Source organism: Roseateles sp. (assembly GCF_039595295.1).
GTDB lineage: Bacteria > Pseudomonadota > Gammaproteobacteria > Burkholderiales > Burkholderiaceae_C > Roseateles.
In genome coordinates this window covers 57,672-170,922 of sequence record NZ_JBCNLU010000008.1, presented here as the reverse complement: position 1 = coordinate 170,922, position 113,251 = coordinate 57,672, and the positions used below count along the sequence as shown (strand labels likewise).

Sequence of the window (113,251 nt, the reverse complement as noted above, 5' to 3'; positions counted from 1 at the left end):
CTGGCGTACCGCGTGCGCGTCGGACTGGTGCGCGAGGAGTTCTCGCGCGGCGCGCCCATGCTGCTGCGCTACGTGCATTCACTGCTGACGCAGACGGCGCACACGGCCTTGTGCAATCGGCATCACTCGCTGGAACGTCAGCTCTGCCGCTGGCTGCTGTCCTGCCTGGACCGTCAGCATGGGCACAACGAGTTGTCGGTGACGCAGGAACTCATCTCGAGCCTGCTCGGCGTGCGCCGTGAAGGGGTCACCGAAAGCGCCCAGCGCCTGCAAGGCGCCGGGCTGATCCGCTACTCCCGCGGTCATATCGCGGTGCTGGATCGCCCGGGCCTCGAGGCCCGGGCCTGCGACTGCTACGCGCTGCTCAAGCTGGACTTCCAGCGGCTGTTGCCTCAGGACCCGGACGGCGTGAACGCGGCCACCTCTGCCACCTTCGCGCCCGTCGCCGTGCAGGCCTGAGATCCGTCGCCGGATCTGACGCCGGACACCTCGCCGATCCGCTCGGCGATCCGCTCGGCGATCCTCCGGTCATCCGACCATCCGCTTGGCGTCCTCGTCGCTCGTCGCGTCCTCAGACGCATCGACGCCTCTTCACAGCGAGGTCGATGGCGGCCTCACGTCCTTGGCACCCGCGCCCCGCAGCGCGAATGCGACGGACGATCCGCCGCTGGAAGCGAGCCGGACGCGCGCGGCGTCCGACCCGCTCCGCATCACTTCTCCGAACGGCGACGACGCGCCACGAAACCGATCGCGGCCAGACCGCTGATCAGCATCGCGTAGGTCGACGGCTCCGGCACGGCCGAGGCGGCGAAGTTGATCGAGCCACCGCCCTGACGGATGCGGAAGCCGTTGGCGATCAGCTCGACCTGCGACGGCGTGTTGGAGAACGACGTCAGCGCAATGTCATAGGCCGGCGTCGAGGTCTGGAAGTTGGGGTTCAGCCAGGTCAGCGACAGCTTGGCCTGCGCGCCCGGGCTGAAGGTGCCGTCGCCCAGGGGCGTGGTCGACACCGTGCCCACCTTCAGCGTGCCGGTGGCCAGCGCCACTTCGCCGTTGGCGGTTTCGGTCGGCGTGTTGCCGGTGAAGCCGAAGGACGCCGTGCCGTTGTAACCGTACAGGGTGTAGGTCAGCGAGGTCAGCGTGCCCAGCGTCGGCGTCGTGCCCGGGTCGCCGGCCGTCGTCAGATTACCGGTGCCGGTGAACTGGATGTAGAAGCCGTAATCCGAGTTCAGGCCGTTGGACGGCAAGGTCAGGCCGCCGAGTTGCGCCGCGCTGATCGACAGATAGCCGGTCTGCGTGAAGGTCGAGCCGGTGAAGGTGACCGTCGAGTAGTTGGACACCAGCAGGTTGTCCGCGGTGAACGCGGCTCCGTTGATGCCGGCGGCCTGGGGATCCCAGGTGAACGCGGGCAGCGCGGAAGCGCTGGCGCTCGCGGCGACCAGGGCCAGTCCCAGCAGGGTGCGCTGGACGGCCGAGGACTTCAGGGAGAGCAAAGGCAGGGTCATGGTGGTTGCTCCGAAAGAACACGTCCGCACGATTGCGGACGACGCAGTTCACCACCCTGCCCGGAGGGCGTCTGTTCGGCCCCTCACATAAAAATCGGGCCTTTCCCTGATGTACCCGGAAGGTGCGACGGACAGGGGACGCCGTGCCCGTGACACCCCCGCGTTCACGGGGTATTCGCGTGACGCGCGTACGCGACGTCCGCCCCGCCGCGGCCAATGCAAAACCATATCGCGAGGTCGCGAACTACTGCGCTGCCGCGGCGCTTTTCGATGCGCTGCCCGGACGTGCGCGACGGAACAATCACGTCCTGTCTCCCGCCGTACCGCCCTCCCCATGCACAAGCCCACCCGCACCGCTGCCTCGGCCGCGCTCTCGTCCACCGTGATTTCCGGCGTTGCCGGTCTGATGCTGGGTCAGGTCGTCTTGGCGCTGGCGATCCATCACGGACGCAGCGTGGAGGGACTGGGTTTCGCGCTGGTCTTCCTGCTGGCGGGCGCGGGCGCTGTCGCGTGCCTGCTGGCGCATCGCCATCAGCAGCGCCGCCCCCGCGAGGAGCCCGCGCCGATCCGCGCGTGGCTGATCGCCATCGCCCTGGGCGCGGTGGCCTCGATCTCGTTGATCGGCGCGCTCTGAGCGCGCTGCAGGCGCCTTCGGCGCCACGCTCTCAGGGCTTCGGCCGCACCGTGTCCGTGAGCCGCTCTTCCGGATACTGCCGCTGGAACTCGCGCCAGGTGGCGCCGCTCCGCGCGAGCCGCTCCAGCCACGACGCGATGCGCGCGCGGTCGGCCGCGCCGAGCGCCGTCGAATTCGACACGTAGGCGCCGCTGTCGCCCCAGGGCAAGGCCTCGTCGATTTCGTAATGCACGCGCTCGGCCAAATGACGCCAGCGCGGGTCCCGCCGCAGCGCGCCGGTGACCGCCGTCGGCGTGATCACCGCCACGTCCGCCACGCCCTCGTTGAGCATGCGGGCCAGCGACACCGGATCGCTGGCGCGCACCAGGCGTCCCTGTTTTTCCAGCGCGCGCACGGCGGACTGGTAGGGCTCGTCGTAGTCGTAGCCGCGTACGACGCCCACCCGCAGCGTGCTGTCGGCGGCCAGCTCCGCCAGATCGACGAAGCGCGGCCGGTCGGCGCCTATCCACACCAGCGCGGCGCGGCTCTGCATCATGGGCACGAAGCGGCCATGGCGATCACGCTGGGTCGAGCGCCGCGCCGGGATCAGCACATCGGCCTGGCCGGCCTCGAAGAGCATCTCCTGGCGCGCCCGCGGCACGGCGCTGAACACGATCGCGCAGCCGTCGCGGCGGGCCTCCGCGCGCAGCAGCTCGGGGAAGATGCCGCCGACCTCGCCATCCTTCACCGCCACGGCGGCGCCGATGTCCGCCACCGGCACGCGGATGGGGCGGGCGCAGTCGGCCCAGCTCGAGGAAGGCAGCAACAACGCGGCCAGGGACAGCGACAGCGCCGACCTCAGGGGGCGGGACAAGAGACCGGCCAGCGCCGTGCGCAGACCGCGCTCACGCCGCGCCGACCGAGGCGATGTCGACATCGGACCGGCGGCGCGGACAGGGACGGAGACGCGGGCGTGAGCGTTCATCGGTGGCACGTGAGGGCGCGTGATCATGGCCGAGGATGCGCTCGGCGGGAACAGCCCTTGCCACTGGCCGTGCGATGCCCGTCGGTATCGCGGCGCCGCGCCACCTCCTCTGCCTTGCGACGCGAAACCCCGACGGACTCGCCGCGCCGGCCCGCACCGGTCGCGGCTGAGCGGCGCCGGCGGCGCGGCGTATCGCGCTGCCGGCGGCTTCTCTCCCGTCACTGCTGTCGATCGGCCCCATCGGCCTCATCGGCCCGATCGGACGCGGCGCGCCCGTCGTTCTCCTCGCCGTCATCATCGTTCTCGCCCTCGTCGGCATGTTCCGCGTCGATGCCGAGCGACGGATCGTCGCCGCTGGCCAGCTCATCCACATCGATGGCCGCGTCGATGTCGTCGACATCGGGCGAGCTGCTGACCCGGTCCGGCGAGATGTCCGCCGCCTCACGATCGCGACCGGGCGTGGCGGAAGCGCGCTCGCCGGTGCCGAAGCGGTCGCTGTCGCTGCCGCCGTCAACCGGGACGGCGCCGAACTCATCGGGATCGTCGGGGCTGGTGGCCATGCGGCGCTCATGCTGGATGTCGCTGCCGCTGTCCGAGCTGTCGCTCGGCCCGAGCGCATCGGCGTCGGTACCCTTGGGGTGAACGGGGGCGGAGGTACCGCCGAGGATGGGACTGGTGGCCATGTCGTGCTCCTGTGCAAGGACGATCGCTAATGCGATCGCGATGCCGAGTTTCGGCAAGCACGGCGCCCGCCCGTCGCGCGGCTAGTCGGCGCCGCCCGGCCCCGCTGCGGATCGCTTCCGATACACGCGTTCCCGCGGTGCGATCTCGACGAAGTCGTCGACGTGCGAGGAGAAACGGATCGTCTCCCGCGCGCCCAGGCCGAGGAAGCCGCCGCGGCACAACGCATCGCTGAACAGCCCGAACGCCCGGTCCTGCAGCGCGCGATTGAAGTAGATCAGCACGTTGCGGCAGGACACCAGCTGGACCTCGGCGAACACGCTGTCGGTGGACAGGCTGTGATCGCTGAAGACGATGCGGTCCTTGAGCGACTTGTCCAGCAGCACGTGGTCGTAAGCCGCCGTGTAATGGTCCGACAGCGAGCCCTTGCCGCCGGCGAGCCGGTAGTTCTCGCTGAAGCCCGGTACCAGGTCGATGCGGTAGACCCCCGCCTGCGCCTGCGCCAGCGCCTCCTGGTTGATGTCGGTCGCGTAGATCAGCGTGCGTTCCAGCAGCCCTTCTTCTTTCATGAGGATGGCCAGCGAGTACGCCTCCTCGCCGCTGCTGCAGCCCGCCACCCACAGCTTCAGCGAGGGATAGGTGCGCAGCACCGGCACCACCTGCTCGCGCAGCGCGAGGAAGTACTCCGGGTCGCGGAACATCTCGCTGACCTGCACCGTGAGGTCGGCCAGCACCGCGCGAATCACGTCAGGCTCACGCAGCAGCCGACCCTGCAGCTGCGACAGCGTCTCGCACGCGAAGCGCTGCATCGTCGACTTCAGCCGCCGCCGCAGCGAGCTGGCGGCGTAGTCGCGGAAGTCGTAGTGATAGCGCTGGTAGATGGCCTCCAGGATCAGGCCGACCTCGATGTCGATCTCTTGCGCTGCCATCCGGGTCCCTTGTCGACTTCCTCGTCGATGTCCTCGTTGATGTCCTCGTTCCGATCCGGCGACGCGCTCAGCGCGGCATCCAGACGCGGACCAGCGACAGCAGCTTCTCGATGTCCAGCGGCTTGGCGATGTAGTCGTTGGCGCCCGCGGCCATGCACTTCTCCTGGTCGTCCTTCATCGCCTTGGCGGTCAGCGCGATGATGGGAAGCCGCTTGAAATCGGGCCGCGCGCGGATCTCGCGCATCGCGGTGTAGCCGTCCATCTCCGGCATCATGATGTCCATCAGCACCAGGTCCACCGCCGGCTTGGCGTTCGGGCCCTGCTGCGGCGCATCCAGACGCTCCAGCGCCTCGCGACCGTTGCGCGCGATGTCGACCTTCACCCCCTTGGGCTCCAGCACCGCCGACAGCGCGAAGATGTTGCGCACGTCGTCCTCGACGACCAGCACGCGACGGCCCTCCAGCATGTTGTCCCGCGCGCGCACCTCCTTGAGCATGCGCTGACGCTCGGGCGGCAGCTGCGATTCGACCTGATGCAGGAAGAGCGTGACCTCGTCCAGCAGCCGCTCCGGCGAGCGCGCGCCCTTGATGATGATCGAGCGCGAATAGCGCCTCAGCTGCTGCTCCTGCTGCGCGGACAGCGTGTGCCCCGTGTAGACGATCACCGGCGGGAAAGCCACGTCGTCCTGCTCCGCCATCGCGTCGAGCAGCTCATAGCCGCTCATGTCGGGCAGGTTCAGGTCCATGACCATGCAGTCGAAGGTCGATTGGCGCAGCGCCTGCAGCGCCTCGGCCGCGGTGGCCACGCCGTGGATGCGGACCTCGTCGGCCACCAGCAGATGGCGGATGCTGTCGAGCTGGCGCGCGTCGTCCTCCACCACCAGCACCGTGCGCATGCGCTGCGAGAACTTGGCTTCCAGCCGCTGCAGCGCGATCTCCAGCTCGTCGCGCTTGACCGGCTTGAGCGCATAGCCGACCGCACCGCGCTCCATCGCCTCGTGCGTGTAGTCCGCCACCGAGATCACGTGCACGGGAATGTGGCGGGTCAGCGGCTCGCGCTTGAGCCGGTCCAGCACGCCCAGGCCCGAGTGGTCGGGCAGGTTCATGTCCAGCAGGATGGCGCTGGGCGCGTAGCGCTGCGCCACCGACAGGCCGTTCTCGGCCGTGTGGGCCATCAGGCAGAGGAAGCCCATCTCGCGGATCAGGTCGCGCAGGATGAGCGCGAAGCGCTGATCGTCCTCGACGATCAGGATCGCGCGCTCGCCCGGCACCCAGGCCAGGCGGTCGTCGTCCAGCTGCGGCAGCCGCGCGTCGGGCGTGGCCGGCGCGGGCTCGAACAGCAGCGAGGCGACCGCCTCCGCCGCCGCATCGGCGTTCGCCTCGACGTTCGCGTCCGCACCGACGAGCTCATGGGTCGGCAACGCGGGCGGCAGCATGGGCGCGGGCACCGGCGGCAAGCCCAGCAACGCGCCCGGCGCGGTCGAGCTCGGGCCCGAAGGAGACGGCGCCTGCGCCGGCGACAGCGGACGCGGCAGATCGTCCTCGGCGGGCGGGACATAGCTCTGCGGCAGCACCAGGCTGAAGGTCGAGCCCTGCCCCGGCGTGCTCGCCAGATGGATGTCGCCGCCCAGCAGCCGCGCCAGGTCGCGCGAGATCGACAGCCCCAGCCCGGTCCCGCCGTACTTGCGGTGGGTGCTGCCGTCGGCCTGGCGGAAGGCCTCGAAGATCAGCGCCTGCTGCTGGGGCGCGATGCCGATGCCGGTGTCGCGCACCGAGAACACCAGCCGGCCGTCGGCCGTGCCCTGCACGTCCATGCGGACCGAGCCCTTCTCGGTGAACTTGAGCGCGTTGGACAGCAGGTTCTTGAGGATCTGACCGATGCGGGTCTCGTCGGTGTCGATCCAGTCCGGCGCATCGGGCGCCAGCTGCAGGCCGAAGGCCAGATTGCGTTGCGCCGCCATCGGCGCGAAGGTCTGCGTGAGCTGCTGCAGCAGGCGCGGCAGCGGCACCCGCTCGATCTGCACATCGACCTTGCCGGCCTCGATCTTGGCCAGGTCCAGGATGTCGTTGATCAGCGCCAGCAGGTCGTTGCCGGCCGAGCTGATGGTCTGCGCGAAGCGCACCTGCTCCGGCGTCAGGTTGCCGTCCTTGTTGTCCGACAGCAGCTTGGCCAGGATCAGCGTCGAGTTCAGCGGCGTGCGCAGCTCGTGACTCATGTTGGCCAGGAACTCGCTCTTGTACTGGTTGGAGCGCTCCAGCGCATCGGCCCGCTCGGTGAGCAGGTCCTGCGCCTGCGCCAGGTCCGCGCGTTGCAGCTCCAGCTGTCGGGTCTGCTCCTCGAGCTGCGCGTTGGTCTGCTCCAGCTCGGTCTGCTGGTTCTCCAGCCGCAGCTGCGAGTCGCGCAGCGCGTTGCCCTGCTCTTCCAGCTCCTCGTTGCTGGCGCGCAGCTCTTCCTGCTGCATCTGCAGTTCCTCGGACTGGCGGCGGCTCTCCTCGAGCAGCGATTCCAGCCGGCTGCGGTCCTTGGCCGCGCGCAGCGCCATGGCGATGGGCTCAGCGACGCGGGCCAGCAGCTCGCGCTCGACCTCGCCCACATGACGACGGAAGCCCAGCTCCAGCACGCACTGCACACCGCCGTCGATGCCGGCGGGCGCGATCAGCAACTCGGTCGATTGGGTGCGGCCCAGCGTCGAGGCGATCGGCAGATAGTCGGCCGGCAGGTCGCGCACGTGCAGCGGCCGGCGGTCGCGCGCGGCTTGGCCGAGCAGGGTGTCGCCGCCCCGCAGCGAGGGCGGCGCATCGCCGTCGCCGGGCAGCGCATAGCCGCCCACGCGCTGGAAGGTCCCATCCTCTTGCGCGACGTAGAAGGCGCCCACCTGCGCGTCCATCGTGCGGGCCAGGAAGCCGACGGCGATCTCGGCCAGCCGCTCCACATGCGGGTCGCCCTGCAAGGCATTGCCCAGGCCGGCCTGGCTGGCCTTGAGCCACTCCTCGGTCTTCTGGGCGCGATAGCCGCGCGAGGCCAGCACCGCCGCCGCCGCGGTCAGCACCAGCAGCAGCAGCGAGCCGCCCCACATCACCCACACCGTCTGCTGCACGGCCGCGTCCCAAGTGGCGCGGCGCTCGGCGGCGCGGTCGCGCTCCTCGCGCTCCATCTCGCCCAGCAGCGTGCGGATGCGTTCCATCAGGATGCGGCCGCGATCGCCCTGCACCGTGGCGACCGCGCCCACCCCGTCGCCGTTGCGGCGCATCTTGATGGTCTCGTCCATCTCGGCGAGCTTGGCCTTGAACAGCTGCTCCGCGGTCTCCAGCCGCTGCAGCTGCGAGCGGTAGTTCTGGAAGCTCGCGCGCAGCCGCTCGGCGGCCGCGGGGATGGTCGCCTGGGCCGTGTTGAAGGGCAGCAGATAGCTGTCCAGCCCGGTGATCAGGTAGCCGCGCTGTCCGGTCTCGGCGTCCTTCATCGCCGAGCCCAGGGTCTGGATCTGCTCCTGCACCGCGAGCGAGCGCGCCATCGCCTCCGCCGTGTCCGACTGCGCCTGCTGCGAGCGATACGAGAACCCGGCCGTGATCAGGATGGTGATCACGGCCAGGAGGAAGCCGAGCAGGGTCGGCAGCGGCAGCCATTCATGGCGCCGCCGCGCGACGTCGGCCACGAGATCGACGTTGGAGGGGGTCTGGGAGGTCGTGGTGGTCATGAGCGGAAGCGGGTCGTCCGGGGATCGGCGCCGGACAGCGCGCCGCATGCTAGCTCGCCGATCCCGCTCCGCTCACAGGGCTCCCAGGGTCTCCAATATGGGTTGTGCGGTCCTCAGATGCGCGGCTCGCCGCGCGAGTTGACGGTGATGGAGGCGCCCGGCGGCTGGGTCAGCTGCACCGCATGCTCCTGACCGCGGAACTCGTAGCGCACGTCCCAATATTCAGGCCTGCCGTTGTCGGGCGCGGCGCCGCAGCGCTGCACGCTGCGCGTGTCGTTGCGATTGACGTTGCTGCCGATCACCGCGCCGCCGACGGCGCCCGCGGCGGTGGTCACCGCCTGGCCGGTGCCGCCGCCGAATTGGTGACCCAGGATGCCGCCCAGCACGCCGCCGATGACGGCGCCGCCGACGTTGGGCCGGTCGCGGACTTCCTTCTGCTCGATCCAGCAACGCTGCTGCTGCTGGCCCATGACCGCGTGCACCGAGGTCACGCGGGCCTGGTAGAGCGACTCGTCGCCGCGGCGGTAATAGCTGGGCTGCGGCTCGGGCCCGTAGCGGTCATCACGGACGTCCACGCGCTCGCCGACGATGCGGGCCGAGCTGATGCGGTCGTTCAAACCCATCGATTGCAGCGAGGGATAGCTGCCCGGACGCAGCACGCGGCAGCGGCCGCCGTAGCCGGGGTCCTCGCAGACTTCCCAGCGCTGGCCGGTGACCTCGACCGACGAGGCGCGGTCATCGAAGCCCACATCCCGCATGCGCGAGACCTGCGCGTCCGCGCCGACCGAGCGGCCGCGGAAGTTCTCGCGCTCGAAGAAGGTGATGTCGGCCATCGCCTGCCCGCACAGCAGGGCCGCGCCCAGCGCGACCGCGCCGCGCAAGGCAACGCCGCTCCTGGCGCCCATGGACTTGAAGCTGATCTTGGTCGTCGCGCTCATGGCAGTCCCCATCGTGGTGGTTGTGATGCCACCATGGTGGGCGAGCGCCGGCCACGGGTCTGTCGGGCCCCGCTGGCGGTCGCTGTAGGACGGGAAGCCGCGCCACCGAAGGGCCCGACCCTGCTGCACCGCGGCATCTCAGCGCTCCGATTGCAGACGCGGCAAGAGCAGCTCGAACATCGTGCCCTGCCGCGCCCGCGACACGCCGATCAGCGAGCCGCCATGCGCGCGCGCCACCCGCTCGGGCTCCTGCAAGCCCGGACCGACCTGCGCCGAGGACATGCCCGACACCGGTTCCTGGCCGCCGAACAGATGGATGGCCGCCTCGGGCTCCAGCACCGCGTCGAAGCTGATGCGCAGCATCAGCGAGCGATGCGCGCCGCCGTCGACCTGGATGCGCAGCGAACCGTCGCCCGCATGCGTCGCGGCCTGCATCAGCAGCTGGTCCAGGGCTTGCGCCATCAGCTCGACGTCGAATTCACCGGCCGTGTCGCCGACGCGGTCGAACGCGGGCGGGCTCCAAAGCACCGCCTGATTGCTCTCGACGTCCAGGCGCTGCGCGGCCAGGGTCGCCAGATCGGCCTGCACCGGCTGCAGCTGCAAGAGTTCACACGGTCGGCGCGCCAGGCTGCCCAGGTGGTCCACCTGCCGCCCCAGCAGCGAGGCCGCCGACTTGATGCGGGCGCCGGCTTTCTGCAGCGACGGGGAGTCGGTCTGACGGATCAGCAGCTCGGCGTTGAGCATCATGACCGACAGCGGGCTGCGGATGTCGTGACTCAGCGCGCCCAGCATCAGCGCGTTGACGCGGGCCAGGCGATCCTGCTCCACGATGCGCTCGGCCAGCAGCAGTCGCTGCCGATGCAGGTCGGCGAAGACGGCGACCTTGCTGCGCAGCACATGCGCGTCGACCGGCTTGTAGATGAAGTCCACCGCGCCAGCCTCGTAGCCCTTGAAGCTGCGCTGAGCCTCCTGGGAGCCGGCGGTGAGGAAGATGATGGGGACATGTCGCGTCCGCTCGGCGCCACGCATCAGCTCGGCCAGGGTGAAGCCGTCCATGCCGGGCATCTGCACATCCAGCAGCGCCAGCATCACGTCATGCACCAGCAACATTTCCAGGGCCTCGGGGCCCGATTCCGCCGTGATCACCTGCAGCCCCGAATCGGCCAGCAAGGCTTTCATCGCGAGCAGGTTCTGCGGCTTGTCATCCACCACCAGCACGCTGATCTGATCCGCCACTTCATTCCTCCAACGATCGGTCTCGATCTGTCATCTCGCCTTGTCTTGTGATGGCGCCGTGAAGACCGGCGCTGCGGCAAAGCGTTCCGCTGGCAGCGATTGGGCAACCGGCATGCCCACACCATCTCGGGACAAACCCTCCCCCGATCCTCGCCCCGCGAATCCGGCCGGGGTGTCCCCCTGGAGGTACGATGCGCCGCCCTGCCCTCGGGCCGGCGCGCCAATGGCGGCAGCGTCGATCCTTTCATCGCCAAGGCGCCGTCGAGCGCCCACGAGGACCTCCATGAAACAGAACAGCGCCGCAGTCGGTGACCTCCTGTCCACCCATCGCGATCAGGTCCTGGCCGAATGGCAGGCAGAACTGGTGGCCGGCGGCGGCGGCCGCGACCTCGACAGCGAGGCCCGCGAGACCGGCGTGCTGCTGGACGGCATCCTGGCCGGCGTGCGCGCCACGGGCAACACCGACAACTTCGAGGACGCGGCCTGGTCCGGCGTGCGCGAGGTGCTGAGCCGCCTGTCCACGTCCCGCGCGGCGCAGGGCTCGACGGCGGCCGACACCAGCCGCTTCGTGCTGGCGCTGAAAAAGCCGCTCTTCGCCGGCCTGCAGCGCCGCTTCGCCGACCAGCCGGCGGCCCTGGCGGACGCGATCTGGGAGATCTCGTCGCTGATCGACAAGATGGCCCAGTTCACCGTCACGACCTATCAGCGCAGTCGCGAGGACGTCATCGTGCGCCAGCAGCAGGAACTGCTGGAGCTGTCCACGCCGGTGGTCAAGCTCTGGGACGGCGTGCTGGCCGTGCCCATGATCGGCACGCTGGACAGCGGCCGTACGCAGCTGGTGATGGAAGCGCTGCTGCAGCGCATCGTCGAGACCGGTTCGGAGCTGGCCATCATCGACATCACCGGCGTGCCCACCGTGGACACGCTGGTGGCGCAGCATCTGCTCAAGACGGTGACCGCGATCCGGCTGATGGGCGCGGACTGCATCATCAGCGGCATCCGTCCGCAGATCGCGCAGACCATCGTGCATCTGGGCATCGACCTGGAAGGCATCACAACCAAGGCCACCCTGGCCGACGCACTGTCCCTGGCGCTCAAGCGCGCCGGTTTCGTCGTCAGCAAGGGCAAGGCCCAGGCATGACCACCCGCATCCCCATCCTGCGCATGGGCGGGATCCTGCTGGTGACCATCCAGGTCGACCTGCAGGACCAGACGGCGCTGCAGTTGCAGGACGACCTGGCCAACAAGATCCAGGACACCGGCGCGTCCGGCGTGCTGATCGACATCTCCGCGCTGGAGATCGTCGACTCCTTCATCGGCCGCATGCTGGCCGGCATCTCCAGCATCGCCAAGGTGTTGGGCGCGACCTCGGTGGTCGTGGGCATGCAGCCTGCCGTCGCCATCACGCTGGTGGAACTGGGGCTGTCGCTGCAAGGCGTACGCACCGCGCTCAATGTCGAGCGCGGCATGGCCTTGCTGGCCCAAGCCCAGGACGAGGACCAGTCCGCCGACCCGCAGGAGGCCGACCTTGACGCCGACGAATCCTGACGCCACCGGAGCGCTGCCCGTGCGCAGCGAGCCCGACATCGTGCTGGCGCGCCAGCTGGTGCGCAAGCTGACCCAGGAGCTCAAGTTCTCCCTCGTCGACCAGACCAAGATGATCACCGCCGCCAGCGAGCTCTCGCGCAACACGCTGGTCTACGGCGGCGGGGGCGCGATGGAATGGTCGATCGTGCAGCAAGGCGTGCGTGCGGGTCTGCGCCTGGCCTTCGTGGACGAGGGCCCCGGCATTCCCGACATGGACCTGGCGATGAAGGACGGCTGGACCTCGGGCGGCGGCCTGGGCATGGGCCTGTCGGGCAGCAAACGCCTGGTCAACGATTTCGAGATCGAATCGGCCCCGGGCCGAGGCACGCGCGTCACCATCACTCGCTGGAAGTGACGTGCGCCCCGATCAACGTTTTCCCGTCGACGACGTCAGCCAGGTCGGCGAGGTCCGACGCGCCGCCCAGGCGCTGACGGCCGAACTCGGCTTCCATGAAGAAGCGGCCGGCCGCGTGGCGCTGGCGGTGACCGAGCTCGGCACCAACCTTGTCCGCCACGTCGGCCCCGGCCGCCAGTGCGCCTTGCTGCTCGGCGTGGAGCGAACGCTCGACGGTGCCTGGCTACGCGTGATCTCGCTCGACCAGGGCGGCGGCATGGATCTGTCGCGCTGCCTGCAGGACGGTTACAGCACCGGCGGTTCTTCGGGCACCGGCCTGGGCGCGGTCAAGCGCATGGCCGATCGCTTCGACGCCTTTTCCGCCGACGGACGCGGTTCGGTGCTGGTGGCGAGCTTCTCGCCGCGCGGTCGCATCCCCGGGTCGCCCTGGCCCGCGGGCGGACCGCCGGCGCCCGATCGCACCGCCTTCGACATCGGTGCGGTTGCGCTCGCCGCCCCCGGTGAAACCATTTGCGGAGACGGCTGGGCCCTGCGCCGCGAGGACACGCGCTGGCTCGTCGGCCTCGCCGACGGACTGGGCCATGGCGCGGCCGCGGCGCAAGCGTCCGACCGTTTCGCGCAGTTGCTGAGCGCGGCCTCGGACCGCGCGCTCGCCTCGCCCGCCGCGTTCCTGGACGATGCGCATGAGCGCATGCGCGCCACCCGCGGCGCCGCGGCGGCCGCCGTCGCGCTGGAGGAAGGTGCGTCGTCGCTGCGCTTCGCCGGCGCGGGCAACATCGTCGGCCGGCTGATCTCGGGCGTGGCGGATCGGACGCTGCTGTCGCAGCACGGCACGCTCGGTCTGCAGGTACGGCGCTTGCAGGATGTGGTCTACGATTGGCCGCCCCATGCGGTGCTGGTCCTGCATTCCGACGGCATCGTCAGCCGCTGGACGCTGGAGGACACGCCCGGCCTGATCCAGGCCGCGCCCGCGGTGATCGCCGCCTGGGTGCTGCGAGATCAGCTGCGCGGGCGCGACGACGCCTGCGTCGTGGTCGTGCGTCGCGCCGCCCCGGCGACGTCCGCGGGCACGGCGCGTGCCATCGCGGCGGGGACCGGCCAGCCAGCCATCGAGGGAGAACCATGAGCGACCCATCCGCCGCCATCGTGGGCGGCGCCTCCGAGACGGAAAGCCCGTCCGCCCTGCGCGCGGCGCTGGACGATGCGCGCGCGCAGATCGCGACGATGCAGGAAGAGCTCGACGAGACCAATCGCGGCGTGCTCGCGCTGTATGCCGAGCTCGACACGCAGGCCCAGCAGTTGCGCCAGGCCACCGAGCTCAAGAGCCGTTTCCTGGCCTACATGAGCCACGAGTTCCGCACGCCGATCGCCTCCATCCGCAGCCTGACGCGGCTGCTGCTGGACCGCGTGGACGGCCCGCTGACCGAGGAGCAGGAGAAGCAGATCACCTTCATCCGCCGGACCTCGGAAGAGTTCGCGGACATGGTCAACGACCTGCTGGACCTGGCCAAGGTCGAGGCCGGCCGCATCGACGTGTCGCCGGCCTGGTTCGAGCTGGTCGACCTCTTCGCCGCGCTGCGCGGCATGTTCAAGCCGGTGCTGGTGAATCCCGAGGTGCAGCTGATCTTCGAGGAGCCGCAAGGCATCGGTCAGCTCTTCACCGACGACGGCAAGCTGTCGCAGATCCTGCGCAACTTCATCTCCAACGCGCTGAAGTTCACCGCGCGCGGCGAGGTGCGCGTCAGCGCGACCACCGCCCGCTCGGCGTCTGGCGTGGACGAGGTGACCTTCGCCGTCGCCGACACCGGCATCGGCATCTCGGCCGAGTTCCACGCCGCCATCTTCCAGGACTTCACCCAGATCGGCTCGCCCATCCAGAAGCGGCTGCGCGGCACCGGGCTTGGCCTGTCGCTGAGCAAGCGTCTGGCGGAGTTGCTGGGCGGCCGCGTCGGGCTGACGAGCGAGCCGGGCGTGGGCTCGGTGTTCTCGGTGACGCTGCCGCTGCGGCTGCCCGACGCGCGCGCCGACGGCACCGCCGACGCGGCGGGCGAGCGCCTGACCGGCGCCGCGCCGGGAGCCGAGCCATGAGCGAGGCCCGCAGGGGCGGCGGCCGGCTGAATCCGCCGCCGACGGGAACCATGCCGCGCGCGGCGCGCCTGATCGACCGCTCGCGGCACCGGCTGCTGGTGGTCAACGACGACCCGGTGGGCCGCTACACGACGGTGCGCCTGCTCAACGCGGCCGGCTTCCCGACGCTGGAAGCAAGCACCGGCGCGGAGGCGCTGGAGGTCGCGGACGACGATCTCTCCGCCGTCGTCCTGGACATCCACCTGCCCGACATCGACGGCTTCGAGCTGTGCCGCCGCCTGCGCGCGCGACCCAGCACTTTCCGGCTGCCCGTCATCCATCTGACCGCCGCCTACCTCACCGACGAGGACAAGGTGCGCGGCCTGGACGCCGGCGCCGACGCCTATCTGACGCATCCGGTCGAACCCGCGGTGCTGGTGTCCACGATCCAGGCGCTGGTGCGCACCCGCGCGGCCGAGGACGCGATGCGCCGGAGCGAGGCCAAGTACCGCGCCGTCTATGCGCTGGCGCCGGGCGGCATCTGCCTGCTGCGCGCCAGCGACGCCGCGGTGCTGGAGGCCAATCCGGCGATGCTGGCGCTGCTGGGCCGCGCCGAGTCCGACGTGCTGGGCCGGCCGCTGCTCGACTTCGTCCCGCCCGCCGAGCACGCCGACGCCCTCGCCTTCATCGGCGCGCTGGGCCATGACGGATTGCGGGCACAGTTCTCGCTGCAGCCGCCGGTGGACGCCTCCGACAGCACGAACAAGAGCGAGCCGGTGCAGGTCGAATGGACGGCCTCACCGCCGATCGAGCCGGGTCTGTGCATGGCCACGGCGGTGGACGTCTCGCAGCGGCTGGCCATCGCTCGGCAGCGGCAGGAGCTGCTCGACCGCGAGCGCAGCGCCCGCGGCGAGGCGGAGCGTCTGTCGCGCATGAAGGACGACCTGATCGCGGTGCTCTCCCATGAGCTGCGCACGCCGCTCAACGCGATCATGGGCTGGACCCATGTGCTGCAGCGGCACAGCCCGCCGGAGCTGCTCCACAAGGGCCTGACCGCGATCGACCGCAACGTCTCCATCCAGGCGCGGATGATCGGGGACATCCTGGACATGTCGCGGCTCAACGTGGGCAAGCTGCCGCTGACGCGCGAGCCCGTGCAGGCCGGCGTGGTGGCGCGGTCGGCGGTCGCGGCGCTGCAGCACACGCTGGGCGACAGCGGTCATCGGCTGGTGCTGGACCTGCATGACGAGGACGTCCTGCTGCTGGCCGACGGCGGCCGGCTGCAGCAGGTGATCTGGAACCTGGTGGGCAACGCGGCCAAGTTCTCGCCGCGCGGCAGCACGATCACGCTGCACATGCAGGCGCATGACGGCGGCGTGGCCGTCGAGGTGCGCGACGAGGGCCAGGGCATCTCCCCCGAGTTCCTCCCCCATGTCTTCGATCGCTTCACCCAGAGCGACGCCGCCAGCAACCGCCAGCACGGCGGATTGGGGCTGGGATTGGCCATCGTCAAGAGCCTGGTCGAGGCGCACGGCGGCCAGGTCGAGGTGCGCAGCGACGGCCCCGGCCGCGGCACGGTGATCAGCTTCTGGCTGCCGGGGGCGGATGCGGCGCCGGCGGTGACCGACGCGGACACGGGCAACGGCGGCATCAGCGTCTATGGCGCGCTGAGCGACGAGGCGGCCGCGCCGGTCGCGCTGGGTGGGCTGCGGGTGCTGGTGGTGGACGACGACGCGGACGCCTGCGCGATGCTCAAGCTCATCCTGGGCGAGCGCGGCGTTCAGGTCACCGCGGTGACCAGCGCCGATGAGGCCTTGCTGGCACTGGCGGGCAACGCCTTCGATCTGCTGGTCAGCGACATCGGCATGCCGGGCCGCGACGGCTACGAGCTGATCCGCGACATCCGCGCGCTGGAAGCGCCCGGCGAGCATCTGCCGGCGATCGCGCTGACCGCGTTCTCGCGCGACATCGACCGGCAGCAGGCGCTGCAGGCGGGCTTCGACGCGCATCTGGCCAAGCCGCTGCGGCCGCAGGTGCTGATGCGGCTGGTGGAGCAGGTCGCGGCGGGCTGAGCGTTCGCACATCGGCGATGTGCGGTGAGCATTCGCCGAACGCCGACGCGGGTTCGCTCGAATATCTGGAAGCACCGATTCGGCCAATGATGAATGTCAATGCGGTCGACAAACCCCGCGAGGGCTATCGCGTGACAAATGTCGCCTGTGCAACCAACAGGCGTCGACCGCAACGCGGCTTCGAGGCCACCCCTCATGCCGAAGATTCGCGAGATCTCCGCCCCCATCCGCGGCTACGCCGAGTCGACCACACTGGAAGATGATTGGGAGCTGGTTCATGGCGTCGCCACCAGTCCGTCCCTACCGGCCAAGCAAGCCCGATTCATCGATGACGTCCTGAATCGATCGATCCCTGAGCCGCCGCCGAAGAGCGCGCCGAGCGAACCGGGCTGTGAAAGCGCTCAGCTCTTCCGCCAATGGATCGACGCCGCAACGCTGCGTCAGGCAAGCCTGCGGCGTCCCGACGAGCGGTTCGACGAGCTCTGCAGGCTCGCGCTCACCCTGCGTCTCACCCATGACGGCGTCTTCCGCCACGCGGCCAAGTTGCTGATCGCCAAGTGCGACGCGTTCCTTGCAAGGGCCGAGAGCGATCCTGCCCAACGAGAACTGATCCAGGAAACGCGGGTCGCCGCCCGATGGAGCCTGCAGGAGTATTTCGAGCGCCAGCTCGAGGTCGGTTTCAAGAGCTCCGATCACATGGATCGATTGCTGGCCATGCGGCAGCATGCGGAGTGCTTGGCCGAGTCTTTCGGCGTGCATCACGGCAGCGAGGAGCTCGGTCGGGATTTCATCCTCGACGCGGGCGGTAACGTCGCCTACGCATTCAAGCCCCTGCTGAACGTCCCCGAGGGAGCCGACCGCACACGGGCCGTTGAAGCGGTGATCCGCGAGGTGCCGCGAGCCCTCACGGTCTCCCGCGTGTGTCGTGAACTGGCCTCCGCGTTGCCGGCAGTGCAGGCTTGCGAGACCGATCTGGTCACCCTGCGCGGCCGCTGGGGCCCCCAACGGCTTGAAGACTTGGCGACAGGCGACGGAGATGGCAGCGACGACGCCCAACTCGGTCTGCTCACTCGTGCCCCGGCGGGCTTTCATCTGCATCTGGACGACATCGATCCCGGCAGCGGCCGGGCAGCGCGGCGATTGCATGCAGCGTCGCGGAAGCCGTTGAACCTCCTCGCCTTCGAGCAAGCGGCACTGCTGCGACTGTGTCTGGGGCAGCTCGGAGGCGATCTGAAGGACGCCCTGATTGACAACGAAGAACAGGTTTGGCTGCTGGATCACGCTGGCGCGCTGCCAGACGACTTCGACGGCGCCGCCTTGAGTCATGGGCTCTTCGGCCAACTCTTGGACCCTATTGGCGCGCGTGCCCCCCAATCGCGAGCCGTCATGGGTCCCCGCCTGGTCGCCGCCCTCGCCGACATCAATCTCGGCGCTCTCCAGGCTGCCGTCCAGACCGACAGGGACACCACCGCACGCATTCGCCGTTTGCTGGAGAGCGAGCTCACGAAGGAAGAGTTGACGCGCTGCGCGCTGGACGATCGCCAGCGGGAGCGCCTGCTGCTGTGCGCCGCCGAGGTCAAGGCCTGCGCCGCCTCGGTGGAAAGCCCCAACATTGACGCCTTCCTCCATCGCCTGACGCGACCGGAATTGCTGCTCCAGCTGTCCAGTGATCAGGCACGGGAAGCCTACCGGCTTGCCGACAGTGAGATTGCGTCGGACGACGAATTGGCTCAGCGCCGCGCGTTCCTTCGCCTTCATGAGGCGATCGTCGGCGGCACGTCCGCCTCGGAGGTCCGCGCATGAAGCCGCAGCGCTCCGGCCCCGCCACCACCCTGGTCCTCGCCCGACTCCGCTGGTCCGAGACCACGCGCCACCTGAGCGGCCTGCTCGACGAGCTCGCAGCGCGGGTGCGCCAGACCTGCGTCGCGCAGCCCGAAGCCCGCGCGATCGACCATGCGCTGGAGCTCGCCATCCGCGACCTCAAGCGCGATCTGCGCCGCTTCGGCGACGCGCTGGCCCGGCTGGCCGCCGACGCGTCCACTCGCGACGATCCGAGCGCCGCCTTGCGCGAGCTGCTCGCCCGATCCGCCGACCTGCTGCCCCCCGATGACCTCGTCGAGCTGATGGACCGCAACGGCTTCCTCGAGCTGTCGCTGGCGGCAACGCTCAAGCGGACGCTGCTCGATCTCGATCAATTGACCCGAAAGGAGGCCGACCATGCGCCCCGTCCCTGATGCCCCCCTCGCCTCGCTGCCCGACGAGTCGTCGTTCGATGAGCTCTCCGACGCGGATTCGGGCCATGCCCGGACGGACTCCCGCGAGATGATCGATGCCGACGCATGGACGGCCTCTGATGCCTTGCTCAAGGCGCGTGAATGGCAGGCCTCGGTCAGGCGGTCGCGCGGCTTTCACCGCAAGCCGGTCGATCCCGACTTTCATGCGCTCTGCGAGGCATCCATCGCGCTGGCGGACCTGACGCCGGAGCGCCCATCCCGCCCGTCTTCGCAAGCGGACCGAGATGGCGGCAGCGACTTTCGAGCGGCCGCGCGCAAGGTGATTGAACTGGGGACGGACTACCTCCGACGGCCAGGCGCCGCACGGAGCAACGACTACCTCGACAAGGCCCGTAAGCTTCGAGCGGCGGCGCTTGCGCGGGTGCGCGAGCACCTCGACCGCAACCTCCAGGACGCGCGTCGGTGCTCATCCGGCGTCAGCCTGGTCAATGCCTACAAGGCGCATGCCATGTATTGCCTGGAGTTCTTCGGCAAGGAGAATCTCCCCGCCATCAAGGACGATCTCCAGATCAAGCGCTACGACTTCCGGCCGCTGGCGCTCGACCCGTCGCCGCTGTCGCAAGACTTGGCGCCCGCCGCCTCCAGGATGCTGCTGCGCGAGGCCCTGGCGCAGATCCTGCGCGAAGGAACGCATGCGCCCGACCGCCCGGCCTGCTTGCCGGTGTGCTTTCCCGACCTCGGCCATGGGCTGCTCCTGATTCACCGCGATCCGCGCGAGCAGCCATCGCCGTTGGCGCGTCAGATCGCGGGCGTTCTCAAGCTCATCGCGCCGGTGTGGACCTCTGACGGCCATCCGTTGAACGCCTCCAGCGCGACCATCCCGCCATCCATGCTGGTCAGCCGTCTGCAGCCCGCGCTGGCTGGATGGCTGCGGACGCTCGATGTCGATGCACTGCACGGCCGGTTGCGGCAGGAGCGCGATCGTATCGTCGACGTCCTGACGATGCGGGCCGGCCCTTTGCCTGCAGCACTGGATTCGTCGCATCCACAGTCGGTGCTGTCCGACGAGCAACTGCGGCGGGTGGCGAATCGCCTGGAACGTCTCAAGGCCGAGGTCGCGGCCGACGCGGACCGTACGCTCGCGGACCTGGCCGAAGACTTCCAGGCGGGCCGGCCTGCCCGAGTCCATGTCGTGCCGCCCGCATCGCAGTCACGGCCTCATCCGCAGCCTGGATCGCCATCGCCATCGTCATCGTCATCGCCATCGTCATCGTCATCCGACCTGGAGGACGACGACCCGCTCGGGCCCTACCGGGGGATGCTGAACCAGCGGGTCCCTCCTGATCTCTACCAGATGACCATCGACGACCTCACCGACAGCGACGAGTCGCCCCCGTCCAGCACCGCCGGGATCGTCGACCGTCCTTCCTCGATGGACTCGAACCAGGAGCCTCGCCAGTGATGCCCCATTCGCCAGGACTCCGCGACTGCCCCGACCTGCCGGGCTGGTCGCTTGTCGACCCCGACGAGACAAGCACGTCGCCCTCCAGCAGCGATCCCATCGACATTCCGCGACGGGGCCGCGGACCCGAGGTCGGGCATGACGACGCCAACGGGCGGGCCGCGGAAACAGAGCGCATGGTGGCGGAGGCCGCCGCGCTCGTCGCCGAGTTCGGGTGGAAGCCGGGGCCCGGCGGCACGACGGGCGCGCTGCAGCTTTGCGACCGATCAGGGCGTCTGTGCTATCTCTTCAAGCCGATGATGGCGGCGGTCGAGGGCACCGGAGCCAAGCCCATGCCCGTGCTGCGCGAGGCCCTCGCCAGTCGCGCCGCCGATGAGATCCGGCGCCAGACAGGCCTGGATTTCGGCATTCCGCTGGCCGTGCCGGTGATCCTGCAAGGTCGTCCCGGCGTGCTCATCCAGGGATTGACGGGCGAGTGCCTCGATTTCGAGCGCTGGTACTCCGACCTGGCCTTCAATCGGATCGGCGAGGACAGCCTGCGTCGTGAAGCGCAATACGCGGACCGACGCATTCGCGTGATCGACGTCGTGCAACGCCAGCGGGCCATGCTCGCCAAGCTTGCCTTGGGCGACCTGGACATCAAGTGGGGCAATGTCATCGTCGGACGCGATCACGAGCGACGCTGCCATCCGATCGACTTCGGTTGCGCCTTCCCCAGCGAGGACGACATGCAGCAAGCCCTGCGCGACAAGCGGCGTCCGGATGCGCTGGCCTTTCTTCCCAGCGGAGGGTGGGACGACCTCGGCGACCTCCCGCTTGATCAGTGCCTGAGCTTGCTCTTCGCGGAGATCGATGTCGCCGCGCTGGAGACGAGCTTGCGCGCCGCCAGTCGGGCCCTGGGCGTGCAGACCCGTGAATGGGCCAGACTCCTGCCGGCGGGGGCATCGACAGACCCGCCGGACGACGCCGCCATCGCCAGGGCGATGGCCTCGCTGCGGCTGGTGCAGCGACTGCTGCGCGACGGCGGTCTCCTTTCAATGCGCCAGTTGGCCGACCGCTATGCGCAGGCCTTGCCGGAGATGGCCGCGGCGCCCGCCAGCGGCCGGCCTTCACAACGGGCCGCGGCCGCCGAGCGACTCGCGCGCAAGGACGCCATGCGCGCGGCGGACGCGAAGATGCTTCAGGGCTGGGCGGCCCAGACGGCGCTTGACCATCGGCGACGGGTCGCGGCGCGAGACGGCCTCCTCCTGCCGGCCGAGATCGAATGCTGGCCTGAAGCCCACCGGTCGCAGTGGCAAGCCGCCTATGCCGCTCGGGTCGTGCAAGCCCATTCGGAGGACGGCGCGACCTGCCTCGACCCGGCGGGGGCCGTGCCGGCCGCAGATCCAGACCGCTCGATGCGCATCGACCTGCTGAGCCAGGAACTCGCCAAAGCCGGCTCGCGCTCGCGCTCGCGCGGATTCGTGCCCTTCAGGCGATCGTCCGATCCTGTCATGAAGGACCTCCTGGAACGGGCCCTGACCTTGGATCGGATCGATGTCCTCAAGCAGGCGCAGGAGACCGGTCTCGCGCTGCTTGCCGACACCACGCGCTACCGCACCCACCTTGAGGCGACGCTGAGCGAGCTGGACGAGCGCGACGTCCGGCGGATGAGCGCGGCTCGACAGCGGCTCCAGACCTTGCAGACCATCGCGCTCCACGCGCGCGCCTACTGCCGCAGCGAGATCCCCACCCACACCGACCGCCCCGGCGCCGGCTCGTAGAAGCGGCCGTTGCCGTCGTTGACGATGACGCTGCCCGCGTAGCGCCGATCGGCGACGTTGTCCAGACGCGCGATGAGCTCCCATCGGAGCGCGCCCAGCGTCGCGCCGCGGCGCGCGCGCAGGTTCAGCAACCCGTAGCCCGCCGCCGACTCGCTGTTGGCATCGTTGACCGCGGTGCGACGCACACCGCGCCACTCGACGGCCAGTTCGCCTCGGGAAGCGAGCTCGAACGGACGCCACGCCAGCTCCGCATAGGCGCTGCCGCCGTTCGTGCCCGCGATCCGACGGCCTGCGGCCACCGGGACCGTCGCCACCGGACACGGCGTGCCGCTGCAGGTCAGGAACCCGTCGCGGTAACGCGCATGGAGCGTCGACACGCTCAGCTGCGTCCGCCATCGCGACGCCGGCTCCCAGCTGCCGCTCAACTCGACGCCTTGCCGCCGCGTCCGGCCCACGTTCTGGTAGCTGGCGCGACCGCCGCTGTTGGACAGCACGCCGATCTCGTCGCGCGTGGCGACGTGAAAAGCGCTGGCGTCCAGCGCCAGCCCGTCCCCGCGCCACTTCGCGCCGAGCTCCAGTTGGGTGCTCTTCTGCGGTCGCAGATCGGTGTTGAACCCGCCCTGCCCATCCGCGCGATACGCCAGCTCATTGAGCGTCGGCGATTCGAATCCCCGTCCCACCGCCACATGTAGCAGCAGCGAGGGTGCCGCTTTCCACCCCAGCCCCAGCGCCGGATTGGCATAGCTGAAGCGCAGCGCGCCCGAGTCGTCGCCATTGCTCAGGAAGCGATCCCGCGCCGACAGCGCGACGCGCCCCGCCCGCAGGCCCGCGCTGGCATTGAGCGTCGGCGACAAGGGCATCTCCAGCTGCGCATAGGCCTCGCGGGTGACGGCGTCGTTGTCCTCGTCGCGCCGCAGCGCGCCGGTCACGCCCAGCCGCTGCGACGCACCGGCGCCGACGAAGTTCTCAAAGCCTTGCCGGTCGTCGCGTTGGCGTTCCAGATTCAGGCCGGTGGCCAGGGTTCCGCCGCCCACCCGCCAGATCAGCCGGCCGTCCAGACCGTCGTAGCGCCGGTTGAAGTCGACGACACCGCCGCCGCTGCCGGCCGGCGTCTGGGCGCCCACCGCGATCGCCTGCCACTGCGTCACCGCTCGCCGGCCCGCATAGGCGGTGAGGCGGCTCTCGGAGAGCACGCCGTCCTCGTCGAAGCGATGCGCCCAGCGGCCGCCCAGCTGCGTCTGCCGGACGTTCTTGCGGGTGTCGAACTGCAGCGCCTGCGGCGTGGTCTGGTCGGGGTCGGCGTCCAATTGAGCGGCGGTCAGACCGAGCGGATCCTGCGCGCGCTGATCGATGCCGTTGAGCAGCACCAGCACGCGGTCCCGCGCACCGGTCCACGCGAGCCGTCCCTCTCCCAGCGTGCGCCGGGCCGCGCTTTGCGGCCGCAAGCCGTCGGTCTCCAGGTGAGAGACCCCCAGCCGCGTCTCCCAGCCCTGGCCGAGCGGCGCGCCGGCGCTCACGCGCAGCTGCCGCAGGCCGGCGGAGCCCGCGTCCAGATCGAGGCCGGCGAAGCGCTCGCGCACCGGCGCGCCGACGACGGCGATGACGCCGCCCGAGCTGTTGCCGTACAGCGCGGAGAACGGCCCGCGCAGCACCTCGACGCGGCTCGCGGACGCCAGGTCGAAGTGGGCGACCTGACCTTGGCCGTCGGGCATCGAGGCGGGGATGCCGTCGGTGTACAGGCGCAAGCCGCGAACGCCGAACGGTGCGCGTGCGCCGAAGCCGCGCGAGGACAGCTGCAGGTCTTGCGCGTAGTTCTGGCGGTTGTTGGCGGTGAGGCCCGGCACGCGAGCCAAGGCCTCGGACAGATTGATCATCGGCCCCGCGCCGCGCAGCGTGTCCGCGTCGACGACGCTGGCGGCATAGGGTGCGTCGGACAAGCGTCGCTCCGACACCGCGCCGGAGACGAGCACCGTCGGGAGCACCTCGCGCGCCGCGGGCACTTCCTGCGCGTCCTGTGCCGAGGCGTTCGCCGCGCCCGCCACGAGCCACAGCATCGCCGCGGCGCGCGGCGTCAATCCTTGTGTCATCGATCTTTCACCCTCTTCCTGATCTCGGATCGGCCCGCGACCCTACGCGAACCGGCCGCGGAAGGAGCAAGCGGGATGCCTTCGGAAAACGCGTGCCGTCCCGCGCGCGTGAACCCCACCGCAGACACCGACACCCATGCCGTCAGCCTCGCCGCACCGGTCCGTGGGGACCGGCGGGATGAGGCGGGAGTTGTCACCCATGCCCATCCATGCGCTCCAGTCCCGCTCCTGCGCGCCCGCCTCGTCGAGCGCACCGCACGCCGCCGGCGCCGCTTGCTCGTCCGGCGGCGAGGTCGCGCCGCTGACGCTGACGCAGGAGCAGCGCACCTTCGTCACCGAGACCACGAGGCGAGCCGCGCTCAAGCAGCGATTCTGCGGAGTGCTGCACAAGGCGACCAAGGAGGCGCAGCGCCTGGCCTCCGCCGCGCGGCTGGGGCCGCCCGCGTCCGGCAGCTTCCGCGAGCTCAAGCATGCGCATGATGCGTTCACCCTGAGGAGTCACGGGCGACCCTTCGACGAGGCGGCCGCGCGCGGGGTGCTTCAGCTGGCGCAGACCTACATCCGGAAGGCGTCGGAGACGGCTTCCGCAAAGGCCAGTGCGAAGGCGGTGAATTCGGCGAAGCCCAAGGTCCGCGCTGCCAAGCTGGTGTTGGCAAAGGCGATCAAGGACGATCTGGACCGTGCTGTTCAGCAAGACCGCGCCTGCCGTCAACTGGGCATCGACGCGCAACCGCATCGCTTCCATCCCGAACTGCAGAAGCGCAGCGCGGGAAGGCAGTCGCATGCGGCCGGTCTGTGCAGTGCCTTCCAGGATGTCAACCGCCCCCTGGACGGCACCAGCGCGCGCACGGTGCGCGACGCCGACGGGCACGCGGTCTACCGCTTCCTGCCCCTGCCCACGCGGCGCGCGTCGGGTCCGGATCGGGAGGGGCCTCAGCATGCGGTGCTGGCCTCCGTCCTGCATCGCGAGTTGCTGGACGAGGTCGGCATCGACCTGCGTCTGCCCGTCGCCACGCTGGCGATGCTGGACGGCGTCCCCGGCGTGCTGATTGACGCCGTGGACCTGCCGCGTGTCCCCGAAGGCCGCGCGATGCCGGCGCAGGAAGCGCAGCTCGCGCTGTTGGCCCAGTGGCTGGTCGGGCCCTCGCGCGGGGACTGGAGCGACTTTCGCGTCGACGACGAGGGTCGGATCCGCATGTCCCCCTGCGCGATGCCCGAGCGGACCCGGGAGCCGCGACTGCGCGCCGTGGAGGCGCTCTCGGGCGTCTCGCCCTTGGCGATCGACCGATCCGATCCTGCCGATCCGACGCCGCTGGCCGTCCTGCATCGCCCTTGGACGCAGGATCTGGAAACGCGCCTCGCCAAGGTGAGCCTGGCGCCGCTGCGGACATCGCTGGTGAATGCCCACAGCCGCATCAACCTCGACGCCGCTCGTCTGTGCAAGATCGGCGGGCGCGAGGGAGGCATCCAGGACTCCCCGATGCTTCCGGTCCATACCGCGGAGAAGCTGCTTGCGCGCCTGCAGGCCTTGCAGACGGTGCTTCTGGAGGCCATTGCCGAACGGGACGAGTTCGTACGACAACACCCCGGGTGCACGCCGCCTGCTCTTCCTCCCGTTCCGATGCTGCTCGCCGACGCCGCGGAGCAGCTGGAGGCATGGACACCGCCTTCCCCGCCGGCTTCCTTGCCGCCATCGTCGCCGCCCCTCGCAACGGCGTCTCCCCCGGCTTCCCCCGCGCGCCAGGCCACCGACGCGACGGCGACGGCTGAACCCTTGCCCGTCAAGGACGAGTTGCCGCGAGACCGGCGTGAACGGGTGCGGCGCTCCACCCCCGCCACGACCCTGACCCAGCGACTGCTGTTCAGACATCCGCTGCGCCAGCATCGCCTTGAGTCGGAGGCCTCGCTGCAAGGCCTCCAGATCCGGCGGCCCGCCGCTCGCCCGGCCGCGCTGCGCATGGTCGATCGCTGCTGCGCCGGCGTCGCCCGGCTGCTGGGCGTGAAGGACCCTCTCCACGAGCACCGGATCGCGCATGCGCGGGAGTACTACGCGGCAGGGACCTTGAAGAAGGCACCTTGACCGCGCGGCGTGCTGAGCGCAGCGGGGGGCCGAGAGCAGCGAGGCCAGCGCCGGGCACCCCGCTTGCTGATGCGATCGAATCGCCGCGTCCGTGCGGCATCCGATGCCGGAGCCCTTCATGCACCTGCCCGCCGCCCGATCCTCCGCCCCTGCTCGCCACGTCCGCCCGGAACCCCGCGCCCTCGCGCCGATCACGCTGTCGGTGATCGCCGTCGCGGCCATGGCGCTCATGGGGCTGATCGGCTACGGGACGGCGCTCGCGCTGGAAGCCCAGCCCGCCACGCCGCCGGGCTACGGCCCCAATCCCACGCTGCCCGAGCCCGCCAAGCGCCTCTTGCCCACGATCAACGTCGCCAAGGCGGTGGGCTGGCCGGCCGGCGTCCAGCCGCAGCCGGCGACCGGCTTGGCAGTCACGCGCTTCGCGGACAAGCTCGACCACCCTCGCTGGGTCTACGTGCTGCCCAACGGGGACGTCCTGGTCGCCGAGACGAACGCTCCGGTCCGCCCCGATGACGGCAAAGGCCCCAAGGCCTGGATCACCAAGCAGTTCCAGAAGAAGGCCGGCGCGACCGCCAAGAGCGCCAACCGCATCACCCTGCTGCGCGACACCAACGGCGACGGCGTGGCCGACCAGCGCTTCGTCTTCGCCGAGGGCTTGAACTCGCCCTTCGGCATGGCACTGGTGGGCCAGAGCTTCTACGTCGCCAACACCGACGCGGTGATGCGATTCCCCTACGCGGACGGCCAGACACGGCTGGCCGGTCCGCCGACCAAGCTGGCCGATCTGCCGGCGGGCTCCATCAACCACCACTGGACCAAGAGCCTCATCGCCAGCGCCGACGGCGCGAAGCTTTACGCGGGCGTGGGCTCCAACAGCAACGTCGCCGAGAACGGCATGGAGAACGAGCAGCACCGCGCCTCGGTGCTGGAGATCGACGTCAAGAGCGGCGCGACGCGGGTGCTGGCCTCGGGCCTGCGCAATCCGGTCGGTCTGGCCTGGGAGCCCACCAGCAAGGCGCTGTGGGTCGCGGTCAACGAGCGCGACGAACTCGGCGACGACCTGGTGCCCGACTACATCACCTCGGTCCAGGACGGCGGCTTCTACGGCTGGCCGTACAGCTGGTACGGGCGTCATGTCGACGACCGGGTGACGCCGCCGCGGCAGGAGCTGGTGGACAAGGCGTTGGTGCCGGACTATGCGCTGGGCGCGCACACGGCGTCGCTGGGGCTGGCCTCGGCGGACGGCAACAAGCTGACGCAGGAGCTCGCGCACGGCATGTTCGTGGGTCAGCACGGATCCTGGAATCGCAAGGTGCCGGCAGGCTACAAGGTGATCTTCGTGCCCTTCGTCGGCGCCAAGCCCAGCGGCATGCCGATCGATGTGCTGACCGGGTTCCTCAACGCCAAGGGCGAGGCCATGGGCCGGCCGGTGGGCGTCGCGCTGGATCGCGCCGGTGCGCTGCTGGTGGCGGACGACGTCGGCAACGTGATCTGGCGGGTCACCGCCACGGCGGCGCAAGGCCCGACGGCGGCCTATCCGCGCGCCGCCGAGGCGCCGAGCGCGCCGGCCTCGCGCTGACCAAGCCCCCGGCCTGCTGGCAGGCCCGGGGCTTGGCGCTCAATGATGGGCGCGCTTGGCGGGAACTTTGCCGCCGGCCTTGCGCGCCTTGGACAGCCCGATCGCGACCGCCTGTTTGTGGCTGGTCACGGTCTTGCCGCTGGAGCCGCTCTTGAGCTCGCCGCGTTTCTCTTCATGAACGGCCTTGGCGACTTCGTCCTGGGCCTTCTTTCCGTATCGGGAGGTCATGGCATTCCTTTTGAAGTGGTGCAAGGGGTTCAGGCAATGCGGATACCTTGTGACCGCATCCAGAGAGCTGGCGCAATAAAATGCGTATTTAAATAGATGGCGCACTTTATTGCGCCTTCTCTTGTAACGAGATCAGCAATAAAGTACCCTTCCTCAATCAAAGCGCACTTTATTGCCATGCTCACGCTGTCCGATATCGCCACCCTTCTGCGCGCCGCGGCCCAGCGCAACGGCATCACGCAAGCCCGTCTTGCCGATGCCGCCGGCATCTCCAGGCGCACGCTCACGCATGTCTTCAGCGGCGAAGAGGACTTTCGGATTTCCACCCTGATGGCCTTGGCGGACCGGTTGGGCCTGGAGTTGCTGCTCGTGCCCAAGGGAGCGGCGCCGGCGATGGCCGCGGGAGAGGCGTTGGGCCCCCCCGTGCGATCCGTCGTCACCGAAGCCCTGGAGGCGCTGCACACCCCACCTGGAACGGATCCCGACGGCCTGACGACTTCGCGGGCTGAACCTCCCGCTCGAAAGGCCCGCCGATGAACGTCAAGGCTCTGGCCATTCATCTGGGCGCCCTGCGGCTGGGCGTGCTGTTCCAGTACGCCTTGCCCGGCACGTCCATCACCCACCGATTCGTCGCCGACGAGGATCTGGCGGCGCGACCCGGTGATCGCATGCCCACCCTCTCGCTGTCGCTTCGCGCCGGAACGCCCCAGCAGCAAGCGGCGATCTGGCGCGACATCCTGTCGACCAGCTTCAACGGACGCGCGTCCTCGAAGAACGGCTGGCTCCTGCCGCCGTTCTTCCAGAACCTGCTGCCGGAAGGCGTGTTCCGCGATCACGTCGCTGCCCTTCGACATTGCGCGCCGGACGACCACTTCGAGATGCTGGCCGCCTGCGGCAAAGACCTTCCGGGCAAGGTCTACGCGTTGCCGGTCGAGCTGTCGCGCGACGAGCTTGCACGCTACGTCACGCAGGGGCAGGACGCGCTGGAGATGTCGGTCACCGCCGATCCGCTGGACGAGGGCGTGTCGCTGTCGGGCGTGCAGCCCAAGCTGGGCGTGATTCGCGACGGCGATCGCTACGTCGGAAGGACCAAGGACCAGGACACCCATGTCATCGCCAAACTGCCCGTCGTGGGCCAGCCCTTGTTACCGGAAGTGGAAGACCTGACCCTGCGCCTGGCGCGTGCGGCCGGCGTCGACACCTGTGACGCGGCGCTCGCGCCGCTCTCCCGGCTCGGCCTGGACCATGGCTACGACCTGGGCGATGCCGACGGCCTCACCCACTTCCTCGCGGTCACGCGCTTCGACCGCTCGCCGCAGGGGCGCATCCACGTCGAGGACTTCGCCCAGATCCTCGGGCGCATGCCGGAGGACAAGTACGGCGGCCCTTCACCGGAGGGCGCGACAGCGCTGACCTATCTGGACGTCGCCGCCGTGCTGCTCGCCGAGCCCACGATGGGCGAAGCGGCCGTGCATGAACTGCTTCGCCGCCTCGTGGTCAACGAGATGGTCGGGAACGCCGACATGCATCTCAAGAACATCGGCGTGCGCTACCTCGACGACGTGACGCCGACCTTGTCGCCGGCCTACGACCTGGTCGCCTATGCGGTGTTCCATCGCATCCAAGGGCATGCGTTGCTCATCCTGCCGCCCGAGTACCTCCCACGTCGCGCCATCGCGGAGCAAGCCGGCAGGGCGTCGACCAAGCAGTCGATCTCACCCGCACTGCTGCAGGCCTTCTGCGCTCGCCTGCGGATCGCGGTCAAGCCTGCGGAGCAAGCCATCTCACGTTGCGTCAAGGCTGCTTATCAGCAATGGCCGGCAATGATCGAAGGTTCCACCCTCACGCCCCAGCAGAAGCAGCGGCTGACCAGCCATTTCCTGAGCCATCCGCTGGTCGCGTCGCTCGCCCGCCGGGCGCAGCGCGCGGCGGCTCGAGAGCAAAGCGCCGAATCAGATCCGACGTCGGCCTGAGCTCACGCATCCTCCTGCCGCGCCCCTTCCCTCGCCTCGACTCGCAGATCGTCCTGCCACTGGCGCTCCAGTTCCGCGCGCCGGCGGCGCAGGTCGCTGGAGAGCGTGCGCCAGTCCACCGAGGTTTCCGAGGTCAGGCGCGGCAGGATGCCCTGCTCCACGTCCTTGGCGTGATGCTCGACGTAGCGGCCCAGCACGCCCATCAGCGGCGCGAACTGGTTGTCGTCGGCGCGCATCCGCCTGAGCTGCGACATCAGGATGCGCGTCACCAGGTGCTCCACCTCGGCCTCGTTGACCAGGCGTCGCTCCACGGTGCCGACCTCCAGGTAGCGACGCACCGCCGGATAGAAGAGCTCTTCCTCCAGCGTCGCATGCAGCGACAGCAGCGCGCAGGTGCGCCGCACCAGGGCTTCGCAAGCCTCGAAGTCGCGACGGGCCCACAGGCGGTCGAACTGGTGGAAGGCGTGCCGGGCGCGCTGGTGGTCGTCCACCAGCAAGGCCACCACCTCGTCGCGCGCGTTCAGATCCGCGCGAACGCTTCCCTGCGCGAACGCGTGATTCATGCGGGCACTCCTTCGCCGGCGCTCATGCGCGCGGGTGTGGCGTGATCGTCGTGATAGCGGCGCGGGCCGTCGGGATGCACGCCGGGGTCGTCGGGATGCTCGTGCGGGGCCTGATCCGGTCCGGGCTCGGGAGGCCGGGCCGGTGGTTCCGACGGGCGGTCGGAGCGTTTGGGCGACGGTGACGGCGCGGGTGCCGAGGAAAAGGCACCTGCGAATGGCGCTGGGGATCCGGGGGACGCGGCGTGTGCCAGTTCGTTCATGAACGGTGCCTCCTTGCGGTCGAGGCGGCAAACGAGGTGCCCTGCCCGTCAGCCTGTGGGCGATCACGGGGGCGGCAGTCGCGTGGGCCCAATGAAGGATCCCTGCTGCTGCACGCCTTGCCGCAGCGATCGGGCGCGCCGCTTGCAATGGAGGCCAAGCTCCCGCGAAGGAATTCCCCATGCACCACCTTCTGACACCGCTGCACGCCCACACGGTGCCGCCCTCCCCGCCGCATCCCAACGAGGTGCCCTACGTGCCGCCGCCTCCGCATGGCCCCACACCGGAGCCGGACACCGATCCGCCCGATGTGATCGACCCGCCCATCCCCGGCGAGAACCCCGTCCCCGTGCGGGAACCACCATACATGCCTCCGCCCACCGCCGTGCAGTAGTCAGCGCTGCCACGCCATCGCGACACCGCCCCCGCAAGCCCGGCGTCGCGCTTGGCCACCGGGGCGGGCAGCAAGCACGTGGGACGCCACCCGGCACGGCGATTGCCATCCTCGGAGGGTTGTTTCTCTCTGTGACAGGAGTCGCTCTTGCTGAATCCTCTGCTGCTGCCGGCGCTGCGCCGGGCATGCGCGGGCGGCGTGCTCGCCAGCGTGTTCTCAGGCCTGGCGCTGCTCAGAGGCAGCCGATCCGATCTGGCGCATCTGGTCGGTCGCGCCGAATACCGGGTGGGCCGCCCGCCGCTCAAGTCCTCCGCCGGCGACGTCGTGCTGCACACCGCCACCGCCGTGCTCTGGGGCGCGCTCTATGACCGGGTGCGCGCGATACGCCGCCGACCAACCCGCGCCAACGCCTGCGGCGACGCGCTGCTCATCACGGCCGTCGCGGTCGGCCTCGATCGCGTCGTCTCGCCCAGCCTGCTCACGCCCACCGCCGACCACCGCGCCACCGCGGCCGGCACACGCCCCCCCTCGGCCCTCAGCCTGCTGATGATCTACGGCGGCTTCGCGGCCGGGCTCGCGCTGGGCGGCATCGTCGCGCTGCGCGGCAGCGATGCACGGGACGATGCCGATGATCGCGACGCGTACGACGGGTGTGACGAATGAAATCGCTGCACCTCCAGATCCGCTTCCTCGTCCCGCTGCTGATCACGCTGACCGTCGCGGCACTGCTGGCGCTGCCGCTGCTCGACCGGATGACGTTGCGCTGGTTCTCGCGCGACCTCAGCACCCGCGGCGAGATGGTCGCCAAGACGCTCTCCGTCGCCATCACCGACATCGAGCCGGGCGCCAAGCGCGAGCGCCTGCGCAACCTGCTCGAACGCGGCGTGCTCGACGAGCGCCTCGTGGGCATCGCGATGTGCACGGCCGACGGCACGCAGGTGCTCAGCACCAAAGGCTTCCCCGACTCGCTGGGCTGCGCGGAGGCCGAGCGCACCGCCCGTCTCAAGGACCCGCGGCTGGACCTGTCCAGCGGTGCGGTCCATGTGGGCGTGTTCCCGGTGAATCCGCAGCAGGCCGACTCCGACCGCCTGGTGCTGCTGCATGACCTGAGCCTGCCCGATCGGCGCAGCCTGGACACGCGGCGCTACATGATCATCTTCATCACCGTGCTGGGACTGGCCATCGCCGGCATCACGATGATCGTGGCGCAGCTGAGCTGGCGCGGCTGGGTGAACGGCATGCGCGCCATCCTGCGCGGCGAGGGCTTGGTGCGGCCGCTGCTCAACACGAGCGGCTCCGGCGGCCCCGCCACCACCGAGCACGGCCCGCCGCCGGAACTCCAACCGCTGGAGGTCGAGATCCGCCAGCACATCCGCGAGCTGGAGGACAACCTCTATCGCGAGCATGGCCCGCTCACGCCCTGGGATCCCGAGCGGCTGCGCGGCCTGCTGCGCACGCAGCTGCGCGGGGATCAGGTGATCGTCGTTTCCAACCGCGAGCCCTACATCCACCACAAGGGCCCCAACGGCGTCACCGTCAGCCGGCCCGCCAGCGGCCTGGTGACCGCGGTGGAGCCGGTGATGCGCGCGTGCTCGGGCACCTGGATCGCGCACGGCAGCGGCAGCGGGGATCACGACGTGGTCGACGCCAACGACCGCGTCGCCGTTCCGCCCGACAGCAAGGACTACGTGCTGCGCCGCATCTGGCTGTCGGAAGAAGAAGAGCAAGGCTATTACCAGGGCTTCGCCAACGAGGGCCTGTGGCCGCTGTGTCACGTCGCGCATGTGCGGCCGGTCTTCCGCGAATCGGACTGGGCCCAGTACCGCGCGGTGAATCAGCGCTTCGCCGATGCCGTCGTGGCGGAAGCCCGTGGCGACGATCCGGTGGTGCTGGTGCAGGACTATCACTTTGCCCTGCTGCCCGCGATGGTGCGCGAGAAGCTGCCCAAGGCGACCATCATCACCTTCTGGCACATCCCCTGGCCCAACCCGGAGTCCTTCGGCATTTGCCCGTGGCGGCGCGAGCTGCTGCAAGGCATGCTGGGCAGCACCATCCTGGGCTTCCACACGCGCTTCCACTGCAAGAACTTCACCGAGACGGTGGACCGCTACCTCGAAGCCCGCATCGAGCACGAGCACGCCACCATCAGCTATCAGGGCGAGCCGACGCTGGTGCAGAGCTATCCCATCTCCATCGCCTGGCCGACGGAGGAAGAGCGCGCCGGCTGGGCCTCGCCCGCCGACGCGCGAGCAGCCGTCTTCGAGCGTCTGCACCTGGCGCCCGACACCATGCTGGCGGTGGGCGTGGACCGCTTCGACTACACCAAGGGCATCCTGGAGCGGCTGCACGCGGTGGAGCGCCTGCTCGAGAAGTACCCGCCATGGCAGGGCCGCTTCGTCCTGGTCCAGGTCGCGGCGCCGACGCGCAGCGCGCTGGAGGAGTACCGCGAGTTCCAGGACCGCATCCACCGCGTCACCGATCGCATCAATCTGCGTTTCGGCATGGCGGACTACAAACCGGTCCTGCTGCTGGCCGAGCACCACGACCACGCGGCGTTGATGGAGCTTTATCGCGCCGCCGACATGTGCGTCGTGACCAGCCTGCATGACGGCATGAACCTGGTGTGCAAGGAGTTCATCGCGGCGCGCGACGACGACCAGGGCGTGCTCATCCTGAGCCGCTTCGCCGGCGCCGCGCGCGAGCTGCCGGAGGCGCTGGTCATCAATCCGTACCACGTCGAGGAGACGACCGACGCGCTGCACCGCGCGGCCACCATGCCGCCGCAGGAGCAGCGCGAGCGCATGGCCAGCCTGCGCATGACGGTGCGCGAGTTCAACGTCTATCGCTGGGCCGGACGCATGCTCACCGACGCGGGCCAATGGCGGCTGCGCGAACGCATCACGCGCCGCGTGCAACGCCGCTCGCGCGAGTCCGGCGAGGAGGCGCTGCTGCCATGATGCCGACCCGCTATCTGCTGGACCCCGAGGGCCGCGAGGCGTTGGCCCGTCTCATGAAGCGCCGCCCGCTGCTGGGCTTCGACTTCGACGGCACGCTGGCGCCCATCGTCATGCATCCGGACGAGGCGCGCATCGCCGCGTCGACGTCCCGGCTGCTGGAGACGCTGGCGGCGCGCGTGCCCGTGGCCGTGGTCAGCGGCCGCCAGGTGCTGGACGTGCGGCATCGGCTGGGCTTCAAGCCCACGCACATCGTCGGCAATCACGGCGCGGAGGACGAGTTCGACGGCCCCGATCCGCGCGTGGTGACGACGCTCGCGCCCTTTCGCGAAGCGGCGCGGCGGCTGGAGCCCCTGCTCAACGAGGCCGGCGCGACCATCGAGGACAAGGGCGCGTCGATCGCGATCCATTACCGGCTCGCGCCCAATCCGGCGATCGCGCGCGAGGCGATCGCGGTCTTGATGCGCGAGATGCCGCCCGGCATCGAGGCCGAGACCGGCAAGCGCGTGGTCAACGTGTTGGTCTCCGGAGCGCCGCACAAGGGCGATGCGCTGCTGCGACTGGCGTCCCGCTACGGGACCGACGCCGGCTTCTTCGTCGGCGACGACACCAACGACGAGCCCGCCTTCGAACAGGTCGGCCACGAGTGGATCACGGTGCGGGTCGGGCCGCGGCTGGATCACAGCCATGCGCGCTACTACCTGCAGGAGCAGGCGGAGATCGATGAGGTGCTGCGGCTCATGTTGGAGGCGGCAGGCTGACGCTTCCAGGTTCCGCCCGCTTGACCCGTGGCCCCAGCAGCTGCTCGCAACACGAGGCCAGGTAGCGGGCGATGGGCGTATCGCTGAAGAGATACACGGCGATCGCGATGCACAAGCAATCCTCCGGCGTCATGCGGCCCTTGAACGCCTGCTCGATGAGCTCGCCTCGGGCCGCCGATTCGCCGCCCTCCGCCTTTCGTGCCGCAGCCAGGGCGGCAACGGCCTTTTCGGCGCTCAGCGCTCCGCGCAGCGGATGCCAATCCTTGCCGCAGGCCTTGTCCGCCGCGCACAGCACCAGGCTCCTGAGCAGGGAGAGCGGCAGACAGCCCTGCGGATGCCCGCTGCGAGAAAGCGCCACGCTGATCGAGCACGCCACCGCAGTGACTTGCGCCGTCGAGAGCGCAGCGAGCTCGTCGCCCATCTCGTGGCCCCAGCACTGCTCTTTCAGCAGCTGCACGCATCCGCGCGGCAGTCTGGCGACGAGCAGGTCGACCAGCGCGTCCTTGGCGCCCGCCTTCCCGCCTGTGATCAGGGTGGACAGCGCCTGCGCATCCTCCTGACTCCGACGCTGCGCCCCAGCCGCGACCTGATCGCGCACCGGCATCGCCCGCTCGACATGCGGCCTCACGGAGTCGCACAGTCTCGCGATCCGGTCGGACTCGGATTCGGTGACGGCCTGGGTCTGAGCCCGAGCGCCAAGCCAGCGCAAGGTCGCCGGACGCCGGGCGGGCTGTGGCATCCGGGCCTCGCTTGGTCCCGCCGAGGGCTGGACGTTCAGAGCAGCTCGAGGTCGATCTCTGGTCTCCAGTATCGACAGCGCCGCCTTCAGGCTGACGACGGCGTTCCCCAGGTTCACGCCCGAGACGATGTCCCGGTCAAACCCGACGGCGATCTGCAGCGCCTGCACGGTTCGCAAGGGATCGTCGTCGGAGAGGTGGCGCTTGACGAGGTCATCGGCCGAGCTCACAAGCTTGTGCGAGGCGGCGTCGTGACAGCGCAGCAGGGCCTCCGCTGCCGACACGCTCAGGTCCACGTTGTTCAGGCCATACGCGACATTGATCGCGAGGTTGGCGTCGCACGAGGCCCCCGTCGGTCGGCGCTGGAACTGCGCATCGGCCAGTTCCAGCCAACGCAGCCCCCGTTGACGCCGCGAGGCGGCGATCATTCCTTCGGCCGAGTTCGCCCGAGAGCTTGCCACCTGGTCCAGAGCATCGAGCGCCTTTTTCCTCTCCTCGATGTCCTGCTCAAGCTGCCGGACCGTCAATGGACCGTGATCGGAATCGGCTGCGGGGAGCGGACGGCTGGCGACGGAGGAGAGGAAGGGTTGCCACATGATTGATCCGGAAGCAAGAAGGGGCCGTCAGTCGCGCCCCTGCGCCTCCCGTTCATGGCGGGAGACTATGGCGCCGGCGACGGCGGCAGCGAGGGCTTGACCACCGGCGCCGCCGGAGCCGGTGCATCCTCGACCAGCGCCCGCACGCGCGGAAGCGACTGCGGATGCGTCTTCTGCAGCCAGGCGATCAGGCCCTCACGCAGCTCGCAGCGCAGGTCGAAGGCCTTGCCCGAATCCTTCGCGCTGACCAGCACCCGGATCTGCATGGTGCGCTCGGTCGTCTCCACGACCTGCACGCCGCAGACGCGACCGTCCCAGTGCGCCGAGCCCTTGCACATGGTCGTGGCCTTGTCGCGCAGCTCCTGCACGGGCAGCGTGAAGTCCACCCACAGCATCACCGTCCCCAGGATGCTGGAGCTGGTGCGCGTCCAGTTCTGGAAGGGATTCTCGATGAACCACTGCAGCGGGATCACCAGACGGCGCTCGTCCCAGATCTTGAGCACGACGTAGGTGGAAGTGATCTCCTCCACCCGGCCCCATTCGCCCTGGATGATGAGCACGTCGTCGAGCCGGATCGGCTGCGCCATGGCGATCTGCAGACCGGCCAGCAGGTTGCCGAAGACCGACCGCGCCGCCAGACCGAAGACCAGGCCGGCGATGCCCGCCGAGGCCAGCAGGCTCGCGCCGACCTGACGGGCCCGGGGGAAGGTCATGAGGATGAAGGCCAGCGCGGTGAGCATGACCGCGCCCTTGGCGATGCGCGCCAGCACCTTGGTCTGGGTCTGGATGCGGCGAGCGGCGAGGTTGTCCTCGACGTCCGCCGGATGCATCAGCGCCACGCCGTTGGCCACGCCGGTGATGGCCCCCATGCCCACGGCGGCAAGCGCCACCAGCGCGAGCACGCCCAGCAGATGCTGCACGCCGTCGATGCCGGCGACATCGTCGGGCACGCCTTGCGCCGCGATCAGCAGACCGACGATGGGCAAGGCCCAACGCGTCGGCCCCTGGCAGCGCTGCACGACGGCGGTGAGCAGCACCGAGAAGCGGGTGAGCCGCAACGCGATCGGACGCAGGATCGCGTGCAGCAGCAAGGCGCCGGCGACGATGACGGCCGCGCCCAGCAAGAGCTGACCCCAGACCATCAAATCGCCGTCCAGGGCCGCGAACTTGGAATGCCAGTCGTTCATGCCGCCGGGCCGGCAAGCGCCGTTCCGGCGGCTCCCCGATGGGGGACTCACCGGGGGCGCACGCCCCCTCTTGCGGAAGGGATCAGGCGCGGGAGTGGCCGCGCTCCCTGAGCACGCCGTCCTCGGCGTCGGATTCGTTGTCGGAATCCGAGCTCGCCCATTCGGTCGCTTTCATGCCGGGACCTTGGTCGGCGATGGCCGGTCGTGTCCAGGTCGCAGCTCGATGGGCGTTTCTGTCCGCGGGCGCCGCCTCGGCGGTCCGCTGTTCCTGGCCTGAAACGCGGGCGGACGCAAACCGCGCTCGCTTCACCTCGACCGCGGCACGAAACCTGCCGAGCGCATCGAGATAGCCGGTGCCTTGTCCTGGCGCGTTGTACATCAGCACCGGAAGATCACACTGGTCCAGGTGGGCAAGCAGATCAAACAGCTCATCCACCAGCCCCGGCACGCCTTCATTCAGCGCCTTGTCGACGGTCATAAGCGTTCTCCCGACCTCCGCCTCATACAGGTTGAGCGCCATGATCGCAAAGCTAGCCTTTGGGCCGTCCATCTCCCTGGCCAACGCCTCCAGTCGCGCTGCCACGCCCAAACCGATGTCGATGCATCGTGCCGCGCGTTCGCATTGGTCCGGAGCCCGGTGGGTCCGGTCGAACCGGATCGGCGTGTTGGATCCGGCGGGAGAAAGACCCAGCGCGTGGCAGGCCTTGCGATGCCAGTCGTCGACGCTCTCGAGCCGCCGCTGAAGCAAGGCCCGTTGCGTCGCGGGCAGCTTCTCCAACACGCAGAGCGCCGACACATGCGCATCCCGCAGGGCCAGTCGGGCTTCGAGCACGGCGTGCGGATCCCGTGGTGAGGAGGCGGTCGGCACAGAATTTGGCGCCTCGAAGGCGTCATCAAGCGCCTGAAGATGGGCGAAACGCAGGGTGCCATCGCTGGCGAGCTGGGCGAGGGGCATGGAATTCCTTTTGGCCGAACAAGGCCGCTTTAGTGAGCGAAACGGATCCAAGAGCAGAGCGCATGTCGCGGGTCGCCGGATTGCCTGATCTTGAAAGACCGCAGCCATCGGAGAACGCCATGAGCCCACCGAAGATCGACAAGAGACCCGACGCGTCGACGCCCCGCCGTCTACTCGACAAACCTCCCGTGGCGCCCGGCGAAGACCTGGGCAAGACCACACCGACGGGTTCGGACAGCGACGCGCAGCTCCCGCATGAGCGGGATCAGTCGATCGGCGGTGATTCAACGGGTGGCATGGGCACCGGCGCGGCTGGCGAGCAGCAGCGCGAGGTCATGGGACAGGCTCACGAGGATCTGAAGCGCGGCCAGGTCGACACCGATCTGCGAGCGACGCCCGGCCTGGATGCCGAACGGCGCCGTGAGTTCGTCAAGAACGAGGGAAAGGACGCTCCGGATCGTGGTGCGGCCCCGAAGCGCTCGGCAAGCTGAACGGGCTACGCGCTGGCGGGCCCGCGATTTGGGTCCGACTCAGAAAACTCTTCGCCGTCAAGAACTGATCGGTCGACCTCCGCTCCATCTCGGCCTGCGCCGACTCGTACCCCCCCGACTCGTACGGCCTCGACGCCAGGGAAGTCGTTGAGGATGCGCTGCGTGCGACGGCGGCACGGCTGGCGTCCACCAGCGCGCCGAAGCGCCGGAAGTCCTCGCCCAACAGGTGGGTGATGGTGCCGGACACCGGGTATGCCTTGTGTGTCTCGGCATATCGTTCCAGCTGCCGCGACCATCCGCGCCAGATCTTGGAGGCACGCTTCATGTCGTCGCGAAGAGATGAGGCCTGCGCCAGGGGCTTGAGGCGCGAGCACCACATGTCGGCTTCGCCGATCAGCGTCTCGACCGGCTCCAGCAACTTGCCAGGATCGACCTTATCGTGGCCCGAAAGATCGAGCCTGTGCCTCCGCCCAAGATCCGCCACAGGGCGCGGTGCGAGTCGTGCGTCAAATCCGTGATCCGTATCCGGATCCGGGCCGTACAAAAAACCTCCCGTCGACAGGCTCACCGATGGCATCGCAGCTCCTTGAACAATGCGCGCCCGAACATCGGGCGCCGCGAAGGCAGCTTCAGTTCAGGAGGCTCGTGTCGGGTTCCGTTCTCCACATGCGAACAGGGCCCGAAGGCCCTGTCCTGGTCGCCATCTCGACTCGACAATCAGTGCCGCGTCTCAGCTGTGCTGCCGCCTTCTGTCCACCGCATCGATGCGCAGCATCTGCCGGTACTTGGTGACCGTGCGCCGCGCGACCACCAGGCCCTGGCGCGCGAGCTGACGCGTGATCTCCGCGTCGGACAGCGGGGTCTCGGGGCGCTCGGCCTCGATGATGTCCTTGATCAGCCCGCGGATCGCCGTGCCCGAGCACGCGCTGCCGTTGCTGCTCACGATCGCGCGCGAGAAGAAGTACTTCAGCTCATAGACGCCGGTGGGCGTCGCCAGGTACTTGTTGTTGGTCACGCGCGAAACGGTGGACTCGTGGATGCCGCATTCATCGGCGATCTCCTTGAGCCCCAACGGCTTCATCGCCATCGCGCCGAACTCCAGGAAGTGGCGCTGACGCTTCACGATCGCGTTGGCCACGTCCAGGATGGTCGAGAAACGCTGCTCGATGTTGCGCATGGTCCAGCGCGCTTCCTGCAGATGGTTGGCCATCTCGGCATGCCCCTGCTGGCGATGGCGCTGGAACAGCTCCGCATAGACCTGGTTCATCCGCACCTTGGGAATCACCGCGGGATTCAGCTGCACGCGCCATTGGCCGCGGACCTTCGTGGTCAGCACATCCGGCACGATGTAGGCGGCCTGCGTGGTCTCGTAGCGCCAGCCCGGACGCGGATCCAGGCGACGCAGCTTCAGGCACACGGCCTCGGCCTCCGCCACGCTCACATCCAGCAGCTGCGCCAGCGCCGGCACGTCGCGCGATGCCAGCAGATTCAGATGCTGCGTGATGATGCGTTCGGCCAGACTGCGGCTGCGTGGGTCTTCGATCTTGGGCAGCTGCAGCAGCAGGCACTCGGCCACGCTGCGCGCGCCCACGCCCAGCGGATCCAGCGCCTGCACGCGCTTGAGCGCGATCTGCATTTCCTCGAGCGGCACCGGCGGCTGCATCTGCGCGACCGCCGCGAGCTCTTCCAGCGAGCTGCGCAGATAGCCGTCGTCGTCGACCGACTCGGCCACGATGGTGGCCAGCAGCAGGTCGCGCGGCGACAGCCGCAGCACGTTGAGCTGGCTGCGCAGGTGCTCGCGCAGGCAGGTCTGCGCGGCGGTCATCTCCAGCGCGCTGAGCTCGCCGTCATCGGCGCGCCGGATGGAGCCGGAGCTCTCCGCGCGCCAGATCTCGCGATCGTCGGGCAGGGACTCGGGGGCGTCGGACATCACCGGCGCCGGCGCCATCGCGACGTCGGACGAATCCAGCGGCGTCCCCTCCTCCGAGGCTTCGGTCACTTCCAGGAAGGGGTTGCGCCCCAGCATGTCGGTGACCATCGTCGAAAAGTCCAGCGAGGACATCTGCAGCAGCCGCACGGCGTGCTGGAGGCGGGGCGACAGCGTCTGCGACTGCCTGTGCTCATGCCGTAGTTCCATGGCTCCCACTGTGAAACTCCTGATTCGAGGTCGATTGAAACGGCCCGCAACGGGGACAGCACCGGCGCCTGCCGCCTGCCCTGGGTCGCCGGTAGGCCGTGCCGGCGAACCGGCGCGATGACCTGCCAACGCAAGACCCATGCCGACGCCCAGCGCCGGTTTCACATCGCGGACGCCGCGTCATCCGGCGTCCCGGCCGATCGCCGCAAATCCAACAGGCATGGGGCCTGCCGGGGATCCGGTCATTCCGTCGACGAAAGTCATCGGATGCCGCGAGGCCGCTTCGATCTGTCTGCAGCCCCCGGACGGACCGTCCGTCGCGGCAAGCTTTTCGGCACTTTTTGCCAGGAGGCATGGCCCGATCGGGCCGGGCGGATGGCCTCACGCGAGTAACTCCGCGTACCCACTCGCCCGGCAGGGGCTGGCCCGACGCTTGCTTCGTGGGGCTCAATCCCCCCGCTCTTGCCTTCCTTACATCTTGCGCGACGCCGTCCCGCCCCCGTCTTCGATGCGCCGCTGGGCGACGCGCGGCCTGCTGTTGATCGCGCTGATCTTCCTGCTCAAGGAAGCCAGTGCCATCGTGCTGCCGGTGCTGGTCGCGCTGATCCTGACCTTCGTGCTGGCGCCGGCGGTGCGGACCATGCGGCACCACGGCATGCCCGAGGCGGTCAGCGCCGCCATGCTGGTCACCACCGTGGTGGGCTGCGCCGTGCTCGGCGCGGCGCTGCTGGCCGAGCCGGCCGCCCAGTGGTGGGAGCGCGCGCCGCAGGCGCTGTCGCAAGGGCTCAATCGCGTGGACCGCTGGCGGGCGTCGATTCCCGGCTTCGGCCCGCCGACGGAGCGCCGCGCCGCTCGCGCCGCGACACCGCCGCCCGCCGATCCGCTGCGCGAGCGCCTGACCAGCGAGGGCGTCGCGCTGACCGCGCAGCTGGTGGGCGGTGGCGTGAAGCTGATGGTCTCCGCCGCGGCGACGACCATCCTGCTCTACTTCCTGCTGGCCTCCGAGCACTGGGTGCTGTCGCGCTGCATCGAGCTGCTGCCGCATCGGGCGCGATTGCGCTGCGCGGTGCTGAGCGGTCTGCGCGCGGCGCAGCGGGACATCTCGCGCTACATGGTGTCGCTGACCGCGATCAATATGGTGGTCGGCGCGGTGGTGGCCGGCGCGATGTGGCTGCTGGAGCTACCCAACCCGGGCTTGTGGGGCGGGCTGGCGATGCTGCTGAACTTCATCCCCTACCTGGGGCCGCTGATCATGGCGGGGCTGCTGCTGGCGGCCTCGACCGCCTCGTCGCTGGGCGACGGCGGCGTGGGCGCGTTGCTGGCGCCGGTCGCGGCCTACCTCTGCATCCACGGCGTGGAAGCGAACTTCGTGACGCCGCAGGTGGTGGGCAAGCGGCTGTCGATGAATCCGTTGTCGGTGCTGCTGTCGGTGATGTTCTGGGGCTGGTTGTGGGGCGTGACCGGCGCGGTGCTGGCGGTGCCGCTGCTGATCTGCCTGCGCAGCGTCAGCCAGCGCAACCGTCGCATGCGGCCGGTGGCCCTGTATCTGCGCGGCAGCGACCGCCCCTGCCCGCCACTGGCGACCCTGCTGCGGGGAAGCGCCGTCCCGAGCAGCCCGACGAGCGGCGCGCAAAGGCCCCAAGGGAAGGCCCTGGACCTTGAGGAACGTCCTTGAACGTCACCACCACCCATAATCTGCCGCCTCGACGCGACGCGGGAGCCGCCTGGCCCCGCTGGCGCGTCCGTACTTCCGACGCGCCCATGTCCCTGCCGATCCGCTCCCGTCTGCTTCTCCTGGTCCTGGCCGTCATGCTGCCCGGCGTGATCGCCGCGCTGTGGGTCAGCTGGCAGACCTGGGCGGATGAGAAGGACGCCCTGGTGCGCCACATGCGCGACAACACGCGGGCGCTGTCCATGGTGGTGGACAAGGAGCTGGCGCGCCGCGCCGGCATCGCGCGGGTGTTGTCGCTGTCGCAGATCCTGGACAGCGCGCCGCAGATCCCCGCCGATGACCTGGCGATGCTGGAGCTGCAATCGCGCCGCGCGATGCTGGGCCTGTCCGGCTGGGTCGAGCTGAACGCCCCCGACCGCACGCTGTTCAGCACCCGGTTGGCCTCGGGCCGGTCCGCCGAGGGCACCGCCGAAAGGGCAGCCGCTGGCACGAATGCCAGCACCAATGCCAGCCCGAACACGGGCACCGGCGCCACCATCAACGCAGCCGCCTCCGCGGCTGTCGGTCCGAACAGATCCGCGCCCGCGCCCGCGCCCGCGCTCGCGACCCCACCCGGCCTGCTGCCCTCGCCCGCCGGCCCGCCCGTCGCCAAGGAAGGCCTGCCGCTGCTGGAGCAGCCCGTGGTCAGCCCCCTGACGCCCGACCCGGCCACCGGCCAGTTGCGCGCCGCCATCGTCCAGCCCATCGAGCGCGGCGGCCATGTCTGGCTGAACATGTCGGTGACGGTGCTGCCGCAGGAGCTGCAGCAGATCATCGATGCGCAAGGCCTGCCGCCCGAGTGGACCGCGACCATCATGGACAGCCGCGGGACGGTGATCGCGCGGCATCCGGGTGGCACCAGCCACGCCGGCCGACCAGCCACCGAGGATCTGCAGCGGCTGATGCGCACGCATGAGGAGGCGGTCTTCGAGTCCATCAGCTTCGACGGCAAGCCGGTGACGGGCTACTTCAGCAAGTCGCCGCAGGGCTGGACGGTGATCACCGCGGTGCCGCGCCAGACGCTGCTCGGGAGCCGCGGCGCGACGCTGCAGCCGATCGCGGCGGGCGCCTTGCTGCTGGTGCTGACCGGCTTGATCGGCGCGGTCTGGATCAGCCGCCGCATCTCCGAGCCCATCCATGCGCTGCACGCGATCGCGACCAAGCTGCGCTCGGGCGAGCCGGTCCACGCGCCGCCCACAGGCATGGCCGAGTGCGACGAGGTCGCGCTGGCGCTGGAAGACGCGAGCACCGCGATCCGGCAAGGCCGCGCGGAGCTCGAGGAGCGCGTCAACGAAGCCGTCGAGCGCACCCGGGACGCGGAACAGCTCAGTTCGCGCTCGCAGCGCACGGCGGCGCTGGGGCGGCTCACCGGCGGCGTCGCGCATGACTTCAACAACCTGCTGGGCGTGATCAGCAACAGCGCGCACCTGATCCAGCGCAGCCCCGCGGCCGAATCGCTGCAAATGCCGCTGGGCGCGATCATCCGCTCGGTCGAGGTGGGCAGCCGCATGACCCAGCACCTGCTGCGGGTGGCGGGCCGTCAGCCGGTGCATCCGCAGCTGGTGGACCTGCGCTCCACCTTGGGCGAGGCCAAGGAGCTGCTGATGACGGTGCTGGGCAAGCGCATGCAGCTGACGATGACGGTGGCGCCGGAGCTCCCGAACGTCCGCGTGGATCCGTCGGAGCTGGAGCTGTCGCTGATCAACATCGCGTTGAACGCGCGCGACGCAACCAACGGCATGGGCGAGATCACGATCGACGCGCGCCGGGCCGAGTCCTGGGACATCGACGACCTGGCGCCGGGCGAGTACGTCGCCATCAGCTTCACCGACCGCGGCCCGGGGATTGCGGAGGACGTGCTGGCGCGCGTCTTCGAGCCCTTCTTCACGACCAAGGCGGTCGGCAAGGGCACGGGTCTGGGGCTCAGCCAGGTGCTGGGCTTCTGCGTACAGGCGGGCGGCACGGCCAAGATCGCGAGCCAGCCGGGCGCGGGCACGACGGTGACGCTGCTGCTGCCCTCGCAGACCAGCGCACCGGCGCCGCGCGCGTCAACGGGGTCGGAAGGCAGCGGCGTCGCCGCGATGGCGGGCAGTCTGTCGGGGGTGCGGGTGCTGCTGGTGGAGGACAACGAGGATCTGGCGCGCGTCACGGCCAGTCTGCTGCGCAGTTTCTCGTGCCAGGTCTTGAGCGCGCGGGACGCGGACGAGGCGCTGCTGAAGTTCGGTGCCGGCGCGGCGGTGGACGTGGTGCTGTCGGACGTGGTGATGCCGGGCTCGATGGACGGCCAGGCCTTGGCGCGCGAGTTGCGCAAGCGCCGGCCGGGCTTGCCGATCGTGCTGATCAGCGGCTACAGCGCGGCGCTGACGGCGGAGTCCTCGTTCATCGTGTTGCGCAAGCCGGCCTCACCGGCGCAGATCCTGGACGGTCTGCGCCGCGCCATGGGCCTCCCCACCGAAGCCTGACAGCGCCACGGACCCCTTTCCCGCTCCGCGAGAGGGCCTGGGAGAGCCCCTCTCCCGCTTCGCGGGAGAGGGGTTGGGGTGAGGGCCGTCGCACGCCAGAGCCTCCCCTCACGGGCCGGCCGGCCGTTCCGCGACCCGCACGGCGACGGCGGCCAATTGACGCCTGGCGGGGGCGACTCGGCTAAGCTCCCGGGTCCGCGCCCCACAGCCAGCCGCCATGATCGTCCGCGACCGCCCCTCGGGCATCCGCCTCTTCTTCGCGATGCGAGGATCCATCCTCGGCCAGATCAAATGGACGCTGGCCGCCAACGTCGCGCTGGCCGTCTTGGTCACGCTCAGCCATGGGCGTCTGTTCGACTACAAGCTGATGGTGTCGGCGCTGCCCTTCTCGCTGATCGGCCTGCCGCTGGCGATCTTCCTGGGCTTCCGCAACAACGCCTGCTACGACCGCTACTGGGAGGCGCGCAAGCTCTGGGGCGACCTCCTGCTGCGCGGTCGAAACCTCGCCCGCCAGGTGCTGACCTTGATCGACGCGCCCGCCACGGCCGATGGCCGCCCGGCGACGGACAAGCTCCAGATTCCTGTCGACGACGAACGCCGTCGCATGGTGCGCCGCATGGCGGCCTTCGCGCATGCGCTCAAGCATCAGCTGCGCGGCACGACGGACGACGCGGGCGATGTCGCGCGCTGGATCGACGCCGACGAGGCGACCGCTGTGGCCTCCGCCGCCAACCAGCCCAACGCGCTGATGCTGCGCATGGGCCGCGACCTGCAAGCCTGCCGAGCGCAGGGACGCGTGGATTCGATGCTCACGTCCAACATCGACGCGACGCTGTCCGGTCTGACCGCCGCGGCGGCGGCCTGCGAGCGCATCAAGAGCTCGCCGCTGCCCTTCCCCTACACGCTGTTGCTTCACCGCACGGCGCACCTGTACTGTTTCCTCCTGCCCTTCGGGCTGGTGGATTCGATGGGCGCGCTCACGCCGGTGGTCGTGGCCATCGTGGCCTACACCTTCTTCGGTCTGGATGCCGTCGGCGACGAGATCGAGGAGCCCTTCGGCCTGCGCCCCAACGACCTGCCGCTGGACGCGATCTGCCGCACGCTGGAGATCGACATGCTGCAGTCCCTGGGCGACAAGGACGTGCCGCCGCCCCTGCAGCCGGTGGATTGCTGTTTGATGTGAGGTCGGGTCGCAAGCGACTCGCACCTCCGGAACGATGTCGGCCCCGCCAAGCGGGGCCGTTCTTCAAGCGTCGGAGCCGGCGAGTCGGGCCTGGGCACCCGGGCCCGCGTTCCTCGCCGACCGTCGCCCTCACGCCTCGCGGCGTGTCGCCTCCAGCGTGGCGATCGCGGCGACCGTGTCGCCGTGCCGGACCTGCCAGCTGGCCTTGTCGAGCTGACGCACGTCCTGGACGCTGTCGGCGTCGCGGTGGGCCAGCAGCTGCCGGCGCGCGTCGCGGATCAGGTGGATCGCGCTGTCCTGATGGTCGCAGTAGAGCTCGACCTGCACGGCGCGCAACTGCTCATTGACCGCCACGCGGCGCTCCGCCCGGCGCGCCAGTTCATCGGGATCGGTGGACGCCTGGGCCGACGCCGCCGCGAAGGCGGCCACCATGGCGAGGATGGGGGTGGACTTGCTCATCTGGAATCTCCTTCGACTCGGCGGGTCCCGCGACGACGACGCGCGATTCGCGTCGGGGTGGGCGGCGGGGCCAGTCGGGACGATCACGTCAAACAACGGGGTGCCCTGGTGCGTAAAGTGCGCTTCCCGAATTAGCGATTGCTTAATTCGTCTGGCGTCCGGGCGCGAATCGCGCGCTTTCCAGCGCCGCTTTCACGCCGGTAACGCGCGGGTTACGGAAGCGAAACCTTCAGCGCCCGGTCGGCGTGGTTCTCCCCTGAACGCCTGCGCCTTGCCCGCCGGTGGTCCCACCCGCCGGCCCGGACGACCTTCGGCCTGGCTTTGTATGCCACTGTGTCTCTGCCCCGCCCCGACACGCCGCGCTTCAAAACGGCGGTCGGGGTCAAACATCGGCGATACATCGGCGGCATGAAATACAGCCCATGCAGCGATTGGCGCTGCCTCACTGGAGCCAACCCATGTCCTCGAACTCGATCCAAAACCTGTACACCGCGCAGACCCGCACCACCGGCGGCCGTGACGGCCGCGGCCAGTCCGGCGACGGCCAGCTCGACGTGCTGCTGAGCCCGCCCGGCTCCAGCCGTCCGGGCACGAATCCGGAGCAGCTCTTCGCGGTGGGCTGGTCGGCCTGCTTCATGGGCGCGATGGGTCTGGCGGCGCAGGCCACCGGCGTGAAGCTGCCCGCCGACACGCATGTCGACGCCGAGGTCAGCCTGCGGCGCTCGGACGCGGACGGCTACTTCCTGGCCGCGACGCTGAAGATCGCCCTGCCCGGCCTGCCGCGCGACACCGGCCATGCGCTGATCCAGCGCGCTCACGAGACCTGCCCCTACTCCAAGATGAGCCGCGGCAACATCGAGGTGAGCCTGGAGCTGCTGTGACCGTCCGCCGACTGCTGTTCGCGCTGGTTTTCCTGTTCGGCGGCGCCGCGCAGGAACTGCGTCAGCCCCTGCAATGCGACATGGCGGTGTCGCGGGTGGACACGACGCGGCGGCGGCGATAAGGCGGCGATGGAGCGGCGCTCGACGCGCGCATCGTCAAAACCGGGGCCGGCCGGGATCGCGAGCCCCTTGAAGGGCGATACATTGATCGCCCCTCAAGAGCTCCGCCCGGGCGCCTTCCGCGCCGGCGACACCCACCATGAACGCCCCCACCGCTGCCGCCGCCCGCGCGGACATCGCGTCCTTCTTCGACAGGGTCACCGGCACCATCGCCTACGTCGTGGCGGACCTCGCCGCGCGGCAGGCCGCGATCATCGATCCGGTGCTGGACTTCGACATGAAGTCCGGCCGCACCTCGACGACCCAGGCGGAGCGCTTGCTCGCGCATCTGGCGGCGCACGACCTGCAGGTGCAGTGGATCCTGGAAACCCACGCCCATGCGGACCACCTGTCCTCCGCGCACTGGCTGAAGGAGCGTGTCGGCGGGCGCATCGCCATCGGCGAGCACATCACGCAGGTGCAGACCGTCTTCCGCAAGCTTTACAACCTGGAGCGCGGCTTCCTGCCCGACGGGCGGCAGTTCGACCACCTGTTCAAGGACGACGAGGTCTTCAACATCGGCGGACTGGAGATGCGGGCGCTGCGGGTACCCGGTCACACGCCGGCCGACATCGCCTACGTCATCGACGACGCGGTCTTCGTCGGCGACACGCTGTTCATGCCCGACGTCGGCACCGCGCGCTGCGACTTCCCCGGCGGCGACGCGGCCACGCTGTACCGCTCGATCCGGCGCCTGCTGGACATGCCGCCCGAGACGCGCTTGTTCATGTGCCACGACTATCCGCCCGCCGGCCGCGAGGCCGCCTGGGAAACGACCGTGGCCGAGCAGCGCGCCCGCAACATTCACGTCCACGACGGCGTGGACGAGGCGGCCTTCGTTGCCCTGCGCACCCGTCGCGATGCGACGCTCGATGTGCCGGTGCTGATCCTGCCCGCCATCCAGGTCAACATCCGCGCCGGGCAGCTGCCGCCGCCGGAGGACGACGGCGTCAGCTATCTTAAGATTCCGCTGAACGTGATCGGGCGCAAGGCCTGAGAGGTCGCCGTCGCGCCCATGCACGCGGAGGATCATCTCCGCGTGTCGGCCACGATGCGTCCGCGCTCCATCGTGATCACGCGATCCGCCATCGCGAGGGTCTCGGGCCGATGCGCGACAAGAATGCGCGTCGCCCGCAGCCGGGCGACACCCGCGTTGATTGCGCGTTCGTTGGCCAGATCCAGGTGGCTGGACGCCTCGTCCAACACCAGGAGGCGCGGCCGCTTGTAGAGCGCTCTGGCCAGCAGCAGCCGCTGACGTTGTCCGCCCGACAGGCCGCTGCCGATGTCGCCGATCAAGGTCCGATAGCCCATCGGCAGGGCGGTCACCTCGTCATGCAGCGCCGCCGTCCGCGCGCAGTCCAGCACATGCGCCAGGTCCGGCGCGGGATCGAAAAAGCTGATGTTCTCCTCGATGCTGCCGGCGAAGAGCAGATCGTCCTGCATCACCGTGCCCACCAGCTGCCGATAGGCCGCCAATCCCATGTGCCTGACGGGCTTGCCGTCGACGAGCAGCTCCCCGCGTGTGGGCGCGAGCAGCCCCAGCAGCACCTTCACCAGCGTCGTCTTGCCGCAGCCGGACGGGCCGGTGATGGCCACGCACTCGCCCGGCGCGATGTGCAGATCCACGTCGACCAGCACCTCGGGCTCGCCGTCGCCATGGCGGAAAGCGACGCCGCGCAACGTGATCGATGGCGTCTCCGGCGAGGCCGCGGAGGCGTCAGAGCCGGCGGCGCACGCCCCTTCCTCGGTCGGCGTCATGAGGATGTCGGCCAAGCGCTCACCGTGAAGCCTCAACATGCGCAGCTCGAAGAGCTTGTCGACCAACGCGGACATCCGGTCGCTGAACTGGTCCTTGTAGGCCAGGAACGCCAGCAGCATGCCCACCGTCAAGTCGCCGTCCACCACGGCCAGCGCCGCGAGCCAGATCACGACGACCCGCTCGACGCCGAAGATCAGCTGCCGGGCCGCGCCGTAGCCGACGGACCAGCGCGCGACGCGGAGCTCGGCATTGGACTCGTCGGCCAGCAGATTCATCCAGCCGACGCGGCGCATCTCGCCTCGCCCGAACAGCCGTACGGCCTGTGCGCCGCGCACCGACTCCAGGAAGTGCGTCTGCTGCAGCGCGCCGCGGCGAATGGTCTCGGCGGTCGCACTGCGCAGGCCGTGGAAGATCGCCCAGCGCAAGGCCGCGTACAGCGTGACCGCCGCCAGCACGATGATCGTCAGCCGGCCGCTGTACAGCAGCATCACGGCCAGCGTGACCAGCACCAGCAGGCCGTCGACCACGCCCTCGACGAACTGCGTCGTCAGCGTGCGTTGAAGGGTCTCGATGGCGCCGAAACGCGACACGATGTCGCCCAGGTGGCGCTTCTCGAACCAGACCAAGGGCAGCCGCATCAGGTGGCCGAAGGCGCGCCCTTGCCATTGGAAGGCCAGACTGGTCGACAGCACCGTCGTCATCCAGGCGCGCACGGCGCTCAAGGACACCCGGATCACGGCGAGCAGCAGGAAGCCCAGCCCGAGCACCAGGATCAGATCGCGATCGCCGGTCGCCAGCGCGTGGTCGGTCAGCCATTGCAGGTGGAACGGCGCGATCAGCGCCAGCAGCTGAAGCGCGATCCCGATCACCAGCACCTGCGCCAACGAGCGCTTCAGACCGACGATGCGCCCCAGCAACGCGCGCCAGCGCCAAGGTCGGCTGTCGCCCTGGACGTGGCCGCAACCGTCGGCCGTCGGATCGGCCGATGATTCACGGTCCGATTCAAGGTCCGATCCAACGTCGGCCTCGACGCCGTCCTCCGGCGCAAGCTCCAGCGCCACGCCGGTGAACCGGCTCGACACCTCGGACATCGGCACGCGGCATCGGCCGGCCGCCGGATCGACGATGACCACGCCGCGGCGATCCACGCGCTCGAGCACGACGAAGTGGTTCATGTCCCAATGCAGGACGCAGGGCAGCGTCAGCTGGTCCAGCTCGTCGAGTTCCAGCCGCAAGGGCCGAGCGCGCAGGCGCAGCGCGGCAGCCATCTCGATCAGGCCGGCGAGCGTGGCGCCGTGCACCGAGATCGAGAAGCGCCGCCGCATCGCCGGCAGGTCGATGCGGCGGCCCCAGTAGCCCGCGATCATCGCGACGCAAACCGCGCCGCATTCGGCGACCTCGTCCTGTCGAAGTTCAGGAACGCGGCGTCGGGGCCGGAAGGACAGGCAGAGCGCGCGGGATTCAGTCGGTCGATGCATCTCCGGGAGTGGGCCGTCATCAGACGCCGGACAGACGCTTCAGCGGCTCGACCACCCATTGATACAGACGCCGTCGCTCCAAGGGAATCACGGCCTCCAGCGTCATTCCGGGGCGCAGCGCGTGCATCTCGCCTCGCGCGTCGAAGGATTGGCTCGGCAACGCGACGCGCACCCGGAAGGCGGGCGACTGGCCGGAAGCGATCAGGTCCACCGATCGGACCTGGCCCTGCATCGCCCCATGGATCTGATGCGGGAAGGCGTCCAGCTGAAGCCGGACCGGCATGCCCGCTCTCAGCCGGCCCGCCGCGCGCGACGGCGCCATGAACTCGGCTTCGAGCGCGGCGCCTTCGGGCCACAGCGAGGCCAGCGCCGCTCCGGCTGGGACATGCTGCCCCGCTGACGCTTGCAGCGCCGACACGCGCCCCTCGACCGGCGCGCGGATCAGCGTCTCCCGGCGTCCCTGGTGCTCGCTCATTTCCTGGTCCGCCGCGGCGAGCGAGCGCTTGAACGCCTCGTCGTCACGGCGCCGCTGCTGCTCGCCTTCGCGCAGTTCGTTCGCGGCGACGTCGTGTTCACGCGCGGCCGCGGAGACGGCGCGCTCCTGCTGCGAAAGGCGCTGGCGCGCGTCCACCCAGGCCGCCTCGCGATCCTGCACGGCAGCGATCGTGCTCATGCCGTGGGACTGGAGCTGTCGAGCCCGATCCAACGCGCCCAGCTCGATCTCCACACGTCGTCGATACAGCGCAAGGTCCGCCGCCACGCGCTCGCGCTCCTGACTCAGCGCGTCGCGTCGACCACGCAGCGCGTCCAGGCGCTGCCGGGTCTGTCCCTGTCGATGTCGGGCCTCCTCGACCAGGCTGTCGCGCCGTCTCCGGATCGAGGCCGCCACGGCGGCATCGACCGAACGTCCTTGTGCGTCGATGCGTTCCTCGCGCAGCAGGAAGAGCGCCTCCCCGGCGCGCACGACCTGGCCCTCGCTCACCTGCGACGCGACGACCACGCCGCCGATGGGGGCGCTCAGCCGGATCACGCCGGTCGACGGCGTCAGCACGCCGGCCGCACGGACCGTGGAACTCGCCGAGGCGAAAAGGAAGAACGCCAGGAGCGCGATCACGATCGCAGCGGCCAGCGTGCTCAGCAACGCCCACGAGGCGGGTCTCGCCAGCACGATGGCGCCGTGCGGCTCATTGCCCCTGCGAAGCGCCTCGGCGCGGAAGAGACCCAGCCCGTGATCGGCGTTCATCTGAAGGGGGCGAGGTCCCCGTCATAGCTTCCACACCACATTACCCAGTCCGACGTATCCGGCCAGCGACGGCTCCTTGAGCCTCGCGCCGCTGATGCCGCAATTGATTCGGCGCGTATTCTCCCTTTCATCCCAGGAGCCCCGGCCCACTGGGGGGATGTAATTGATAAAGCCCCGGAAGTCATTGCACCCCCATCCGCCGCTCACACCACGCACTTCTTCTGCATCAAGAACTCTCATCGCTTGCTTCTCCAGGTCGACCCACGGCGGATCGAGCGCGCCGACCAAGCACCCGTCCGGGACATCGCCGCGCGATGCCCGGAACACTAGTGCCGAAGCTGGCAGCAACCGGCGTCAGGAAGACACGAAGTGCCGGGCAGGTTCGACGCGGCACTTGGAGCCGCACGTCAATGCGCGCCGGCGCTCGCAGACTCGAAATCTCGCTTCGTGTTCACCGGAAACGGCGCCAGCCACGCCAGCACGATGGGCGGGATCGAGAACAGCAGCACCAGGCCGAAGAAGCTCGCGTAATGCTGGCCGACGGCCGCGTAGACCCAGCCGCTGACACTGCCGGTGGCCCACTTGGTCAGCGCCATCACGCCGGTGGCCATCGCGTAATGCGTCATCTTGAAGGGCCCCGGCGCCAGCTGCTGCATCATGTACAGCATGTGGCCGATCGAGCCCATGCCGAAGCCGAACTTCTCGATCGCCACCACCGCGCCGATCAGCCACAGGTCCGTGGGCATCGCGTGGCTGAGGTAGTAATAGGTCAGGTGCGGCAGATTGAGCGCAATCGCCAGCAGCAGGAAGGAGCGCTTGAGCGTCATCTTCGCGGCGATGAATCCGCCGAGGAACGCGCCCGCGATGAAGGCCACCGTCCCGGCGCTCCCGTAGATGTGTCCCAGCGCCGCGTTGTCCAGTCCCAGCCCGCCCGCGCTGCGCGGATCGAGCAGGAACAGCGGCCCGAACTTCTCGATGAAGCCCTCGCCGAAGCGGTAGAAGAAGATCACCGCCAGCATCATCCAGACCGAGGGCTTTTGGAACAGCGTGATCCAGGACTCGCGCAGCGAGACCAGCGCGCTGCGCAGGTCCTGCCCATGCACCGCGGCCGGCGCGCCCGTCGGCAGCACCCGCAGATGCCACAGGCCGAAGGCGCCCATCATCCCGGCCGCGCCCAGCATCACCGCCATCCAGCAATGCACCCAGTCCCAGTGCAGCGACGCATGCATCCATCCGGTGAGCGACACCAGCAGCCCCGACGCCACCACCGCGCCCAGGTTCCAGCACATGCCCTGCAGCCCCGCATAGCGGGCCTGCTCGCGCGGCGACATGGTGGTCATGTAGACGCCGTCGGCCACGATGTCCTGCGTCGCCGAGGCGAAACCGGTGATCCAGAAGAAGGCCAGCGAGGCCCGGAAGAAGCCGTCCAGGGGCAGCACGAAGGCCACCGCGCCCAGCGAGGCCATCATCAGGAACTGCATCGTGATGACCCACCAGCGCTTCGTCTTGTAGGGCTCCAGCAGCGGCGACCACAAGGGCTTGAGCACCCACGGCAGATACATCTGCGAGGTGTAGAGCGCGATGTCCTCGTTGGACACGCCCAGGTTCTTGTAGAGGATGGCGGCGACCGCGCCGATCAGCACGTTCGGCAGGCCCATGGCCAGGTACAGCGACGGCACCCAGGCCAGCGGATGGCGGCGATCCGCCGCGCCCTGCGGCTCAGCCGTGTCCGGCGCGTCGTCGGCCCGCGCGGCGGCCACGCTCGCCCCGGCGCCATTCCCGGCGGGCCGGGAAAGATCTGCACTCATCAGTCTGTCTCCTCTTTGCGCGGCAGCATATGCGAGTCTGACAACGTTGTCATCCGGGGTTAACTCCCGGAGTGCCGGCGAACCTGTCGACCTCGATCCGCCTTCATCCGACGCGCGGCTCTGGCCTTTTGGGCCGGCTCGGCGCATTCTCCCGTGATGCATTGCGCAGCACCGGTACCGGCGGCAACCCGCTTCGTCCTGAGGACAGGTTTCTGAAGGTCACAGCGCGCATGCTGCTCCCACCTCCTTTCACCATCAGAAGAGGCAACATGGTCCTCCTTCGCAACTTCCGCATCGGCAAGCGCCTCGCCCTGGCCTTCGCCGCCGTCCTTGCCCTGCTCTGCTTCATCGCCTGGTTCGGCGCGCTGCAGATGGCACGCATCAACGACAACGTCCAGGACCTGAACAGCAACTGGCTGCCCAGCGTCACCAAGCTGGGCGAGATGCAGGACGCGGCCAACCGGGCCCGACGCTTCTCGCTGCGCGCGGTCATCGAGCTGGACGACGCCGCGCGCGCCAACTCGATGCGCGAGCGGGACACCTCGTTGCGCGACTTCGACAAGGCCGCCAAGGAGTACGAGCCCACCATCACCGGCGACAAGGAGAAGGGCCTGTACGACGGCATCCGCGACACCTGGAAGCGCTATCTGGACGCCGACGTGGCGCTGACCCGCGTGGCCGCGGGCGGCGAGGCCCAGCACGAGGCGGCCCGCAAGCTCGCCGCCGGCGCCACGTCCAAGATCTTCACCGAGCTGTCCGACGCCATCGACAAGGACGTCGCCTTCAACCGCGAAGGCGGCGATCAGGCCGCCCGCGACGCCGCCGCGTCCTATGGCCGTGGTCTGCGCATCAACATGATCGTCGTGGCGATCGCCCTGGCCATCGGCATCTCGCTCGCTTGGCAAGTGACGCGTTCGATCACGACCCCGATCGCCGAGGCGGTCAAGGCCAGCGAGGAAGTCGCCGGCGGCAACCTGACGCTGCGCATCCAGGCCGCCGAGCGCGACGAGCCCGCCGACCTGCTGCGCGCCATGTCGCGCATGGTCGAGCAACTGGGCAGTCTGGTCGGCCAGGTGCGCGACAGCAGCGAGAGCATCGCCACCGGCTCCCAGGAGATCGCGCAAGGCAATGCCGACCTGAGCCAACGCACGGAGAGCCAGGCCAGCAGCCTGCAGCAGACCGCCGCGTCGATGGAGGAGCTGACCAGCTCGGTGGCACAGAACGCCGCCTCCGCGACGCAGGCCAGCCGTGTCGCCGCCGAGGCGTCGAGCGCCGCGGGTGAAGGCGGTCAGGCGGTGGGCGCGCTGGTCGACACCATGCAGGGCATCAGCGAGGCCTCCCGCAAGATCGCGGACATCATCGGCACCATCGACGGCATCGCCTTCCAGACCAACATCCTGGCCTTGAACGCCGCGGTCGAGGCGGCCCGGGCGGGCGAGCAAGGCCGCGGCTTCGCGGTCGTGGCGTCCGAGGTCCGCGCCTTGGCGCAGCGCTCGGCCGGCGCGGCCAAGGAGATCAAGGCGCTGATCGAGACCAGCACCCAGCGCGTGGACACCGGCGCCCACCAGGCGCAGAACGCCGGCGAGGTCATGCGCCGCGTGGTCGAGCAGGTCGGCCATGTGGACGCGCTGATCCGTGAGATCTCCGCCGCCACGCAGGAGCAGAACGGCGGCATCCAGCAGGTCGGCTCCGCCGTCACCCACCTGGACCAGGTCACCCAGCAGAACGCCGCCCTGGTCGAGGAAAGCGCCGCCGCCGCCGAAAGCCTCAACGGCCAGGCCCAGAACCTGTCGCTGCTGGTGAGCCGCTTCCGCCTTCGCTCGGCCTGATCCTCACCGCCTCTCCTCGCTGCCGCCCCCGATTACCTAAGTCACCATCCCGCGCCGCCCCCCCTGGCTATCCTTTCCCCGTCTACAAGGGATTGCCAGATGAAGCCGCGCCACGCCATCCACGGAACCACGAGGGCCGCCATCGCGGTCTGCGCCACGCTCGCCGCCCTGGCGCTGGGCGGCTGCTCGGGCATGTCGTCGGTCTCGTCGATGTTCTCCAGCTCGCCCAAGCCCACCGTGGTGAACGGGAGCATCACCGCCTCGGCGCAGCTCAACCCCAGCGTCACGCAGCGGCCCTCGCCGCTGCTGGTGCGGGTGTATGAGCTCAAGTCGACCAACGCCTTCAACGCCGCCGACTTCATCAGCCTGTATCAGCGCGACCAGACCGAGCTCGGCACCGAGCTGGTCGCCCGAGAGGAGATGACGCTGCAACCCGGCGAGTCCCGCAGGATCAGCAAGAAGACGCTCTCGCCCGACACCCGCTTCATCGCCGTCTTCGGCGCCTACCGCGACCTGGAACACGCGCGCTGGCGCGCCGTGGTGCCGGTGCAGCCGGGCAAGCAGCAGGATGTGGTCATCACCGCCGGCGAACTGGCGGTGAGCGCAGCGGCGACGGTCAAGCCGTGAGCTGGCACAGCAAAGTCGTCTGGACGCAGGGCATGTTCCTGCTGCCCCACCATTTCCAGCAGGAAACCCGCTACCTCGAGCACCTGGTCGACAGCCGCGCCCGCGCGCTGGCTCCCCATGGCTGGGGCTTCACCGAGCTGGTGCTGGACGAGGCGCTGCTCAGCGTCGGCCGCCTGGGCGTCGTGCGCGCCAGCGGCGTGCTGCCCGACGGCACGCCCTTCCAGATCCCGCAGGCCGATGCCGCGCTCGCGCCGTTGGACGTGCCGGCCGACCTCAAGGGCGACCTCATCGTGCTGGCCGTGCCCATGGCCCGCCCCGGCACCGACCAGGTCGCCTTCAACGGCCACGACGCGACCGAGCTGCACCGCTATCACGTCGTCGACCAGGACCTGCGCGATCAGACCAGCGCCGGCGACGAGCCCGAGCCCGTCCAGACCGGCGCGCTGACGCTGCGCCTGCTGCCGGCCCGCGAGCTCAATGACGCCTACGCCGCGCTGGGCGTGGCCCGCGTGGCCGAGCGCCGCGCCGATCAGCAGCTGGTGCTGGACCGCAGCTACATCCCGCCGCAGCTGCGCATCGACGCCAGCGGCCAGCTGTCGGCGATGGCCTCGCTGCTGCACGGCCTGCTGCGCCAGCGCGCGCAGCTGTTGGCCTCGCGCATGGGGCAGTTGGGCAACGGCGTGTCCGAGCTGGCCGACTTCCTGATGCTGCAGGCGCTCAACCGCGCCGATCCGCTGTTCCGCCAGCACGCCGCCTCGCCGCACGCGCATCCGGAGCTGCTGCACCGCGACTGCCTCCAGCTGGCGGGCGACATGGCGACCTTCGTCAGCGACACGCGCCTGGCGACCGAGTACCCGCTCTACCGCCACGACGACCTGCGCGGCTCCTTCGCGCCGCTGCTGGAAGAGTTGCGCCGCATGCTGTCGGTGGTCCTTGAGCGCAACGCGCTGCAAATCGACTTGACCGAGCGTACCCACGGCGTGCGCACCGCCGTGGTCCCCGACGCCGATCTGCTGCGCACCGCCAGCTTCGTCATCGCGGTCAATGCGCAGGTCGCCGCCGAGCAGCTGCGCCAGCGCTTCCCCACGCAATCCAAGCTGGGCCCGGTGGACCGCATCCGCGACCTGGTCAACCTGCAGCTGCCCGGCATCGGGCTGCGCGCCCTGCCCGTCGCGCCGCGTCAACTGCCCTTCCACGCCGGCTTCCATTACTTCGAGCTGGACCGCGGCGGCGAGCTGTGGAAGCAGCTGGAACGCAACGGCAGCCTGGCGCTGCATGTCGCGGGCGACTTCCCCGGCCTGGAACTGGAGCTGTGGGCCATCCGGCAGTAGCCGACGGCCCGGCTCCGCGCCGCCGCGGCGGCTCAACGATTCACGACAGTAACCCTCGGGAGCCGGCATGGACCCCTCCGCGCTCAACGATCCGTTCGCAGGCTTCGACGATCAGCGCACCTTCATCAAGCCCCGTCCCGGCGGCGCCCAGGCCCCGCGCGGCAGCGCACCGGCCGACGCCCCCGCCGCGCCGGATGCCGGCGCGCCCGCGCCCGGCCTGAACCCGCTGCTGTCGCTGGCCAACCCGCTGCTGCTGCTGGTCCCGCAACTGCGCGCGACACGGCGCGTCGACGACGTGGCCGCGCTGCGCAACAACCTGGCGCAGGGCATCCGCGACTTCGCCACCCGCGCCGCCGCCGCCGGCATTCCGCCCGAGCGCGTGATGGCGACCCGCTACGTGCTCTGCACCATGATCGACGAGGCCGCCGCCGACACCCCCTGGGGCGGCTCGGGCGTCTGGGCGCGACACAGCCTGCTGTCCATGTTCCACAACGAGACCTGGGGCGGCGAGAAGGTCTTCCAGCTCATGGCCCGACTGGCCGAGAAGCCCGATGCCAACCGCGATCTGCTGGAGCTGATCTACGCCGCGTTGACGCTGGGCTTCGTCGGCCGCTATCGCGTGATCGACAACGGCCCTGCGCAACTGGAGGCGGTCCGCGACCGACTCGCGCAAATCCTCAAACAGCAGCGGGGCGACTATCCCGCCGCGCTGGCCCAGCACTGGCAGGTCGAGGCCACCACCCAGCGCCGCCACATCGGCTGGCTGCCGCTGGCCGCGATCGCCGCGCTGACCACGCTGATCCTCGTCGGCGCGTACCTGACGCTGACGCTGTCGCTGGCGGAGCGCTCCGATCCGGTCTTCGGCCAGATCCAGTCGCTGCGGCTGTCGCCGCCGGTGGTGGCGCCGCCGCCGCCGCCCGCCAAGCCGCGGCTCGCGCAATTCCTGCAATCGGACATCAAGGCCGGACTGGTGGCGGTGCGCGACGAGGTAGACCGCAGCGTGGTCACGATACGCGGCGACGGACTGTTCGCGCCGGCCAGCGCGACCATCGTCCCCGAGCGCGACGCGCTGATGACGCGCATCGCCGACGCGTTGGCACAGGTGCAGGGCACGGTGCTAGTGACCGGCCACAGCGACAACACGCCCATCCGCACCGCCCGCTTCCCGTCCAACTGGCACTTGTCGGAAGAGCGCGCCCACACGGTGCGGGAGCTGCTGGTGGCGCATCGCGTCGCCGCCGAGCGCATCCGGGCCGAGGGCCGCGCCGATGCCGAGCCGGTCGCGCCCAACGACACGCCGGCCAATCGCGCGCTGAACCGGCGCGTGGAAATCAGTCTGATGATCAACGGCCGCGCCCCCGAGGCGCCGGCTCGCGGAGCCTCGCGATGAAACGCGTCCTGGGATGGATCTTCAACCGCTGGGTGCTGCTGGCGGTGCTGCTGCTGGCGGTGTCGCTGGTGATCTGGATCATCGGCCCGCTGGTGGCGATCGGCGAGGCGCGTCCGCTGGAGACCAGCGGCTCGCGCTGGATCACGATCCTCGTGCTGTGGGCGCTGGTGATCGCCTTGATCGCCTGGAGCCGCTGGCGCGCCAAGCGCGGCAACACCGCAGTCGTGAATCAGCTGCTGCAACAGCCCGGCGACGCCGGCGGACCGGAGCGCGACAGCCCCGACATGCTGGCCGTGCGCGAGCGCTTCCGGCAGGCGCTGCAGCTGCTGCAGCGCTCGCGCTTCGGCGCGGAGGGCTCGTCCGGCCTGGGCGCGCGGCTGCGCTCGCGCTTCGGCGGCCGCTATCTCTACGAGCTGCCCTGGTACCTGATCATCGGCGCGCCGGGCTCGGGCAAGACTACCGCGCTGCGCCACAGCGGCCTGAACTTCCCGCTGGCCGAGCAGATGGGCGATCACGCCATCCGCGGCGTGGGCGGCACGCGTCACTGCGACTGGTGGTTCACCGATCGCGCCGTGCTCATCGACACCGCCGGCCGCTTCACCACGCAGGACAGCGATCCCGACAACGACAAGGCGACCTGGAGCGGCTTTCTGCAGATGCTCAAGCGCTCGCGTCCGCGTCAGCCCATCAACGGCGCGCTGGTGACGGTGTCGGTGACCGACCTGCTGGCGCGCAGCCCGGCCGAGCGCGCGCAGCACGCCGCCACCGTGCGCGCGCGGGTGCAGGAGCTGCAGAAGGACCTGGACATCCGCTTCCCGCTCTATCTGCTGGTGACCAAGGCGGACCTGCTGTCCGGCTTCATGGACTACTTCGCGACCCTGGACAAGGACCAGCGCGCCGCGCCCTGGGGCTTCACCTTCCCGCGCAACGGCGCGGCCCCGCTGGCCGGCTTCAGCGCCGAGTTCGACGCGCTCGAACAGCGCCTGCAGGACGGCCTCATTGATCGGCTGCAAGCCGAGCGCGACCCGCAGCGCCGCGCGCGCATCTACGGCTTCCCGGCGCAGTTCGCGAGCCTGAAGGCGCTGCTGGCCGAATTCGCCGAGGGCGTCTTCGCGCCCTCCCCCTACGAGGCGCAGCCGCCGCTGCGCGGCGTCTACTTCGTCAGCGGCACGCAGGAGGGCACGCCCATCGACCGGGTGCTGGGTTCGGTGGCGCGGGGCTATCAGCTGGAGCACGCGGTGCTGGCGCCCAACCAGGCCAGCGGCCGCAGCTACTTCCTGAACCGGTTGCTGGGCGAGGTCGTCTTCGCCGAGGCCGGCCTGGGCGGCACCAACCGCGCCTGGGAGCGGCGCCGCAACGCGCTGGCGCTGACGGGTTACGCGCTGGTCGGGCTGGCGGGCATCGGCCTGCTGACCGGCTGGACGGTGAGCTACTTCAAGAACCGCGCGTATCTGGAGGAGGTCTCCGCCCGCGCGGACAAGGTGCGTGAGCTGCTGCAGTCCACGCCGAATCGCGCCAGCGCCGATCTGCTGCCCATCCTGCCGGCGCTGGAGGCCACGCGCGCCTTGGCCGCCGTCGACCAGGACGTGCCGTGGACGATGCGCATGGGGCTGTTCCAGGGCAAGAAGCTGGACAGCGCGGCGCGGGCCTCGTATCAGCGCATGCTGGGCGACGCGGTGCTGCCGCGGCTGGTGCTGCGCATCGAGGAACAGCTGCGCCAGGGCGCGGCCACGCCGGTGACCTTGTACGAGGCGCTCAAGGCCTACGTGATGCTGCACGACCCGCAGCATTTCGACGCGGCCTCGCTCAAGCAGCACATCGAGAACGACTGGGAGACCACGCGGCGTGAGCTCACGCCCGATCAGCGGGCGCAGCTGGGCGCGCATCTGGACGCGCTGCTGGCGCAAGGCGGCATCGCCTCGCCGCTGCCGGAGGACGCCTCGCTGCTGAGCGCGGTGCGGACGCAGCTGGCCACGCAGCCCTTGCCGCAGCGCATCTACAACCGGCTGCGCGCGCAGGGACTGGGCGCCGAGTACCCCGACTTCACCGCGGTGCGGGCGGGCGGGCACAACGCGCCGCTGCTGTTCACGCGGAGCAACGGCGCGCCGCTGACGCAGGGCGTGCCGGGCTTCTTCACCCGCGACGCCTATCTGCGCGGGTTCCAGCCCCGCGTCGGCCAGGTCACCGACGAGCTGGCCGCCGAGGAGCCCTGGGTGCTGGGCGTGGCCGCCGCGCCCAAGACCCCGGCCGCGATGGTGCGCGCCAACGCGCCGCTGGTGGACGACGTGCGCCGGCTTTATCTGAACGATTACGCCTCGGCCTGGGAGTCCTTCCTCAACAGCCTGAAGCTGCTGCCGATGGCGACGGTGCCGCAATCGGTGGAGCGCTCGCGCCTGCTGTCGGCGCCGGACAGCCCGCTGGGGCCCTTCCTGCGCGCCGCCTCGCGCGAGACCACGCTGACCCAGCCGGGCAACGCGATGGAGAACGCCGAGCGCCGCGCCGCCGATCTGGTGCAGCAGACGCGGGAGCGGGTCGCCGGGATGTTCTCCGGCAAGCCGGGGCAGCCCGGGGCACAGCCTGACCCCAACGCGCCGCGCATCGAGAGCATCGTCGACGACCGCTTCGCCGGTCTGCGCAGCATGGTCACCGCACCGGCGGGCGGCGGCAAGGCGCCGCTGGACGACACGGTGGGCCTGATCGCCGAGGCCAACATCATGCTGACGGCGGCGGATTCGGCGCTCAAGGGCGGCAGTGCGCCGCCGCCCTCGCCGGTGCCCACGCGCCTGAAGGCCGCCGCGGCGATGAGCCCCGAGCCGCTGCGCACCATGCTCGACGACTTGGGCACCAGCAGCGCGCGGGTGTCGCAGGGCGCGATGCGCCAGAACCTGGGCATGGAGGTCCGATCGCAGGTGGGCGAGTTCTGCAACCAGGCGGTGGCCGGGCGCTATCCGCTGGATCGGAACTCCTCGCGCGATGCGACGCAGGCGGACTTCGCGATGCTGTTCGGGCCGGGCGGCAAGATCGATCAGCTCTTCCAGTCCAAGCTCGCGCCGTATGTGGACACGACGACGCGGCCATGGAAGTTCCGCGCGGTGGAGGGGACGCCGCTCGGCCTGGACAGCGGTTCGCTGCCGCAGTTCCAGCGCGCGCAGGCGATCAAGGAGACCTTCTTCCCTGGCAGCAACACGCCCTCGCTGCGGCTGGACTTCAAGCCGGTGGAGATGGACACGACCATCCAGCAGTTCATCCTGGACGTGGACGGGCAGATCGTGCGCTACAGCCATGGGCCGCAGATTCCGACCTCGGTGCAATGGCCGGGGCCGCGCGGCAGCTCGCAGGTGCGGGTGCAGCTGAGCCCGGCCAGCGCGAGCGGCAGCTCGGGCTTGGTCAACGACGGGCCGTGGGCGCTGTTCCGGCTCTTCGACCGGGTCAAGATCGACAAGACCGCGGCGCCCGAGCGCTTCAAGGTCACCTTCGAGATCGAGGGCCGCAAGGCGGTCTTCGAGGTCACCGCCAGCAGCGTGCGCAATCCCTTCCGGCTGTCGGAACTCAACGAGTTCCGCTGCCCGAGCGGGCTGTGATCACCGCCAGGAGAGTCCCCCGATGAGCGCCCTGCCCGACGCCTCGAGTCTTCACGCCGACGCCGCCCCCGGCTGGTACGGCAAGCTGCCCGTGCTGGGCGACTTCGCGCAGCGGCGGCTGCCGGCGCATTGGGTGCGGCACTGCGATGCGTGGCTGTCGGGGGTGATGCAGGAACTGCCGGGGGCGCTGGGGCCGAGGTGGCTGGATGTCTATCTGACGGCGCCGGTGCTGAGGTTTGCCTGGGCGCCGGGGGTGGTGGACATGAAGTGGTGGTTCGGGGTCTTGATGCCCAGCTGCGACAAGGTGGGACGCTACTTCCCGCTGGTCATCGCGCAGCCGCGCGCGCAACCGCCGATCGATCGGGCGGGGCTGGATCATCTGGACCGGTGGTATGCGGTGCTGGCGAAGGCGGCGGTGAGGACGCTGGAGGATGCCGCGACGGTGGAGGCGCTGGAGCAGGCGCTCGTGTCGGCGCCGCATTGGCCGGCGAGTCATGCGGGGACGCTGCCGGTGCCGCAGGGGGGGCCGTGGGAGAGCTATACGGCGCCGGCGGGGTTGTTGACTTCCGCGGTGCCGATGTTGGCGGCGGGGGAGTTGATGGAGAGGATGGCGGGGTGCACGGTGTGGTCGGCGAATCCGGAACCGGGGGGGCAGGTGCACCTCAGATGGGGGCCGGGGCTGCCGTCGGGGCAGGAGTTCGCGGGGATGTTGGGGCGGAGGGGCTGAGCCGGACTGCCCCTCGCCCGCTTGCGGGAGAGGGGTTGGGGTGAGGGCCGGCGCCGACAGCGAGCGTCGTTCGAAGGGATTGGGGCTCTGGTGTGCCACGGCCCTCACCCCAACCCCTCTCCCACTTCGTGGGCGAGGGGCTCAAAGCGGCATGCGGCGCGTCGTCTCGTTCTCATCCTCCACGCCCGCCTCCACCGCCTCTTCATCCAACGGCACCGCCCCCGAATCCACCACCGACGCTTCCGTCGCTTCCCCCGCCTCATCCGTCGGCTCATCCGCCTTCACGCTCACCACCGGCTGCCCGACCCACACCGCGATCGCGCTGAAGTTGTCCTGATCCGGCAGCCCCCGCTCCTCGATCGCCGCGCGCATCACCGTCAGCCACTCGTCCGGCGACCCCGCCGCCGCCAGCGTGTCGTGGATCACCGCGTCACCCGCGCTGCCCCACCACCCGTCGCTGCACAGCAGGAACACATCCCCATCCCGCAACGGCTGCGGATCCGTCGTGTGCGGGTGAAGTTCATCCTCGATCCCCAGCGCGGCCACCAAATGGTTCTTGTGCGGATGGTCCTCCGCCTGCTCCGGCGTCAGCAACCCGGCGTCGATCAGCATCTGCACGACGCTGTCATCCTGCGTGATCGTGTCGATCCGCCCTTCGCGAATCCGATACAGCCGCGAGTCCCCCACGTGCGTCCACAGCGCGAAGTTGCGCTGCGCGTCGACGCACAAGGCCACCACCGTCGTGTGCATCCGCTCCCGCCCCGAGCCCTGCACGCCGCTGCGCACATCGTCATGCGCCGCGAGCACCGCGCCCGTCAGCAGCTCCGGCCGCCAGGGCAAAGTGGCGTCGCCCAGGCTGTTCTGCAAGCGATGGACGGCGCGACGCGCCGCCTCGGCGCCGTTGCGATGGCCGCCCGCGCCGTCGGCAAGCACGGCATACCAGCCGGGCCCGTTCTCATGGGCGACGACGGCATCCTCGTTGTTGGCGCGCGCGCCTTGTTCGCTGCAGGCGGCGACCCGGATCTTGAGCATGGTGGTGGACGTGATGGACGGAGGGGCGGCTTCAGGCCGCGCTCTGATGGGAATTGCGCGGCGTCGGCTGGCCGCTCTGATCTGCCGGACCGCCGGCCCCGATCGCGCCGGCCCCGGCCTGCTCGGCCTGATGCTGGATCAATCGCTCGAGCTGGTCTTCGTACGCTTCGAGGAAGGCCTTGCCGAACAGCGTGTGGAAGTCCTCCTGCGCCTCGTCGCGGATCGCGTCGAAGTGCTGCAGATAGAGCTCCCAGAGCTTGGCCTTGCGGTTCATCGCCAGCACGCTGTCCAGCACCGATCGGCTGGTCAGCTTGGCCTCCAGCGCCGAGGGCTGGAAGCGCGTCAGCACGCCCTCCAGCGCGGCACGCGTGCCGGCCATGGTGCCGATGGTGTGGCCGACCAGATCGCGCATGGCGTCCTGCATCGCGGCCGGGCCGGGCAAGAAACCGCGCACCGGCGGTTGCAGCAGCTGCTCCAGCGCCGACTGCGCGTCGGGCGAGAACTTCAGCGGGTTGTTGTCCCGCGATCGGATCACGGTGACCTGGGCGCGCAGCTCGTGCTTGGTGGCGGCGCGCACGGCCATCATCTGCAAGGTGCCCTCGACGGTGGAGCGCAGCAGCTGACCGATGACCCGCATCAGATCGGGATTGAGGCCCTGTGGCGGCGCGGCCATCCGCACGCCGGCACCCTCGCAGAAGGCACTCCAGAGCGCGGCGGTGTCGGCGCCGACGGCTCCGGTCGCGCCACTTGCAGAACTGGTCGCAGAACTGGTCGCAGGGCCGGTCGCTTGGCGGGCGGCGCTTGGCGACGGAACGGCTCGCGCGGCAGGCGCTGGCATGGAAGGCGGCGGCACTTCAGGCGGAGCGTGAGCCGGTGCGGGCGGCAGGATCGCGGCGGCGATCGACGGCAGTTCGTGCGGAATCTGCGCCACGGGCGGCGCGGTCGGCGCTTGCAAAGGCGGCATCGGCCGAGGCGTCGGCCGCACCTCCGGCGGCCGGAAGGACGATTGCAGCGCCGGCGTGTGGTCCGGCAGCGCGGGCGTCATCGGCTCGGTATGCGAAGGCGACGGGCCCGTGGCCGCGGCGCCGAAGAGCGCCAGCGGATCGGTCGACACGGCCCCGTGCAGATCCTGTCCTCCGGCTGCCGGCGCGCCGGCCATGAAGCCCGCGAGCGGATCCGCGCCGCCGGGCGGCAGGCCGAAGAGATCGTCGAGCGAGCGGTTGGCGTCGCCCGGCACCAGGTCGCCGAAGGCGCCGCCGAAGCCGAGGTCGTCGCGCGCGGGCTGCGCCGGGGGCTGGGACGGCCGCGGCGCCTCGAAACCGCCGAAGGGATCGAAGTCCGAGTCGATGGACGAGGCCGACCTTGCCGCCTCCGGGAACGCCGGCTGCGGCGCGGGCGCGGCACGAGGCGTCGGCGGCGCGAAGGGATCGAAGTCGTCCGGCAGCAGCGCGGGGCCGGCGGGCGCCGCAACGACGGTCGCGGCCTGCGCGGGCGGCGGTGTCGGCGTCATCGGCGTGTTGAAGGCAGCCAGCGGATCGACCGACGAGGACGGCCCGCCGAGCAGGTCGGCGAAGGGATTGCCGCTGGACAGCGCGGCCGGCGGCGGCGCCAACGCGGCGGAGATCGACGGCATCGCGGCCGGCACCGTCGTCGTTCCGGCCCCGCGCGTGAAGTCCTGAGGGAAGTCCCGGGCGGGCTCGGGCGCGCGGCGGATGACGGTGCTGGCGGCGTCCGCGTCCTCGGCCTCGTTCTGGACCTCGAGCAGATAGCCGCCGATGCGGACTTCGTCGCGATGGTGCAGCGCGACGGCCTGCCCCTGCTGAACGGACTGCCCGGCCACGGTGATCGGGTTGGCGCTGCCGACGTTGCGGATGACGAAGCCGCCGGCATCGGCGCGGATCTCGGCCTGCTGGCGGGAGATGTGGCGTTCCGGGTCGGGCAGCGCCAGGGTGTTGTGGTCCGCGCGGCCAATGGTGCCGCCGGCCGCGTCGAAGCGCGCGGTGATGGGCTGCGACAGAGGCAGGTCGTTGAGCGACACCGCGCGCAGGGTGAGGGTCATGATGCTGCCTTTGGACCTCGGGAGTGGCATGGGATGGTTGCGTCTCGGGGTCGGGCCATCAATGAACGAAAGTCACCTGCTGCGGGGAAATCCCTGTCCCATACTTCATTCCGCTCGAATTCCGAAGCGTGCCCCGCCATGCCCATGCCTTTGCCGAAGCACCCATCGATGCACCAGCCGATCACGACCGCAGCGCTCCGCGCCTCCGACGCCGCGCTGCCGCCCTCCCCGACCGCCGTCGCGATGGCGGCAAGCGCCGTCACACGCGGGCGCGTCTGGGCGATGGGGACCACCTTGGCACTGAGCCTGGCGCTGAGCGCCTGCGTGAACCCGCCCAAGCAACCGGCGCCGGAGCCGCCCGCCCCCGCCGCCTCCGCGCCGGAAACGCCACCTCCGCCGCCGCCGGAACCGCCCCCCGCCACGCCCGCCGAGCAGGCGCTCGCGCAGAAGGCCGCGATGCAATCCGTCGACCTGCTGGAGGTCGGGCAGGAAGACCAGGCCCGCGCCGAACTGCAGCGCGCCTTGACGCTGGACCGGAACAACAAGCTGGCGCAGAACCTGATGAAGCAGATCACGGCCGATCCGGTGGCGCTGCTGGGACGCGAGTCCTTCGCCTACACGGTGCAGTCCAACGACACGCTGTCGCGCATCGCCGGCCGTTTCATGGGCGACATCTATTCGTTCTACATCCTGGCCCGCTACAACGACATCCGCGTGCCCAAGCAGGTCTCGGGCGGCCAAGTGCTGCGCATCCCGGGCAAGCCGCCGGCGGGTCCGCTGTATCCGCCGCCGACCAAGGGCGGCCGCAACGACAAGACGCCGGCCGCCGCCCCTGCGACGCCCGCCACGGTGACGCCCGCGACCACCGCGCCCGCGGCACCGGCGACGCCCGTGGTGACCGCGCCGCCGCCCCCGCCGGAGCCCACGCCCGGCGAGAAGGCCTTGCGCGCGGGCGAGGCGCATGAGCGCGCGGGCCGCTTCGACAAGGCGCTGGAGGAGTACCAGCGTGCCGAGGCTGCCGATCAGCCGGGCGCGAGCGCCAAGATCGAGGCCGTGCGCAAGAAGCAGATCGCCGCGGCGACGCTGAAGGCGCGGACCGCCTTCGCCAAGCAGGATCTGGCGGGCGCGATCAAGGGCTGGGACACGGTGCTTCAGCTCGACCCGAACAACGAGCTGGCCAAGCTGGAACGGCAGAAGGCCGTGACGCTGAAGGCGAAGGCAGATGCGTTGAAGTAACTCAGTCCCGTTGCAGTACGGTCCCCCTCGCCCGCTTGCGGGAGAGGGCTGGGGAGAGGGTCTTCGCCATCCCCCGCTCCACCCCCACCGCCAGCAGCACGCACAAGGCCACCGCCGGCAGGTACACGACGAAGGTCCAATCCTGCGTCTTTCCCAGCAGCGCGCGATAGCTCGCCACCGTCGCCAGCACGACGAACATGTGGGTCAGATAGAGCTCATAGCTCAGCCGCCCCATGCGAGCCAGCCATTGCAGCCCGCGCGTCATGCGCGGCGGATGCGCCCGGAAGGCGATCAGCATCAGTCCGGTGCCCGCGCACAGCCCGTACATGCCCGACTTGAAGAGATGCCGGTGCACCAGCTCGCCCCAGCCCAGCACCAGCAGCACGCAGAAGCCGCCGAAGATCGCCAGCGCCCGCGCGTCCCGCGCGCCCGGCTGCCAGCGCCGCGCCGCGATCGCGGCCAGCACTCCCCAGGCGATCGCGGACATGCCGGGCAGGTAGGCCTTCTCCCACCAGACCTCGTTGCTGACCGGCACCAGCGAGCGCAGCGGCATCAGGCTCAACGCCAGCACCGCCAGTCCCACGATCAGCAGACGACGGGGCAGGACCAGGCACAGCAGCGGGAAGACGAGATAGAAGACCTCCTCGATGGACAGCGACCACAGCACGTCCCAGGCCGGCGGCGCCCAGCCGGTCTGGCCTTCGTACCAATTGAAGGTGAAGCTCAGCGCGGAGCCGACCAGCCCAGGCAGGCTCTGCTTATCGCCGGGTGCAAAACCTGGCACGCCGAGCAGTGCCAGCACGCTCAGCGCGGTCAGCACCACGAGCAGCAGCGGCAGGATGCGCGTCGCGCGGGCACGGTAGAAGCGGCGAAGGCCGACGCGACGCAGCTCGCCGTCGCGCTCGAGGATGCGCGTCGTGATCAGGAAGCCGGAGATCACGAAGAACATGAAAACCGCTTCGTAGCCGTTGAAGCTGACGAAGTCGATCAGGCGCTTGGGGACCCAGGGGCCGATCAGGCTGGGGCGCAACGGAAGGCGGAAAGGCAGCGCCAGGTGGTGGATGACCACCAGCAGGATGGCGACGCCGCGCAGGCAGTCGATGCCGAAATTGCGCGCCGGGGGTAAGGTCATACGGTCCCTGTGTGGAATGAGCGCCATGCGCGCCGGGCGCGGGATGGTAGCGGCGTCGTCAGGGTCGCGCGGGTGTTCTTGCAGGCCTTGAACCTCCATTCATCCCGAAATACCAAGCGCCCCCGTGCCTGGATGACTGTCGTTCGGCTGTCGCAAAGGCACAGGACCTCGATGAAAGTCATCATGCCGACGCCCCTCTACGCCACACGACCCGAACTCACGTCCCCATACGCCATCGATGACGAAGCGCCGCCTTCCGGCGAGACGGCGGCCAGCCAAGTCTGCGGATTGAACGATCTGCCGAACGAAATGCTGAACGAGATAGCCCAGCACTTGCCCCTGGGATCGTTGCGGGCCCTGGCATGCGTCAACAAGCGCATGGGCAACGCCGTCGCCTCTGAACGACAGAAGATCGAGCTGATGAAAAGGACACTCTCACAGGACATTGAGCGGTTCTCATGGCGGTCGGGACTGCAGGCCTTCCTGAGTCTCCTGCCGACGATCCGAGGTCTTCACCCCGACGACCGGAAGCAGCCGCTTGAAGCGCTGTGCGCACGTCTGAATCGGCTGCGCGAGGCGGAACGCAAGCAGGCGGCGGAGGCGATCCTCGAAGGCCCCTTCGGGTTGCAAGGACCACTGCTCGATCAGTTGAAAATCCTGGCGCGTTTCGGCTCACCTGAGAACGCCGTCATTGACGGAAAGCCGGTCGATGTCATCGCGAATTGCTTCAACAGGGACACCGACAGATTGACGCGGCTCGCTTTCAGCCTCGGGCCCATTCAGGCAGAGATCGACGCGGGCGAAGACACAGACGTGCTCGAAAAACGCTATGGACTCTCTGACGTCCGCCTGCCGCTTCCATCCACTTCGCTGACCCTTTACCGCAACCTGCCGGATCCCTCGCTCTACGCATCACGCTTGGTACAAGCGTGTCGCGCTGTCTATGAGGGCAAACCCATCGACACGGCTGTGGATCAATTCTTCGAAGGAGGCGACCTGCTCGACGCGTCTCGAGGATGCCTAGAGCAGGCTGCTGTCGATGGAGTCGCCGGGGAAGCTGCCGCCCACGGAGAGCACGTTGACGTGATCGCGCAGCGACATGGCATCGACAGCGATGAGAGTCGCCTGGAGCTCGAGCGCTGCGCTTGCAAGGGAGTGGCCGCCGAAGACGCGGACGCGGGCAAGCGCGTGGCCGACGTGGCGCAACGTCATGGCATTCAATCCACGACGTATCGGTTGGCGCTCATGCGCCACGCCATGGCGGGCCCCACAGGTGACGACGTCAGATTGGGCAGCAAGACCGTGGCGCAAGTGGCGCACGAACAAGGCATCGATCTTTCGGAGATCGAGCGCATCGGCATCGAGGCTTGGCGGCTGCCGGAGATTCGATGCATGGAGGAATATAGGTTTGACCGCCACGTGGGTCCGACAGAGTTCCTTGAGCGCGGGGCCAAGTCAGGCCAGCGGCCCGCCCAGTCGGTGGTGTAACCGTCCGCCGCGGACACTTTCGCGCTCACTTCTTGTCCGCCTTGTTCCCGGCGGTCGCCGCCGGCGCCGGCGCGGCGGTCCTTGCGGCGGTGTCGTCGATCCACTGCCGCATCAAGGCCGTCGCCCGCGCATGCTTCGGGTCCACCCGCAAGCACTTCTGCAGCCACCCGATCGCCGCAGGTCTGTCCGTCGCCGACAGCTTCTCCGCCTTTCTCACATACAGATCCGCCAGCAGCCGCTTCGCCGACGGATCGTTCCGATCCTGCGGCGCCCGCTTCTCCAACAACCGGATCGGCTCATCCACCTCCCCCTGCGCGGCCAGCATCGCGATGTGCTCCAGCTCATTGCGATCCGGCGCCGGTTGCGCGACCGCACCCTTGGGGGGAGCCTTCGGCGCGGGCGTCGCCGCCCTTCTTAGCGTGACCCGCGACGGCGTCCCCAGATAGCTCTTGCGATTGCGATCCTTCTCGATGCCGCGCAGCGCCTCGGCGGCTGCCTCGTTGTCGGGCTGCAGCGCCAGCACGGACAAGTAGCCCGAGGTCGCGCCCTCCAGGTCGCCGCGCTTGTGCGCCGCCTTGGCCTTCTCCGTCCGCTCCGCCACGCCGCTGTCGATCAGCTGCCGCGTCGCCGCCAAGCTCTCGCGATAGTTCGCGTTCTCCGGCCGCAGCACGGTCAGCGCTTCCCAGGTCCAGGCGGCCTCGGCCAACTGCCCTTCCTTCACCTGCTCCTGCGCGCGCTGCATCTGCGCCACCTCGAACGGCGACGCCGAGCCAGCACCGACGACCGAACCGTCAGGTCCCCGCATCGCCCCCGTCCCTCCCGCGCAAGCAGCCAGCAAGGCCGCCGCCCCGAGCACGACCAGCGCCGCCCTCATGGCGTCTTCCCGATGGGTCGGCTGGTCTGCAGCCGGGCCTTGAAGGCCTCGATGTCGTGGTCGCCGAAGATCATGGTCCGGCGCAGCATCAGCGGCTGCGCGAAGAAGGCGTTGCCGCCAGGGTTGACGGTCACCGCCAGCGTGTACTTCTGGCGCGTCAGCGCCTCCAGCACCTGCTCGTTGGCGTCGCCGTAGGGATAGGCGTACTGGCGCACCTGCTGGCCGGCCAGCTTCTGCTCGATCAGATCGCGCGGGCCGGCGGTCTCCTGGTCCAGGTTGCGCAGGTAGCGGGCGTCGTTCTCGCCGGGGCTGCGCTCGATCAGGTTGCGGTGCGACTTGGAATGGGACTGGACGTCCATCAGCCCCGAGGCCTGCATCTCCGCCAGCTGCGACCAACTGACCGCGTCGCCCGCGCCGACGAAATCGGTGTAGACGAACAGGGTCGCCGGCAGGCCCAGCTTGCGCAGGACCGGGAAGGCGTGGCGGTAGACGGACTCGTAGCCGTCGTCGAAGGTGACCACGACCGAGCGGGGCGGGAGCGGCTCCTTGCCTTCGAGAAAGCCGGCCAGCTGGGCCAGGCGCAGGACGCGGTAGTCGTTGCGGACCAGCCATTCCATCTGCGCCGCGAAGTTGGCCGGGGAGACGGCCATCTTGCCGCCGGTCGTGCCCAGGCGGTGGTAGCAGAGGATGGGGACGGTCTGGTAGCTCGTGGCGTGCACGCCCAGCGGGTTCAGGGGCTTGAGCGGGACGATCAGCGGCTGGCCGGGCTCCGCCTTGGTCGAGCCGCCGTTGGCCTGCGCGATCTGCCAGTCGCGGTCCTCGCTGCCGAGCAGCCGGCCGGCGATGCCGCGCAGGGATTCGCCGGGGACGGGGACGTAGAGGATCAGGCGGTCGCTCTTGGCGATGACTTCGCCGGTGGCGGTCGTGGCGGGGGCGGTGGCCGTCGGCGACACGACCGGCGGCGTGGGGGGCGTGGTGGGAGTGACGCAGCCGGTCAGGATGAGCGCGGCGCAGAGGGCGAGGGCGGTGGCGGCGCGCGGAAGACCCTCTCCCCCGCCCTCTCCCGCACGGCGGGAGAGGGAGTAAGACGGCACCGCGCCCATGGGAAGACCACGAGCCTCCCGACTCCCTCGCCCGCTTGCGGGAGAGGGTTGGGGAGAGGGTCTTCCGATGCTGAGCCACCCGGCCTCCCGGCCCCCTCGCCCGCTTGCGGGAGAGGGTTGGGGAGAGGGTCTTCCGGGGTCAAGGCAAGCGGCATTCAACCCAGTCATAAACAGAAATCCTTTACGAGACATCACGTCGGCTTGACCTCCGCGTCATTGGGGCGCGCGGGCGGCGAGGTGTCATCCGCCGCCCCCGCCGCGACGGCTGCATCGACCTCGGCGGCCGGCGCCGGACCGACGGTCACCGGCGCCTCGGCCTTGGCCGCCGAGGCCGCCAGCGCCTGCCGGTCCTGCAACGCCTGAGCCATCCGATCGAAGGCGGCATAGAGCAGCCCGAATTCATCCTTGCGCTGCTCGCGGATGCGGAAGTCGACGCGGCCGCGGCCGATCTCGTCCAGCGCCTCCACCACCAGCTTGATCGGGCGCGAGAACCAGTTGGCGACGAAGAACATCGCGATCGCCACCGCCAGCACGGTCACCACCGCCAGCACCGCCATCAGCGTGCGCGACAGCCTTGCCACGCTCTCCAGCGGCCGCTCCGGCAAGCCCAGCGCGACGCGGCCGACCTGCTTGTCCTGGAAGGTGATGGGCGTCTCGAAGCCCAGCACCGCCGACTCGCCGACGTGATAACGGGTGCGCTTGATGCCGCCCTGCTCCCCCAGCGCCTCGGCGCTCGGCGCCGTGTAGGGCTTGCCGACCGCGTCGGTCTGGCTGGACGCGGCGACCACGCCCGCCCGGTCGATCACGGTGACGCTGGAGAAGTCTCGCGTCTTCATGATCTCCTGCAGCGACACGTCGACCGACACCCAGTCCTCGCCCAACGCCGCCGTCGCGTTCTGCGCCGCGATGAAGCGGGCCAGCGCGGAGCCGTAGTCGGCCACCTGCTGCATCAACGCCTCGTTCTGGCGCTGCACGATCAGCGATCCCGTCACCGCCATCACCACGGCGACGATGCCGGCCATCATCGCGGCCCACTTCACCCGCAGCGGAATCAGCTTGGGACCGCCCTTGACCCGCGCCTCCTCGTCGATCTCGTTGAGCACCTTGATCAGCGCCTCGGCCAGCTCGGTGCCGGTCTGGAAGCGGTGCTCCGGCGCCTTGGCCAGACAGCGGTCGACCACGCGCCGCAGCGAGGCCGGAATGCCCGGCCGCAGCTTGTTCAGCGGAGTCGGGTCCTCCTTCGCGATCTTCAGCGCCAGGCTCACCACGCTGTCGCCGCTGAAGGGCCGCTGGCCGGTGAGCATCTGGTACATGACGATGCCCGCGGAGAACAGATCGGCGCGGCCGTCGATCTTCTCGCCGTTCATCTGCTCGGGCGACATGTATTGCGGCGTGCCCAGCACGTCGCCGACGCGGGTGCGCTGCTCCCCTTTCGTCGACTCCATGTGCGCGATGCCGAAGTCCATCACCTTGATGTCCAGCGTGCCGCGCACGCGGGCGATGTTGCCCGGCTTGATGTCGCGGTGGACGATGCCGCGCTTGTGCGCGTAGTCCAGCGCCCGCGCGAGCTGGATGGCCATCACCACGGTGTCGCGGATCGGCAGTGGCTGGCCGGGCTCGAGGATGTCGGCCAGCGGCTCCCCGTCCAGCAGTTCCATCGCCATGTAGGGCCGGCCGTCGATCTCGCCCACGTCGTGCACGGTGACGATGTTGGGGTGAGACAGGCCGCCCGAGGCGCGCGCCTCGCGCAGGAAGCGGGAGCGGTACTCCTCGTCCTCGCACAGCGAGGCGTGCAGGAACTTGATGGCGACATCGCGGCCGATGCCGGGATCGTGCGCCTTGAACACGCTGGCCATGCCGCCTCGGCCGATGCGGTCCAGGATCTGGTAGCGGCCGACCTGACGCATCGGCGCGTCGGCGCTGACGGGACGGCTCGCGGCGAGCGAGCCGCCGGGCAGCGTGCCGGTGGAGGGACGGCGCGCGGGCTCCGGCTCGGCTTGGGCGCGCAGCGCGGCCACCGCCGCCACGGCGTCGGGATCGAGCACGGTCTCGGCGAACTCGGAGGCCTGAAATTCGGAGTCGGCGGGGTTGGCCGGCTCGGGCGAGGCTGAAGTCGGGCGCGCTTCGGAAGCGGCGGCGGGCTTGGTCGCGGACTGCTGCGCCGCGGCCAGCAGCTTGGCAGCGGGCACGATGACGGTCTCGTTGCCGTCCGCGTCGAACGGGGCGGCGGGCGTCGGCACGGCCGGAGCGGTCGGCGTCGAGCCGGTGAGGGGTGGAGCGGCGCTCGCATCGCGCGGCATCAGCAGGCTGGCCGGCGCGATCACGGTGTGGTCGTTGTCGACGGGAATGTCGGCGGGTTTGCGGCCGGAGCGGATGGAGAAGGTGTCCGGGAAGGTCGGGTCGATGAAGCTGATGTCCCGTTCCTGTTGCACGGTCTCGGGGCCGTCGTCGTGGACGAAGACGCTGCCGGGCGCGGGACTGCTGCCGGGCGCGGGACTGCTGCCGGGCGCGGGACTGCTGCCGGTGCCCGCGGGCGGGGCCGGCGGCACGGCGCGATTGGCGGCGGTGATCGGGGGCATGCGCTCCAGCGGCGCGGCGCCGGAGGCCAGCGGCGCGGGGACGATGCGGGTCGCGTCAGGATCCAGCGTGGGGTCGTCGCCGGACGCCGCCGGTCCGGGGCCCGGCTTGGCCGGACGGGAATTGCCTTCTGGTCGTGACATCGAATCGCCTCACCGCGGTCGCGGCGTGGATCGCCGCCAGGTGCGCATCGTCCCTTTCACGGGGATCGGGGGCAATGAACGAAAGTCACGAGGGGTCGAGGGCGTCCATTCGGCAGGTACGGCCATTGCTGAACCCAAGCATCTCCACTCCCCCCGAAAGGACGACCATGGACAGCAAGGACGTGATCAACGAGCTCAACACCCTGATCGAGACCAGCAAGGACGGCGAATACGGCTTCCTCAGCTGTGCCGAGCACGTCAAGAGCGCCAGCCTGCGCGAGGTCTTCGCGCAGCGCGCCGCCGACTGCCGTCAAGCCAGCGCGGAATTGCAGCAGCTGGTGCGGCAGCACGGCGGCACGCCGGAGGACGAGGGCTCGACCACCGGCGCGATGCACCGGGGCTGGGTCGCCGTCAAGGGCACGCTGACCGGCTACAGCGACAAGGCGATGCTCGAGGAATGCGAGCGCGGCGAGGACGCCGCCGTGGCCCGCTACCGCAAGGCGGCGCAGAAGGACCTGCCGAGCGGCGTGCTGGAGGTGGTGCAGCGCCAGCTCGCCGGCGCGCTGCGCAACCACGACCAGATCAAGCTGCTGCGCGACCAGGCGCGCAACGCCGAGGCGTGATCGGTCAAGGCCGCCGGCGCCCGAGGCGCGCGGCGGCCACCGCGCCGGATCACCGCTCCGGCGCGCTCCCCTCCGAAGCGCGGGATTCGGCGCGCTGTTCCTTGCGCCCCTGCAGGTAGCCCGCAATGACGCCCAGCAGCATCTGCGCGATCTCGGGATGCACACGCCCGCGCAGGCTCAAGGGCAACAGCCCCCACAACATCGTCAGCAGCTGAAGATGACCCGCGGCCGCACCGTGCGCGGCACTCGCGGTGTCCCGCTGCGATCCCGCATCGTCGCCATGCGCGTGCAGTCCCCCGGCGGCGTGACGCTCGCGTCCGGCGCGATGCCCGTGCCGATCGGCGCCATGCCGCTCCGCCTGCTCGCGCCCTCGCCCCTTGGGCCGACGCCGCACCACCCGCCAGAACAGCCAGCTCGCGCCAGTGCCCAGCGCCGGCAAAAGCCATCGGCTGGGCACCAGCACGGCCTTGCCGCGCTGCCGAAGCGAGTCGACGTGAAGCCGGAACTCCAGATCCCGCCGCACGACGCGAAGCTCGGCCATCTCGATGCGCAGCGCCAGGTCGTCCATGGTTTCCGGCCGCTGCGCCAGGGCGCGGTCGGAGACGTCGGGGATCCGGCGCGGATCAGGGCGAGGTGGGGTGGCGGCCATGGTCGCGGAGCTCCGGGCGAGGATCCGTCGAGGCGGCCGGATCGTAGGGATCGAAAGGGTCGGCCGCATCCGTCGGATCATTGGGATCGTGGAACAGCCAATGGAACTGGCGTCGCGAGGCCGGCAGCGACAGCAGCGGCGTCAGCGCTTTCATCGCCGCGACGACCCACAGCAGCACCAGCAGGTTGAATGCCAGCACGCCGGCGAAGGCCCAGGGCCAACTCAGCCCCAGCAGGTGCACCGCCAGCGCGGCGATCAGGGCCCAAAGCGCGATCCAGGCCGTGGCGCCGGCGATCGCGGCGACCACGCCCAGGATGACCAGGCTGACCAGCCCGTGCTGGGCGCGTCGCAACTCCAACGCCAGCAGCGACAGCCGGCCGGACACCATGCCGCGCGCGGAACGGGCGATCCCTTGAAGGTCGCCCAGCCAGCCGACGTCAGCCTCGGACCCGGCCCGCGCGCCACCGGCCGCCCCAGGGCTGCCCGATGCGCGTGGCGGAGTCCCTGACGGTGAGGAAGAGTCCCCGGAGCCGGGAGAGCCGGGAGAGCCTGGGGGTCCTGGAATGGCGGACGAAGACGGCGGAACGGCGCTGTCGCTCATGGACACGCCGGGCTCAGCGCGTCAGGCGCGCGATCAGCATGCCCACCGCCAGCGCGGTGCCGATCGCCATCAGCGGATGCTCGCGCACGTTGGAGCGCAGCCCGTCGCACCACTCGTTGCCGGTGGCGCGCAAGCGGTCGGCACGCTGATGCAGCAGATCGTTCGTGTCCTCCAGGCTTTTCTGCAATTGCTGCGCGGCCGGCGCGGCGGTCGTCGCCAGACGGTCGATGGTCGCGTGTGCCTTGTCGGCGACGCGGTTGACCAGGTCCACGGCGGCAGTGCTCGACGGGCCGGTGCCGTTGGCGACCGACGCTGCGCCAGCCGCCGTGGTCTTGGCGGCTTCCTCGGCCGTCGTGAACGGGACGGCCTTGTCGCTCTTCTCGTTGTTGGGCGTAGTGCTCATGGCGGAAATCCTTTCGTGTCGCCCGTAGGCGGATGCAAAGTGGTGACTCCGTGAATGGCAAGCCGCGTACCCTGGTCGCGGCGCCGGCTCAGCGCGGGAGCGGCGGCTTGGGATGGGCGTCCAGCCCGCGCTGCGGCGATTCGGCCACCTGTGGCCGGCCGCCCTCGGGCTCCAGCATCTCCTCGATGATGAAGTGGCCGTAGTACTGAGCCCGCTCGGCGTGATTGCGACGCGCGATCTCGGCGATCTCGCGGGCCTGGTTGTCGTCGCGCGCCTTCACCACCAGGAAGTGATAGCCGCGTCGCGCCAGCTCGCCATGGCTGCGCAGCAGATTGATCTCCTGTCCGATCGCCGCCAGCGGACTGGCCTGGGCCAGATCGTGCTCCACCTGCGCGAGCATGTCCTGGTCGTCCAGGGTGTGGATGTCGGACGGATCCACCCCTGCGGCGGCGATCGCGGCGGCAGCCTGTCCCGCTTCGGGCGAAGCCGGAAAACTGATCACCAGGTGATCGACCGGCTTGTAGACGCCGAAACTGGTCGACCGCTTGCCGCCCAGCACCGGATCCGCGGCGGCATCGTCGGGGCGGTCCTCGGGACTCGGGGCATCGGAACGGAGTCGGGTGGCCATGGTCGCTCCTTCAGAGGAATACCCGCTCGAAGGCAAGCCTCATGCCTGTCCCCTCTTTTGGCCGGGCACCCCTCATGCCCTGCTGTGCCGCGCCGATATCGACGAACGACCCTCGGGATCGCCCTTCGCGGCGGCGGGTCAAGATGTCGCCCACGTTGACGCGGCAGCCATTCGCCGGTAACACCGCGGTATCCGAATGCCCCCAAGGCATGGGGGTCAGCTGGGCACGGCGTTTGCCCTCTTTCGCGACGAACTGAAATGAACAGGGAAGGAGCGAATCGATGAACGACGGTCTCACCTCGGTGCTGTACATCGAAGACAGCCCCCTCAATGTGATCGTGATGGAGGCGATGTTCGAGCAACGCCGCGACCTGCGCCTGCATGTCGCCGAGGCCGGCATGCCCGCCTGGCGCATGAGCGCCAAGCTGCAACCGGCGCTGCTGCTGGTGGACCTGAACCTCCCCGATTGCCATGGCTCCGATCTGTTGAAGCTGCTGCGCATGCGCAGCGGCTGGTCGCAGGTGCCCGCCATCGCGGTGACCGCCGATTCGGACTTCGACGCGCTGGCGGCCGGCTTCATGGAACTGTGGGCCAAGCCGCTGGATGTGCGCCGCACGCTGGACCGACTCGCTCAACTGCTGCCACCCAGGCCGCACCTGCTGCCTACCGGAGAGCTCGGCGGCGCGACGATCGATCCGGCGCATGGCGGCGCACGCCGCGACGACAAGTCGGGCATGGCCGCCCGTTCACGTCACGGTCTCTCGGCGGCCTCGCATCAGGCGGGGCAGGCCGGCGCGGGCTGGATGCGATGAACGCGGGCCGTGCGCGGCGGGGAGGCCGTCTCAGAGGCTACCCATGAGCGGCTGGCTGGACGCCCCGCTGGGGACCATCTCGATCGCCGATCTCGGTCTGGCCCGCGATCGACGCGAGGCCGCGCTGCATGCGCCGCTGCGACCGGCGCTCTTCGTCGACAAGGACGGCACGCTGGTCCTGCCGCCACATCCCGACGCCCCACCCGCCGCCGCCGCCGATCCGGCGCATCTGCGCTTCGCCCCCGGTGCCGGCGAGTCGCTGGCCCGCTTGCGGCAGGCTGGACTGGCACTGGTGCTGGTGACCAACGAGAGCGGCCTGGCACGCGGCGCTTTCACTCGCGTCCAGTTCGCTCAACTGCAGACCGCGCTGGTCAAACGGCTGCGCGATGAATTCGATGTGATCGTCGACGACGTGGCCGTGTGTCCGCATGCCCCCGACGCTCAGGGCCGGCCAGCCTGCCTGTGCCGCAAGCCGGCGCCGGGCATGCTGTTGCGCACGGCACGGGCGCATCGACTGGATCTGGCCAGATCCTGGATGGTCGGCGACACGCTGGACGACGTCGAGGCCGGCCACCGCGCCGGCGCGGCGGGCTGGCTGCTGGACACGGGAGCCGAGACGCAATGGCGGCGCACGCCGATGCGCGAGCCAGATGCGGTGTTCAGCGACTGGCCGTCGCTGACCGATCAGCTGCTGGCCGCGCACGCGGCGGCTTGCGCGCTGTCGGAGGCGTCGGCGCCGCTGAGGCCGGACGCGTCGGATGTGGCGGACGCGCCCGTGGGGCTGACGGGCGACCCGCTGCCCCCGCCTGCGCTGGCCGGGGCGCCGGCGCGGGCGTAGCAATGTCAACCCGGGGTTGCGTCTTCAGCAGCCCCATCAACCGGCGTTCGGCCAGGCTCAGGCCGGTGAGCGCCGGCGGCGCCGCGATCCAGCGCTGATCCGGCAGCGAGGCCAGCCGGTCGGACTGCGCCCATTCCAGCACCGCCGGATGCACATAGGCCTTGCGGCACACGGCCACCGTGTTGCCCAGCCGCCCCGACACCGCCTTGAGCGTCTCCTTGCCGGCGTCGACCGGTGCGGTCCCTGCCCGCGCGTGACCCAGCAGCAGATCCAGCGCATGCACGCTCGCGTGCCAGGTGCGGAAGACCTTGGCGCTGCAGCTCGGGCCGCCGGTTTGCGCCAGCCAGTCGTTGACGTCGGAGGCGTCGATGCGATGGGCCTCGCCGGCCTCGTCCTCGTAGCCGAAAAGCTCCTGGCCCGGGAGGTCGCGGCAGCGGCGCACCAGAGCGGCGACGCGCTCGTCACGGACCGCCAGCTCGTGCTTCACGCCGCTCTTGCCGGTGAAGCGCAGCAGCAGTGCGTCGCCGCGGACTTTCACATGCCGGCTCAGGAGGGAGCTCAAGCCGTAGGAGCCGTTGTTGCGGGCGTACTCGCGGTGCCCGATGCGCATCCAGGTGCGATCGAGCAGTCGCACCAGGGCCGCCACCACGCGCTCGCGATCGAGGCCGCCCTCGCGGAGCCGGCGTTGCACGGCGCGGCGCAGGGCCGGCAGGCGCCGGCCGAAGTCGAGCAGCAGGCCGAACTTGTTTTCACCGCGCAGCGCCATCCAGTCGGCGTGGTAGCGGTATTGCTTGCGGCCGCGGGCGTCTCGGGCCGTAGCCTGGATGTGGCCGTCGTCGCGGGGGCAGATCCAGACGTCGACGTAGGCGGGTGGGATCGCCAGGGCGCGGATGCGCTGGAGCGTCGCCGGGTCGCGGATCGGGCGGCCGTCGGCATCGACGTATCGGAAGCCCTTGGCGGCACGCTTGCGGCGCAGGCCAGGTTCGCAGTCAGAGACCCAACGCAGGGACATGTGGCACCTCCTGCGCAGCAACTGGCAGGGGGCGTGCCAGAGGGGTGAGGCACCGAGGCCCGCAGGGGACCCTCTCCCCCGCCCTCTCCCGCAAGCGGGCGAGGGAGCAGGCTGCGGCATCAGCGCATCAGCGCATCAGCGCATCAGCGCATCAGCGCGTCGGCGCGTCGGCGCGTCGGCGCATCAGCGCGTTAGCGCATCAGCGTGTCGGCGCATCAGCGCGTCGGCGCATCACTGCTCGGCCTTGTCGGCAGCCGCGGCGTCCTCCGCCGCGTACTCCTTGAGGCGGTTGTAGAGGGTCTTGAGGCTGATGCCCAGCACCGCGGCGGTCTGTTCCTTGTGGTGCTTGTAATGCTGCAACGTGGCCAGGATGAAGGCCTTCTCCACCTGCGCCATCGAGCTGCCCAGCGGCATCGTCACCGACGGGCCCGAGGACTCCGCCTGCGTCGGCACCGCGGGCGCAGGCGTCGGCGCGACGTTCAGGTTCGTCGACGTCGGGGCCGCGGTCGCCATCGGCGCGACGGCCACGGTTGCGGTCGCGGCCGGATCGACTTCGCCGCGCGGCAGCCACTGCTCGTCGACGACGTCGGCCGCGGCCATCACGTAGGCGCGCTGCACCGCGTTGCGCAGCTCGCGCACGTTGCCCGGCCAGTGATAGGTCTGCAGCTGCGCCAAGGCCTTCGCCGTGAAGCGCTTGCTCTTGCCTTCCTTCGCGCCGATGCCGCGCAGGAAGTGGTCCGCCAGCAGCGGCACGTCGTCGAGCCGCTCACGCAGCGGCGGCATCTCGATCGGGAACACGTTGAGCCGGTACAGCAAGTCCTCGCGCAGCTTGCCGGCCGCCACCGCTTGCAACAGCGGCCGGTTGGACGCCGCGATCACCCGCACGTCCGCATCCAGCGTCGTGGTCGAACCCACCCGCATGAAGCGACCGGTCTCCAGCACGCGCAGCAGCTTGACCTGCAGCTCCAGCGGCATCTCGGTCAGTTCGTCCAGGAAGAGCGTGCCCCCGCTGGCGCGTTCGAAGAAGCCCTCGTGCTGCTTGTCCGCGCCGGTGAAGGCGCCCTTCTCGTGGCCGAAGATCTCGCTCTCGATCAGGTTCGGGGAGATCGCGCCGCAGTTCACCGCCAGGAAGGGCTTCTTGCGACGGCGGCTCAGGTCGTGCACGGTCTGCGCGACCAGCTCCTTGCCGGTGCCGCTCTCGCCGTTGATGAACACGGACACGCTGGTCCCCGCCACGCGCGAGATCTGGTCGTAGATGCGCTGCATCGGCGGCGTGCGGCCCCACAGCAGGCCGAAGTGGCCGCTGTGCGCGAGGTTGGCGTTGAGATCCGCGACCTCGGCCTGCAGCGCAGCGGGCTTCATCACGCGCGACAGCACGCCCTGCAGCTGCTTGATGTTGATCGGCTTGACCAGGTAGTCCGCGGCACCCAGGCGCAGCGCCTGGATCGAGGTGTCCAGACTGGCATGGCCGGTGATCAGCACAACCTCCGAGTTGGCCACCAGCTGCTGATCCTGGAACAGCTCCATGCCGTTGCCGTCGGGCAGTTGCAGGTCCAGCAGCACGACGTCGGGCTGTTGGAGCGCGATATGCCGGCGCGCGTCGCGCAGCGTGTGGGCCACCGAGACGGTGAATTTCTCGCTCGCGATCAGTTCTTGCAGAGTCGCGACGGAATCGACATCGTCATCGACGATCAACGCATGGGTCACCGGTACATCCTTGTTTGTGGGGCGCGGGCCATTCTTGCAGCAACCCGGCGGCTTGCCAGCCCCGGGCGCGAATCGATTTGAAAAATATTCCGGTGCAGCACGCCCGCAGGGGCGTTCGCATCACGCATCGCGACGCCGGCGCTGAATCCAGCCGACCAGGGCCAGGGCAACCACCAGGGTCAGGAAATTCCGGATCTCGAACGTGGACCGCGACGCGGATGTGTCGTCGGCAGTGTCCTCGGCTGCCACCCCGGACGAGGTCGACGGGGTGCCCGCGGAGCGGGCCGCGGCGCCACCATGGGCGCCCGCGGCCTGAGCAGGCATGGGGCTTTGCGCGGCAGCCGCGGTATCCGGGCGGGTCAGCGAGGCGAGCTTGGCGCCCTCGAGAAAGCTGCCGGCGGTCTCGGCGCGGGCCGAGACGGCGGCCAGGACCAGCGGCATAGCCCAGGCGAGCTTGCGCAGGTACATGGGGTTCCTCCTATCGTGTTGGTCCGCGAGGAGGGCAAGCACCATGCCCGGTGCTACGTCCGGTGACGATTTCGCACCGGTTTCCGGGACATGCCCGGCTGGCCGCAAGGGCTTCGCGGACCTACCAGGGCGCCCAGCCGTTGAAACCGCCCCACCCGCCGCCCCACCCGCCGGGCTGCCCGAAGCCGAATCCCGCACCCCAGTGTGGCGTGTTCACGGGGCCCGACCACGGACCGGACATCCAGCTTGCGCAGAGGTCCGGCGCAGCGGTCATTCCCCGAGCGAAGGGCCCGACGTACGGGAACGCGCACGAGCCGAAGGAAACGGGGCGGTACACGTCGCTCCACAGTCCTCCTGACAAGGCGTCCGCCAGCGAGGCGCCCAGCTGGCTCCCCATGAAGCACCCGACATTCGCGAGTTCGGACAGCCCGCCGCGCGCCAGCATGGCGATCCCGAGGATCGCCGCCCCGGCCAGCAGATTCCGCTGGGAAAGACCCGCCTGTTGCGCAAGGTTTCCCACGGTGGCGCCGAGTGCTTGAGGTGTCAGAGTAGGGAGTTGCCAGGTCGAAGACGGTGGGGGCCCGACCGGCGCCTCCCGCGACCAAGCGCGCCGGAATCGGGCCGCGTCGTGCCCGCAGCGTGCATACCAGTGCGCGGAAGACATCGCCGGATCGCCCTGGGGTGAATCCGCGCCGTCTGGAGCCGCTTGCGGATGCGGCTCAGGCGCCTGGGCTTGCTGCGCTCGGTGGTTCCTTAGATCGGCGCCAAAACTGTCGGGGTCAAGGGTTGCGGCGCGAGTGGGCGCCGCCCCGTACGTGTTGTACGTGTTTAATGGCATGTCTGTCCTCTTCCGAAACCAAGACCTCCCGGTGGGGCGGCCAAGAGCGTGTAGGTCGCGGAAGGGGCGCCGCGGTTCTGGGAATGGGCGGCGGTAGCGATGTCGGAGGACGGCGCACGGGTCGCGCCGCCTCGGCTCAGGACGGCACGACGACGCGCTCGCGCCGCAGCGCCTCGCCCGGGAGCACGGCCGGGATGCCGGCCGCCGCGGCCAGCGTGAGCGCGAGTTCGTCCGCCGCCACCAGAACACGCGCGCCGGCGGTCAGAGCCGCCAGCTCACCCAATCCCGGCACCACCGGCAACACATGAACGCGCGCCTGCATGGCGGCGCGGGCGGCGATGAGCGTGCCCTCCTCGCCCGGCCGGGCGCAGAACACCGCGACCGTGTCGTCGGCCCAGGAGTCCAGCAGCACGTCCGCGGCCGCGGCGAATGCCGCCGGCGGACAGCCACGCTCGCCGCCCCCGCCCGGACAGACCAGCACGTAGCGCTGCCCCAGACGCAGTCCCGCCTCGTTCAGCGCCTGTCGCGCCATCTGTCCGTCCTTCGCCTGCATCCGGAAACGCGGCCGTTCATCGTCGGTCCGCATGCCGATGTGGGCGACCAGCTCCAACTGGCGCCGGGTGTCGTCGTGCGCGGCAAGCGAATCGGCGCGCGCATCGGTGAGCAGACCGTGCGCCGGTTCCCGCTCATGGGCGAGCACCAGCGGGATGCCCGCCATCCGGCACAGCAAGGCCGCCGGCAAGGCACTCGACAAAGCGCCGCCGAATACGATGGCGGCATCGAAATGGCTGCGGCGGAGCTTGCGCACCAGATGCATCTCGGCATCGCCGCGCATGGTCGGCGGCTCGGCGGCCAGCGCCGACGCGCCGTCCGCGGTCCAGGGGGCGTTGAAGCTCATCAGGTCGTCGATGCCCTCCAGATGGGGGCGCATCGCCAGCACTTCCGGCGCCGCGAGCAGGCTCAACTGCGCCCAAGGCATGGTCTCGTGCAAGGCCGCGAATGCGGCGGTCGAGGCCAGCACGCCGGCCACGCCGTCCAGCCGCACCAGCAACACGCGGCGCACGTTGCACCAGCGGCGATGGCGCTCCTGCACCTCGTCGACCGGAACGGCCTCGCCCGCAACGACGTCAAGACCCGACCCCGTGGGGTCGGGCTGGCGGCGCAAGGTGTCAAGCGAGGTGGCGATCATCCGATTTCAGAGGCAAGCGCCATGCCGGAGGGCGCCTGCCTGAGCCAAAACGCGCACGCACCGCCCCGCCCGGGCGGTGGGATTACTTCGACTTTCCGGAAGTGCTGCCGCTCGTGGCACCGCCGCCGGTCGACGACCCGGTGCCCACACCGGTCTCGCCGCCCAGCGATCCGGTGGAGCCGGCCGCGCTGCTGCCACCGCTGCCACCGCTGGCCGCGCTGCTGCCGCTGCTGGTTCCGCTGCCGGTGCCGATCGAGGTCTGGCCATGCGCGCCGCCCAGGGCGCCCGGCGTGCGGGACGAAGCCTGACTACGCTCGGACCGCCACTTGTTGAAGTCCTCCGAGAACTTCTGATAGCGGTCCTGCCGCCAGCTGCGGTAATCCTCATCCAGGTTGCGCATCTGCTCGGCACGCCACTGGTGATAGTCGGGATCGTGATGCGCCTGCTGCGCGTGACCATGGCCGCCGGTGCCGCCCGAACTCGGGCCATAGTCGCCCTGATCGAAGCGACCGGAATCCTCGCGCCAGCCCTCGTGGCGAGGACCTTGGTCGCGGTACTCGGCACCGCCGCCGTAGCCGCCGTAGCCGCCGTAACCGGTGCTCGTGCCGCGATAGCGCTCGTTCCAATCCGCGCCCTGTGCGCCACTGCGATAGCCGCCTTGGCTTTGAAGATCACCTCGGCCGCGATAGTCCTGGCGGTACTCGTCGCGGTAGTCCCGGCCGCCGCCGTAGGCGCCGCGCTGACTGCCGCCATAGCCGCCCTGGCTGACCTGCCCCCCCTGATACGACTGCCCCGTGCGCTGGCCCTGCTGGTGTGACGGCCCTTGCTCCTGGCGCGATCCTTGGTAGCTGCTGCCGTAGCCGCTGCCGTAGTCCCCGATCTGCGACTCGCGCGAATCGGCGCCGTAGTGGCCGCCGAATTGGCCGCCGTACTCGTCGCGATCGGCCTGGAAGCTCGATCCCTGATAGCTTGATCCCTCGTGGCCGCCTTCGCGCCACCGATCCTGCGAGCGATAGCTGCCCGACGACGGACCGTATCCGCGTTCGCTGCCGCCCGGCTCCCATTGCGACTCGTCGCGTTGCGACTCACGACGTCCGCGCTGACCATGCTGATTCATGTCGACTCCTTCGGTACCGTATGGGTGTTGAGAGTCCGCCGCACCGCCGCCGCCGCACTGCGCGAGCGTCGATCAAGCCGTCGGGCTCAGCTGCGAGTCGGCAAGCGCCATACCTCCGAGATCAGCGCTGAGATCAGCGCCGAGATCAGCGCCGCCATCGGCATGGCGCTCAGCTGCCGCGCAACGCGTGCTCGGCGGTCTGCGCCGCCTGCTCCCGCAGGCTGTGGCGCTTGGCGAAGGCCCAGCTCAGCTCGGCACCCATCAGGAAGACCTGGGTCGAGTAGTAGACCCACAGCATCATGACCACCAGCGAGGCCGCCGCGCCGTAGGCCGAGCTCACGCCGCTGCGGCCGATGTAGAGCCCGATCAGCGACTTGCCCAGGCTGAACAGCGCCGAGGTGATCAGCGCGCCCACCCACACGTCGCGCCAGCGCACGGGGACGTCGGGCACCCACTTGTAGATGACGGCGAACATCACCGTGATCAGCGCATAGGCCAGCGTGCCGTTGAGGATCTGCGCCAGCAGCACGAAATCCTCGCCCAGCCAGCCCGTCCACCACTTGCTGGCCGCGGCCAGCGCGGCGCTCGCGACCATCGACACCATCGACAGGAAGCCCAATCCGAGGATCAGTCCCAGCGACAGCAGCCGCTTGCGCGCGAGCGTCAGCAGGCTGTGCCAGAACGGGCCGGATCGCACGGTCGGCGCCTTCCAGATGCGGTTCAGCGAGTTCTGCAGTTCGGCGAAGACCGAGGTCGCGCCGATCAGCAGCACCACCGTGCCGATGACCGCCGCCCAGCCGCCCTCGTCGGGCCGGTTGACGCGCTTGATCAGGTCCTCGACGGCCTTCGCGCCTTCCAGGCCCACCAGGCCGGAGAGCTGCTCCATCACCTCGCCGCGCGCGGCCTGCTCGCCGAAGACCAGCCCCGCCACCGCGATCACGATCAGCAGCAGCGGCGCGATCGAGAACAGCGTGTAGTAGGCCAGCGCGGCGCCCATGCTGGGCGCGTTGTCGTCGCTCCAGCCTTGCGCGGCCTCGCTGACGATCTCGACGGCTTCCTGAACGGGGGCTGGCAGTTTGATCATGCGGGGACGGGTCTCAGGAGTGGCGATATGCGTGCCGAGGCAAGGGAAAGTCCCGCGGCGATGGCGAAGGGCGCGGCACGCGACTTGCCTCGTCAAGCCTATCCCAACCCTTCCGGAGACTTCCATGGCAAGCACCACCATTTCCTCGGACCGCGTCGAGGGCACCAAGGTCTACAACGGCAACGGCGACAAGCTGGGCTCCATCGACAACCTGGTCATCGACAAGCGCTCGGGTCTCGTGCGCTACGCCGCGCTCGAATTCGGCGGCTTTATGGGCATCGGCACCGACCGCTATCCCATCCCCTGGAACATGCTCAAGTACGACACCAGCCTGGACGGCTACGTCGTGCCCTTGCGCGAGGACCAGCTGGAAAAGGCCCCGCGTTACGCGCAGACCGATCGCCCCGAGTACACCGACGAATATGGCCGCAAGGTCTACGACTACTACGGCGTCGCGTGGCTGTGATCGCGGCGTGATCGACGGAGCCGGAGCCCCGCGCGGGGCTCCAGGAACTCCAGCCGACATGAGAAAGCCGCCTCGAGGGCGGCTTCTTGTTTCAGCGAGGGACGAATCTGCGGATCAGTGGCTGTCGCCCGTGGCATCCTTCTGTTCTTCAGGGCGATGCGACACGACCGGCTTGATCGCGCCCGTGGCGATGAAGCGCGCATATTCGCTGCGCGGAATCACCGCGCTCAGGCGGGCGTCGTCTTCCTCCCATCCCAGCGTCACATCGTGCTCGTTGACCTCGACATGCACCGGACCCTGGCGAATCTCGATCAACGGACCGTCGCCGGACCGGTAGGTCACCTCGCCGCAGACGAAAGCCGACTGGCTCAACGGATGCTCGTCGACCGCGAGGCGCTCCTGCTCCGGAACGACGGCAGAGTCGTCGGCGGGATGGGTCGGGGGAAGTGGGGGTCGGGCGCTCATGGCAGGTCCTCCTGGCGGTCGTCCGGGGTCGGGCTGCGCTGGTCGTCCAGCCATTGCCACATCCTCACCATCAAGGCGGCCGCGCAGCAGGTCGCGAGGGTCGTCAACAGCAGCACGTCGTTCATGGGAGTACCCGGTCGGGGTTGCGATGAGGGCATCCTCGCCGCGGCCCGTTTCCCGGCGTAGCGGCGCCCGCCGCGAGCGACTGTAGGCGCAGTCCCACAGTGGCGCGACGAGACCGTCGGCAGCGTTGTGTGAAGTCCTGGAAAGCTCCCCGCGCGCGTGAGCGCGGCGTCAACGCGACATCAGGCCTTCCGTTGAACCCACAAGCTGTAGGACGTCCACGGACACGGAGCGACACCCGGCGCCGACACGGCGCACCGAGTTGCGCCTATGGGAACCGGCCCCACCGCCGCCGATAGTCAATGCAAAGGAACTCACCAGGAGAACCACCATGAGCCTCCTCCACATTTCCACCGAGCAAAGCCAAGCGACCTGCTTCGAGATCCGTTTCGAATCGCTCTTCGACGCCGGCCGAGGCATGTCCTTCCCGTGCGACCAGGAGGGACATGTCGACCTCGACAGCCTGCCCCCCCGCGCTCGCAACAACTACCTGTTCGCGCGGGCCATGGTCGGCAAGGATTACCTCCCGCCGGCGATTCGCATGACGCATTGATTCACGCGGGCCCCCCGCGCTTCTTAACTCCGGGCTTTCCCGCTTCTCCTTCCGCTTTCCTCCTCTGCTTCCTTCTCTGCTTCCTCCCCTGCTCTTGCGAGCTTTCGAGCCGTGCGCCGTCCTGACGGCCGCGGCTTTTTCTTCATCGGCGCGAAGGGTTTGGGGAATGGGAATTGGGAATTGGGAATGGGTCCGCGTCCTACAAGGATTGGCTCGCTCGTCCGACCTGCGGACCGAGATCGGCTCCATAGACTGAAGCCATTGATCAACACCCAACCGCGTTGGACGCGTGAAAGGAGTTCGCCATGAACTGGGACCGCATCGAAGGCAATTGGACGCAGCTCAAGGGCAAGGTCCGCGAGCAATGGGGCAAGCTGACCGACGACGACGTGGACGTGATCGCCGGCAAACGCGATCAGCTCTCCGGCAAGATCCAGGAGCGCTACGGCATCGCCAAGGATGAGGCCGACAAGCAGCTCGACACTTGGCAGAAGAGTGCCGACGACCGCTGGCTCAGCTAAGACCAGATCGGACGAGACAAGACCGGATCCTCCCTGTTGCCGCGCTTCACCCTCGGGGAGGCGCGGCTTTTTTGCGGGAGGACGGCGATCAGCGCGTGACGGCCGGCGTCGCTTCCTCGAAGCGGTCCACGGTCCGCAAGGGCTTGAACAGCGCGGCCCAACCCGCGACGACGCCCAGCGTGCACAGCGCGCCGGTCACGGCCGCGGGCACCGCGCCCAGCGCCGCGGCGGCGCTGCCGGCGCGGAACTCGCCGAGCTCGTTGGACGAGCCGATGAAAAGCATGTTCACCGCGTTCACGCGGCCGCGCATCTCGTCAGGCGTCGAGAACTGCACCAGCGCGCCGCGGATGTAGACGCTGACCATGTCGGCCGCGCCGGCCACGGTGAGCGCCGCAAAGGACAACCAGAAGGTCGTCGACAGCGAGAAGACCAGATTCGCCAGCCCGAACACGGCGACCGCCGCGAACATCGTCCGGCCCACGCGCCGGTTGAACGGGCGCAGGCTCAGATAGAAGCCGGCCGCGACCTCGCCCACCGCCATCGCGCTGCGCAGCGCGCCCAGGCCCTCGGGCCCGGCATGCAGCACCTCGTGCGCATAGATCGGCAGCAGCGCGACCACGCCCCCCAGCAGCACCGCGAACAGATCCAGCGAGATCGTGCCCAGGATGATGGGGCGGGTGCGGATGAAATGGATGCCCGCGCCGAAGCGCTGCCAGATACTTCCGGCCGCCGGATTCAGCGGCGGTGCGAAGCGCACCGGCACGCGCGCCACCAGCAGCGCGGTACCGACGGTGAAGCAGCCCAGGCAGACCAGGAAGGTGAGCCCCGCGCCGCCGAAGCCGTACAGCAGGCCGCCCAGGAAGGGGCCACCGATGCTGGCGATGCGCAGCAGCATGCTGTTGGCGGCGATGGCCTGGGCGAGCTGCTCACGCGGGACGATCTGAGGCAGCAGGCTCTGCAGCGCCGGGCCGGAGAAGGCCCGCGAGCATCCGAACACCACCAGCACTGCATAGATCCCCGTCACGCCCGCGCTGCCGTGTCCCGACAGCCACCACAGCGCTAGGCTGCAGGCCGCGCTGACGGCCCAGCTCGCGGCCAGGATGGGCTTGCGGCTGAAGCGGTCGATCAGATCGCCCGCCGGCAGCAGCAGGAGCAACATCGGAATGAACTGCGCCAGGCCGACGTAGGCCAGGGCCAGCGGCTCGCGCGTGAGGTCGTAGACCTGCCAGGCCACCACCACCGCCTGCACCTGCTGAGCGATCACGGCCGCGAGCCGCGCGATCAGGAAGGCCGCGACCCCTTGATGTCGAAAGATGCTGGGCTTGTCGGAGGACGGGGACGGCGAGGAAGTGCTGGGCGGGGTCACGGCGTGAGGGTCTGTTCAAGGCCTTCTTGGGCGGGCGCGGGTCAGTTTACCGACGGGCGCCGGCCGCGGGCCGCGCGAGCGCTCGCCGCTGGGCGGCTGGCGATGTCACAAGCGCGGAGGCTGAGTCGTCTTGTGTTTGTTCCCGCAACCCTTCTCGGAGCCTCTCATGACCCTTCGTTTCAAGCACGACCAGCTTTCCGGCGCCCAGTTCAAAGCCATGGCCGATCTGTCCGCCTCCAACCGCGACAGCAGCATCGAGCACGGGCTGCAGTGCCTGGTCGAGATCCGCGCCTCGCAGCTCAACGGCTGCGCCTTCTGTCTGGACATGCACGTCAAGCAGGCCACCATCGGCGGCGAGCGTCCGCTGCGGCTGCATCACGTCGCGATCTGGCGCGAGTCGCCGCTTTTCTCCGAGCGCGAGCGCGCCGCGCTGGCCTGGACCGAGGCGCTGACACGCATCCCGGAGGACGGCGTGTCCGATGCGCTGTACCAGCGCGTGCGCGAGCACTTCGACGATCGCGCCCTGTCGGACCTGACCTATCTGGTCGCCACCATCAACGCCTGGAATCGCCTCAACGTCGCCACGCGCGGCGTGCCCGGCACCTACGACCGCATGTACGGGCTGGACAAGGCGGGTCTAGCCTGATCACACAGAGAAGGTGGGCACGACTGGTTGATTTGTGCCGGTTCCCCTTCGCCAAGCAGCAGTTCGTGCGATGGGCGAAATGACAACGGGTTTCGAAGATCGCGGCTTCCGCTCAGAGAGCGCTTCTTTGGAACCTGCGCATGCACAGCTCCTCCCGTGACACCCGATGGCCGGCCTTGTCGGCCTTCTTCTTTGCCGCCCCGGCCCTGGCCGGCGCGCTGCTGCTGACCGCCTGCGGCGGCGGTGGCTCCTCGTCCAGCCCGCCGCAGGCGGACGTCCCCTCCCCCGCCCGCACCGCCCCGACCATCCCGGTGGCGCGCCAGTCGGTCTACGCGGCCAGCGGCGCCGGCTCCTATCAGGAAGCCCTGCAGAACTACAACCGGGTCGGCGAGGTGCTCCATGGCCAGTGAACCGCTGTTCAAGGAAAGCCGCATGCACCGCGCCGTGCGCTTCATCGTCGGCATGGCGCTGGCGGGCGCGGCATCCGCGATGCTGCTGACCGCGCCGGTCTGGTCCAACGTCGGCGACACCGTCGCCAACGCCAAACCCTGGGAGATGAGCACGGCCTACTCCACCATGGGTCGCTACGTCACCTACCGTGCGACGGTCGGCGGCCAGGTCAAGGAAGCCACCTTCGTCAGCGCCTGGTGGACGCAGGGTGACCGCCCCAGCTTCACCAGCAATGACGGCCCCTGGAAGATGGTCGGCGCGGCCAAGATCATCGACGCCGGCGGCAACGCCACCGTCGAGATCACCCCGCCCTGGTATGCCGCAACCGCCTACACGGGCGGCTCCGTCGTGTCGGTGAATGTCAACGGCGCGGTCCGCTGCTTCAAGGCCAAGTACTGGACTCAGGGCTACGATCCGACCCAGCAGGTCGAGCACGACTGGCAGACCCCGTGGGAAGCGCTGGCCACCTGCCCGACCGGCACGCAGACGCCGGCCGAGCGCCCCACCACCCCGTCCACGCCCGACACGCCCGTCCCCACGCAACCCAGCCAGAACCCGGTCGCCATCGACAAGCTGCCGCCCTCCCCGGCGGACAGGATTCCCACCGTGCCGGTGGGCACGCCGGTGGTACCGCCAGTGATCACCGGTGTCGCGCCCGCTTCGCCGGTGAAGGCGCCCGTGAACGCCGCCGGCAGCACCCTGCCGGCCGAGGGCTACTCGTTCCTGCGACAAGTGACCGATGCGGATTGGGACTGGCTGTTCCCGCTGCGTTCCGGCAAGTACGCGACCGACGGCGGCACCCGCAACACCGCGCCCTTCGCCAATCCGGACGGCTCCACCGACACCTTCACCCTGGCGGCCTTCCGCCGCGCGGTGCTGGAGTACAACGGCTGGGCCAAGGCCAACGGCCTGAAGCAGTTCCTGAACGAGGGCACGGTCAAGCAGCAGGCCCAGGAGTTCCTGGTGTTCTGGGCCAAGTCCTCGCGCGAGACCTCGGGCTCGTGGTCCGGCGCCCCCGCCCCGTGGATCCGCGACTACACCGACCGCTCGGGCGAGACGACCAAGGTCTGGAAGGGCGGGCTGTACTGGGTCGAGGAGGTCGGCTACTCGAGCAACGCGGACGGCAGCAGCGCCGCGATCGGTTATGTCGACTCGGGCTCGACGGACTTCCCGCCGGTGCGGGGCCGCTCGTACCACGGCCGCGGCGTGATCCAGCTGTCCTGGAACTACAACTACGGCGCCTTCTCGCGCTGGCTGTACGACAGCGGCATGATGCGCGACGTCATCACCGAGCGCGACACGCTGCTCAAGCGCCCGGATCTCGTCGCCTCCAACGGCGCGCTGTCCATCCTGTCGGGCGTGTGGTTCTGGATGACGCCGCAGGGTCAGAAGCCCTCGTCGCATGACGTGCTGTACGGGGATGTCTACAACATCTCGAAGGACGGCACCGACCCGGGTCTTCCTCAGCTGCGCGCGGGCTCGAAAATCAAAGGTCTGGGCACCGGCCCGGTGGCAGCCGGCGACACGAGCGACGAGTCGGTGATGGCCTTCCGCATCGGCAGCATCATCAACATCGTCAACGGCGGTCTGGAATGCAACGGCGCGGCCTTGTGGCACAACGGCCCGCCCCAGCGCGCCAGCTATTACAACGCCTACGCGATCTACTTCAACGAGAAGATCTCCGGCCTGAACGCCACCCGCGTGACCGCGGCCACCAACATCTGGGATGCGAAGGTCACCAGCGCCTCCCCGGAGGACGTGCAGAGCGCCACCTGCTTCAACGAGAAGTCCTATTACGGCTGGTAAGCCCAGCGTGAGCCACCCCGCTTGAACTGACGGCGACACGATCGCCGTTGCTGCCTCACCGCCCGCCGGCCACAAGCCGCCGGGCGGTTTCCTTTTGGTCAGCCGCTGGCGCGGTAGGCGCCCTCCTACATCGCATCGTTTCGCGCTCCGACGCGCTGTCGCGGCCAGGGACTGCCAGCGCGGGCCTCGTCCGTCCCTACAGTCAATTCCATCGCGGCACGTCGCCGCGCAGGAGACCGAGATGCTGCATTACGCCGTCGTCTTTTTCGTCATCGCCCTGATCGCCGCGCTGTTCGGCTTCGGTGGCATCGCCGCTGGTGCCGCCAGCATCGCGAAGATCCTGTTCTTCGTGTTCGTGATCATGGCCGTCGCGACCTTCGTGATGAGCCTGCTCAGAAAGTGACCCCGCTTTGACCCTGCCGGACGGCAGGGTCGCCTCCCCCGAAAAGAGAAAGAAAGGATTTCCATGACCAAGTCGCTCACCACCTCTCTGATCGTCGCCACGCTGGGCCTGTGCGCCGGCCTCGCCCACGCCGAGAACTTCTCCAAGGCGGTTTACGACGGTGCCAAGGACGACATCAAGAAGACCTACTCGGCCGACAAGGATGCCTGCGACAAGCTGTCCGGCAATGCCAAGGACATCTGCGTCAAGGAAGCCAAGGGCCGCGAGAACGTCGCCCTGGCGCAGCTCGAATACAACTACACCGGCAAGGCCAAGGACGAGAGCAAGCTGATCGAGGCTCGCTATGAAGCGCGCTATGACGTGGCCAAGGAACGCTGCGACGACCGCAGCGGCGAGGCCAAGGACCTGTGCACCCGCGAGGCCAAGACGGCCTACGAGAAGGCCAAGGCCGAGCACAAGATGAACAAGAAGGTGGCAGCGGCGGTCGATGACGCCGAGGAAGCGCGTGTCAAGGCCGATTACAAGCTGGCTTCCGAGAAGTGCAACACGCTGTCCGGCGACGCCAAGGACGTGTGCATGAACTCGGCCAAGGCTCGCTACAGCCAGCGCTGAGCTGAGGTCTCCCTTTCATCCCCGGCGGGAGGTGGCGACCGATCCAGTGCTTCGGTCGCCACCCCATCGTTGAACCGGCGGATCCGGGTCCAACTCGAACAACAGCCCGGATCCCCCTGTCGACATCTCTTTGAACGGCGCCTCCAGCAGGCGCCGTTTTTCGTTGCGGCACCTCCATGCGCTCGAGCACCCTCACGGTGCCGCGCTGCTTCTCCCGCTGATTCCCCGGCCGCGCCACTGAATGCCAGACGCAAGAAAGCCGGCGCGGCGGCCGGCTTCGACTGGTCGACGGTGAGACCGCTCAGCTCACCAGGTCTTCTGGAAGGACATGGCCACCTTCCCGCCGCCCGGCTTGAAGGTCAGCGAGGACTGCCCGCTCAGCTCCATCCGGAAGCCCTTGCGCAGATCCGCGTAGGGCTTGCGCGAGTTGAAGACCATGCCCACCCGCACCTGGCGGCCGTCGCGATTGCTCAAGCCCGGCACCCGGAGGTCGTCAAGCTGGGGGCGAGAGGCGTCGAGGAGCGAGGTCTGCACGAAAGCGTGGGAACGCGCGCCTGTCGGCATGGCCAGACCGATCAGGACACCCGAATCGCCTGCGGCGCCGGGGTGCAGGTTCTGATACGGCGTCGCATAGAGCCCGCCACCCGGCATGGCCGCGCGCTGCTCGACGCCGACGCCGACACGCAGATTGCTGCGGCTCCAAGGACGAGCCCACATCATGGTCTGCGTCGCCTGGCCGGACCGTCCATACCAGCCCGCGGCAGCGGCGCTCTGGTTGGCCGTGGCCAGCGGCTCGGCGCTGCTGCGCGTCACCGTGAAGCGCGCATTGGCGCGCTGTTCATCGCGCTGCTGACCACGGGCCCGATCGGCCAGACTCCGACCGCTGAGTTCCACCCGGTCGTCGAGCGAAGTCGGCGTCGCCGGCTCGGACGCCGGACCGGCCGTCGCGCACAAAGGCATGAGCGCGGCCATCAAGGTAGCGCAAAGCGCCGGCACCGCAGGGAGGGGCAAACCCGCCTGGGCGGGGCGGCCAGCTGAGGGATGGGAGAAGAAAGCGTTCATGACTCACTCCCGGGCTGATAAAGCTTAGGACGCGGGTTGGGACAGGAAGATTTCCATCCGACGATTGGCGGCTCTTCCGGCTTCGGTGGCATTGCTGACCACCGGTTGCCGGGCGCCGCGGCCTTCGACGAGCAGGCGTCCGCGTTGGACGCCGTGATGCACGAGGTACTCCCGGATCGCTTCGGCGCGGTCCAGCGAGAGCTGATCATTGAACTCCGCCGGCGCGCTGCTGTCGGTGTGACCGACCACGGTGATCCGGACGTCGCCGTCCAAACCCCGCGCCAGTTCGTCCAACACTGGTCGGATGGCCGGTTTCAGATCGGAGCGACCGGCATCAAAGCCGATGTCGGCGGGCAGGTTGAGCTTGAGCTGGTTGTCGGCGGTACGCGTCACCACCACGCCGGTGCCCGTGCTGGCCCGGGTGATCGCCTCGCGCTTTAATTCCAGGTGGCGGGGCCAGGCGTTCGGCGCCGACGCGGAGGTCGACGAGCCGTTCGTACCGCGAGCGCCGCTGCCGTCCATCGTGCCGCAACCGTTCAGGGTCACCAGCACGCCCGCCGCCAACATCGGCAGCGCGACGGCGCGAAGCCAGCGCCGGGTCTGCGAGGACCGCGCCACGGCGGCCGGATGGAGTTGGAAGGGGCTTCGGCGCATGGGGTTCTCCTGTTCGGCTCAGCGTCGGACGGTCTTTCGGGACCTTGTGGAAGCCATGCTAAGGAGGCGGACATGCGCCGGGTGTAGTCGGTCGGCGGAAGCGGGAGTCAGACGCCGCCGACAAACGCGACGGTCAGCGGCCCGATTCGCCCGATCGACCAGGAGATGTCAGACGCCGATGGCGCCGTCGGTGATCGCCGGCTCGTCGTCCAGCGGGAGCAGGTCTTCCTCGCTGAGCTCGGCGGCGTCGATCATCTCGTCGAAGCTGGCCTGATCGCCGGCGCCGCGATGCGCGATCAGCGGCTTGTCCAGCGGGCGGTAGACGCGGCTGCGCAGACGCGCCAGGCGCTCGGAGCAGGCGACCTCATGAGCGACGCGCTCCGGGTCCAGCAGCATCGCGAAGGGGTTGGCGGCGAAGTCTTGGGTCGAGGTCAGCATGTCGGTCTCCAGAGGAAGTCCAGGGCCACGAGGGGTCCGGCGAGGTGTGCCGGCATGGGATGAACTGTAGAGACCGGACCGGGGCCGCAACAGTCGGCGTCCGGACAAACCGCGTGTCAGACGGATTCCTAGGGAGTTGCCAGCAGGCGCCGCACAGCGCCACCCGCCATCCGCCGCGAAAGGCCGAAAGGCCGAAAGGCCGAAAGGCAGCGAATCGTGCCGGAGGCCGGATGAGCCGGTGCCCTCCGAGCGATTTGCGGAGACTGCGTCGCTGTGCGGCGCAGGCGGAGCGTATGAGCGAGCGGGGGCGCCGGCTCAGCCGGCCGACTGCTCGGTCAATCGGCGGGTTCAGCGGCGGGTTCAGCGGCGGGTTCAGCGGCCCGATTTGGCCGGCGCGGCGCCCTTGGGGGCTTGCTTCGCGAGCTTGTCCAGCCGCGCGGCCAGCTCGTCCTGCCCGGCGCGGCGGGCGAAGTCGGCCGCCGTCATCTGGTGGTCGTTGCGCAGGGACGCGTCGGCGCCAGCCTCGATCAGGATGTCCGCTCCGCTGAGCCCGCCATAGCCGGCGGCCATCATCAGCGGCGTCGTCCCGTTGGGCGAGCGGGCGTCGATGTCGGCGCCGCGCCCCAGCAGGAAGCGCACGACGTGTTCGTTGGGGCCCGCCGCGGCGTAATGCAGCGCCGACCAACCGGCGTCGTTGACCAGCGCGCCGCGCTGGACCAGCTGCTTCACCAGGTCCAACTGCCCTCGGATCGCGGCCAACATCAGCGGCGTCTCGCCTGCCTGGTTGATCGCATTGACGTCGACGCCGGGGCTCTTGAGCAGCGCCTCGACGGCTTTTCCGGAGTCCTCCCGCACCGCCACATGCAGCGCCGTGTTGCGCTGGGCGTCGCGGACATTGGGATCGACGCCGGCCAGCAGCAGCGACATGACGACGCCCGCATGGTCGTTGCGCGCCGCGACGTGCAGTTCAAGCGACGCCGCGGAGGCGGTGGCCGACGAGGACGCCGCCCCGCCCGGCCCTGCCGGGCCCGGGCCGCTCTGCGCCGAGGCCGAGATGGTCGTCGCCCAGGCCAGCGCCATGGCGACTGCCAAGGTCGCCCGCTTCGACGCCGGGGTCATCGCCATCCGCGCCATCGCCACTCCCTTCTCAGACGGTCTCGGGCAGCTTGAACAGCCGCCGCGTGTTCACGGTGCATTGCTCGGCCAGGACCTCGACCGGCACACCCCGCACCTCGGCGATGAGCTTCGCCACATGCGGCACGTAAGCCGGCTGGTTCAACTTGCCGCGGAAGGGCACGGGCGCCAGATACGGGCTGTCGGTCTCGATGAGGAGGCGATCGGCGGGGACCATCTTGGCCACCTCGCGCAGGTCGGCCGCGTTCTTGAAGGTCACGATGCCCGAGAACGAAATATGAAACCCCAGATCCAGCGAGGCCCGCGCCACGTCCATGGTCTCGGTGAAGCAATGCACGACGCCGCCGGGCTCGCCGGCCTGCTCCTCGCGCATCAGGCGCAGCGTGTCCTCGGCCGCCGAGCGGGTGTGGATCACCAGCGGCTTGCCGGTGCGTCGCGCCGCGCGGATGTGGTTGCGGAAGCGCTCGCGCTGCCACGCCATCTCCTCGATGGTGCGGCCGTTGAGGCGGTAATAGTCCAGCCCCGTCTCCCCGATGGCCACGACCTTGGCATGCGCCGCGCCGGCGACCAGCTCGTCGACGCTGGGCTCATGGACCTCGTCGCTGTCCGGGTGCACGCCGACCGTCGCGAACAGCTGCGCATGCGCGTCGGCCAGTTCGCGGACCTCGGGGAACTCCTCCATCGTCGTGCAAATGCAGACGGCCTGGCGCACTTGCGCCGCGTCCATCGCGGCGAGCAGGTCGGGGAGTTGGGACTTGAGCTCGGGGAAGCTCAGATGGCAGTGGGAATCGATGTACATCGGGACAACTCGGCCGGAAAAGTCCGGCGCGCTCAGATCGTCTGCGTCGGCTTGGCCGAGGAGATCGCCGTGCCCAGCAGCTCCTCGATCTTGAGCTTGATGAGCCGGGTCTTCTCGTCGCCGGGGAAGCGCACACCCACGCCCTGGGTGCGGCCGCCCGAGGCGTTGGCCGGCGTCAGCCACGCGACCTTGCCGGCGACGGGATAGCGGTTGGGATCCTCGGGCAGGGTCATCAGCAGGTAGATGTCCTCGCCGAGCTTGTAATCCCGGTTGGTCGGGACGAACACCCCGCCCTCCGAGAAGATCGGGATGTAGGCGGCGTAGAGCGCGCCCTTCTCCTTGAACACCAGCTGGATCACGCTGGGCCGGGCGCCGCCGGCCGGGGCCGGCACGGGAGCGGAGGCGGGAGCGGGCGTCGTCGGGGTCATGGGGTTGGGAGAGGATGGGTGGGTCGAACGGTGGTCGAGTCTACTCGGGCGACCGGCGCCGCGATCAGCGGGCCGGGCGCATCGCCTGCTGGCCCTGCGCCACCAGGGACTCCATCAGCAGGCCCGCGTTGAGCGGATGGTCCGCATGACGAGCCGCGTCCTGCAGCACCTTGGCCCAGCGCTCCAGCGCCGCGCGCACCGCCGGGAGCTTGGGCAGTGCATCGCGCGGGAAGTACGCCGGCGCCGCGCCGTGGGCGATGCGCATCAGGTCGTGAACCAGGCGCTGCATGGCGCCGATCGCGCGCGGCACCGGCCAATCGGTCAGCGCCACCGCCTCGCCACGGGCAATGCGGCGCGGCAGCTCCAGCCAGGTCTTGGCGGCGATGCCCTCCTCGCTCCACTGCAGCGCCTCCTGCGGACGGCCGCCGACAGCCGCGAGCAGCACTTCCGGCTGGTCGACGCCACGCCCGCCCAGCCAGGCCAGGGCCTGTTCGCGCGACGGGAGCGCCATCTGCAGCGGCTGACAGCGGCTGCGGATGGTCGGCAGCAGCTGCTGCGGGGCGGCGCTGGCGAGCACGAATCGCAGCAGGCCCGCAGGCTCCTCCAGCGTCTTGAGCAACGCATTGGCGGCGATGGTGTTCAGCGCCTCGGCCGGATAGACGACCACGACCTTGGCCTTGCCGCGCGCCGCGCTGACCTGCGCGAAGGACAGCATCTGGCGCACCGCGTCGATTTTGATCTCGCGGCTGGGCTTGGCTTTGCTGGCCTTGGCCGTGCCCTCCTCGCCCTCCATCGCGCCGAAGCCCAGCGGCTCGCGCAGCGCCTCGGGCAGCAGCACCTGGAAGTCCGGATGCGAGCGCGAACGCAGCAGATGGCAGCTCGCGCAGCGGCCGCAGCCGGGTTGATCAGTCGAAGTCCGCCCTTCGCAAAGCCAGGCCTGCGCCAGCAGCAGCGCCAGGTCGAACTGGCCGACGCCGGCCGGCCCCTGCAGCAGCAGCGCATGGCTGCGGCCCTGCGTCAGCGCCTGGTGCAAAGGGGTCGCCAGCCAGGGCAGCGGCAGCGCGCCGCCGTCGGCCAGCGCGATGTCGGTGTCGGCGCCGCCGCTGATCGCGGATTCGCTCACCATCCCCGCTGCTCCAGCGCCGCGATCACCTGCGCGCCGACACCCTCGATGGAGTCGCTCGCGTCAATGCGCACGAAGCGCGACGGCGCCGATTCCGCGCGGCGGCGGTAGGCCTGGCGCACACGGTCGAAGAAGTCCAGGTCCAGCTGCTCCAGCCGGTCCGCGTCACGCGCCTGGGCGCGTCGCTGCGCGGCCACCGCCGGATCGACGTCGAACCAGAAGGTCAGGTCGGGCTGCCGGCCGTCCAGCACCCATTGCTCCAGCGTCTGCAACACCGACCAGTCCATGCCGCGCCCACCGCCCTGGTAGGCGAAGCTGGCGTCGGCGAAACGGTCGCACAGCACCGTCTGGCCCAGCGCCAGCGCCGGCGCGATCACGCGTTGCACATGGTCGCGGCGCGCGGCGAAGACCAGCAGCGCCTCGGTCAGGCCGTCCATGTCGCGGCGCAGGAAGAGCTCGCGCAGCGATTCCGCCAGCGGCGTGCCGCCGGGTTCGCGCGTCTGCACGAGCGCCGCGCCGCCGCGGCGCAGGTGCTGCGCGACGCGCTCGATGTGGGTGGACTTGCCGGCCCCGTCGATGCCCTCGAAGGTGATGAATCTGCCGCTCACGCGTGGAAGCTCTCTGAAAAAGACGCAGCGCGGACGCTCAGCGGCCGCGCTGGTATTTGTTGACCGCGCGATTATGCGCGGCCAGGTCGTCGCTGAACTGGCTGGTGCCGTCGCCGCGCGACACGAAATACAGCGCCTTGGACGGCGTCGGATGCAGCGCCGCCTGCAGCGCGGCCAGCCCCGGCATCGCGATCGGCGTCGGCGGCAGCCCGCCGCGGGTGTAGGTGTTGAACGGCGTGTCCGTCAGCAGATGGACCTTGCGCAGATTCCCGTCGAAATCGGTGCCCAGGCCGTAGATCACCGTCGGGTCGGTCTGCAGCGGCATGCCGACCTTGAGCCGGTTCACGAACACCGCCGCCACCAGCCCGCGATCCGCCGCGGCGCCGGTTTCCTTCTCGACGATGGAAGCCAGGATCAGCGCCTCGTCCGCGTTCCTGAGCGGCAGCCCGTCGGCGCGCCCGGCCCAGGCGCTGTCCAGCCGCTTCTGCATCAGCGCATGGGCGCGGCGCAGCACGGTCAGGTCGCTCACGCCGCGGCTGTAGGCATAGGTGTCGGGGAAGAAGCGGCCCTCGGGCGCCTGACCCGGCGCGCCCAGCGCCGCCATGACCTGCTCGTCGCTCATCGCGGCCAGGGTCTGCTTGAGCGCCGGCGCCGCCGCGATCGCGGCGCGCAGCTGGCGGAAGTTCCAGCCCTCGATGATGCGCAGCTGCTCCAGGGTCTGTTCGCCCTTGACCATCTTGTCCAGCAGTTCGCGCGGCGAGATGCCGGCATGGACCTCGTAGCTGCCCGCGCGGATCTTCTTGGACTGGCCCGACCAGCGGAACCATTCGTACAGGAAGCGCGGATCGGTCTGCACGCCCGCGGCGACCCAGGCCTGCGCGACCTGCAGGGGCGCGGTGCCGGGCTCGATCGAGAGTTCCACGCTGGGCTTGGCCAGCATCAGCGGCTGCTGCAGCCACCACCAGCCCGCGCCCACGGCGCCGGCGGCCAGCACGGTCACGGCCACCAGGGCCGACAGCAGCCAGCGTCCGATCCGGCCGCCCTGCCGGCGCGACCCGTTCTTTGATCTTTTCTTCGCGCGTACCAAGACCCGACGCCTCTCAAGTAATGCGGGGGCTGATGATAATCGGCCCCATGATCGAAGACCTCCACCATGCATCTCCCGCCGTCCCGGGTTCCGCCCTGGGCGCCGTCCGGTTGGCCGACTGGGGCGTGATTCGCGCCCAGGGCGAGGAATCGGCGAAGTTCCTGCACGGCCAGCTGACGCAAGACCTGGCCCTGCAGACGACGAAGCAGGCCCGACTGGCGGGCTTCTGCTCGGCCAAGGGCCGGCTGCTGGCGAGCATGCTGGCGATCAAGCCCGACGACCAGTCCGTGCTGCTCGCGCTGCCGGCCGAGGTGCTGCCCGCGACGGTCAAGCGCTTGTCCATGTTCGTGCTGCGCGCCAAGACCAAGCTGAGCGACGACAGCGCCGCCTGGGCCGTCTGGGGCCTGTCCGGCGTGCCGGCGCGCGAGTGGCTGGGCGAGGCCGCCCCGGCCGAGGTCTGGTCGGTGGGCCGGCTGGCCCTGGCCGACGGCGCCCAGGCCTTCGCCACGCGCCTGCCGGACGACGGCGTCACGCCGCGCTTCCTGCTGCTGCAACCGGCCGGCGCTCAGGCGCCCGCGTTGCCCCTGATCGATCCGGAGGAATGGCAGGGGCTGGACGTGACCGCCGGCCTGACCTGGATCCGCGAAGGCACCGTGGAGCAGTTCGTCCCACAGATGATCAACTTCGAACTGATCGGGGGCGTGAACTTCCAAAAGGGCTGCTATCCGGGCCAGGAGATCGTTGCCCGCAGCCAGTACCGCGGCACGGTCAAGCGACGCACGCATCTGTTCTCGCTCGACGGCGTCGATGCCGACGCACGGCCCGGTCAGGAGATCTTCCACAGCGAGGACCCCGAGCAGCCGGCCGGCATGGTGGCCGGTTTCGGTCGCCAGGAAGGTCGCCCGCTGCTGCTGGCCGAGGTGAAACTGGCCGCGCTGGAATCCGGATCGCTCCACCTGGGCAGCCCGCAAGGACCGCTGCTGAGCCCCCGTTCCCTTCCCTATCTCATTGGAGCCCCTGAATGACTTCCTCGCCGCCCACGCGCACCGTCCATCCTGTCGACCGCTCGACCGCCGCGGCCATTGACACCGCCGCGCCGATCGAGCTCTACGTCTATTACAAGGTCCACGCGGACCAGCTGGCCGCCGCCCAGGCCGCCTTCGAACAAGCCCGTGAGGGCCGTCCGGTGCGGCTGCTGCAGCGCCAGGACCACGATCCGGTGTTCAGCACCTGGATGGAAATCTACGGCCCCGGGCTGCCCGACGCGGTCGCCACGGAGCAGACCATCGCCGCCGCCCTGAGGGACTTCGCCCAGGGTCCCCGCCACCGGGAGGCCTTCACCGCCGTCGCCGGTCTCGGGGAGGCGCGTTGATGGAACACAACGTCTCCCTCATTTCGACGCTGGCCGCGGGCTTCGGCCTGGCGTTGATCTTCGGCTTCATCGCGGAACGCGTGAAGCTGCCGGCCCTGGTCGGCTACCTGGTCGCCGGCATCGTCATCGGCCCGGCCACGCCGGGCTTCGTCGCCGACGTGGGCATCGCCGCCCAGCTGTCCGAGATCGGCGTGATGCTGCTGATGTTCGGCGTGGGCCTGCATTTTTCGCTGGGCGACCTGATGGCGGTCAAGCGCATCGCGCTACCCGGCGCCATCGTGCAGATGGGCGCGGCCACGCTGCTGGGCATGGGCCTGGCGATGTGGTGGGGCTGGACGACCGGCGCGGCGCTGGTCTTCGGTCTGTCGCTGTCCTGCGCCAGCACCGTGGTGCTGCTCAAGGCGCTGGAGGCGCGCGGCACGCTGGAGTCGGTGAACGGCCGCATCGCGGTGGGCTGGCTGGTGGTCGAGGATCTGGCCACCGTGCTGATCCTGGTGCTGCTGCCCCCGCTGGCACCCGTGCTCAGCGGCGCCGCCGTCGACGCGAGTTCCAGCGCCCCGCTGTGGCGCACCATCGCCGAGACCCTGGCCCAGATGGCCGCGTTCGTCGTGCTGATGCTGGTGGTCGGCCGCCGGGTGCTCCCTTGGCTGCTGTGGCAGGTGGCGCGCACGGGCTCGCGCGAGCTGTTCACGCTGATGGTCATCGCGGTGGCGATCGGCATCGCCTACGGCGCGGCCGAGCTCTTCCACGTGTCCTTCGCGCTGGGCGCCTTCTTCGCCGGCATGGTGATGCGCGAGTCCGAGTACAGCCACCGCGCCGCGCAGGAGTCGCTCCCGCTGCGGGACTCGTTCTCGGTGCTGTTCTTCGTGTCGGTGGGCATGCTCTTCGACCCGATGACGCTGGTGGAGCAGCCGCTGCATCTGCTGGGCGTGGTGGCCATCGTCATGATCGGCAAGGCGCTGGCGGCGACGCTGCTGGTGATCGCCTTCCGTTATCCGCTGAACACGGCGATGACGGTGTCGGCCAGCCTGGCGCAGATCGGGGAGTTCAGCTTCATCCTGGCCGGACTGGGCCTGCAACTCGGTCTGCTGCCCAAGGCGGGCATGAATCTGGTGCTGGCGGCGGCGCTGATCTCGATCGCGCTGAACCCGGTGATGTTCGCGATGGTCAAGCCGCTGCGCAGCTGGGTGCTGGCGCGCTCGTCCTTCGCGCGCAAGCTCGAGGCCCGCGACGACCCCTATGCCGAGCTTCCGCAGACGACCGACCGCCAGTATCTGGAGGGTCAGGTGGTGTTGGTGGGCTTCGGCCGAGTGGGTCGCCGGATCGCGGACGCGCTGCAGGAGCGGCAGATCCCCTTCGTCGTCGCCGAGCAGAGCCGAGAGACCGTCGAGGCGCTGCGCAAGCGCGGCATCGCGGCGGTGAGCGGCGACGCGGCCGATCCGATGGTGCTGGTGCAGGCGCACATCGCCAACGCGGCGATGCTGGTCGTGGCGACGCCCGACTCGATGCGGGCGCGGCAGATGGCCGAGACGGCCCGTCAGCTGAACCCGGGCATCGAGATCGTGCTGCGCACCCATGGCGAGGACGAGTCCGAGCTGCTGCGCAAGGAGCAACTGGGGACGGTGTTCTACGGCGAGGAGGAACTCGCCAAGGGCATGAGCCGGCATGTGCTGCAGCGCTTCAACGCGCCCCTGCCCGAGGACATCGCGCCGTTGATGGGCTCCGCGCATTGAGCGCGCCCCGTCGGCGATGACGCGAACTCATCGCCCCTGACCGAGATGCCGGGCCCGCGCGCCCGGCATCGCTTCATCCGGCCTTTACATCGCACGCTTAGCGTCGCCGCCCATGATCGATCGCGCGTCCGTCCGTTCCGCATGCTCCGCCTCCCCTCCGGCTGACCGACGCCCGCGCGGGCCGGGCACGGCGACCGCGCCAGTCGCCGCCAAGCCGCGTGCATCCCTGCTGGGCGGGCTCGCGCTGGGTCTGACGCTGATGCTGAGCGCCTGTTCCAGTCCGCCGAAAGCACGTCTGGAAGAACAGCGGCAGCAACGCGACTTCGCCGCCAGCGGCTACGCGCCGTCGATCGCGGCTGTCGAGATCCAGGCCATCAACTGGCGCCTGCGCGGCGAGGACGTGCGCCTGAGCGTCACAAGCGCGGGCGGACTGGGCGGAACGCCGCGACCGGTGGTGCTCTACCTGCCGGGCCTGGGCGAAGCGGAGACCGCCGGCCTGCGCTGGCGCCGGGCCTGGGCGGCCGCCGGCTACGCGGTACTGACGGTGCAGCCGCTGGAGGAGGACGCAGCCGCCTGGTCCTCGGACCTGGCCCGCGCTGCGGAGTTCAACGAGCTCGGTCGCCGCCATTACGCCGAGGCGGAGATGCGCAAGCGTCTCGCGCGGCTGGACGTCCTGCTCGCCGAGGCGCAGCGCCTGGGCCGTCAGGGCGAGGCGCCGTGGCGCGCGCTGGATTGGTCGCGCGCGGTGGTCGCGGGCTATGAGCTCGGCGCCCAGTCGGCGCTGGCCCTGGCGGGCGAGCGGCAAGCGGACGGCAGCGTGCTCGCGCTGAAAACGCTGCAAGCGCGCGCGGCCATCGTGATCAGCCCGCAGGTGATGAGCACGCCGGACCCGGAGCGCTACCGCGCCCTCGCGGTGCCGGTACTGAGCCTGACCGGCCCCGATGACGGCGATCTGCTCAACATGGTCAAGGACGTGCGCTGGCGCGAGGCGCCCTTCCAGGCGATGCCGGCGGACCGGCGCTGGCTGCTCAGCGTCCCCGAGGTGCCTCACGCGGCTTTCGCCGGCAACGATCCCCGCCCGGAGACCGAAGCCGAGGCCAACGCGCGCCGCCGCGCGGAGGCGGGCGACGGCCAGTCGCAGGGCCGCCGCGGTGGCGGCGGACGCGGCGCTCGCGGCCAGGAAGGGCCGACGCGGCTGGCGCCGGTCCCGGCCGTGCCGGACTACCGGCGCCTGCACCAACAGCAGCTGGGCCTGATCGCCGCGCAGCAGGTCAGCGTGGCCTTCCTCGATCTTCATCTGAAGCAGTCCGACGCGGCCCGCGCCTGGCTGGCCGGGCCGGCGCAAGCCTGGCTCGGCCGGGTCGGGACGGTGAGCGGCGCCACCGCCCGATGAGCGGCGGGCGGTGAGCCGCGGCCCAGGTCAACGCGTCGGTCTGTTCAAACGATGACGCCCTGGCCTGCGATGCCCTCCCGGGATTCAGGCCAGACGGGTTCGCTCACAAACTCCGCACCATCTCCACATGCGCGATGCCGGCTTCCTCGAACACCGGACCGCGGCGCTGGAATCCGGCCCGGGTGTAGAAGCCTTCAGCGCTGAGCTGCGCATGCAGCAGCACCTCGCGGTAGCCCTGCTCGCGGCCGGCCTGCATCAGCGCGTCCAGCACCTGCCGTCCGACCCGGCTGCCCCGCATCGGCGACAGCACCGCCATGCGGCCGATCTTGGCAACACCTGGCACGTGCTCCAGCAACCGCCCCGTCGCCAAGGGTCGGCCGAGACGGTTGTAAGCCACCGCATGCGTGCAGCTCTCGTCCGCGGCATCCCATTCCATCTCGGCGGGAATCTTCTGCTCCTCGACGAACACCGCCTGGCGGATGCGATGCGCGTCCTCGCCGACCGTGGCCCAGGCACCCACCCGGGCCTCGGTCATCACCTCGCCGCGCTCGAAACCGAGCAGCAGCTCCCGCAACTGCTGCGGCACCGGCTTGGCCACGCGCGCCACCGGATCGGCGAAGACATAGACCAGCTCGCCATGCACCAGGCAATCGTCGCCGCGGAACACCGCGCAGGTCACGGTCATCGAGCTGGTGCCCACGCGCTCCGTCCGCACGCCCACGTCCAGCAAATCGTCGTAATGCGCCGAGCCCAGGTATTCCACCGTCGACTTGCGTACGAACAGGTCGCCCTCCAGCGCCGCCATCGTCGGCGCGTAGGGCAACGCCAGCGCGCGCCAGTAGCCGCCCACCGCCGTGTCGAAATAGGTCAGGTAATGCCCGTTGAAGACGATCTGCTGCGCGTCGACCTCGGCCCAGCGCACGCGCAGGCGGTCGAGGAAGCGGAAGCTGGCGCGCGTCGGCGCGGTGCGGTCTTGGCTCATTGCGGATCCCGGTCGAAGGCTTGCCGCAGCGCGGCGGCGCAGGCATCCAGCGCCTGCTCGGCCTCCGGAATGCTACGGCCCATCTTGATGAAGTCGTGTGTCACGCCGCGGTACAGCTCGAGCTGCACCTCGTTGCCCTGCGCGCGCAGCAGGTCGGCATAGGCGATGCCCTCGTCGATCAGCGGATCGGCCTCGGCCAGGATCAGGCAGGCCGGCGCGAGTCCCTCATGGTCCTCGGCCTCCAGCGGCGCGAATCGCCAGTCGTCGCGGCGCTCGTCCGGGATGTACTGGTTGAAGAACCACGCGATCGTGTCCGCCTCGAGCAGATGGCCTTCGGCGAAACGGCGATGCGAATCGGTGTCCGCATGCGCCGTCGCCCCCGGCGTGATCAGCAGCTGCAGCGCCAGCGAAACGCCCAGCGTGTCCTGGACGTCGCGCGCATGCAGCGCGCTCACCGCCGCCAGCGTGCCGCCGGCGCTGTCGCCGCCGACCGCGATGCGGCGCGGATCCAGCCCCAGTTCCGGCGCGGCGTGGACCAGCCATTCGAGCGCCGCCCAGCAGTCGTCGACCGCGGCGGGGAACGGGTGCTCGGGCGCGAGACGATAGTCCACGGCCATCACCGCCGCGCCGCTGCGCAGCGCGAGCTGGCGGCACAGGCTGTCGTGGGTCTCCAGATTGCCGATGACGAATCCGCCGCCATGGAAGTACAGCAGCACGGGCAGGCCGCGGGCGTCCTGGGCGACACCCGCCTCGCGCGTCACCGGGGCGTAAAGGCGGACCGCGATCTCGCCCGCGGGTCCCGGGATTGCCAGATTCTCGACACGCGCCAGGGGCGCGCGCGGCAGGTCCAGGATCTCGGCGCCCATCAGGTAGGCGATGCGTGCCTGACGGGGCGAGAGGCTTTGGTATTTGGGCCGGTTGGCGCGGTGGATGCGCTCCAGCACCGCGGCCATCCGCGGTGTCAACAAGGTGCTACTCAACGGGAACTCCAGGACGTAGGCTCGGGCATCCGCCAAGCCGCAACGGCAGGATTTTCCCAGACTCCACACCACGCCCGTCCAAGGACTCGACATGGCCCTGATCCAGTACCTGACCCACATCCATCTGGAAGCCGGCGCACGCCGCGTGATCGGCGCGGAATGTGCCCGCATCGGCATCCGCAAGCCGCTGATCGTCACCGACAAGGGCGTACGCGCCGCGGGCGTCCTGGACCTGGTGATCGAGGACTGGACCGCCTCGCCCATCGATCCTTCGAGCGCCCCTGTCTACGATGGCACCCCGCCCAACCCGACCGAAGCCGCCGTCCGCGAGGCCGCCGAGCTCTACCGCCGCCACGGCTGCGACGGCCTGATTGCCATCGGCGGCGGCTCCAGCATCGACTTGGCCAAGGGCGTGGCCATCGCCGCGACGCATGAGGGCCCGTTGACCGGTTTCGCCACCATCCTGGGCGGCGCGGGGAACATCACGTCCAAGGTGGCGCCGCTGATCGCGGTGCCGACGACCTCGGGCACCGGCTCCGAGGTCGCGCGCGGCGCGATCATCATCGTGGACGACGGGCGCAAGCTGGGGTTCCACAACTGGGAGCTCATGCCCAAGTCCGCCGTCTGCGATCCCGAACTCACCTTCAAGCTGCCCGCCGGCCTGACCGCGGCCACCGGGATGGACGCGATCGCGCACTGCCTGGAAACCTTCATGTCCTCCGCGTTCAACCCGCCGGCCGACGGCATCGCGCTGGAGGGTCTGCGTCGCGGCTGGTCCCGCATCGAGCGTGCCGTGACGCATCCGCACGACGTCGACGCCCGCCTGGACATGATGGCCGCCAGCACCATGGGCGCGCTCGCCTTCCAGAAGGGCCTGGGCTGTGTGCATTCGCTCAGCCACGCGCTGGGCGGACTCATGCCGCGGTTGCACCACGGCACGCTGAACGCGGTGTTCCTGCCTGCGGTGATCCGCTTCAACGGCGGGCACGAGTCCATGCGCCGCGACGACAAGATCGCCCGCATGGGCCACGCGATGAACCTGCAGGAGGGCACGCCGCCGGACGAGCTCGCCGGCGCCGTCAAGGGGCTGAACGCCCGCCTGGGCCTGCCCTCGGGGCTGCGCGAGATGGGCGTCACCGTCGACCTGTACGACCAGATCATCGAGCGCGCCCTGCACGACCACTGCCACAAGACCAACCCGCGCGAGGCTTCGCCCAGCGACTACCGGAAGATGCTGGACGAGTCGATGTGAGGACGCGAGCGGACCGCGGAACGCCGAGGCCGCTCACCGCTTGATACGAGAAGGGTGGTGTCCGCAGGGCTTTGCGCCTCGCGGCGCCGCGCTCAATGTCGAGGCGTGCGATCCGTGTACGCAGGACGCGCGGGGCGGATGGCCGGCGCGGTACTTCCCGCCACGAAATTGCCCGGTCTTGCCGCCAGCAATACCGCCAACAGGTCGGTGACCTTGAGCGGCTTGTAGAGCAGGCGATTGAATCCCGCCTCGCCGGCGTTCTCGTCCGTGATGGCCGGGCCGCCGCCGGTGAGGCACACGTACATCACGTGGCGGTTCTCCTCGGCGTCGATCAGCTTGGCCTCGGACACGACTTCCAACCCGTTCATGTCGGGCATCTCGAAGTCGACGAACACCAGCTCGGGCTTGAACAGCTTGGCCAGGCGCAGCCCCACACGGCCGCTGTAGGCCACGGCGGTCGCACAGCCGTAGCACCGGAACAGCTCGCTCAGGCTGCGCGCGCCTTCCGGGTCGTCGTCGATCACGAGCACGCGCAGCGCTTGCGGCCCGTGCGGCGAGGAATCTGGCATCTGAAACTTTCTCCCAGGGTACGGCTCCGCACGGGCGGCCGGGGCCGTCCGTCGGGCAATCTCGTTCGGCAAGCTGCGTGCCCACGCGGGGCCTCCTAAACCCAGGGACCGCCGACGCGGCCCGGGGGCTAAAGTCGCTCGGTTCAGCGTTCGCTGAACGTCGGACAGCCGTCGCCGAACGGCGGGAGAAAGTCATGAACGTCCTCGAGGAAGGGGTGGCCGTCGTACCGGCCGAGCACCTCAATGCCATGCTGCTGGCGCTGCATGCGCTGCGTCGCGGGGACCCTGAGGTCAGGCTCCCGTTTCACTGGACGGGGGTGGCGGGCAAGCTCGCCGACGCCTTCAACGACGTGGTCGAACAGAACGCCTCGATGGCCGCCGAGCTCGCGCGGCTGCGCCAGGTCGTGGGCAAGGAAGGTCGACTGCGCCAACGCGCCGCGTTGCCCGAGATGCGCGGTTTCTGGGGCCAGCAGATCGACTGCATCAACGCGCTGATCGACGACCTGGTCCATCCCACCAGCGAAGCGGCCCGCGTCATCGGCGCGGTGGCCGAGGGCGACCTGACCAAGTCCATGGCGCTGGAGGTCGACAGCCGGCCGCTGCAGGGCGAGTTCCTGCACACCGCCAAGACCATCAACCGCATGGTCGAGCAGCTGGGCGATTTCTCCGCCGAGGTGACCCGGGTCGCGCGCGAGGTCGGTACCGAGGGCAAGCTCGGCGGTCAGGCCGAGGTCAAGGGCGTGGCGGGAACCTGGAAGGACCTCACGGACTCGGTCAACTCCATGGCCGGCAACCTGACCGACCAGGTCCGCAACATCGCCGATGTGACCACCGCGGTCGCGCAGGGCGATCTGTCCAAGAAGATCGACGTCGACGTCAAGGGCGAGTTCCTGACCCTGAAGAACACCATCAACACCATGGTGGACCAGTTGCGCTCCTTCGCGTCCGAGGTGACCCGGGTGGCGCGCGAGGTCGGCACCGAAGGCTCGCTGGGCGGGCAGGCGCGCGTGGAGGGCGTGTCGGGGACGTGGAAGGACCTGACCGACTCGGTCAACTCCATGGCCGGCAACCTGACTTCGCAAGTGCGCAACATCGCCGACGTGACCAAGGCGGTGGCCGCGGGCGACCTGTCCAAGAAGATCACCGTCGACGTCAAGGGCGAGATCCTGGAGCTCAAGAACACCGTCAACACGATGGTGGACCAGCTGCGCTCCTTCGCCGCGGAAGTGACCCGGGTGGCGCGCGAGGTCGGTACCGAGGGCAAGCTTGGCGGCCAGGCCGACGTGCAGGGCGTGGCCGGCACCTGGAAGGACCTGACCGAGTCGGTGAACTTCATGGCGGGCAACCTGACCTCGCAGGTCCGCAACATCGCGGAGGTGACCACCGCCGTGGCCGCGGGCGACCTGTCCAAGAAGATCACCGTCGATGTCAAGGGCGAGATCCTGGAGCTCAAGAACACCATCAACACGATGGTGGATCAGCTGCGCTCCTTCGCCGCGGAAGTGACCCGCGTGGCGCGAGAGGTCGGCACGGAGGGCAAGCTCGGCGGCCAGGCCGATGTGCAGGGCGTGGCGGGAACCTGGAAGGATCTGACGGACTCGGTCAACTCGATGGCCTCCAACCTGACCTCGCAGGTGCGCAACATCGCCGACGTGACCAAGGCGGTGGCCGCGGGCGACCTGTCCAAGAAGATCACGGTGGACGTGCTCGGCGAGATCCTGGAGCTCAAGACCACCATCAACACCATGGTGGACCAGCTCTCCTCCTTCGCGTCGGAGGTGACCCGAGTGGCGCGCGAGGTCGGCACCGAGGGCCGGCTGGGCGGACAGGCCACGGTGCGAGGCGTGTCCGGCACCTGGAAGGACCTGACCGACAACGTCAACTTCATGGCCGGCAACCTGACCGGCCAGGTGCGCGGCATCGCCAAGGTGGTGACCGCGGTGGCCGACGGCGACCTGGCGCAGAAATTGACGGTGGAGGCCAAGGGCGAGATCGCCGCGCTGGCCGACACCATCAACTCGATGACGGACACGCTGGCGTTGTTCGCGGACCAGGTGACCACGGTGGCGCGCGAAGTGGGCGTGGAGGGCAAGCTCGGCGGCCAGGCCAAGGTGCCGGGCGCGTCGGGCACCTGGAAGGGCCTGACGGAGAACGTCAACGAGCTGGCCGCCAACCTGACCACGCAGGTGCGCGCGATCGCGGAGGTGGCGACCGCGGTGACGCAAGGCGACCTGACGCGCTCCATCACGGTGGACACGCAGGGCGAGGTGGCGTCGCTGAAGGACACCATCAACGAGATGATCCGCAACCTCAAGGACACGACGCAGAAGAACACCGAGCAGGACTGGCTCAAGACCAACCTGGCCAAGTTCAGCCGCATGCTGCAGGGCCAGAAGGACCTGGTCACCGTCGGCCAGCTGATCCTGAGCGAGCTCGCGCCGGTGGTCGGCGTGCAGCAGGCCGAGTTCTACGTGCTGAGCATGCGCGGCGAGATGCCGCGCCTGAAGCTGATCGCCAGCTATGCCTCGGGCGGGCTGGCCACGCATGGCAAGGAGCTGTCGCTGGGTCAGGGACTGGTGGGCCAATGTGCGCTGGACCAGGAAAAGATCCTGCTGGCCAACGTGCCGGGCGAGTCCTTCCGCGTCGCTTCAGGTCTGGCCGAGGCGGCGGCGCTGGAGGTGCTGGTGCTGCCGGTGATCTTCGAGGGCCGCGTGCGCGGCGTCGTGGAGCTGGCCTCCATCGAGCGCTTCAGCTCCACCCACCTGGCCTTCCTGGAGCAGCTGACCGAATCCATCGGCATCGTGATCAACACCATCGAGGCCAGCACCCGGACCGAGGACTTGCTGATCCAGTCGCAGTCGCTCGCGGAAGAGCTCCAGCGCCG

103 protein-coding genes and 1 pseudogene (2 of these 104 only partly in view) are annotated in these 113,251 nt (G+C 69.7%); 52 read left to right on the top strand and 52 right to left on the bottom strand.

Features of this window, described 5'->3' with window-relative positions; all coding sequences use genetic code 11:
- Positions 1-459 carry the 3' portion of a Crp/Fnr family transcriptional regulator gene (locus tag ABDW59_RS08825; RefSeq protein ID WP_343629306.1) on the top strand. 330 nt of this gene lie to the left of the window's left edge, so 459 of the gene's 789 nt are visible here — the last part of the coding sequence; its start codon lies beyond the left edge, outside the window; the stop codon is at positions 457-459.
- 251 nt (positions 460-710) lie between these two features.
- On the opposite strand, the gene pepA is transcribed toward ABDW59_RS08825, so the two are convergent.
- Positions 711-1,505 (bottom strand): flocculation-associated PEP-CTERM protein PepA, encoded by a 795-nt coding sequence (gene pepA, locus ABDW59_RS08820; protein WP_343629304.1) that lies wholly within the window; start codon positions 1,503-1,505, stop codon positions 711-713.
- 334 nt (positions 1,506-1,839) lie between these two features.
- Between pepA and ABDW59_RS08815 the strand changes: the two genes are divergently transcribed.
- Positions 1,840-2,139, top strand: coding sequence for a hypothetical protein (locus ABDW59_RS08815; protein ID WP_343629303.1), 300 nt, complete (start codon positions 1,840-1,842; stop codon positions 2,137-2,139).
- 31 nt (positions 2,140-2,170) lie between these two features.
- Here the strand turns inward: ABDW59_RS08815 and ABDW59_RS08810 are convergent, their stop codons facing one another.
- From ABDW59_RS08810 to ABDW59_RS08785, 6 genes are all read right to left on the bottom strand, one after another.
- On the bottom strand, positions 2,171-3,103 hold the full coding sequence (locus ABDW59_RS08810) for a transporter substrate-binding domain-containing protein (RefSeq protein WP_343629301.1): 933 nt from the start codon (positions 3,101-3,103) through the stop codon (positions 2,171-2,173).
- 218 nt (positions 3,104-3,321) lie between these two features.
- Positions 3,322-3,843 carry a hypothetical protein gene (locus ABDW59_RS08805; protein ID WP_343629299.1) on the bottom strand — a complete coding sequence of 174 codons (522 nt, stop codon included), beginning with the start codon at positions 3,841-3,843 and terminating at the stop codon, positions 3,322-3,324.
- 24 nt (positions 3,844-3,867) lie between these two features.
- Complete coding sequence (locus tag ABDW59_RS08800; RefSeq protein ID WP_343629297.1) at positions 3,868-4,713, bottom strand: protein-glutamate O-methyltransferase CheR; 846 nt, start codon at positions 4,711-4,713, stop codon at positions 3,868-3,870.
- Between the two features lie 67 nt (positions 4,714-4,780).
- A complete protein-coding gene (locus ABDW59_RS08795; protein WP_343629296.1) occupies positions 4,781-8,407 on the bottom strand; it encodes a response regulator in 3,627 nt (1,208 codons plus the stop codon).
- Between the two features lie 113 nt (positions 8,408-8,520).
- The gene (locus ABDW59_RS08790; RefSeq protein ID WP_343629295.1) at positions 8,521-9,345 is read right to left on the bottom strand and encodes a beta/gamma crystallin-related protein; all 825 of its coding nucleotides are present in this window, start codon (positions 9,343-9,345) and stop codon (positions 8,521-8,523) included.
- A gap of 138 nt (positions 9,346-9,483) precedes the next feature.
- Positions 9,484-10,581, bottom strand: coding sequence for a hybrid sensor histidine kinase/response regulator (locus ABDW59_RS08785; protein WP_343629294.1), 1,098 nt, complete (start codon positions 10,579-10,581; stop codon positions 9,484-9,486).
- Positions 10,582-10,864: 283 nt separating this feature from the next.
- Between ABDW59_RS08785 and ABDW59_RS08780 the strand changes: the two genes are divergently transcribed.
- The 10 genes from ABDW59_RS08780 to ABDW59_RS08735 all read left to right on the top strand — a co-directional run bounded on the left by ABDW59_RS08780 (position 10,865) and on the right by ABDW59_RS08735 (position 22,121).
- Positions 10,865-11,722, top strand: coding sequence for an STAS domain-containing protein (locus ABDW59_RS08780; RefSeq protein ID WP_343629293.1), 858 nt, complete (start codon positions 10,865-10,867; stop codon positions 11,720-11,722).
- Positions 11,719-12,129: an STAS domain-containing protein gene (locus tag ABDW59_RS08775; protein WP_343629292.1), complete on the top strand. Its 411-nt coding sequence runs from the start codon at positions 11,719-11,721 to the stop codon at positions 12,127-12,129. Before ABDW59_RS08780 ends, ABDW59_RS08775 begins: the two co-directional genes overlap by 4 nt.
- Positions 12,110-12,523, top strand: a complete 414-nt coding sequence (locus ABDW59_RS08770) for an anti-sigma regulatory factor (protein ID WP_343629291.1) — start codon at positions 12,110-12,112, stop codon at positions 12,521-12,523. Before ABDW59_RS08775 ends, ABDW59_RS08770 begins: the two co-directional genes overlap by 20 nt.
- Position 12,524: 1 nt before the next feature.
- A complete protein-coding gene (locus ABDW59_RS08765; protein ID WP_343629289.1) occupies positions 12,525-13,649 on the top strand; it encodes an ATP-binding protein in 1,125 nt (374 codons plus the stop codon).
- On the top strand, positions 13,646-14,611 hold the full coding sequence (locus ABDW59_RS08760) for an ATP-binding protein (protein ID WP_343629287.1): 966 nt from the start codon (positions 13,646-13,648) through the stop codon (positions 14,609-14,611). Before ABDW59_RS08765 ends, ABDW59_RS08760 begins: the two co-directional genes overlap by 4 nt.
- A complete protein-coding gene (locus tag ABDW59_RS08755) occupies positions 14,608-16,662 on the top strand; it encodes a response regulator (RefSeq protein ID WP_343629286.1) in 2,055 nt (684 codons plus the stop codon). Before ABDW59_RS08760 ends, ABDW59_RS08755 begins: the two co-directional genes overlap by 4 nt.
- Before the next feature lie 195 nt (positions 16,663-16,857).
- Positions 16,858-18,465 carry a hypothetical protein gene (locus ABDW59_RS08750; protein ID WP_343629285.1) on the top strand — a complete coding sequence of 536 codons (1,608 nt, stop codon included), beginning with the start codon at positions 16,858-16,860 and terminating at the stop codon, positions 18,463-18,465.
- A complete protein-coding gene (locus ABDW59_RS08745; protein WP_343629284.1) occupies positions 18,462-18,896 on the top strand; it encodes a hypothetical protein in 435 nt (144 codons plus the stop codon). Before ABDW59_RS08750 ends, ABDW59_RS08745 begins: the two co-directional genes overlap by 4 nt.
- Positions 18,880-20,358, top strand: coding sequence for a hypothetical protein (locus tag ABDW59_RS08740; RefSeq protein ID WP_343629283.1), 1,479 nt, complete (start codon positions 18,880-18,882; stop codon positions 20,356-20,358). The genes ABDW59_RS08745 and ABDW59_RS08740 overlap by 17 nt, the downstream gene beginning before the upstream one ends.
- Positions 20,358-22,121, top strand: coding sequence for a hypothetical protein (locus ABDW59_RS08735; RefSeq protein WP_343629282.1), 1,764 nt, complete (start codon positions 20,358-20,360; stop codon positions 22,119-22,121). The genes ABDW59_RS08740 and ABDW59_RS08735 overlap by 1 nt, the downstream gene beginning before the upstream one ends.
- Here ABDW59_RS08735 and ABDW59_RS08730 read toward each other — a convergent pair.
- On the bottom strand, positions 22,067-24,208 hold the full coding sequence (locus ABDW59_RS08730) for a TonB-dependent receptor (RefSeq protein WP_343629281.1): 2,142 nt from the start codon (positions 24,206-24,208) through the stop codon (positions 22,067-22,069). The genes ABDW59_RS08735 and ABDW59_RS08730 overlap by 55 nt on opposite strands.
- A gap of 199 nt (positions 24,209-24,407) precedes the next feature.
- Between ABDW59_RS08730 and ABDW59_RS08725 the strand changes: the two genes are divergently transcribed.
- Complete coding sequence (locus ABDW59_RS08725; protein WP_343629280.1) at positions 24,408-26,288, top strand: hypothetical protein; 1,881 nt, start codon at positions 24,408-24,410, stop codon at positions 26,286-26,288.
- Between the two features lie 229 nt (positions 26,289-26,517).
- Positions 26,518-27,867: a sorbosone dehydrogenase family protein gene (locus ABDW59_RS08720; RefSeq protein WP_343629334.1), complete on the top strand. Its 1,350-nt coding sequence runs from the start codon at positions 26,518-26,520 to the stop codon at positions 27,865-27,867.
- A 39-nt stretch (positions 27,868-27,906) separates the two neighbouring features.
- On the opposite strand, the gene ABDW59_RS08715 is transcribed toward ABDW59_RS08720, so the two are convergent.
- On the bottom strand, positions 27,907-28,095 hold the full coding sequence (locus ABDW59_RS08715; protein ID WP_343629279.1) for a DUF6496 domain-containing protein: 189 nt from the start codon (positions 28,093-28,095) through the stop codon (positions 27,907-27,909).
- A 177-nt stretch (positions 28,096-28,272) separates the two neighbouring features.
- Between ABDW59_RS08715 and ABDW59_RS08710 the strand changes: the two genes are divergently transcribed.
- Both ABDW59_RS08710 and ABDW59_RS08705 read left to right on the top strand, forming a co-directional pair.
- Entirely contained in the window at positions 28,273-28,632 is a 360-nt protein-coding gene (locus tag ABDW59_RS08710; protein WP_343629278.1) for a helix-turn-helix domain-containing protein, read from the top strand.
- On the top strand, positions 28,629-30,068 hold the full coding sequence (locus ABDW59_RS08705) for a type II toxin-antitoxin system HipA family toxin (protein ID WP_343629277.1): 1,440 nt from the start codon (positions 28,629-28,631) through the stop codon (positions 30,066-30,068). Before ABDW59_RS08710 ends, ABDW59_RS08705 begins: the two co-directional genes overlap by 4 nt.
- A 2-nt stretch (positions 30,069-30,070) precedes the next feature.
- Here ABDW59_RS08705 and ABDW59_RS08700 read toward each other — a convergent pair whose 3' ends face one another.
- Positions 30,071-30,631, bottom strand: a complete 561-nt coding sequence (locus tag ABDW59_RS08700) for a hemerythrin domain-containing protein (RefSeq protein ID WP_343629275.1) — start codon at positions 30,629-30,631, stop codon at positions 30,071-30,073.
- Between the two features lie 439 nt (positions 30,632-31,070).
- Here ABDW59_RS08700 and ABDW59_RS08695 point away from each other — a divergent pair, with 439 nt between their 5' ends.
- The 4 genes from ABDW59_RS08695 to otsB all read left to right on the top strand — a co-directional run bounded on the left by ABDW59_RS08695 (position 31,071) and on the right by otsB (position 34,998).
- A complete protein-coding gene (locus ABDW59_RS08695) occupies positions 31,071-31,283 on the top strand; it encodes a hypothetical protein (protein ID WP_343629274.1) in 213 nt (70 codons plus the stop codon).
- Between the two features lie 147 nt (positions 31,284-31,430).
- Positions 31,431-31,946: a hypothetical protein gene (locus ABDW59_RS08690; RefSeq protein WP_343629273.1), complete on the top strand. Its 516-nt coding sequence runs from the start codon at positions 31,431-31,433 to the stop codon at positions 31,944-31,946.
- On the top strand, positions 31,943-34,240 hold the full coding sequence (locus ABDW59_RS08685) for a trehalose-6-phosphate synthase (RefSeq protein WP_343629272.1): 2,298 nt from the start codon (positions 31,943-31,945) through the stop codon (positions 34,238-34,240). Before ABDW59_RS08690 ends, ABDW59_RS08685 begins: the two co-directional genes overlap by 4 nt.
- Entirely contained in the window at positions 34,237-34,998 is a 762-nt protein-coding gene (gene otsB / locus ABDW59_RS08680; RefSeq protein WP_343629271.1) for a trehalose-phosphatase, read from the top strand. Before ABDW59_RS08685 ends, otsB begins: the two co-directional genes overlap by 4 nt.
- Here the strand turns inward: otsB and ABDW59_RS08675 are convergent.
- The 3 genes from ABDW59_RS08675 to ABDW59_RS08665 all read right to left on the bottom strand — a co-directional run bounded on the left by ABDW59_RS08675 (position 34,976) and on the right by ABDW59_RS08665 (position 38,473).
- The gene (locus ABDW59_RS08675; protein ID WP_343629270.1) at positions 34,976-36,331 is read right to left on the bottom strand and encodes a hypothetical protein; all 1,356 of its coding nucleotides are present in this window, start codon (positions 36,329-36,331) and stop codon (positions 34,976-34,978) included. The two genes, otsB and ABDW59_RS08675, sit on opposite strands and share 23 nt — an antisense overlap.
- A 65-nt stretch (positions 36,332-36,396) precedes the next feature.
- A complete protein-coding gene (locus tag ABDW59_RS08670) occupies positions 36,397-37,518 on the bottom strand; it encodes a mechanosensitive ion channel domain-containing protein (protein WP_343629269.1) in 1,122 nt (373 codons plus the stop codon).
- An 82-nt stretch (positions 37,519-37,600) separates the two neighbouring features.
- Entirely contained in the window at positions 37,601-38,473 is an 873-nt protein-coding gene (locus tag ABDW59_RS08665; RefSeq protein ID WP_343629268.1) for a hypothetical protein, read from the bottom strand.
- Positions 38,474-38,535: 62 nt separating this feature from the next.
- Between ABDW59_RS08665 and ABDW59_RS08660 the strand changes: the two genes are divergently transcribed.
- Positions 38,536-38,964 (top strand): hypothetical protein, encoded by a 429-nt coding sequence (locus ABDW59_RS08660; RefSeq protein ID WP_343629267.1) that lies wholly within the window; start codon positions 38,536-38,538, stop codon positions 38,962-38,964.
- Here ABDW59_RS08660 and ABDW59_RS08655 read toward each other — a convergent pair.
- Positions 38,903-39,541 (bottom strand): hypothetical protein, encoded by a 639-nt coding sequence (locus ABDW59_RS08655; RefSeq protein ID WP_343629266.1) that lies wholly within the window; start codon positions 39,539-39,541, stop codon positions 38,903-38,905. The two genes, ABDW59_RS08660 and ABDW59_RS08655, sit on opposite strands and share 62 nt — an antisense overlap.
- Positions 39,542-39,694: 153 nt before the next feature.
- A complete protein-coding gene (gene rpoN, locus ABDW59_RS08650) occupies positions 39,695-41,101 on the bottom strand; it encodes an RNA polymerase factor sigma-54 (protein WP_343629265.1) in 1,407 nt (468 codons plus the stop codon).
- Positions 41,102-41,609: 508 nt separating this feature from the next.
- On the opposite strand from rpoN, the gene ABDW59_RS08645 reads away from it, so the two are divergent.
- From ABDW59_RS08645 to ABDW59_RS08635, 3 genes are all read left to right on the top strand, one after another.
- The gene (locus ABDW59_RS08645; protein ID WP_343629264.1) at positions 41,610-42,776 is read left to right on the top strand and encodes an AI-2E family transporter; all 1,167 of its coding nucleotides are present in this window, start codon (positions 41,610-41,612) and stop codon (positions 42,774-42,776) included.
- A gap of 86 nt (positions 42,777-42,862) precedes the next feature.
- On the top strand, positions 42,863-45,274 hold the full coding sequence (locus tag ABDW59_RS08640) for an ATP-binding protein (protein WP_343629263.1): 2,412 nt from the start codon (positions 42,863-42,865) through the stop codon (positions 45,272-45,274).
- 217 nt (positions 45,275-45,491) lie between these two features.
- On the top strand, positions 45,492-46,457 hold the full coding sequence (locus ABDW59_RS08635) for a bestrophin family ion channel (protein WP_343629262.1): 966 nt from the start codon (positions 45,492-45,494) through the stop codon (positions 46,455-46,457).
- 129 nt (positions 46,458-46,586) lie between these two features.
- Here ABDW59_RS08635 and ABDW59_RS08630 read toward each other — a convergent pair whose 3' ends face one another.
- Positions 46,587-46,916: a hypothetical protein gene (locus ABDW59_RS08630; RefSeq protein WP_343629261.1), complete on the bottom strand. Its 330-nt coding sequence runs from the start codon at positions 46,914-46,916 to the stop codon at positions 46,587-46,589.
- Between the two features lie 458 nt (positions 46,917-47,374).
- Here ABDW59_RS08630 and ABDW59_RS08625 point away from each other — a divergent pair, with 458 nt between their 5' ends.
- The 3 genes from ABDW59_RS08625 (at position 47,375) to ABDW59_RS08615 (ending at position 48,953) form a co-directional block, all read left to right on the top strand.
- On the top strand, positions 47,375-47,797 hold the full coding sequence (locus ABDW59_RS08625; protein WP_343629260.1) for an organic hydroperoxide resistance protein: 423 nt from the start codon (positions 47,375-47,377) through the stop codon (positions 47,795-47,797).
- Positions 47,794-47,919 carry a hypothetical protein gene (locus ABDW59_RS08620; protein WP_343629259.1) on the top strand — a complete coding sequence of 42 codons (126 nt, stop codon included), beginning with the start codon at positions 47,794-47,796 and terminating at the stop codon, positions 47,917-47,919. Before ABDW59_RS08625 ends, ABDW59_RS08620 begins: the two co-directional genes overlap by 4 nt.
- A gap of 137 nt (positions 47,920-48,056) precedes the next feature.
- Positions 48,057-48,953 (top strand): MBL fold metallo-hydrolase, encoded by an 897-nt coding sequence (locus tag ABDW59_RS08615; RefSeq protein WP_343629258.1) that lies wholly within the window; start codon positions 48,057-48,059, stop codon positions 48,951-48,953.
- Positions 48,954-48,985: 32 nt separating this feature from the next.
- Here the strand turns inward: ABDW59_RS08615 and ABDW59_RS08610 are convergent, their stop codons facing one another.
- The 4 genes from ABDW59_RS08610 to ABDW59_RS08595 form a co-directional block, all read right to left on the bottom strand.
- Positions 48,986-51,193 carry a peptidase domain-containing ABC transporter gene (locus ABDW59_RS08610; protein ID WP_343629257.1) on the bottom strand — a complete coding sequence of 736 codons (2,208 nt, stop codon included), beginning with the start codon at positions 51,191-51,193 and terminating at the stop codon, positions 48,986-48,988.
- 19 nt (positions 51,194-51,212) lie between these two features.
- Positions 51,213-52,436, bottom strand: a complete 1,224-nt coding sequence (locus tag ABDW59_RS08605) for an HlyD family efflux transporter periplasmic adaptor subunit (protein ID WP_343629256.1) — start codon at positions 52,434-52,436, stop codon at positions 51,213-51,215.
- Positions 52,437-52,457: 21 nt separating this feature from the next.
- Positions 52,458-52,724 (bottom strand): hypothetical protein, encoded by a 267-nt coding sequence (locus ABDW59_RS08600; RefSeq protein WP_343629255.1) that lies wholly within the window; start codon positions 52,722-52,724, stop codon positions 52,458-52,460.
- A 119-nt stretch (positions 52,725-52,843) separates the two neighbouring features.
- Positions 52,844-54,244, bottom strand: a complete 1,401-nt coding sequence (locus ABDW59_RS08595) for an MFS transporter (protein WP_343629254.1) — start codon at positions 54,242-54,244, stop codon at positions 52,844-52,846.
- Positions 54,245-54,513: 269 nt separating this feature from the next.
- Between ABDW59_RS08595 and ABDW59_RS08590 the strand changes: the two genes are divergently transcribed.
- The 6 genes from ABDW59_RS08590 to tagF all read left to right on the top strand — a co-directional run bounded on the left by ABDW59_RS08590 (position 54,514) and on the right by tagF (position 63,729).
- Positions 54,514-56,073 (top strand): methyl-accepting chemotaxis protein, encoded by a 1,560-nt coding sequence (locus ABDW59_RS08590; RefSeq protein ID WP_343629253.1) that lies wholly within the window; start codon positions 54,514-54,516, stop codon positions 56,071-56,073.
- A gap of 99 nt (positions 56,074-56,172) precedes the next feature.
- On the top strand, positions 56,173-56,700 hold the full coding sequence (gene tssJ, locus ABDW59_RS08585; protein ID WP_343629252.1) for a type VI secretion system lipoprotein TssJ: 528 nt from the start codon (positions 56,173-56,175) through the stop codon (positions 56,698-56,700).
- The gene (gene tssK, locus ABDW59_RS08580) at positions 56,697-58,031 is read left to right on the top strand and encodes a type VI secretion system baseplate subunit TssK (protein WP_343629250.1); all 1,335 of its coding nucleotides are present in this window, start codon (positions 56,697-56,699) and stop codon (positions 58,029-58,031) included. Before tssJ ends, tssK begins: the two co-directional genes overlap by 4 nt.
- A gap of 67 nt (positions 58,032-58,098) precedes the next feature.
- On the top strand, positions 58,099-59,421 hold the full coding sequence (locus ABDW59_RS08575) for a DotU family type VI secretion system protein (protein WP_343629249.1): 1,323 nt from the start codon (positions 58,099-58,101) through the stop codon (positions 59,419-59,421).
- Positions 59,418-63,002 carry a type VI secretion system membrane subunit TssM gene (gene tssM, locus ABDW59_RS08570; protein WP_343629248.1) on the top strand — a complete coding sequence of 1,195 codons (3,585 nt, stop codon included), beginning with the start codon at positions 59,418-59,420 and terminating at the stop codon, positions 63,000-63,002. The genes ABDW59_RS08575 and tssM overlap by 4 nt, the downstream gene beginning before the upstream one ends.
- A gap of 22 nt (positions 63,003-63,024) precedes the next feature.
- Complete coding sequence (tagF, locus tag ABDW59_RS08565) at positions 63,025-63,729, top strand: type VI secretion system-associated protein TagF (RefSeq protein WP_343629247.1); 705 nt, start codon at positions 63,025-63,027, stop codon at positions 63,727-63,729.
- Between the two features lie 141 nt (positions 63,730-63,870).
- On the opposite strand, the gene ABDW59_RS08560 is transcribed toward tagF, so the two are convergent.
- Both ABDW59_RS08560 and tagH read right to left on the bottom strand, forming a co-directional pair.
- On the bottom strand, positions 63,871-64,761 hold the full coding sequence (locus ABDW59_RS08560) for a protein phosphatase 2C domain-containing protein (RefSeq protein WP_343629246.1): 891 nt from the start codon (positions 64,759-64,761) through the stop codon (positions 63,871-63,873).
- A 31-nt stretch (positions 64,762-64,792) separates the two neighbouring features.
- Positions 64,793-66,820 carry a type VI secretion system-associated FHA domain protein TagH gene (tagH, locus tag ABDW59_RS08555; protein ID WP_343629245.1) on the bottom strand — a complete coding sequence of 676 codons (2,028 nt, stop codon included), beginning with the start codon at positions 66,818-66,820 and terminating at the stop codon, positions 64,793-64,795.
- Positions 66,821-66,988: 168 nt separating this feature from the next.
- On the opposite strand from tagH, the gene ABDW59_RS08550 reads away from it, so the two are divergent.
- Positions 66,989-68,056, top strand: coding sequence for a LysM domain-containing protein (locus ABDW59_RS08550; protein ID WP_343629244.1), 1,068 nt, complete (start codon positions 66,989-66,991; stop codon positions 68,054-68,056).
- A gap of 1 nt (position 68,057) precedes the next feature.
- On the opposite strand, the gene ABDW59_RS08545 is transcribed toward ABDW59_RS08550, so the two are convergent.
- On the bottom strand, positions 68,058-69,188 hold the full coding sequence (locus ABDW59_RS08545; protein ID WP_343629243.1) for an acyltransferase: 1,131 nt from the start codon (positions 69,186-69,188) through the stop codon (positions 68,058-68,060).
- A gap of 171 nt (positions 69,189-69,359) precedes the next feature.
- On the opposite strand from ABDW59_RS08545, the gene ABDW59_RS08540 reads away from it, so the two are divergent.
- Positions 69,360-70,676, top strand: a complete 1,317-nt coding sequence (locus tag ABDW59_RS08540; protein WP_343629241.1) for an F-box protein — start codon at positions 69,360-69,362, stop codon at positions 70,674-70,676.
- A 25-nt stretch (positions 70,677-70,701) separates the two neighbouring features.
- Here the strand turns inward: ABDW59_RS08540 and ABDW59_RS08535 are convergent, their stop codons facing one another.
- From ABDW59_RS08535 to ABDW59_RS08525, 3 genes are all read right to left on the bottom strand, one after another.
- Entirely contained in the window at positions 70,702-71,550 is an 849-nt protein-coding gene (locus ABDW59_RS08535) for a hypothetical protein (protein WP_343629239.1), read from the bottom strand.
- Positions 71,547-72,644, bottom strand: coding sequence for a polysaccharide deacetylase family protein (locus ABDW59_RS08530; RefSeq protein WP_343629238.1), 1,098 nt, complete (start codon positions 72,642-72,644; stop codon positions 71,547-71,549). Before ABDW59_RS08530 ends, ABDW59_RS08535 begins: the two co-directional genes overlap by 4 nt.
- A 200-nt stretch (positions 72,645-72,844) precedes the next feature.
- A complete protein-coding gene (locus ABDW59_RS08525) occupies positions 72,845-75,373 on the bottom strand; it encodes a protein kinase (protein WP_343629236.1) in 2,529 nt (842 codons plus the stop codon).
- Positions 75,374-75,540: 167 nt separating this feature from the next.
- Between ABDW59_RS08525 and ABDW59_RS08520 the strand changes: the two genes are divergently transcribed.
- Entirely contained in the window at positions 75,541-75,996 is a 456-nt protein-coding gene (locus tag ABDW59_RS08520; protein ID WP_343629235.1) for a PA2169 family four-helix-bundle protein, read from the top strand.
- A gap of 49 nt (positions 75,997-76,045) precedes the next feature.
- On the opposite strand, the gene ABDW59_RS08515 is transcribed toward ABDW59_RS08520, so the two are convergent.
- The 5 genes from ABDW59_RS08515 to ABDW59_RS08495 form a co-directional block, all read right to left on the bottom strand.
- Complete coding sequence (locus tag ABDW59_RS08515) at positions 76,046-76,645, bottom strand: hypothetical protein (protein WP_343629234.1); 600 nt, start codon at positions 76,643-76,645, stop codon at positions 76,046-76,048.
- Positions 76,620-77,033, bottom strand: a complete 414-nt coding sequence (locus ABDW59_RS08510; RefSeq protein ID WP_343629233.1) for a hypothetical protein — start codon at positions 77,031-77,033, stop codon at positions 76,620-76,622. Before ABDW59_RS08510 ends, ABDW59_RS08515 begins: the two co-directional genes overlap by 26 nt.
- 226 nt (positions 77,034-77,259) lie before the next feature.
- Entirely contained in the window at positions 77,260-77,649 is a 390-nt protein-coding gene (locus tag ABDW59_RS08505; RefSeq protein ID WP_343629232.1) for a hypothetical protein, read from the bottom strand.
- 88 nt (positions 77,650-77,737) lie between these two features.
- A complete protein-coding gene (locus ABDW59_RS08500; RefSeq protein ID WP_343629231.1) occupies positions 77,738-78,277 on the bottom strand; it encodes a hypothetical protein in 540 nt (179 codons plus the stop codon).
- A gap of 10 nt (positions 78,278-78,287) precedes the next feature.
- A complete protein-coding gene (locus tag ABDW59_RS08495; protein WP_343629229.1) occupies positions 78,288-78,590 on the bottom strand; it encodes a hypothetical protein in 303 nt (100 codons plus the stop codon).
- Between ABDW59_RS08495 and ABDW59_RS08490 the strand changes: the two genes are divergently transcribed.
- Positions 78,559-79,089, top strand: coding sequence for a response regulator (locus ABDW59_RS08490; protein ID WP_343629228.1), 531 nt, complete (start codon positions 78,559-78,561; stop codon positions 79,087-79,089). The two genes, ABDW59_RS08495 and ABDW59_RS08490, sit on opposite strands and share 32 nt — an antisense overlap.
- Positions 78,980-79,696: pseudogene (locus ABDW59_RS08485) on the top strand (HAD-IIIA family hydrolase); the annotation flags it as partial. The gene ABDW59_RS08490 and the pseudogene ABDW59_RS08485, both read left to right, overlap by 110 nt.
- Positions 79,697-79,748: 52 nt before the next feature.
- Here ABDW59_RS08485 and ABDW59_RS08480 read toward each other — a convergent pair.
- The 6 genes from ABDW59_RS08480 to ABDW59_RS08455 all read right to left on the bottom strand — a co-directional run bounded on the left by ABDW59_RS08480 (position 79,749) and on the right by ABDW59_RS08455 (position 87,342).
- Positions 79,749-80,939, bottom strand: coding sequence for a DNA topoisomerase IB (locus ABDW59_RS08480; protein ID WP_343629226.1), 1,191 nt, complete (start codon positions 80,937-80,939; stop codon positions 79,749-79,751).
- 231 nt (positions 80,940-81,170) lie between these two features.
- Positions 81,171-82,646 carry a sigma-54 dependent transcriptional regulator gene (locus ABDW59_RS08475; protein WP_343629225.1) on the bottom strand — a complete coding sequence of 492 codons (1,476 nt, stop codon included), beginning with the start codon at positions 82,644-82,646 and terminating at the stop codon, positions 81,171-81,173.
- A gap of 120 nt (positions 82,647-82,766) precedes the next feature.
- Positions 82,767-83,114, bottom strand: coding sequence for a hypothetical protein (locus tag ABDW59_RS08470; protein ID WP_343629223.1), 348 nt, complete (start codon positions 83,112-83,114; stop codon positions 82,767-82,769).
- A 974-nt stretch (positions 83,115-84,088) separates the two neighbouring features.
- Complete coding sequence (locus tag ABDW59_RS08465) at positions 84,089-85,141, bottom strand: glycosyltransferase family 9 protein (RefSeq protein WP_343629221.1); 1,053 nt, start codon at positions 85,139-85,141, stop codon at positions 84,089-84,091.
- Positions 85,142-85,223: 82 nt separating this feature from the next.
- On the bottom strand, positions 85,224-86,258 hold the full coding sequence (locus tag ABDW59_RS08460) for a hypothetical protein (RefSeq protein WP_343629219.1): 1,035 nt from the start codon (positions 86,256-86,258) through the stop codon (positions 85,224-85,226).
- A 169-nt stretch (positions 86,259-86,427) separates the two neighbouring features.
- A complete protein-coding gene (locus ABDW59_RS08455; protein ID WP_343629218.1) occupies positions 86,428-87,342 on the bottom strand; it encodes a YihY/virulence factor BrkB family protein in 915 nt (304 codons plus the stop codon).
- 124 nt (positions 87,343-87,466) lie between these two features.
- On the opposite strand from ABDW59_RS08455, the gene ABDW59_RS08450 reads away from it, so the two are divergent.
- Positions 87,467-87,808: a PRC-barrel domain-containing protein gene (locus ABDW59_RS08450; protein ID WP_343629216.1), complete on the top strand. Its 342-nt coding sequence runs from the start codon at positions 87,467-87,469 to the stop codon at positions 87,806-87,808.
- A 114-nt stretch (positions 87,809-87,922) separates the two neighbouring features.
- On the opposite strand, the gene ABDW59_RS08445 is transcribed toward ABDW59_RS08450, so the two are convergent.
- A complete protein-coding gene (locus ABDW59_RS08445; RefSeq protein ID WP_343629214.1) occupies positions 87,923-88,273 on the bottom strand; it encodes a hypothetical protein in 351 nt (116 codons plus the stop codon).
- Positions 88,270-88,398: a hypothetical protein gene (locus ABDW59_RS08440; protein WP_343629213.1), complete on the bottom strand. Its 129-nt coding sequence runs from the start codon at positions 88,396-88,398 to the stop codon at positions 88,270-88,272. The genes ABDW59_RS08445 and ABDW59_RS08440 overlap by 4 nt, the downstream gene beginning before the upstream one ends.
- A gap of 329 nt (positions 88,399-88,727) precedes the next feature.
- Here ABDW59_RS08440 and ABDW59_RS08435 point away from each other — a divergent pair, with 329 nt between their 5' ends.
- Complete coding sequence (locus tag ABDW59_RS08435; RefSeq protein ID WP_343629212.1) at positions 88,728-88,949, top strand: hypothetical protein; 222 nt, start codon at positions 88,728-88,730, stop codon at positions 88,947-88,949.
- A gap of 305 nt (positions 88,950-89,254) precedes the next feature.
- A complete protein-coding gene (locus tag ABDW59_RS08430; protein WP_343629211.1) occupies positions 89,255-89,470 on the top strand; it encodes a CsbD family protein in 216 nt (71 codons plus the stop codon).
- Between the two features lie 88 nt (positions 89,471-89,558).
- On the opposite strand, the gene ABDW59_RS08425 is transcribed toward ABDW59_RS08430, so the two are convergent.
- The gene (locus ABDW59_RS08425; RefSeq protein ID WP_343629333.1) at positions 89,559-90,785 is read right to left on the bottom strand and encodes an MFS transporter; all 1,227 of its coding nucleotides are present in this window, start codon (positions 90,783-90,785) and stop codon (positions 89,559-89,561) included.
- Positions 90,786-91,053: 268 nt separating this feature from the next.
- Between ABDW59_RS08425 and ABDW59_RS08420 the strand changes: the two genes are divergently transcribed.
- The 5 genes from ABDW59_RS08420 to ABDW59_RS08400 all read left to right on the top strand — a co-directional run bounded on the left by ABDW59_RS08420 (position 91,054) and on the right by ABDW59_RS08400 (position 94,753).
- Positions 91,054-91,482: a carboxymuconolactone decarboxylase family protein gene (locus ABDW59_RS08420; RefSeq protein ID WP_343629332.1), complete on the top strand. Its 429-nt coding sequence runs from the start codon at positions 91,054-91,056 to the stop codon at positions 91,480-91,482.
- Positions 91,483-91,622: 140 nt separating this feature from the next.
- The gene (locus ABDW59_RS08415; protein WP_343629210.1) at positions 91,623-91,892 is read left to right on the top strand and encodes a hypothetical protein; all 270 of its coding nucleotides are present in this window, start codon (positions 91,623-91,625) and stop codon (positions 91,890-91,892) included.
- A complete protein-coding gene (locus ABDW59_RS08410) occupies positions 91,882-93,738 on the top strand; it encodes a glycoside hydrolase family 19 protein (RefSeq protein WP_343629208.1) in 1,857 nt (618 codons plus the stop codon). The genes ABDW59_RS08415 and ABDW59_RS08410 overlap by 11 nt, the downstream gene beginning before the upstream one ends.
- Positions 93,739-93,979: 241 nt before the next feature.
- Positions 93,980-94,141 carry a DUF1328 domain-containing protein gene (locus ABDW59_RS08405; protein WP_083525687.1) on the top strand — a complete coding sequence of 54 codons (162 nt, stop codon included), beginning with the start codon at positions 93,980-93,982 and terminating at the stop codon, positions 94,139-94,141.
- A gap of 63 nt (positions 94,142-94,204) precedes the next feature.
- A complete protein-coding gene (locus tag ABDW59_RS08400; protein WP_343629207.1) occupies positions 94,205-94,753 on the top strand; it encodes a hypothetical protein in 549 nt (182 codons plus the stop codon).
- Positions 94,754-95,059: 306 nt separating this feature from the next.
- Here ABDW59_RS08400 and ABDW59_RS08395 read toward each other — a convergent pair whose 3' ends face one another.
- From ABDW59_RS08395 to mltG, 9 genes are all read right to left on the bottom strand, one after another.
- Positions 95,060-95,713: a hypothetical protein gene (locus ABDW59_RS08395; RefSeq protein ID WP_343629206.1), complete on the bottom strand. Its 654-nt coding sequence runs from the start codon at positions 95,711-95,713 to the stop codon at positions 95,060-95,062.
- Positions 95,714-95,839: 126 nt separating this feature from the next.
- The gene (locus ABDW59_RS08390) at positions 95,840-96,469 is read right to left on the bottom strand and encodes an OmpA family protein (RefSeq protein ID WP_343629205.1); all 630 of its coding nucleotides are present in this window, start codon (positions 96,467-96,469) and stop codon (positions 95,840-95,842) included.
- A gap of 168 nt (positions 96,470-96,637) precedes the next feature.
- Positions 96,638-96,907: a hypothetical protein gene (locus ABDW59_RS08385; protein WP_343629204.1), complete on the bottom strand. Its 270-nt coding sequence runs from the start codon at positions 96,905-96,907 to the stop codon at positions 96,638-96,640.
- A gap of 372 nt (positions 96,908-97,279) precedes the next feature.
- The gene (locus ABDW59_RS08380) at positions 97,280-98,032 is read right to left on the bottom strand and encodes an ankyrin repeat domain-containing protein (RefSeq protein WP_343629203.1); all 753 of its coding nucleotides are present in this window, start codon (positions 98,030-98,032) and stop codon (positions 97,280-97,282) included.
- Positions 98,033-98,054: 22 nt separating this feature from the next.
- On the bottom strand, positions 98,055-98,840 hold the full coding sequence (locus ABDW59_RS08375) for a TatD family hydrolase (protein ID WP_343629202.1): 786 nt from the start codon (positions 98,838-98,840) through the stop codon (positions 98,055-98,057).
- Positions 98,841-98,872: 32 nt separating this feature from the next.
- Positions 98,873-99,268: a PilZ domain-containing protein gene (locus ABDW59_RS08370; protein WP_343629201.1), complete on the bottom strand. Its 396-nt coding sequence runs from the start codon at positions 99,266-99,268 to the stop codon at positions 98,873-98,875.
- 64 nt (positions 99,269-99,332) lie between these two features.
- Complete coding sequence (gene holB, locus ABDW59_RS08365) at positions 99,333-100,394, bottom strand: DNA polymerase III subunit delta' (protein WP_343629200.1); 1,062 nt, start codon at positions 100,392-100,394, stop codon at positions 99,333-99,335.
- The gene (tmk, locus tag ABDW59_RS08360) at positions 100,388-100,999 is read right to left on the bottom strand and encodes a dTMP kinase (RefSeq protein ID WP_343629199.1); all 612 of its coding nucleotides are present in this window, start codon (positions 100,997-100,999) and stop codon (positions 100,388-100,390) included. The genes holB and tmk overlap by 7 nt, the downstream gene beginning before the upstream one ends.
- 37 nt (positions 101,000-101,036) lie before the next feature.
- A complete protein-coding gene (gene mltG, locus ABDW59_RS08355) occupies positions 101,037-102,005 on the bottom strand; it encodes an endolytic transglycosylase MltG (RefSeq protein ID WP_343629198.1) in 969 nt (322 codons plus the stop codon).
- A gap of 128 nt (positions 102,006-102,133) precedes the next feature.
- On the opposite strand from mltG, the gene ABDW59_RS08350 reads away from it, so the two are divergent.
- From ABDW59_RS08350 to ABDW59_RS08335, 4 genes are all read left to right on the top strand, one after another.
- Entirely contained in the window at positions 102,134-103,111 is a 978-nt protein-coding gene (locus ABDW59_RS08350; RefSeq protein ID WP_343629197.1) for a folate-binding protein, read from the top strand.
- Positions 103,108-103,458, top strand: a complete 351-nt coding sequence (locus ABDW59_RS08345; protein ID WP_343629196.1) for a DUF4936 family protein — start codon at positions 103,108-103,110, stop codon at positions 103,456-103,458. Before ABDW59_RS08350 ends, ABDW59_RS08345 begins: the two co-directional genes overlap by 4 nt.
- A complete protein-coding gene (gene ybaL, locus ABDW59_RS08340) occupies positions 103,458-105,191 on the top strand; it encodes a YbaL family putative K(+) efflux transporter (RefSeq protein ID WP_343629195.1) in 1,734 nt (577 codons plus the stop codon). The genes ABDW59_RS08345 and ybaL overlap by 1 nt, the downstream gene beginning before the upstream one ends.
- A gap of 112 nt (positions 105,192-105,303) precedes the next feature.
- The gene (locus ABDW59_RS08335) at positions 105,304-106,584 is read left to right on the top strand and encodes a hypothetical protein (RefSeq protein WP_343629194.1); all 1,281 of its coding nucleotides are present in this window, start codon (positions 105,304-105,306) and stop codon (positions 106,582-106,584) included.
- A 103-nt stretch (positions 106,585-106,687) separates the two neighbouring features.
- On the opposite strand, the gene ABDW59_RS08330 is transcribed toward ABDW59_RS08335, so the two are convergent.
- Together ABDW59_RS08330 and ABDW59_RS08325 are read right to left on the bottom strand one after the other, a co-directional pair.
- Positions 106,688-107,566 carry a YbgC/FadM family acyl-CoA thioesterase gene (locus tag ABDW59_RS08330; protein ID WP_343629192.1) on the bottom strand — a complete coding sequence of 293 codons (879 nt, stop codon included), beginning with the start codon at positions 107,564-107,566 and terminating at the stop codon, positions 106,688-106,690.
- Complete coding sequence (locus ABDW59_RS08325; RefSeq protein WP_343629331.1) at positions 107,563-108,519, bottom strand: alpha/beta hydrolase; 957 nt, start codon at positions 108,517-108,519, stop codon at positions 107,563-107,565. Before ABDW59_RS08325 ends, ABDW59_RS08330 begins: the two co-directional genes overlap by 4 nt.
- A gap of 118 nt (positions 108,520-108,637) precedes the next feature.
- On the opposite strand from ABDW59_RS08325, the gene ABDW59_RS08320 reads away from it, so the two are divergent.
- Entirely contained in the window at positions 108,638-109,798 is a 1,161-nt protein-coding gene (locus tag ABDW59_RS08320; protein ID WP_343629191.1) for an iron-containing alcohol dehydrogenase, read from the top strand.
- A 92-nt stretch (positions 109,799-109,890) separates the two neighbouring features.
- On the opposite strand, the gene ABDW59_RS08315 is transcribed toward ABDW59_RS08320, so the two are convergent.
- Positions 109,891-110,367 carry a response regulator gene (locus ABDW59_RS08315; protein WP_343629189.1) on the bottom strand — a complete coding sequence of 159 codons (477 nt, stop codon included), beginning with the start codon at positions 110,365-110,367 and terminating at the stop codon, positions 109,891-109,893.
- 194 nt (positions 110,368-110,561) lie between these two features.
- Between ABDW59_RS08315 and ABDW59_RS08310 the strand changes: the two genes are divergently transcribed.
- A protein-coding gene (locus ABDW59_RS08310; protein ID WP_343629187.1) for a HAMP domain-containing protein crosses the window boundary here: on the top strand, positions 110,562-113,251 show its 5' portion. The gene runs 2,368 nt beyond the window's last position; only the first 2,690 of its 5,058 coding nucleotides appear in the window; the start codon lies at positions 110,562-110,564; its stop codon lies beyond the right edge, outside the window.

Coding starts and splice junctions, on each gene's coding strand:
- pepA (WP_343629304.1), bottom strand. CDS start 1,505: ATGACCCTGCCTTTGCTCTCCCTGAAGTCCTCGGCCGTCCAGCGCACC.
- ABDW59_RS08815 (WP_343629303.1), top strand. CDS start 1,840: ATGCACAAGCCCACCCGCACCGCTGCCTCGGCCGCGCTCTCGTCCACC.
- ABDW59_RS08810 (WP_343629301.1), bottom strand. CDS start 3,103: ATGAACGCTCACGCCCGCGTCTCCGTCCCTGTCCGCGCCGCCGGTCCG.
- ABDW59_RS08800 (WP_343629297.1), bottom strand. CDS start 4,713: ATGGCAGCGCAAGAGATCGACATCGAGGTCGGCCTGATCCTGGAGGCC.
- ABDW59_RS08795 (WP_343629296.1), bottom strand. CDS start 8,407: ATGACCACCACGACCTCCCAGACCCCCTCCAACGTCGATCTCGTGGCC.
- ABDW59_RS08790 (WP_343629295.1), bottom strand. CDS start 9,345: ATGAGCGCGACGACCAAGATCAGCTTCAAGTCCATGGGCGCCAGGAGC.
- ABDW59_RS08780 (WP_343629293.1), top strand. CDS start 10,865: ATGAAACAGAACAGCGCCGCAGTCGGTGACCTCCTGTCCACCCATCGC.
- ABDW59_RS08775 (WP_343629292.1), top strand. CDS start 11,719: ATGACCACCCGCATCCCCATCCTGCGCATGGGCGGGATCCTGCTGGTG.
- ABDW59_RS08760 (WP_343629287.1), top strand. CDS start 13,646: ATGAGCGACCCATCCGCCGCCATCGTGGGCGGCGCCTCCGAGACGGAA.
- ABDW59_RS08755 (WP_343629286.1), top strand. CDS start 14,608: ATGAGCGAGGCCCGCAGGGGCGGCGGCCGGCTGAATCCGCCGCCGACG.
- ABDW59_RS08750 (WP_343629285.1), top strand. CDS start 16,858: ATGCCGAAGATTCGCGAGATCTCCGCCCCCATCCGCGGCTACGCCGAG.
- ABDW59_RS08745 (WP_343629284.1), top strand. CDS start 18,462: ATGAAGCCGCAGCGCTCCGGCCCCGCCACCACCCTGGTCCTCGCCCGA.
- ABDW59_RS08740 (WP_343629283.1), top strand. CDS start 18,880: ATGCGCCCCGTCCCTGATGCCCCCCTCGCCTCGCTGCCCGACGAGTCG.
- ABDW59_RS08735 (WP_343629282.1), top strand. CDS start 20,358: ATGCCCCATTCGCCAGGACTCCGCGACTGCCCCGACCTGCCGGGCTGG.
- ABDW59_RS08730 (WP_343629281.1), bottom strand. CDS start 24,208: ATGACACAAGGATTGACGCCGCGCGCCGCGGCGATGCTGTGGCTCGTG.
- ABDW59_RS08725 (WP_343629280.1), top strand. CDS start 24,408: ATGCCCATCCATGCGCTCCAGTCCCGCTCCTGCGCGCCCGCCTCGTCG.
- ABDW59_RS08720 (WP_343629334.1), top strand. CDS start 26,518: ATGGGGCTGATCGGCTACGGGACGGCGCTCGCGCTGGAAGCCCAGCCC.
- ABDW59_RS08715 (WP_343629279.1), bottom strand. CDS start 28,095: ATGACCTCCCGATACGGAAAGAAGGCCCAGGACGAAGTCGCCAAGGCC.
- ABDW59_RS08710 (WP_343629278.1), top strand. CDS start 28,273: ATGCTCACGCTGTCCGATATCGCCACCCTTCTGCGCGCCGCGGCCCAG.
- ABDW59_RS08705 (WP_343629277.1), top strand. CDS start 28,629: ATGAACGTCAAGGCTCTGGCCATTCATCTGGGCGCCCTGCGGCTGGGC.
- ABDW59_RS08700 (WP_343629275.1), bottom strand. CDS start 30,631: ATGAATCACGCGTTCGCGCAGGGAAGCGTTCGCGCGGATCTGAACGCG.
- ABDW59_RS08695 (WP_343629274.1), top strand. CDS start 31,071: ATGCACCACCTTCTGACACCGCTGCACGCCCACACGGTGCCGCCCTCC.
- ABDW59_RS08685 (WP_343629272.1), top strand. CDS start 31,943: ATGAAATCGCTGCACCTCCAGATCCGCTTCCTCGTCCCGCTGCTGATC.
- otsB (WP_343629271.1), top strand. CDS start 34,237: ATGATGCCGACCCGCTATCTGCTGGACCCCGAGGGCCGCGAGGCGTTG.
- ABDW59_RS08675 (WP_343629270.1), bottom strand. CDS start 36,331: ATGTGGCAACCCTTCCTCTCCTCCGTCGCCAGCCGTCCGCTCCCCGCA.
- ABDW59_RS08670 (WP_343629269.1), bottom strand. CDS start 37,518: ATGAACGACTGGCATTCCAAGTTCGCGGCCCTGGACGGCGATTTGATG.
- ABDW59_RS08665 (WP_343629268.1), bottom strand. CDS start 38,473: ATGCCCCTCGCCCAGCTCGCCAGCGATGGCACCCTGCGTTTCGCCCAT.
- ABDW59_RS08660 (WP_343629267.1), top strand. CDS start 38,536: ATGTCGCGGGTCGCCGGATTGCCTGATCTTGAAAGACCGCAGCCATCG.
- ABDW59_RS08655 (WP_343629266.1), bottom strand. CDS start 39,541: ATGCCATCGGTGAGCCTGTCGACGGGAGGTTTTTTGTACGGCCCGGAT.
- rpoN (WP_343629265.1), bottom strand. CDS start 41,101: ATGGAACTACGGCATGAGCACAGGCAGTCGCAGACGCTGTCGCCCCGC.
- ABDW59_RS08645 (WP_343629264.1), top strand. CDS start 41,610: ATGCGCCGCTGGGCGACGCGCGGCCTGCTGTTGATCGCGCTGATCTTC.
- ABDW59_RS08640 (WP_343629263.1), top strand. CDS start 42,863: ATGTCCCTGCCGATCCGCTCCCGTCTGCTTCTCCTGGTCCTGGCCGTC.
- ABDW59_RS08635 (WP_343629262.1), top strand. CDS start 45,492: ATGATCGTCCGCGACCGCCCCTCGGGCATCCGCCTCTTCTTCGCGATG.
- ABDW59_RS08630 (WP_343629261.1), bottom strand. CDS start 46,916: ATGAGCAAGTCCACCCCCATCCTCGCCATGGTGGCCGCCTTCGCGGCG.
- ABDW59_RS08625 (WP_343629260.1), top strand. CDS start 47,375: ATGTCCTCGAACTCGATCCAAAACCTGTACACCGCGCAGACCCGCACC.
- ABDW59_RS08615 (WP_343629258.1), top strand. CDS start 48,057: ATGAACGCCCCCACCGCTGCCGCCGCCCGCGCGGACATCGCGTCCTTC.
- ABDW59_RS08610 (WP_343629257.1), bottom strand. CDS start 51,193: ATGCATCGACCGACTGAATCCCGCGCGCTCTGCCTGTCCTTCCGGCCC.
- ABDW59_RS08605 (WP_343629256.1), bottom strand. CDS start 52,436: ATGAACGCCGATCACGGGCTGGGTCTCTTCCGCGCCGAGGCGCTTCGC.
- ABDW59_RS08595 (WP_343629254.1), bottom strand. CDS start 54,244: ATGAGTGCAGATCTTTCCCGGCCCGCCGGGAATGGCGCCGGGGCGAGC.
- ABDW59_RS08590 (WP_343629253.1), top strand. CDS start 54,514: ATGGTCCTCCTTCGCAACTTCCGCATCGGCAAGCGCCTCGCCCTGGCC.
- tssJ (WP_343629252.1), top strand. CDS start 56,173: ATGAAGCCGCGCCACGCCATCCACGGAACCACGAGGGCCGCCATCGCG.
- ABDW59_RS08575 (WP_343629249.1), top strand. CDS start 58,099: ATGGACCCCTCCGCGCTCAACGATCCGTTCGCAGGCTTCGACGATCAG.
- tssM (WP_343629248.1), top strand. CDS start 59,418: ATGAAACGCGTCCTGGGATGGATCTTCAACCGCTGGGTGCTGCTGGCG.
- tagF (WP_343629247.1), top strand. CDS start 63,025: ATGAGCGCCCTGCCCGACGCCTCGAGTCTTCACGCCGACGCCGCCCCC.
- ABDW59_RS08560 (WP_343629246.1), bottom strand. CDS start 64,761: ATGCTCAAGATCCGGGTCGCCGCCTGCAGCGAACAAGGCGCGCGCGCC.
- tagH (WP_343629245.1), bottom strand. CDS start 66,820: ATGACCCTCACCCTGCGCGCGGTGTCGCTCAACGACCTGCCTCTGTCG.
- ABDW59_RS08550 (WP_343629244.1), top strand. CDS start 66,989: ATGCACCAGCCGATCACGACCGCAGCGCTCCGCGCCTCCGACGCCGCG.
- ABDW59_RS08545 (WP_343629243.1), bottom strand. CDS start 69,188: ATGACCTTACCCCCGGCGCGCAATTTCGGCATCGACTGCCTGCGCGGC.
- ABDW59_RS08540 (WP_343629241.1), top strand. CDS start 69,360: ATGAAAGTCATCATGCCGACGCCCCTCTACGCCACACGACCCGAACTC.
- ABDW59_RS08535 (WP_343629239.1), bottom strand. CDS start 71,550: ATGAGGGCGGCGCTGGTCGTGCTCGGGGCGGCGGCCTTGCTGGCTGCT.
- ABDW59_RS08525 (WP_343629236.1), bottom strand. CDS start 75,373: ATGTCACGACCAGAAGGCAATTCCCGTCCGGCCAAGCCGGGCCCCGGA.
- ABDW59_RS08520 (WP_343629235.1), top strand. CDS start 75,541: ATGGACAGCAAGGACGTGATCAACGAGCTCAACACCCTGATCGAGACC.
- ABDW59_RS08515 (WP_343629234.1), bottom strand. CDS start 76,645: ATGGCCGCCACCCCACCTCGCCCTGATCCGCGCCGGATCCCCGACGTC.
- ABDW59_RS08510 (WP_343629233.1), bottom strand. CDS start 77,033: ATGGTGTCCGGCCGGCTGTCGCTGCTGGCGTTGGAGTTGCGACGCGCC.
- ABDW59_RS08505 (WP_343629232.1), bottom strand. CDS start 77,649: ATGAGCACTACGCCCAACAACGAGAAGAGCGACAAGGCCGTCCCGTTC.
- ABDW59_RS08500 (WP_343629231.1), bottom strand. CDS start 78,277: ATGGCCACCCGACTCCGTTCCGATGCCCCGAGTCCCGAGGACCGCCCC.
- ABDW59_RS08490 (WP_343629228.1), top strand. CDS start 78,559: ATGAACGACGGTCTCACCTCGGTGCTGTACATCGAAGACAGCCCCCTC.
- ABDW59_RS08495 (WP_343629229.1), bottom strand. CDS start 78,590: ATGTACAGCACCGAGGTGAGACCGTCGTTCATCGATTCGCTCCTTCCC.
- ABDW59_RS08480 (WP_343629226.1), bottom strand. CDS start 80,939: ATGTCCCTGCGTTGGGTCTCTGACTGCGAACCTGGCCTGCGCCGCAAG.
- ABDW59_RS08470 (WP_343629223.1), bottom strand. CDS start 83,114: ATGTACCTGCGCAAGCTCGCCTGGGCTATGCCGCTGGTCCTGGCCGCC.
- ABDW59_RS08465 (WP_343629221.1), bottom strand. CDS start 85,141: ATGATCGCCACCTCGCTTGACACCTTGCGCCGCCAGCCCGACCCCACG.
- ABDW59_RS08460 (WP_343629219.1), bottom strand. CDS start 86,258: ATGAATCAGCATGGTCAGCGCGGACGTCGTGAGTCGCAACGCGACGAG.
- ABDW59_RS08455 (WP_343629218.1), bottom strand. CDS start 87,342: ATGATCAAACTGCCAGCCCCCGTTCAGGAAGCCGTCGAGATCGTCAGC.
- ABDW59_RS08450 (WP_343629216.1), top strand. CDS start 87,467: ATGGCAAGCACCACCATTTCCTCGGACCGCGTCGAGGGCACCAAGGTC.
- ABDW59_RS08445 (WP_343629214.1), bottom strand. CDS start 88,273: ATGAGCGCCCGACCCCCACTTCCCCCGACCCATCCCGCCGACGACTCT.
- ABDW59_RS08440 (WP_343629213.1), bottom strand. CDS start 88,398: ATGAACGACGTGCTGCTGTTGACGACCCTCGCGACCTGCTGCGCGGCC.
- ABDW59_RS08435 (WP_343629212.1), top strand. CDS start 88,728: ATGAGCCTCCTCCACATTTCCACCGAGCAAAGCCAAGCGACCTGCTTC.
- ABDW59_RS08430 (WP_343629211.1), top strand. CDS start 89,255: ATGAACTGGGACCGCATCGAAGGCAATTGGACGCAGCTCAAGGGCAAG.
- ABDW59_RS08420 (WP_343629332.1), top strand. CDS start 91,054: ATGGCCGATCTGTCCGCCTCCAACCGCGACAGCAGCATCGAGCACGGG.
- ABDW59_RS08415 (WP_343629210.1), top strand. CDS start 91,623: ATGCACAGCTCCTCCCGTGACACCCGATGGCCGGCCTTGTCGGCCTTC.
- ABDW59_RS08410 (WP_343629208.1), top strand. CDS start 91,882: ATGGCCAGTGAACCGCTGTTCAAGGAAAGCCGCATGCACCGCGCCGTG.
- ABDW59_RS08405 (WP_083525687.1), top strand. CDS start 93,980: ATGCTGCATTACGCCGTCGTCTTTTTCGTCATCGCCCTGATCGCCGCG.
- ABDW59_RS08400 (WP_343629207.1), top strand. CDS start 94,205: ATGACCAAGTCGCTCACCACCTCTCTGATCGTCGCCACGCTGGGCCTG.
- ABDW59_RS08395 (WP_343629206.1), bottom strand. CDS start 95,713: ATGCCTTTGTGCGCGACGGCCGGTCCGGCGTCCGAGCCGGCGACGCCG.
- ABDW59_RS08390 (WP_343629205.1), bottom strand. CDS start 96,469: ATGCGCCGAAGCCCCTTCCAACTCCATCCGGCCGCCGTGGCGCGGTCC.
- ABDW59_RS08385 (WP_343629204.1), bottom strand. CDS start 96,907: ATGCTGACCTCGACCCAAGACTTCGCCGCCAACCCCTTCGCGATGCTG.
- ABDW59_RS08380 (WP_343629203.1), bottom strand. CDS start 98,032: ATGGCGATGACCCCGGCGTCGAAGCGGGCGACCTTGGCAGTCGCCATG.
- ABDW59_RS08375 (WP_343629202.1), bottom strand. CDS start 98,840: ATGTACATCGATTCCCACTGCCATCTGAGCTTCCCCGAGCTCAAGTCC.
- ABDW59_RS08370 (WP_343629201.1), bottom strand. CDS start 99,268: ATGACCCCGACGACGCCCGCTCCCGCCTCCGCTCCCGTGCCGGCCCCG.
- holB (WP_343629200.1), bottom strand. CDS start 100,394: ATGGTGAGCGAATCCGCGATCAGCGGCGGCGCCGACACCGACATCGCG.
- ABDW59_RS08350 (WP_343629197.1), top strand. CDS start 102,134: ATGATCGAAGACCTCCACCATGCATCTCCCGCCGTCCCGGGTTCCGCC.
- ABDW59_RS08345 (WP_343629196.1), top strand. CDS start 103,108: ATGACTTCCTCGCCGCCCACGCGCACCGTCCATCCTGTCGACCGCTCG.
- ybaL (WP_343629195.1), top strand. CDS start 103,458: ATGGAACACAACGTCTCCCTCATTTCGACGCTGGCCGCGGGCTTCGGC.
- ABDW59_RS08335 (WP_343629194.1), top strand. CDS start 105,304: ATGATCGATCGCGCGTCCGTCCGTTCCGCATGCTCCGCCTCCCCTCCG.
- ABDW59_RS08330 (WP_343629192.1), bottom strand. CDS start 107,566: ATGAGCCAAGACCGCACCGCGCCGACGCGCGCCAGCTTCCGCTTCCTC.
- ABDW59_RS08325 (WP_343629331.1), bottom strand. CDS start 108,519: ATGGCCGCGGTGCTGGAGCGCATCCACCGCGCCAACCGGCCCAAATAC.
- ABDW59_RS08320 (WP_343629191.1), top strand. CDS start 108,638: ATGGCCCTGATCCAGTACCTGACCCACATCCATCTGGAAGCCGGCGCA.
- ABDW59_RS08315 (WP_343629189.1), bottom strand. CDS start 110,367: ATGCCAGATTCCTCGCCGCACGGGCCGCAAGCGCTGCGCGTGCTCGTG.